The 84,458-nt window shown below is 71.9% G+C and carries 73 protein-coding genes; 52 read left to right on the forward strand and 21 right to left on the reverse strand.

Annotation, left to right across the window (positions count from 1 at the left end):
* Positions 1-140: 140 nt before the first annotated feature.
* Positions 141-716 carry a dCTP deaminase gene (gene dcd / locus ACH4LD_RS29425; protein ID WP_103814803.1) on the forward strand — a complete coding sequence of 192 codons (576 nt, stop codon included), beginning with the start codon at positions 141-143 and terminating at the stop codon, positions 714-716.
* A 13-nt stretch (positions 717-729) separates the two neighbouring features.
* On the forward strand, positions 730-1,233 hold the full coding sequence (locus ACH4LD_RS29430) for a phosphoribosyltransferase (protein WP_132784696.1): 504 nt from the start codon (positions 730-732) through the stop codon (positions 1,231-1,233).
* A 65-nt stretch (positions 1,234-1,298) separates the two neighbouring features.
* Here ACH4LD_RS29430 and ACH4LD_RS29435 read toward each other — a convergent pair whose 3' ends face one another.
* The 4 genes from ACH4LD_RS29435 to ACH4LD_RS29450 all read right to left on the reverse strand — a co-directional run bounded on the left by ACH4LD_RS29435 (position 1,299) and on the right by ACH4LD_RS29450 (position 6,872).
* Positions 1,299-2,357, reverse strand: a complete 1,059-nt coding sequence (locus ACH4LD_RS29435) for a YIP1 family protein (protein WP_398054723.1) — start codon at positions 2,355-2,357, stop codon at positions 1,299-1,301.
* Between the two features lie 81 nt (positions 2,358-2,438).
* Positions 2,439-3,866, reverse strand: a complete 1,428-nt coding sequence (locus ACH4LD_RS29440) for an FG-GAP-like repeat-containing protein (protein WP_398054722.1) — start codon at positions 3,864-3,866, stop codon at positions 2,439-2,441.
* 35 nt (positions 3,867-3,901) lie between these two features.
* Positions 3,902-5,314 carry an FG-GAP-like repeat-containing protein gene (locus ACH4LD_RS29445; RefSeq protein ID WP_398054721.1) on the reverse strand — a complete coding sequence of 471 codons (1,413 nt, stop codon included), beginning with the start codon at positions 5,312-5,314 and terminating at the stop codon, positions 3,902-3,904.
* Positions 5,315-5,390: 76 nt separating this feature from the next.
* Positions 5,391-6,872 carry an FG-GAP and VCBS repeat-containing protein gene (locus tag ACH4LD_RS29450; protein WP_398054720.1) on the reverse strand — a complete coding sequence of 494 codons (1,482 nt, stop codon included), beginning with the start codon at positions 6,870-6,872 and terminating at the stop codon, positions 5,391-5,393.
* Between the two features lie 520 nt (positions 6,873-7,392).
* Between ACH4LD_RS29450 and ACH4LD_RS29455 the strand changes: the two genes are divergently transcribed.
* Entirely contained in the window at positions 7,393-7,719 is a 327-nt protein-coding gene (locus ACH4LD_RS29455; RefSeq protein ID WP_030648240.1) for an antibiotic biosynthesis monooxygenase, read from the forward strand.
* 384 nt (positions 7,720-8,103) lie between these two features.
* Here the strand turns inward: ACH4LD_RS29455 and ACH4LD_RS29460 are convergent, their stop codons facing one another.
* The gene (locus ACH4LD_RS29460; protein WP_398054719.1) at positions 8,104-10,386 is read right to left on the reverse strand and encodes a (Fe-S)-binding protein; all 2,283 of its coding nucleotides are present in this window, start codon (positions 10,384-10,386) and stop codon (positions 8,104-8,106) included.
* A gap of 200 nt (positions 10,387-10,586) precedes the next feature.
* On the opposite strand from ACH4LD_RS29460, the gene ACH4LD_RS29465 reads away from it, so the two are divergent.
* The 7 genes from ACH4LD_RS29465 to ACH4LD_RS29495 all read left to right on the forward strand — a co-directional run bounded on the left by ACH4LD_RS29465 (position 10,587) and on the right by ACH4LD_RS29495 (position 18,510).
* The gene (locus ACH4LD_RS29465) at positions 10,587-11,606 is read left to right on the forward strand and encodes an MraY family glycosyltransferase (protein ID WP_398054718.1); all 1,020 of its coding nucleotides are present in this window, start codon (positions 10,587-10,589) and stop codon (positions 11,604-11,606) included.
* A 94-nt stretch (positions 11,607-11,700) separates the two neighbouring features.
* The gene (dnaK, locus tag ACH4LD_RS29470; protein WP_132784688.1) at positions 11,701-13,551 is read left to right on the forward strand and encodes a molecular chaperone DnaK; all 1,851 of its coding nucleotides are present in this window, start codon (positions 11,701-11,703) and stop codon (positions 13,549-13,551) included.
* On the forward strand, positions 13,551-14,207 hold the full coding sequence (grpE, locus tag ACH4LD_RS29475) for a nucleotide exchange factor GrpE (RefSeq protein WP_398054717.1): 657 nt from the start codon (positions 13,551-13,553) through the stop codon (positions 14,205-14,207). The genes dnaK and grpE overlap by 1 nt, the downstream gene beginning before the upstream one ends.
* 33 nt (positions 14,208-14,240) lie before the next feature.
* Complete coding sequence (dnaJ, locus tag ACH4LD_RS29480; protein WP_103814790.1) at positions 14,241-15,407, forward strand: molecular chaperone DnaJ; 1,167 nt, start codon at positions 14,241-14,243, stop codon at positions 15,405-15,407.
* 5 nt (positions 15,408-15,412) lie between these two features.
* Positions 15,413-15,877 (forward strand): heat shock protein transcriptional repressor HspR, encoded by a 465-nt coding sequence (locus tag ACH4LD_RS29485; RefSeq protein ID WP_103814833.1) that lies wholly within the window; start codon positions 15,413-15,415, stop codon positions 15,875-15,877.
* Positions 15,878-16,184: 307 nt separating this feature from the next.
* Positions 16,185-17,291 carry a sugar ABC transporter substrate-binding protein gene (locus tag ACH4LD_RS29490; protein WP_398054716.1) on the forward strand — a complete coding sequence of 369 codons (1,107 nt, stop codon included), beginning with the start codon at positions 16,185-16,187 and terminating at the stop codon, positions 17,289-17,291.
* 175 nt (positions 17,292-17,466) lie between these two features.
* Positions 17,467-18,510: a LuxR C-terminal-related transcriptional regulator gene (locus ACH4LD_RS29495; protein ID WP_398054715.1), complete on the forward strand. Its 1,044-nt coding sequence runs from the start codon at positions 17,467-17,469 to the stop codon at positions 18,508-18,510.
* A 19-nt stretch (positions 18,511-18,529) separates the two neighbouring features.
* Here the strand turns inward: ACH4LD_RS29495 and ACH4LD_RS29500 are convergent, their stop codons facing one another.
* Complete coding sequence (locus ACH4LD_RS29500) at positions 18,530-19,474, reverse strand: helix-turn-helix transcriptional regulator (protein ID WP_398054714.1); 945 nt, start codon at positions 19,472-19,474, stop codon at positions 18,530-18,532.
* Between the two features lie 170 nt (positions 19,475-19,644).
* Here ACH4LD_RS29500 and ACH4LD_RS29505 point away from each other — a divergent pair, with 170 nt between their 5' ends.
* Positions 19,645-19,848, forward strand: a complete 204-nt coding sequence (locus tag ACH4LD_RS29505) for a hypothetical protein (protein WP_103814782.1) — start codon at positions 19,645-19,647, stop codon at positions 19,846-19,848.
* Positions 19,849-19,851: 3 nt separating this feature from the next.
* Positions 19,852-20,187, forward strand: a complete 336-nt coding sequence (locus ACH4LD_RS29510; RefSeq protein ID WP_030648261.1) for a hypothetical protein — start codon at positions 19,852-19,854, stop codon at positions 20,185-20,187.
* Positions 20,188-20,342: 155 nt separating this feature from the next.
* Here the strand turns inward: ACH4LD_RS29510 and ACH4LD_RS29515 are convergent, their stop codons facing one another.
* A complete protein-coding gene (locus tag ACH4LD_RS29515) occupies positions 20,343-20,756 on the reverse strand; it encodes a TIGR03618 family F420-dependent PPOX class oxidoreductase (protein ID WP_132784683.1) in 414 nt (137 codons plus the stop codon).
* Positions 20,757-20,873: 117 nt separating this feature from the next.
* On the opposite strand from ACH4LD_RS29515, the gene clpB reads away from it, so the two are divergent.
* Together clpB and ACH4LD_RS29525 are read left to right on the forward strand one after the other, a co-directional pair.
* On the forward strand, positions 20,874-23,471 hold the full coding sequence (gene clpB, locus ACH4LD_RS29520) for an ATP-dependent chaperone ClpB (protein WP_398054713.1): 2,598 nt from the start codon (positions 20,874-20,876) through the stop codon (positions 23,469-23,471).
* Between the two features lie 105 nt (positions 23,472-23,576).
* Complete coding sequence (locus ACH4LD_RS29525; RefSeq protein WP_103814776.1) at positions 23,577-24,107, forward strand: YbjN domain-containing protein; 531 nt, start codon at positions 23,577-23,579, stop codon at positions 24,105-24,107.
* 57 nt (positions 24,108-24,164) lie between these two features.
* Here ACH4LD_RS29525 and ACH4LD_RS29530 read toward each other — a convergent pair whose 3' ends face one another.
* Positions 24,165-25,349 carry a pyridoxal phosphate-dependent aminotransferase gene (locus tag ACH4LD_RS29530; protein ID WP_398054712.1) on the reverse strand — a complete coding sequence of 395 codons (1,185 nt, stop codon included), beginning with the start codon at positions 25,347-25,349 and terminating at the stop codon, positions 24,165-24,167.
* 839 nt (positions 25,350-26,188) lie between these two features.
* Here ACH4LD_RS29530 and ACH4LD_RS29535 point away from each other — a divergent pair.
* The 18 genes from ACH4LD_RS29535 (at position 26,189) to ACH4LD_RS29620 (ending at position 47,170) form a co-directional block, all read left to right on the forward strand.
* On the forward strand, positions 26,189-26,725 hold the full coding sequence (locus ACH4LD_RS29535; protein ID WP_398054711.1) for a DUF2617 family protein: 537 nt from the start codon (positions 26,189-26,191) through the stop codon (positions 26,723-26,725).
* Between the two features lie 79 nt (positions 26,726-26,804).
* On the forward strand, positions 26,805-28,439 hold the full coding sequence (locus ACH4LD_RS29540) for a polyamine aminopropyltransferase (protein WP_398054710.1): 1,635 nt from the start codon (positions 26,805-26,807) through the stop codon (positions 28,437-28,439).
* A gap of 52 nt (positions 28,440-28,491) precedes the next feature.
* Positions 28,492-29,349 (forward strand): SRPBCC family protein, encoded by an 858-nt coding sequence (locus tag ACH4LD_RS29545; RefSeq protein WP_398054709.1) that lies wholly within the window; start codon positions 28,492-28,494, stop codon positions 29,347-29,349.
* Between the two features lie 58 nt (positions 29,350-29,407).
* Entirely contained in the window at positions 29,408-30,196 is a 789-nt protein-coding gene (locus tag ACH4LD_RS29550) for an aldose 1-epimerase (protein ID WP_398054708.1), read from the forward strand.
* 10 nt (positions 30,197-30,206) lie between these two features.
* Positions 30,207-30,755, forward strand: a complete 549-nt coding sequence (gene pyrE / locus ACH4LD_RS29555) for an orotate phosphoribosyltransferase (RefSeq protein WP_398054707.1) — start codon at positions 30,207-30,209, stop codon at positions 30,753-30,755.
* A gap of 144 nt (positions 30,756-30,899) precedes the next feature.
* The gene (fbaA, locus tag ACH4LD_RS29560) at positions 30,900-31,931 is read left to right on the forward strand and encodes a class II fructose-bisphosphate aldolase (protein WP_132784675.1); all 1,032 of its coding nucleotides are present in this window, start codon (positions 30,900-30,902) and stop codon (positions 31,929-31,931) included.
* Between the two features lie 66 nt (positions 31,932-31,997).
* The gene (locus ACH4LD_RS29565; RefSeq protein ID WP_398054706.1) at positions 31,998-33,452 is read left to right on the forward strand and encodes an MFS transporter; all 1,455 of its coding nucleotides are present in this window, start codon (positions 31,998-32,000) and stop codon (positions 33,450-33,452) included.
* Positions 33,453-33,623: 171 nt separating this feature from the next.
* On the forward strand, positions 33,624-34,037 hold the full coding sequence (locus ACH4LD_RS29570; RefSeq protein WP_398054705.1) for a DUF3151 domain-containing protein: 414 nt from the start codon (positions 33,624-33,626) through the stop codon (positions 34,035-34,037).
* Between the two features lie 203 nt (positions 34,038-34,240).
* Positions 34,241-35,089: a tryptophan 2,3-dioxygenase family protein gene (locus ACH4LD_RS29575; RefSeq protein ID WP_132784673.1), complete on the forward strand. Its 849-nt coding sequence runs from the start codon at positions 34,241-34,243 to the stop codon at positions 35,087-35,089.
* Positions 35,082-36,266, forward strand: coding sequence for a kynureninase (gene kynU, locus ACH4LD_RS29580; protein WP_398054704.1), 1,185 nt, complete (start codon positions 35,082-35,084; stop codon positions 36,264-36,266). The genes ACH4LD_RS29575 and kynU overlap by 8 nt, the downstream gene beginning before the upstream one ends.
* Before the next feature lie 233 nt (positions 36,267-36,499).
* Positions 36,500-37,399 (forward strand): alpha/beta hydrolase, encoded by a 900-nt coding sequence (locus tag ACH4LD_RS29585; RefSeq protein WP_398054703.1) that lies wholly within the window; start codon positions 36,500-36,502, stop codon positions 37,397-37,399.
* A 103-nt stretch (positions 37,400-37,502) separates the two neighbouring features.
* A complete protein-coding gene (locus ACH4LD_RS29590) occupies positions 37,503-38,855 on the forward strand; it encodes a histidine kinase (RefSeq protein WP_207928313.1) in 1,353 nt (450 codons plus the stop codon).
* A complete protein-coding gene (locus ACH4LD_RS29595) occupies positions 38,852-39,517 on the forward strand; it encodes a response regulator (RefSeq protein WP_398054702.1) in 666 nt (221 codons plus the stop codon). Before ACH4LD_RS29590 ends, ACH4LD_RS29595 begins: the two co-directional genes overlap by 4 nt.
* A gap of 112 nt (positions 39,518-39,629) precedes the next feature.
* Positions 39,630-44,342, forward strand: a complete 4,713-nt coding sequence (locus tag ACH4LD_RS29600; RefSeq protein ID WP_398054701.1) for an RHS repeat-associated core domain-containing protein — start codon at positions 39,630-39,632, stop codon at positions 44,340-44,342.
* 31 nt (positions 44,343-44,373) lie between these two features.
* Positions 44,374-44,835 carry a hypothetical protein gene (locus tag ACH4LD_RS29605; RefSeq protein ID WP_398054700.1) on the forward strand — a complete coding sequence of 154 codons (462 nt, stop codon included), beginning with the start codon at positions 44,374-44,376 and terminating at the stop codon, positions 44,833-44,835.
* A gap of 6 nt (positions 44,836-44,841) precedes the next feature.
* Complete coding sequence (locus tag ACH4LD_RS29610) at positions 44,842-45,318, forward strand: hypothetical protein (RefSeq protein ID WP_398054699.1); 477 nt, start codon at positions 44,842-44,844, stop codon at positions 45,316-45,318.
* Between the two features lie 70 nt (positions 45,319-45,388).
* Positions 45,389-46,609 carry a cytochrome P450 gene (locus ACH4LD_RS29615; RefSeq protein ID WP_398054698.1) on the forward strand — a complete coding sequence of 407 codons (1,221 nt, stop codon included), beginning with the start codon at positions 45,389-45,391 and terminating at the stop codon, positions 46,607-46,609.
* An 87-nt stretch (positions 46,610-46,696) separates the two neighbouring features.
* Entirely contained in the window at positions 46,697-47,170 is a 474-nt protein-coding gene (locus ACH4LD_RS29620; RefSeq protein ID WP_398054697.1) for a Uma2 family endonuclease, read from the forward strand.
* Positions 47,171-47,173: 3 nt separating this feature from the next.
* On the opposite strand, the gene ACH4LD_RS29625 is transcribed toward ACH4LD_RS29620, so the two are convergent.
* Together ACH4LD_RS29625 and ACH4LD_RS29630 are read right to left on the reverse strand one after the other, a co-directional pair.
* The gene (locus ACH4LD_RS29625) at positions 47,174-48,742 is read right to left on the reverse strand and encodes an ABC transporter permease (RefSeq protein ID WP_398054696.1); all 1,569 of its coding nucleotides are present in this window, start codon (positions 48,740-48,742) and stop codon (positions 47,174-47,176) included.
* On the reverse strand, positions 48,739-49,644 hold the full coding sequence (locus tag ACH4LD_RS29630; RefSeq protein WP_132784663.1) for an ABC transporter ATP-binding protein: 906 nt from the start codon (positions 49,642-49,644) through the stop codon (positions 48,739-48,741). Before ACH4LD_RS29630 ends, ACH4LD_RS29625 begins: the two co-directional genes overlap by 4 nt.
* A 73-nt stretch (positions 49,645-49,717) precedes the next feature.
* Here ACH4LD_RS29630 and ACH4LD_RS29635 point away from each other — a divergent pair, with 73 nt between their 5' ends.
* Positions 49,718-50,212 carry a GbsR/MarR family transcriptional regulator gene (locus ACH4LD_RS29635; RefSeq protein ID WP_398054695.1) on the forward strand — a complete coding sequence of 165 codons (495 nt, stop codon included), beginning with the start codon at positions 49,718-49,720 and terminating at the stop codon, positions 50,210-50,212.
* Here ACH4LD_RS29635 and ACH4LD_RS29640 read toward each other — a convergent pair.
* Positions 50,139-51,023 (reverse strand): diacylglycerol kinase, encoded by an 885-nt coding sequence (locus ACH4LD_RS29640; protein ID WP_398054694.1) that lies wholly within the window; start codon positions 51,021-51,023, stop codon positions 50,139-50,141. The two genes, ACH4LD_RS29635 and ACH4LD_RS29640, sit on opposite strands and share 74 nt — an antisense overlap.
* A gap of 197 nt (positions 51,024-51,220) precedes the next feature.
* On the opposite strand from ACH4LD_RS29640, the gene ACH4LD_RS29645 reads away from it, so the two are divergent.
* Complete coding sequence (locus tag ACH4LD_RS29645; RefSeq protein ID WP_041665390.1) at positions 51,221-52,504, forward strand: adenylosuccinate synthase; 1,284 nt, start codon at positions 51,221-51,223, stop codon at positions 52,502-52,504.
* Between the two features lie 130 nt (positions 52,505-52,634).
* Positions 52,635-53,636 carry an ATP/GTP-binding protein gene (locus ACH4LD_RS29650; protein WP_398054693.1) on the forward strand — a complete coding sequence of 334 codons (1,002 nt, stop codon included), beginning with the start codon at positions 52,635-52,637 and terminating at the stop codon, positions 53,634-53,636.
* On the opposite strand, the gene ACH4LD_RS29655 is transcribed toward ACH4LD_RS29650, so the two are convergent.
* The 5 genes from ACH4LD_RS29655 to ACH4LD_RS29675 form a co-directional block, all read right to left on the reverse strand.
* Positions 53,576-54,706 (reverse strand): hypothetical protein, encoded by a 1,131-nt coding sequence (locus ACH4LD_RS29655; protein WP_398054692.1) that lies wholly within the window; start codon positions 54,704-54,706, stop codon positions 53,576-53,578. The genes ACH4LD_RS29650 and ACH4LD_RS29655 overlap by 61 nt on opposite strands.
* The gene (locus ACH4LD_RS29660; RefSeq protein WP_398054691.1) at positions 54,588-55,043 is read right to left on the reverse strand and encodes a WXG100 family type VII secretion target; all 456 of its coding nucleotides are present in this window, start codon (positions 55,041-55,043) and stop codon (positions 54,588-54,590) included. Before ACH4LD_RS29660 ends, ACH4LD_RS29655 begins: the two co-directional genes overlap by 119 nt.
* Before the next feature lie 119 nt (positions 55,044-55,162).
* Positions 55,163-55,813, reverse strand: coding sequence for a hypothetical protein (locus ACH4LD_RS29665; protein WP_132784660.1), 651 nt, complete (start codon positions 55,811-55,813; stop codon positions 55,163-55,165).
* 121 nt (positions 55,814-55,934) lie between these two features.
* Complete coding sequence (locus ACH4LD_RS29670; protein WP_132784659.1) at positions 55,935-56,630, reverse strand: GntR family transcriptional regulator; 696 nt, start codon at positions 56,628-56,630, stop codon at positions 55,935-55,937.
* Positions 56,631-56,756: 126 nt separating this feature from the next.
* Complete coding sequence (locus ACH4LD_RS29675; protein ID WP_398054690.1) at positions 56,757-58,112, reverse strand: aspartate aminotransferase family protein; 1,356 nt, start codon at positions 58,110-58,112, stop codon at positions 56,757-56,759.
* 191 nt (positions 58,113-58,303) lie between these two features.
* Here ACH4LD_RS29675 and ACH4LD_RS29680 point away from each other — a divergent pair, with 191 nt between their 5' ends.
* Positions 58,304-60,154 carry a serine/threonine-protein kinase gene (locus ACH4LD_RS29680; RefSeq protein ID WP_398054689.1) on the forward strand — a complete coding sequence of 617 codons (1,851 nt, stop codon included), beginning with the start codon at positions 58,304-58,306 and terminating at the stop codon, positions 60,152-60,154.
* A gap of 142 nt (positions 60,155-60,296) precedes the next feature.
* Complete coding sequence (locus ACH4LD_RS29685; protein ID WP_398054688.1) at positions 60,297-61,826, forward strand: substrate-binding domain-containing protein; 1,530 nt, start codon at positions 60,297-60,299, stop codon at positions 61,824-61,826.
* A 39-nt stretch (positions 61,827-61,865) separates the two neighbouring features.
* On the opposite strand, the gene ACH4LD_RS29690 is transcribed toward ACH4LD_RS29685, so the two are convergent.
* Positions 61,866-62,615: an SLATT domain-containing protein gene (locus tag ACH4LD_RS29690; RefSeq protein WP_398054687.1), complete on the reverse strand. Its 750-nt coding sequence runs from the start codon at positions 62,613-62,615 to the stop codon at positions 61,866-61,868.
* Between the two features lie 262 nt (positions 62,616-62,877).
* On the opposite strand from ACH4LD_RS29690, the gene ACH4LD_RS29695 reads away from it, so the two are divergent.
* From ACH4LD_RS29695 to ACH4LD_RS29725, 7 genes are all read left to right on the forward strand, one after another.
* On the forward strand, positions 62,878-63,222 hold the full coding sequence (locus ACH4LD_RS29695) for a YbaB/EbfC family nucleoid-associated protein (protein WP_398054686.1): 345 nt from the start codon (positions 62,878-62,880) through the stop codon (positions 63,220-63,222).
* A 73-nt stretch (positions 63,223-63,295) separates the two neighbouring features.
* Positions 63,296-63,895, forward strand: a complete 600-nt coding sequence (gene recR, locus ACH4LD_RS29700) for a recombination mediator RecR (RefSeq protein ID WP_103814721.1) — start codon at positions 63,296-63,298, stop codon at positions 63,893-63,895.
* Positions 63,888-64,550 carry a DUF5063 domain-containing protein gene (locus ACH4LD_RS29705; protein ID WP_398054685.1) on the forward strand — a complete coding sequence of 221 codons (663 nt, stop codon included), beginning with the start codon at positions 63,888-63,890 and terminating at the stop codon, positions 64,548-64,550. The genes recR and ACH4LD_RS29705 overlap by 8 nt, the downstream gene beginning before the upstream one ends.
* Before the next feature lie 181 nt (positions 64,551-64,731).
* A complete protein-coding gene (locus ACH4LD_RS29710; RefSeq protein ID WP_014673991.1) occupies positions 64,732-66,003 on the forward strand; it encodes an aspartate kinase in 1,272 nt (423 codons plus the stop codon).
* 16 nt (positions 66,004-66,019) lie between these two features.
* Positions 66,020-67,081 (forward strand): aspartate-semialdehyde dehydrogenase, encoded by a 1,062-nt coding sequence (locus ACH4LD_RS29715; RefSeq protein ID WP_132784653.1) that lies wholly within the window; start codon positions 66,020-66,022, stop codon positions 67,079-67,081.
* Positions 67,082-67,409: 328 nt separating this feature from the next.
* Positions 67,410-68,090 (forward strand): SigE family RNA polymerase sigma factor, encoded by a 681-nt coding sequence (locus tag ACH4LD_RS29720; RefSeq protein WP_132784652.1) that lies wholly within the window; start codon positions 67,410-67,412, stop codon positions 68,088-68,090.
* Between the two features lie 143 nt (positions 68,091-68,233).
* On the forward strand, positions 68,234-69,307 hold the full coding sequence (locus ACH4LD_RS29725; protein ID WP_398054684.1) for a hypothetical protein: 1,074 nt from the start codon (positions 68,234-68,236) through the stop codon (positions 69,305-69,307).
* A 114-nt stretch (positions 69,308-69,421) separates the two neighbouring features.
* On the opposite strand, the gene ACH4LD_RS29730 is transcribed toward ACH4LD_RS29725, so the two are convergent.
* Both ACH4LD_RS29730 and ACH4LD_RS29735 read right to left on the reverse strand, forming a co-directional pair.
* The gene (locus ACH4LD_RS29730) at positions 69,422-70,213 is read right to left on the reverse strand and encodes an SURF1 family protein (RefSeq protein WP_398054683.1); all 792 of its coding nucleotides are present in this window, start codon (positions 70,211-70,213) and stop codon (positions 69,422-69,424) included.
* A 43-nt stretch (positions 70,214-70,256) separates the two neighbouring features.
* Positions 70,257-71,036 carry a class I SAM-dependent methyltransferase gene (locus tag ACH4LD_RS29735; RefSeq protein ID WP_398054976.1) on the reverse strand — a complete coding sequence of 260 codons (780 nt, stop codon included), beginning with the start codon at positions 71,034-71,036 and terminating at the stop codon, positions 70,257-70,259.
* 170 nt (positions 71,037-71,206) lie between these two features.
* Here ACH4LD_RS29735 and ACH4LD_RS29740 point away from each other — a divergent pair, with 170 nt between their 5' ends.
* Entirely contained in the window at positions 71,207-73,021 is a 1,815-nt protein-coding gene (locus ACH4LD_RS29740; protein ID WP_398054975.1) for a S9 family peptidase, read from the forward strand.
* 14 nt (positions 73,022-73,035) lie between these two features.
* Here the strand turns inward: ACH4LD_RS29740 and ACH4LD_RS29745 are convergent, their stop codons facing one another.
* Positions 73,036-74,871, reverse strand: a complete 1,836-nt coding sequence (locus tag ACH4LD_RS29745; protein ID WP_398054682.1) for a potassium channel family protein — start codon at positions 74,869-74,871, stop codon at positions 73,036-73,038.
* Between the two features lie 159 nt (positions 74,872-75,030).
* Between ACH4LD_RS29745 and ACH4LD_RS29750 the strand changes: the two genes are divergently transcribed.
* Entirely contained in the window at positions 75,031-76,041 is a 1,011-nt protein-coding gene (locus ACH4LD_RS29750; protein ID WP_398054681.1) for a permease, read from the forward strand.
* Positions 76,038-76,742, forward strand: coding sequence for a TIGR03943 family putative permease subunit (locus ACH4LD_RS29755; RefSeq protein ID WP_398054680.1), 705 nt, complete (start codon positions 76,038-76,040; stop codon positions 76,740-76,742). The genes ACH4LD_RS29750 and ACH4LD_RS29755 overlap by 4 nt, the downstream gene beginning before the upstream one ends.
* Before the next feature lie 38 nt (positions 76,743-76,780).
* Here ACH4LD_RS29755 and ACH4LD_RS29760 read toward each other — a convergent pair whose 3' ends face one another.
* On the reverse strand, positions 76,781-78,847 hold the full coding sequence (locus tag ACH4LD_RS29760; RefSeq protein ID WP_398054679.1) for an NAD(+) synthase: 2,067 nt from the start codon (positions 78,845-78,847) through the stop codon (positions 76,781-76,783).
* Between the two features lie 169 nt (positions 78,848-79,016).
* On the opposite strand from ACH4LD_RS29760, the gene ACH4LD_RS29765 reads away from it, so the two are divergent.
* From ACH4LD_RS29765 to ACH4LD_RS29785, 5 genes are all read left to right on the forward strand, one after another.
* Positions 79,017-79,421 (forward strand): hypothetical protein, encoded by a 405-nt coding sequence (locus ACH4LD_RS29765; protein WP_398054678.1) that lies wholly within the window; start codon positions 79,017-79,019, stop codon positions 79,419-79,421.
* 252 nt (positions 79,422-79,673) lie between these two features.
* Positions 79,674-79,763 (forward strand): K(+)-transporting ATPase subunit F, encoded by a 90-nt coding sequence (kdpF, locus tag ACH4LD_RS29770; RefSeq protein WP_037629700.1) that lies wholly within the window; start codon positions 79,674-79,676, stop codon positions 79,761-79,763.
* Positions 79,764-79,770: 7 nt separating this feature from the next.
* A complete protein-coding gene (gene kdpA / locus ACH4LD_RS29775; protein ID WP_398054677.1) occupies positions 79,771-81,432 on the forward strand; it encodes a potassium-transporting ATPase subunit KdpA in 1,662 nt (553 codons plus the stop codon).
* A gap of 32 nt (positions 81,433-81,464) precedes the next feature.
* Entirely contained in the window at positions 81,465-83,567 is a 2,103-nt protein-coding gene (gene kdpB / locus ACH4LD_RS29780; RefSeq protein WP_398054676.1) for a potassium-transporting ATPase subunit KdpB, read from the forward strand.
* A gap of 5 nt (positions 83,568-83,572) precedes the next feature.
* Positions 83,573-84,205 carry a potassium-transporting ATPase subunit C gene (locus ACH4LD_RS29785; RefSeq protein ID WP_398054675.1) on the forward strand — a complete coding sequence of 211 codons (633 nt, stop codon included), beginning with the start codon at positions 83,573-83,575 and terminating at the stop codon, positions 84,203-84,205.
* Positions 84,206-84,458 lie beyond the last annotated feature (253 nt).

Consider the following 84,458-nt stretch of genomic DNA (forward strand, 5'->3'; position numbering starts at 1 on the left):
GGCCCCGCGGGGGGCCCCCGGGCGCCCCGTAGTGGGGGGGGGGGGGGGGGGGGGGCGGGGGGGGGGGGGGGGGGGCCGGGGGGGGGGCCCCCCCCGGGGGGGGGGGGGGGGGCCCCCCGCGCCTTGCGTATCCTCGCTACGTGCTTCTCTCAGACAAGGACATCCGGGCCGAGATCGACGCCGGGCGGGTACGGATCGATCCCTACGACGAAACCATGGTGCAGCCGTCGAGCATCGACGTCCGGCTGGACCGGTACTTCCGGGTGTTCGAGAACCACCGGTACCCCCACATCGACCCCTCCGTCGAGCAGGCCGATCTGACCCGGCTGGTGGAGCCGGAGGGCGATGAGCCGTTCATCCTGCACCCCGGGGAGTTCGTGCTCGCCTCCACGTACGAGGTGATCACGCTTCCCGACGATCTCGCCTCCCGGCTGGAGGGGAAGAGCTCGCTCGGGCGGCTGGGGCTGGTCACGCACTCGACCGCGGGGTTCATCGACCCCGGGTTCAGCGGGCACGTCACCCTGGAGCTGTCCAACCTCGCCACGCTCCCCATCAAGCTGTGGCCGGGGATGAAGATCGGGCAGCTCTGCATGTTCCGGCTGACCTCGCCCGCCGAGCACCCGTACGGCAGTGAGCGCTACGGCTCCCGGTACCAGGGGCAGCGCGGGCCGACCGCCTCGCGGTCCTACCTCAATTTCCATCGGACCCAGGTGTGAGGGCGACGACAGCATGAGCAGCGCAGACGTGCGGGAGAACCTGACCTACGAGCGGTTCGGGACCGCCATCCGCGAGCTGGCGCAGACCATCGCCGACGACGGGTACGAGCCCGACATCGTGCTCAGCATCGCCCGGGGCGGGGTCTTCGTCGCGGGCGGGCTCGCCTACGCTCTCGACTGCAAGAACATCCACCTCGTGAACGTGGAGTTCTACACCGGTGTGGGGACGACCCTCGAAATGCCGGTCATGCTCGCGCCCGTCCCCAACGTGATCGACTTCTCCGACAAGAAGGTGCTGATCACCGACGACGTCGCCGACACCGGCAAGACCCTGAAGCTGGTCCGCGACTTCTGCCTCGACACCGTCGCCGAGGTGCGCTCCGCCGTGATCTACGAGAAGTCCCACTCCCTCGTGAAGTGCGAGTACGTGTGGAAGCGGACCGACGACTGGATCAACTTCCCGTGGAGTGTGGAGCCGCCGGTCGTGAAGCGGGCGGGGCAGGTTCTGGACGCCTGAGAAACCCCGGTCACATACGGAAGGCCCCCGGCCGCACGCCGGGGGCCTTCCGCGTGGGCGAAGCGTCAGAACGTGCCCAGCTTCACGATCGACAGCAGCGCGATCAGCTGGATCGCCGACGCTCCGAGCGCCCTCGGCCACGGCAGGTCGTGGGAGCGGGACACCATCAGGGTCAGCAGGGCGCCCGCGCCGACCCAGGTGGCCCAGCCGAGGAGCTGGACGAAGCCGGCGTCGCCGCCGAAGAACATGGCGACGATCAGGCGGGGCGCGTCCGTGAGGGCCGTGATCAGCATGGACAGGCCCACCGTGGGCTGCCAGGCGCCGTCGCCGCCGAGCTGGCGGGCCAGGGTGTGGGTGACCACGCCCAGGACGAACAGGCCGAGCACCATCACGACCGCCGTGATCAGCACGATCGGCACCGCGTTGGACAGGGTCGCGCTGATCGCGTCCTGGCGGGCGCCGTCGAAGCCGAAGACCGCGAGCAGGCCGTAGAGGAAGGTCACGACGAGGGCGGGCGTCCACATCGTGTAGTCCCGCATGCGCAGGAAGGTGTCGTTCGGGGACAGGACGATCCCCTTCAGCAGTTCCTTCCAGTGCAGGGGCGGTCCGAGCGGCGCGGCGGGCGCGGCGGCGGAGCCCGCCTGGTAGGTCGCGCCCTGGGTGTAGCCGGCGGCCTCGTCGACCGAGAAGGCCTGGGTGTGGCCCGGGTTGTTGGCAGCGTAGGGGTCGTGCGCGCCGGGACCGGGGCCCGGGTGGTGGCCGCCGTCGCCGAAGTACTCCGGCCCGTCGTCCGCCGGCCCCGGGTACCCGTACGGCTGCTGTCCCTGCCGCTGGTACGGCGGCTGCGGCGCCGACGGGTAGCCGTACGAGGGGCCGGACGGGCCCGGCCGGCCGTGCGGCGGCTGACCGTACGACGGTCCCCCGGGCTGTGCCGGGCCGTGCCCGCGCCCGTGTCCGTGCCCGTACGACGGCCCCTGCGGCGCCTGCTGTCCTTGGGGGGTGCGGTTGTCCCGGCCCCCGCGTCCGATCCTGAATCCAGCCACGTCAACGAACGTACCTGGTCCTGAGGGCCGATGTGCCGGGCCCGGCGGTCCGGGCCCGGCTTTGCGGCCGACCTGTGACATCCCCTAAGGGGGCGTCAGGGGGGCGGTTCAGGGTCTTCCCCGGGTTCCCCCCGGGCAGCCCTCAGGTGGTGCCGGACGGTGTCAGTTGTTGAGGACCGAGCCGTACCGCGGGGTGCCCGCCGTGGAGACCCCGGTGGCCGACGGGCCGAAGGAGAGCGCCCCGGCCGTCGTCGGTCCGGCGGAGGCACCGCGCAGTGACCAGACCGCGCCGTCGCCCGCGTTCTCGCCCGGGCCCGCCACGGTCAGCTCGGCGCGGTGGTCACCGGAGTGGTCGGCGAGCAGGACCCGTGCGCCGAAGCGGTCGCCCTTCTCGGCGGTGCCGGGGACGCCCGCGGTGTTCTGGGTGTACGACACCGCGCCCTTGGCCGTCAGTCCGCGGGCGGTGCCGCGGAGGACGGTGACCGATCCGGCGCCGGAGTCCTCGCCGGACGCGCCGATCGCCAGGTCCTTGTACCCGTCCCCGTCCACGTCGCCCAGGAAGACGCTGCTGCCGAACGCGTCGCCGGTCTCGGCCGCGCCCGGCACGCCCGGGGTGTCCTGGCCGAGGACCAGCGGGGCGCGGGAGCTGTCCTCGCCGCCCGGTCCGCCGTAGACCACGGTGACCTTGCCGCCCTTGCCTCCCGCCGGGTCGGCGGAGGTCTCGGCCGGATTGCCGATGGCGATGTCGGCGTACCCGTCCTTGTCGATGTCGCCGATCGCCGAGACCGTGCCGGCGGGCAGCTCCTGCCACCAGTCGGTGTAGTTGGCGATGGACGGGTCGGTCACCAGGTGGGTGACGGCGGCACCGGTGCGGGGCTGGCGGCCGTGCACCACCAGGCTGGTGGACCAGGCGGGGGAGATCCGCCCGGCGGACACGGAGGTGACGCCGTACGACGGGGAGTAGGGGGCGGGGAAGCCCGCGCCCGAGCTGCCCCGGAAGGAGCCGGACCGGGTGACGGGGCCGTCGACGAAGCTCAGGACGCAGGAGCCGGTGGAACCGATCACGACATCGAGGTCACCGTCACCGTCGAGGTCGCCCACGGCCAGTGCCTGCCCGGACCGGTCCGTCTCCTCCTTCAAGTAGTTGGTGACCGTACGGGCCCCCGAGAGGCCGGACTTGGCGCCCCAGACGACGACCACCGTGCCGCCGTTGGTGTCGCCGTCGACGTCCTCCCCGGGCGCGCCGATCAGCAGGTCGGCGTAGCCGTCCTTGTTCAGGTCGGCGGAGGCGACGGCGCTGCCGAAGGCGTCGCCCGCCTCGGCGGCGCCGGGGACGCCGGCCGTGTTCTGGGTGATCAGGGTGCGGGTGGCCGTCTTCAGCCCGGTGGAGCTGCCGTAGACCACCGAGACGGCACCCGCCTTGGACCGGCCGCCCACGGTCGCGTCGGGGGCGCCGATCGCGAGGTCGGCGCGGCCGTCGCCGTTGAAGTCGTACGGGGCGGCGGCCGTGGCCGCGTGGGCGGCGGGCACGGTCAGGGCGAGCGGGGCCAGCGCGCCGGCGAGGACGACGGCGAGGAGGCGTGTACGCATGGAGTTCCCTCGGGAAGGCCTGGGGCGGGGGGACGTCACTGGGCGATGGCCCACGCGAAGTCCCCCATGCCCTGCACGGAGACGTCGCGGGCGCCGATGAACTTGGCGTAGTCGGTGGTCAGGCCGGAGGCGGTGCCGCGCAGGACGGTGACGGCGCCGTAGCCGTTCTCGCCGCCCGCGCCGACGACCAGGTCGGCCTTGCCGTTCTTGTTGATGTCGATCAGCCGCACGGACTGGCCGAACTGGTCCCATGCCTCGGAGCCGCCGGGCACGCCCTCGGTGTCCTGCGTCCAGGTCTTCGCACCCTTGGTGGTCAGGCCCGAGGCGGAGCCGAACAGGACCGTCACCGCGCCGGCCTCGCCGACCTTGCCCAAATCCTCGCCGGGCGCGCCGACCGCGACATCGGCGTAGCCGTCGCCGTTGATGTCGCCGGTGCTGACCGACGCGCCGAACATGTCGTCGGTCTCGCCGGTCCCGGGTGCCCCCGCGGTGTCCTGGTGGATGACGGTCGGGGTCTGGGCGGGGTCGGGGCCGTTCGGGCCGCCGTACCAGACGGTGATCTGGCCGCCCTTGTGGCCGGTCTTCTTGTACGCGGTGGGGTCCGTGGGGTCGCCGAGGACCACGTCGCCGTAGCCGTCGCCGTTGACGTCACCGATCGAGCCGAGCTGACCGTCGGCCTTCGGCAGGTCCCTCATGACGTGCTTGGAGCCGTTCCAGGTGAAGTACCTGATGTCGCCGCCCTCGTCGCCGTCGACGAGGAAGGGGTAGATGCGCTCGGCGGCGCGGTCGTGGTTCAGGTCGCCCGCGACCACGTTGGTCGCGCCGCCCAGTTCGCCGACGCCGAGGTTGTTCGCCGGGGTGCCGGTGCGGGTGAAGGGGCCCCGGTACAGGCGGATGTGGTTGCGGCCGGCGAGGGTGACGTCGAGCTTGCCGTCGCCGTCGAAGTCGGCGACGGCGACGCCGGTGGCGAAGTTGGCCCACTCGGACAGGGTGGACGGCTGGGGCACCAGGGCGCCGCCGGACAGGCCGGACTTGCCGCCCCACAGGATGGTGGCGCTGCCCACGGAGTCCCGGTCGCCGATGCTCTCGCCCGGGGCGCCCACGACGAGGTCGGAGTAGCCGTCGCCGTCGAGGTCCCCGGCGGCCAGGCTCTGGCCGAAGAGGTCCCCCGCCTCGGCGCTGCCCGGGACACCGGTGGAGTTCTGCGTGATCAGGGTGCGCTTGGCGGCGGAGACGCCCGAGGACGAGCCGTAGAGGACGACGACCGCACCGGCCTGCTGCGCCGAGCCGACCTGGTGGCCGGCGGCGCTCAGGGCGAGGTCCAGGTAGCCGTCGCCGTTGAAGTCGCCGGCCAGACGGGAGGGCGCGGCGGAGGCGGGGGTGACGGGCAGGGCGGTCAGCAGGCCGGTGGTCAGGGTGGCGGCCAGCAGGAGGACGCGCTTGCGCAAGGCGGGGCTCCGGGTGGAAGGAGGCCGGGCCCGCGACGCGCGGGCCCGGCCGGGGATGAGCGGGACGAGGGCTGGGTCAGTCGGCGAAGAGGGCGCCGAACTGCGGGGTGCCCGAGGTGGAGACGCCGGCGGTGCCGGCACCGATGAAGCGGCTGCCGGTGGTGGTGATCTTCGTACCGCTGGACGGCAGGTAGGTGAGGGCACCGTCGCCGCTGTCCTCGTACGCGCCGATCACCAGGTCGGCCTTGCCGTCACCGGTGACGTCGTCGAGCTTGACGTCGGCGCCGAAGAGGTCGTTCTTCTCGTTGCCGCCGGGGACACCGGTGGTGTTCTGGTTGAAGGACTGGGTGGCGGTGGCGGTGTTCACGCCGGACTTCGAGCCGTACAGGACGGTGACCGCGCCGGTGTCGGTGACGCCGTCGATGTCCTCCAGCGGGGCGCTGACCACGAGGTCCTGGTAGCCGTCGCCGTTGATGTCACCGAGGTCGAGGTCCCAGCCGAAGGAGTCGCCCTTCTCCGAGGTGCCGGGGACGCTTCCGGTGTTCTGGTTGATGCCGGTGGTGCCGGCCGGGCCGGAGGCGGAACCGTAGGTGACGTTCACCCGGCCGCCGTTGGAGGCGTCCGGGACCGGGATGCCGTCCTCGGTGGTGGCGTCCCAGCCGGCACCGCTGACGATGTCGCCGAAGCCGTCGCCGTTGATGTCACCGATCGCCGTGATGATGCCGGGCTTGAGGGCCTTGGCGGAGGAGCCGCTCAGACCGCTCGCGGTGCCGGGCAGCCAGTAGTTGGTGTTCCAGCCGTACTGCGTGGAGGTCTCGTAGCCGTCGACCACGAGGTCGGTGCGGCCGTCGCCGTTGACGTCACCGGCGGTCAGGCTGAGCGGACCGTACGGGTAGTCGTTGCTGCCGGTCAGGATGGGCGGCTTGACGGTGGTGATGCTGCCGGCGGTGCCGGAGCTGCTGATGCCGCCCTTGTAGAGGTAGAGGGTGGCGGCGGAGCTGCCGACGACCAGGTCGGTCTTGCCGTCGCCGTCGAAGTCGCCGGCGGCGAGGTCCTTGCCCCAGTAGTCGTGCGAGGAGGCGGCCGGGTCGACCAGGTGGGCGGACTTGCCGGTCAGGCCGCTCTTGGAGCCGTACAGGATGACGAGGTCGCCGCCGTTGGTGTCGGTGCCGACCTTCTCGAACGGCGAGGCGACGGCGAGGTCGTCGTAGCCGTCGGCGTTGAAGTCGCCGTAGGCCGTCTCCCGGCCGAAGCCGTCGCCGGCCTCGGCGGTGCCGGGGACGCCGGTGGTGTCCTGGCTGATGACGGTGCGCTTGGCGGAGGAGACGCCGGTGGCCGTGCCGTACAGCACGACGATCTGGCCGGCGTCCTTGCGGCCGTTGACGTAGGCGCCGGCCGCCGAGGTGGCGACGTCACCGATGCCGTCGCCGTTGAAGTCGGCCTTCGCCACCTTCACGGAGTCGGCGGCGGTCGCGGGCGAGGCGGCGAAGGTGAGCAGACCGCCCGTCAGCGCGGCCGCGGTGGCCGTCGCGAGGGCGAGTCGGCGGTGCTTGTGCATGCGGTTTCTCCTACGGCATGCGGGGGATGCCTGGCGGGCATCCGCAGTCGATGGGGTGCGGTCTCCCCGTGTTCGACGCGAGTTGTCCCGCGGTTCACAGGAGGCCGGCGATCAGGAGACCTGTGCCGGGGCGTAAAGGTTGTACATGAGTTCGGTGATTTTTTCCGAGGCTGCTGTGACCGCCGGTGGGTGACCGGAAACCACCGCCGGTCCGGCCCCGCCCGCCCGGCTCCTCCGCCGCGCCGCGTCCCCGCGCCACGGCCTCTCGGCCCGGGCGTCCCACCGGGTGAGGCCAGGGGCACGCCGGCCGCCCTGCCGGCTGAACGGGCCACGCGGGTACGGCGGTCAGCCGCCGGACGTGTGCGGCGCCAGGTCGTTCCGCCGGCACCGTCGAAGCCGCCGCACACCGGCCTGGTCCGGCCGGCCGTCGCCGTGGTGGGCGCGGGCGTCGGCCGACGATGACGCGTTCGCCTGGCGGCGGCACCCCCGCCCCGGCCGTGTTGTGGGTCAGGATGGTGCCATGAGCGTAGTGAAGATCAACGTGCTGACCGTTCCCGCCGAGCAGCGGGAGGTCCTGGAGAAGCGGTTCGCCTCACGGGCCCACGCCGTGGAGAACTCCGACGGCTTCGAGTGGTTCGAGCTGCTGCGGCCCGTCGAGGGCACCGACCAGTACCTCGTGTACACGCGCTGGCGTGACGAGGAGTCCTTCCAGGCGTGGATGGAGGGGCCGATGAAGTCCGCGCACCAGGGTGGCGGCGAGGGCGGCGAGCGCCCGAAGCCGGCGGCCTCCGGCTCGACCCTGTGGTCCTTCGAGGTGGTGCAGCAGGCCGCGCCCAAGAACGCCTAGCGGACGCGCGGGCCGGGCCCGGAAACGCGTGGCGGACACGGCGGGCCGGGCCCGGGAGCGCCTGATGGACACGCGGGCCGCGCCCAAGAATGCCTGGCCGAGACGCGGGCCGCGCCCGGAAACGCGTGGCGGACACGGCGGGCCGGGCCCGGGAGCGCCTGGCGGACACGCGGGCCGCGCCCAAGAACGCCTGGCCGAGACGCGGGCCGCGCCCGGAAACGCGTGGCGGACACGGCGGGCCGGGCCCGGGAGCGCCTTGCGGACACGCGGGCCGCGCCCAAGAACGCCTGGCGGACGCGCGGGCCCGGCCCGGGAGCGTCTGGCGGACGCGACGGCGCCCCCTGCCTGTGCGGGTCAGGGGGCGCCGTCGGCTTCCGGGGGCCGTTACTTCACCGGCTCCGGCTCCGGCTCGCTCTCCGCCTCGGTCTCGCCCGCCGGGTCGGCCGGCGTCTTGACGGAGTCGAGCAGCAGCTGGGCGACGTCCACGACCTGGATGGACTCCTTGGCCTTGCCGTCGTTCTTCTTGCCGTTGACCGAGTCGGTCAGCATGACGAGGCAGAACGGGCAGGCGGTGGAGACGATGTCGGGGTTGAGGGACAGGGCCTCGTCGACGCGCTCGTTGTTGATGCGCTTGCCGATCCGCTCCTCCATCCACATCCGCGCGCCGCCGGCGCCGCAGCAGAAGCCGCGCTCCTTGTGCCGGTGCATCTCCTCGTTGCGCAGGCCCGGGACCTTGCCGATGATCTCGCGCGGGGGCGTGTAGATCTTGTTGTGCCGGCCCAGGTAGCACGGGTCGTGGTACGTGATGATGCCCTCGACCGGGGTGACCGGGACCAGCTTGCCCTCGTCCACCAGGTGCTGGAGCAGCTGGGTGTGGTGGATGACCTCGTAGTCGCCGCCGAGCTGCGGGTACTCGTTGCCGATCGTGTTGAGGCAGTGCGGGCAGGTGGCGACGATCTTCTTCGCGGACTTCGGCTTCTTCGACTCGGGCGTGATGTTGCCCTCGTCGTCCATCTCCTCGCCGAACGCCATGTTCAGCGCGGCCACGTTCTCCATGCCGAGCTCCTGGAACAGGGGCTCGTTGCCCAGGCGGCGGGCGGAGTCACCGGTGCACTTCTCGTCGCCGCCCATGATCGCGAACTTCACGCCCGCGATGTGCAGCAGCTCGGCGAAGGCCTTGGTGGTCTTCTTGGCGCGGTCCTCCAGGGCGCCGGCGCAGCCGACCCAGTACAGGTACTCGACCTCGGTGAGGTCCTCGATGTCCTTGCCGACGACCGGGACCTCGAAGTCGACCTCCTTGGTCCACTCCAGGCGCTGCTTCTTGGCCAGGCCCCAGGGGTTGCCCTTCTTCTCCAGGTTCTTGAGCATCGTGCCCGCCTCGGACGGGAACGCGGACTCGATCATGACCTGGTAGCGGCGCATGTCGACGATGTGGTCGACGTGCTCGATGTCCACCGGGCACTGCTCGACGCAGGCGCCGCAGGTGGTGCAGGACCACAGGACGTCCGGGTCGATGACGCCGTTCTCCTCGGCGGTGCCGATCAGCGGGCGCTCGGCCTCGGCCAGGGCGGCGGCCGGGACGTCCTTGAGCTGGTCCTCGGACGCCTTCTCCTCGCCCTCCATCGTCTTGCCGCCGCCGGCCAGCAGGTACGGCGCCTTGGCGTGCGCGTGGTCCCGCAGCGACATGATCAGCAGCTTCGGGGAGAGCGGCTTGCCGGTGTTCCAGGCGGGGCACTGCGACTGGCAGCGGCCGCACTCGGTGCAGGTGGAGAAGTCCAGCAGGCCCTTCCAGGAGAACTGCTCGACCTGGGAGACGCCGAAGACGTCGTCGTCGCCGGGGTCGGTGAAGTCGATCGGCTTGCCGCCGGACGTCATCGGCAGCAGGGCGCCGAGCGAGGTCTCGCCGGTGGCGTTGCGCTTGAACCAGATGTTCGGGAACGCCAGGAAGCGGTGCCAGGCCACGCCCATGTCGGTCTTCAGGGCGACCGTGATCATCCAGATGAAGGAGGTCGCGATCTTCAGGCCGGCGAAGAAGTAGGTGAGGTTCTGGAGCGTGGAGACGTCCATGCCCCCCAGCCACTTCACGACCGGGTACGAGATGAAGAACGAGGCCTCGTAGCCGTCCACGTGGTGCTGGGCGCCTTCGAGGGCGTGCAGCATGAAGATGCAGACGCCGACGATGAGGATGACGGCCTCGACGAAGTACGCCTGGCCGAAGTTGGAGCCGGCGAAGCGGGACTTGCGGCCCGGCTTGCGCGGGTGGCTGAGCTGGCGGATGACGATCAGGGCGAGGATGCCGATCACCGTCATGGTGCCGATGAACTCGACGTAGACGTTGTACGGCGCCCAGTCGCCGAGGACCGGCAGCAGCCAGTCCGCCTTGAACAGCTGCCCGAACGCGTTGACGATCGTCAGCAGCAGGGTGAAGAAGCCCACCGCCACGAACCAGTGCGCCACGCCGACGATGCCCCAGCGGTTCATCCGCGTGTGGCCGAGGAACTCCTTGACCACGGTGAGGGTGCGCTGTGTGGGATCGTTGGTCCGCGTGCCGGCCGGCACCGGCTGGCCCAGCCGCATGAAGTTGTAGATCTGCAGGAGGGCGCGGCCGAACAGTGCCACGCCGACCACGATCAGGACCAGCGACACGATGATCGCGGCGAGTTGCATTGGGGCTCCTGAGGCGGCCTCGGTCGACACGAGCTGTCTGAGCTGATCGACATTACTAAGCGGTAACTTATGTAGTCCGTCTGAGACTACCCCCATCTTCCGCCGGGATGCAGCAGAGCGCGGGGTGATCTGGGTCGCCGCCAGCCAATCGGATCGTGTTATTCGTACCGAATTGATACTTTCGCCCCTACCTTAGAGCCGTGCTCTACGGGATCGCCGCCGCCACCGCAGCCCTTCTCTTCACCGCCGTGCTCGCGGCGGCGCTCCGGCTGCCCGCCCGGAGGGCCGGGATCCTGGACCGGCGCCGGCAGCGGCCCCTGCCCCTCCTCGGCGGACTCGCGGTCGTGGTCGTCACCTGCCTGGTCGCCGGAACGGGTGAGTGGACCCGGGTCGCCCCGCTCGGGGACGGGGTCGGACGGCTGCTCATGGCGGCCGCCGCCGTCGCCGGGCTGGGCCTGGTGGCCGACGTGTGGCGGCTCCGCGCGCGCGTGCTCGTCACCGGGACGGCCGTGGCGGCGGTCTGCGTGGTGCCGTACGACGAGACGGGCGTGCCGGGCGGGCTGCTGGCCATCGGCTGGATCGTCCTCGCCACCCTCGCCTTCAAGGGCCTCGACCACGCCGACGGGCTGGCCGGGACGGTCGGGGTGGTCACCGCCTTCGGCGCCGGGGCCTGTGCCGCCGCCGAAGTGATGGACGGGCTCGCCGTGCTGCTGAGCGTGGTCGCCGCCGCGCTCACCGGCTTCCTGATGCACAACTGGCATCCCGCACGGGTCGGGCTCGGCGCCTGCGGCTCGCTGTTCACCGGGTTCGTGCTGTCGTCGGCGGTGGTCTTCACGCGCGCGGGGTACGACATCGGGCCGAGCGCGGCGGTGGTGTTCTGCCTCGGTGCCGTGGCCGTCGCCGACGCCCTCCTCGTGGTCCTCGCCCGGGGGGTGGCCCGGCGCCCGCTGCTGCGGCGCGGCCCCGACCACCTCGCCCACCGGCTGCGGCGGCTCGGGCTCGCCCCGCAGGCGTCGGTGGTGCTGCTGGGGGCCGGGGCCTTCTCCTCGGTGCTCGTGGGGGTGCTCGTGCACACCGGCTGGACGGGGGACTCGGCCGTGCTCTGGGTGGCCGGCGGGGTGGCGTTCGCCGTTCTCGTCCTCCTTTTGATTCCCGCTCCGCAGGGCCGCCGCCCGCCATCGACACAGGTCAGCGGGCACTTGCGTGTAAGGAACGGATAAGACTTGAGTCTGACTGGCTCAGGTCTGTTGACCCAGCGGGTCTCCTCGTGCACACTTGAGCCTGTTCCACTCAAGTCAGCTGGAGGAATCAACCATGGCACGTGCGGTCGGCATCGACCTGGGCACGACTAACTCCGTCGTCAGCGTTCTGGAGGGCGGCGAGCCCACCGTCATCACCAACGCCGAGGGTGCCCGGACCACGCCGTCCGTCGTCGCCTTCGCCAAGAACGGCGAGGTGCTCGTCGGCGAGGTCGCCAAGCGCCAGGCGGTCACGAACGTGGACCGGACCATCCGCTCGGTGAAGCGCCACATGGGCACCGACTGGAAGATCCAGCTCGACGGCAAGGACTTCAACCCGCAGCAGATCTCCGCGTTCATCCTGCAGAAGCTGAAGCGAGACGCCGAGGCCTACCTGGGCGAGAAGGTCACGGACGCGGTCATCACCGTCCCGGCCTACTTCAACGACTCCGAGCGCCAGGCCACCAAGGAGGCCGGTGAGATCGCCGGTCTGAACGTCCTGCGCATCGTCAACGAGCCCACCGCGGCCGCGCTCGCCTACGGCCTCGACAAGGACGACCAGACGATCCTCGTCTTCGACCTCGGTGGCGGCACCTTCGACGTGTCCCTCCTGGAGATCGGCGACGGCGTCGTCGAGGTGAAGGCCACCAACGGTGACAACCACCTCGGTGGTGACGACTGGGACCAGCGCGTCGTCGACTACCTGGTCAAGCAGTTCCAGTCCGGCCACGGCGTGGACCTGTCCAAGGACAAGATGGCCCTCCAGCGCCTGCGCGAGGCGGCGGAGAAGGCCAAGATCGAGCTGTCCTCCTCGACCGAGACCTCGATCAACCTGCCGTACATCACCGCGTCCGCCGAGGGCCCGCTGCACCTGGACGAGAAGCTCACCCGCGCTCAGTTCCAGCAGCTGACGGCCGACCTGCTGGAGCGCTGCAAGACGCCGTTCCACAACGTCATCAAGGACGCCGGCATCTCCATCAACGAGATCGACCACGTCGTGCTCGTCGGTGGCTCCACCCGTATGCCCGCGGTCGCCGAGCTCGTCAAGGAGCTGACCGGCGGCAAGGAGGCCAACAAGGGTGTGAACCCGGACGAGGTCGTCGCCATCGGCGCCTCGCTCCAGGCCGGTGTCCTCAAGGGCGAGGTCAAGGACGTCCTGCTGCTCGACGTCACCCCGCTGTCCCTCGGTATCGAGACCAAGGGCGGCATCATGACCAAGCTGATCGAGCGCAACACCACGATCCCGACCAAGCGCTCCGAGATCTTCACCACGGCCGAGGACAACCAGCCGTCGGTGCAGATCCAGGTCTACCAGGGCGAGCGCGAGATCGCGGCCTACAACAAGAAGCTCGGCATGTTCGAGCTGACCGGTCTGCCGCCGGCGCCGCGTGGCGTCCCGCAGATCGAGGTCTCCTTCGACATCGACGCCAACGGCATCATGCACGTCACGGCGAAGGACCTCGGCACCGGCAAGGAGCAGAAGATGACCGTCACCGGCGGCTCCTCGCTCCCGAAGGAAGAGGTCGACCGCATGCGCGAGGAGGCCGAGCGCTACGCGGAGGAGGACCACAAGCGCCGCGAGGCCGCCGAGGCCCGCAACCAGGGCGAGCAGCTCGTCTACCAGACCGAGAAGTTCCTCAAGGACAACGAGGACAAGGTCCCCGGTGAGATCAAGACCGAGGTCGAGGCCGCGGTCGGCGAGCTGAAGGAAGCCCTCAAGGGCGAGGACACCGCCGAGATCCGCTCCGCCACCGAGAAGGTCGCCGCCGTCTCGCAGAAGCTGGGCCAGGCGCTGTACGCCGACGCCCAGGGCGCGCAGGCCGCGGGCGGCCCCGAGGGCGCGACCGCCGGTGGCGCCAAGGCCGCCGACGACGACGTGGTGGACGCCGAGATCGTGGACGACGAGCGCAAGGACGGTGCCGCGTAATGACGGAGGAGACCCCGGGCTTCGAGGAGAAGCCCGACGTCCCCTCCGGCGCCACCTCCGACGACGCCGAGCCGAAGGCCGCCCCCGAGGAGGGGGCGGCCCCGGCCGGGGACGGACACGCAGAGAACGCCGGTCTGGTCGCCCAGCTGGACCAGGTGCGCACGGCGCTGAACGAGCGCACGGCGGACCTCCAGCGGCTCCAGGCCGAGTACCAGAACTACCGCCGCCGGGTCGAGCGCGACCGGATCGCGGTCAAGGAGATCGCGATCGCGAACCTCCTGACCGAGCTCCTGCCCGTGCTCGACGACATCGGCCGCGCACGGGAACACGGTGAGTTGGTCGGCGGCTTCAAGTCGGTGGCCGAGTCGCTGGAGACCGTCGCCGCCAAGATGGGCCTCCAGCAGTTCGGCAAGGAGGGCGAGCCCTTCGACCCGACGATCCACGAGGCGCTGATGCACAGTTACGCGCCGGACGTCACCGAGACGACCTGCGTGGCGATCCTGCAACCCGGGTATCGCATCGGCGAGCGCACCATCCGCCCCGCGCGGGTGGCCGTCGCCGAGCCGCAGCCCGGCGCGCAGACCGTCAAGGCCGAGGGCGCCGAGGAGTCGCCGGCGGCCGACGACAAGGAGAACGGTGGCCCGGACGAGGGCTGACGTGAACACTGACGGGAAGGAGGGGCGTCGAGGATGAGCACCAAGGACTTCATCGAGAAGGACTACTACAAGGTCCTCGGCGTCCCGAAGGACGCCACCGAGGCCGAGATCAAGAAGGCGTACCGGAAGCTCGCCCGCGAGTTCCACCCGGACGCCAACAAGGGCAACGCCAAGGCGGAGGAGCGCTTCAAGGAGATCTCCGAGGCGAACGACGTCCTCGGCGACCCCAAGAAGCGCAAGGAGTACGACGAGGCGCGCGCGCTCTTCGGCAACGGCGGCTTCCGCCCCGGGCCGGGCGCGGCCGGCGGCTCCTTCAACTTCGACCTGGGCGACCTCTTCGGAGGCGCCGCCCAGGGCGGAGGCTTCGGTGGCGGACTCGGTGACGTCTTCGGGGGCCTGTTCAACCGCGGCGGCGCCGCGGGCACGCGGACCCAGCCCCGGCGCGGCCAGGACATCGAGTCCGAGGTCACGCTGAGCTTCACGGAGGCCATCGAGGGGGCCACGGTTCCCCTGCGGATGTCCTCCCAGGCGCCCTGCAAGGCCTGCTCGGGCACCGGCGACAAGAACGGCACACCGCGCGTGTGCCCGACCTGCGTCGGCACCGGCCAGGTCGCCCGGGGTTCCGGTGGCGGCTTCTCGCTCACCGACCCCTGCCCCGACTGCAAGGGCCGCGGCCTGATCGCCGAGCACCCCTGCCTGGAGTGCAAGGGCAGCGGGCGCGCCAAGTCGTCCCGCACGATGCAGGTCCGCATCCCGGCGGGCGTCACCGACGGGCAGCGGATCCGGCTGCGCGGCAAGGGCGCGCCCGGCGAGCGGGGCGGTCCGGCCGGCGACCTGTACGTGGTCGTCCATGTCGGCGAGCACCCGGTGTTCGGACGCAAGGGCGACAACCTCACCGTCACGGTGCCGGTGACGTATCCCGAGGCGGCTCTCGGCGGCGAGGTGCGGGTGCCGACCCTCGGCGGTCCGCCCGTCACCCTGAAACTGCCGCCCGGCACGCCCAACGGCCGTACCATGCGCGCGCGGGGCAAGGGCGCGGTCCGCAAGGACGGCACCCGCGGCGACCTCCTGGTCACCGTCGAGGTGCGTGTCCCCACGGACCTGTCGGGGAAGGCTCGTGACGCACTGGAGGCGTATCGCGAGGCGACCGCGGGCGAGGACCCGCGGGCGGAGCTGTTCGAGGCCGCGAAGGGAGCTTGAGAGTGATGGACGGCCGTCGACGCGGTGACAATTTTCGTGGGCCGTATGAACTGACCGAGGAGACCCCGGTCTACGTCATCTCGGTGGCGGCCCAGCTCTCCGGACTCCACCCGCAGACGCTGCGCCAGTACGACCGCCTGGGCCTGGTCTCGCCCGACCGCACCGCCGGCCGGGGCCGCCGCTACTCGGCCCGTGACATCGAACTGCTCCGCCAGGTGCAGCAGTTGTCACAGGACGAGGGCATCAACCTGGCCGGAATCAAGCGGATCATCGAACTGGAGAACCAGGTCACCGCGCTCCAGCACCGCGTCGCGGAGCTGGAGGCGGCCCTGGACGGCGCTGCGGCCGCGATGCAGCAGCGCGAGGCGGCCGTGCACGCCTCCTACCGGCGCGACCTGGTGCCGTACCAGGAGGTCCAGCAGACCAGCGCGTTGGTGGTGTGGCGGCCGAAGCGGCAGCAGCAGGACTGACGCGCACAGGCGCACACGAAGAGGGGCCCGGATTCCGGGCCCCTCTTCGTGTCCCCGCACGCCTGGTGGGGAATCTCCCTGGTTGTGCGGGTCTTTGCCGTTCCCATGAACTCCCTTGGCGTGGACGGTCCGTAAAGGGCCTTTGAAGGGGGTTTCGCATGACCTCCACAGGTACAGCGGAGCGTGCTGTTGCGCACTCGTTAAGTGATTCTTCTTGACGCCGGGTGCGGCCTGCGCGTTGTCTTTTCAGACACCTGGGCCGTATAGCAACGCCCACGTCCGGAACGCACCTGAAGTGAGCCCTCGCATGCGCCGTATCGCCATATCCGTGGCCGCGTCCACGATGACCCTCTCGCTCGCCGGCTGTGGCGTGCTGAACGTGACGGGGGACGGCGCGAGTGCGAGCCCGACCAAGGGCAACGACATCACGGTGGGCCTGCTGCTACCGGAGAAGGCGAACACCCGCTACGACAAGTTCGACTACCCCATCATCCGGGACAAGGTGGCCGAACTCACCAAGAAGCAGGGCAAGGTGGAGTACGCCAACGCCGACGCGAGCCCGGCCCGGCAGTCCGAGCAGATGCAGAACATGATCGACGGCAAGGTCGACGTCATCCTGGTCGACGCGGTGGACGCCCACGCCATCGCCGGCGAGGTGAAGAAGGCCAAGGACGCGGGCATTCCGGTCATCGCCTACGACCGTCTCGCCGAGGGCCCGATCGACGCCTACATCTCCTTCGACAACGAACTCGTCGGCGAGGTGCAGGGCCGCTCCCTGCTGGAGGCCCTGGGTCCGGACGTCGACACCTCCGACAAGATCGTCATGATGAACGGCTCGCCCACCGACCCGAACGCCAAGCAGTTCAAGGAGGGCGCGCTCTCCGAGCTGAACGGCAAGGTGGACATCGCGGAGAGCTTCGACACCGTCAAGTGGAAGCCGGAGAACGCCGAGGCCAACATGGCCAGGGCCATCGCGAAGATCGGCAAGGACAACATCGCCGGTGTCTACTCCGCCAACGACGGCATGGCGGGCGGCATCATCAAGGCCCTGAAGGCGGCCGGTGTCACCAAGCTGCCCCCGATCACCGGTCAGGACGCCGAACTGGACGCCGTGCAGCGGGTGCTGGCGGACGAGCAGTACATGAGCGTCTTCAAGTCCTACCCGGACGAGGCCGAGGCCGCCGCGCAGATGGCCGTCACCAAGCTCCAGGGCAAGGACATCCAGTTCGACGCCCTCACCCAGGACCGGGTGGACAGCCCCACCACCAAGGACATTCCGGCCAAGCTGGTCCAGGTGACCGCGCTGACCAAGCACACCGTCAAGGACACGGTCGTCGCGGACGGCATCTACACGGTCGATGACATCTGCACCGCCAAGTACAAGGCGGCCTGCGCGTCGGCCGGCCTGAAGTAGGAGCCCCGCGTTCCACCCCCGGCCGGCCGCGGTGCGCGGCGCGGACCGGTGCCGGAACCCGGACACAGCGGCATTTTCCGGTGACCGCCGTGGAGGGAGCCGTGTTGCGGACCCGGTTCGGCGCCGCGCATAGTTGCGCCACGGAAGTGGCAGCACACCGGGGGTGGAATGGGCGATGGCCGGGCGCGGGGCGGAGGAGCATCCTCACGGTGCCGACCGGCTGTGTGCAGCCGGGGATCGGGTGTACTCCCGTGCCGTGCGCCGGGGGCGGGTGCCGCGCACGGACGCCGAACCGGTGCCCTGCCTGCTGGAGCTCGCCCTGCTGCACCCCGACCCGGACGACATGGACTGGCTGGTGCCGACCTCCCCGCAGGAGGTCATGACCCGGCTGCTGCGCGGGGTCTACGACGAGGTCAGCGCGAGCCAGCGGCGGGTGGGCTCGGCGGTGGCCGCGTTCGAGTGGTACGCGGGCCTGGGGAGGCAGCTGAACGCGCTGGCGGCGCCGGCCGAGGGCAGCGCCATCCGGGTCTTGGACGGGCTCTCCCGCATCCAGGCCGCGATGGACGAGGCGACCGAGGCGTGCACCACCGAGGTGCTCACCGTGCAGCCCGGCGGCATCCGGCGGGAGGCGGAACTCTCCGAGGGCCTGCACCGGGCGCTGGCGCTGCGCGGCCGGGGCGTGCGGATGCGGGACCTGTACACGCATGTGGCCCGGCACGGCCAGGGCCTGCTCAACTACCTTGAGCTGATGGGCGACGCGGTGGAGGCGCGCACCCTGGACGAGGTCATCGACCGGCTCATCCTCTTCGACCGCACGGTGGCGTTCATCCCCGCCAACACCGACCGCACGATGGCCCTGGAGCTGCGCCACCCGGCCCTGATCGCCTACCTGGTGACGGTCTTCGAACGGCTGTGGCGCCTGGCGATCCCGCTCACGGCCCCGCTCCCCGACACCGGCATCGAGGGCATCTCGCACCGCGAGCAGTCCATCGCCGCGCTGCTCGCCGAGGGCCACCAGGACGCGGTCATCGCCGAACGCCTGGGCATCAGCGTGCGCACCTGCCGGGCCCACATCGCCCGTCTGTCGGAGACCCTGGGCGCGGCCAGCCGTACCCAACTGGGCGTCCGCATCGCCCAGGTCGGCCTCGACGGGCACCGCCCGCCCCTGCCGACCACCGCCCTCGCCGGTCCGGAGCAGGAACCCCCGGCCGTGCGCTGAGCCTCGGTGGTCCCGCGCCTCAGTGCTCCCGGTCGAGTATGCCGGACTGGGCGATGAGATAGCCGAGTTGCGCGCGGCTGCCGCTGCCGAGGGCCTGGGCCAGCTTGGCGATGTGGGCCCGGCAGGTGCGCACGTTCATGCCGAGACGGCGGGCGATGGCCTCGTCGACGTGGCCCTCGACCAGGAGCTTGGCGATGGAGTGCTGGATGTCCGTGATGCCGTCCGGGGCCGTCTCGTAGGGGGCGCCGGTGCTCAGCGGCACGGCACGGGCCCACATGAACTCGAACACCTTGATCAGGTAGCGCACCAGGCCGGGGTGGCGGAGTTCCAGGGCGACCTGGCGGTCGTCGCGCACCGGGATGAAGGCGACGGTCTCGTCGCAGATGATGAGCCGCTCCACCAGTTCGTCGATGGTGCGGTACTCCACCTTGCCGACGGAGAACTGGGCCACGTACCCGAGGGTCTCGGGGCTGTAGCGGGCGGTGTGCTGGTACAGGGTCCGGATGCGCACGCCGCGTTCGAGGAGGGGGCGGTCGCGTTCCAGGCCCTGGAGGAGGGTGTGCTCCAGCCGGCGGCTGGTCGGCTGTACGGTCAGCACCTCGGAGCGGCACTCGGCCGTCGCAGCGTCGAGGGCCGCGTTGATGCGGTCCAGGCCCTCCAGCACCGAGATGGCGTGGGTGGAGGCGGTGTCCTGGGCGCTGAGCGCCATGAACGGTTCGAAGACCTCGGTCAGTTCGATCGACAGCCGCCTGCGGTCGGAGATCTCGCGCTCGATCGGATTGAGCCGCTGGGCCAGGGCGACGGACGGCGGGGTGGGGCGCAGCCAGTTGGCGTCGTCCGGATCCGGTTGCAGGAGGGCGAACTCCATGAGGCAGGGAGCGGCTTCCGCCTCCGCGCGGGCTATCCGCCCCACGCGCAGCGCCTTGGCGTAAAGGCCGCTACCCTCCTCGCAGAGTTCGGTCATGGCATGGGGATGTGACGCTTTGGTCCGATTTGATGGCAAATCTCCACCCCCCAGGGTCCTGAACATGCAGGAACATGATGCACCGATCGTGTGGCCATGACGTGCCCAAATGAGACATCGTCTTGTTCGACGGGGGAAGAGGGGACCTTCAAGTGAGGACGAAGCCGAATATGCGCAACAAATTGCTTCGGTCGATGCTTGCCGTCGCCTTCTCCACCGTTGTGGCCATTGGCGCGCTGAGTGGCCTCTCCGGTGCGAAGCGTGACGTCGCGGGCGATACGACCTGGGGAGTGGCTCCCCGGACAGTCGCTGTGAGTGACGGCAGCACCGGGACGGCTCATTCCGATGGTGTGGACGACACCACCTGGGGCTGACTGATGACTACTCCACCCGACGACCGGTCCTTCCGTCGCGAAATGGCCACCGCCTACCGCTCCGGCTGGCACTTCATCGACCTGGTCACGGCCATCCCGCACAGTGGTGACTCGCTGATGGTCACCGTGTTCGGTGAGCCGGTCGTCGTCACGCGGGACGAGGACGGAGATGTGCGGGCTTACCGGTGCCTGCGCAAGCCGCGTGGCGCGCCCCAGCCGGTGCGCTGTGCCATCCGGTACGGAATGATCTTTGTGAACCTGGACCAGCGGGACCACCGGCTGTCCGAGCCGGCGCCGTCCGACGTGCGAACCATCTCGGCCACCCCCCGCAGTGCCTGACGCGATTCCCCCGTCGTAACAGATCGCTCAGGTGCTTCCCCCCCGCAGCGGCGTCACCGTGACCTGAACACGGTGACGCCGCTGCAGTTTGCGGGGACATTTCGGGGTATGGGCGTACTCCACGGTGGCCGGAAACCGCCGGGTGCCGGGCGCGCTCAGCCACGCCCCAGCACCCGCTCCACCTCGATCTCGATCACCACCCGGGACGGGTTCGGCGAGGGCGTCCGCTCGTACCGCTCCGCGTACCGCCGCTCCGCCTCCGCGACCCGCTCCGGCTCGGTACGCACCCGCGCCCGCCCCTCCAGCGTCGCCCAGCGCCGGCCGTCCACCTGGCACACCGCCACCCGGGCCCCCTCGGCCCCGGCCGCGCGCACATGGGCCACCTTCGTGCTGGTCCTGTTGGTGATCACCCGGGCCAGTCCCGCCGCGGCGTCGTAGGTCACCCCCACCGGCACCACGTGCGGGCTGCCGTCGGGGCGGAGGGTCGTCAGGGTGCACAGATGCCGTTCGCGCCAGAAGGCGAGATACGGCTCGTCCGGGGCAGCCGGATCCTGGGAGTACGAGGCCATGCCGTGCAACCTAACCGACACCCCCGGGACCCGTGCGCGACCGGCCTTGAGTGGAATAGACTCAACTTTGTGCACGTTGACCGAGGCAGGACCGTCGGGTAGGAGGAGAACGCACACGTGGACGCCGAGCTGACCAACAGGAGCCGGGACGCGATCAACGCGGCGAGCAATCGTGCCCTCACCGAGGGGCACCCGGATCTCACCCCCGCCCACCTGCTGCTGGCTCTGCTCCAGGGGCAGGACAACGAGAACATCACCGACCTGCTCGCGGCCGTCGAGGCCGACCAGGCCGCCGTACGCTCCGGCGCGGAGCGCATCCTCGCCGGTCTGCCCAGCGTGACCGGGTCCACCGTCGCGCCTCCGCAGCCGAACCGCGAGATGCTGGCCGTGATCGCGGACGCCACCGAGCGCGCCAAGGCGCTCGGCGACGAGTATCTGTCCACCGAGCACATGCTCATCGGCATCGCCGCGAAGGGCGGTGCCGCCGGGGACGTGCTCAAGGGGCAGGGTGCCGACGCCAAGAAACTGCAGGAGGCCTTCCAGAAGGCCAGGGGAGGACGCCGCGTGACCACCGCCGACCCGGAGGGCCAGTACAAGGCCCTGGAGAAGTTCGGCACCGACTTCACCGCCGCCGCCCGCGAGGGCCGGCTCGACCCGGTCATCGGGCGGGACCAGGAGATCCGGCGGGTCGTGCAGGTGCTGAGCCGCCGTACGAAGAACAACCCCGTCCTCATCGGCGAGCCGGGAGTCGGCAAGACCGCCGTGGTCGAGGGCCTCGCCCAGCGCATCGTGAAGGGCGACGTGCCCGAGTCGCTGAAGGACAAGCGGCTGGTCGCGCTCGACCTCGGCGCGATGGTGGCCGGTGCCAAGTACCGCGGCGAGTTCGAGGAGCGCCTCAAGGCCGTCCTGTCGGAGATCAAGGAGTCCGACGGGCAGATCATCACGTTCATCGACGAGCTGCACACCGTCGTGGGCGCCGGTGCCGGCGGCGACTCCGCCATGGACGCGGGCAACATGCTGAAGCCGATGCTCGCGCGCGGTGAGCTGCGCATGATCGGCGCGACCACGCTGGACGAGTACCGCGAGCGGATCGAGAAGGACCCGGCGCTGGAGCGCCGCTTCCAGCAGGTCTTCGTCGGCGAGCCGAGCGTCGAGGACACCATCGCGATCCTGCGCGGGCTCAAGGGCCGCTACGAGGCCCACCACAAGGTGCAGATCAACGACTCCGCGCTGGTGGCCGCCGCGACCCTGTCCGACCGGTACATCACCTCCCGCTTCCTGCCGGACAAGGCCATCGACCTCGTCGACGAGGCGGCCTCCCGGCTGCGCATGGAGATCGACTCCTCGCCCGTGGAGATCGACGAGCTCCAGCGCTCCGTCGACCGGCTGCGGATGGAGGAGCTGGCCCTCAGCAAGGAGACCGACCCGGCCTCCGTCGCCCGCCTGGAGAAGCTGCGCCGCGACCTCGCCGACAGGGAGGAGGAGCTGCGCGGCCTGACCGCCCGCTGGGAGAAGGAGAAGCAGTCCCTCAACCGGGTCGGTGAGCTCAAGGAGCGCCTGGACGACCTGCGCGGACAGGCCGAACGAGCCCAGCGCGACGGCGACTTCGACACCGCGGCCAAGCTGCTGTACGGCGAGATCCCGCAGCTGGAGAAGGAGCTGGAGGCCGCCTCCGCCGCCGAGGAGGAGGTCGCCAAGGACACCATGGTCAAGGAGGAGGTCGGCTCCGACGACATCGCCGACGTCGTCGCCGCCTGGACCGGCATCCCCGCCGGGCGCCTGCTGGAGGGCGAGACGCAGAAGCTGCTGCGCATGGAGGAGGAGATCGGCAAGCGGCTCATCGGCCAGAGCGAGGCCGTACGGGCCGTGTCGGACGCCGTGCGCCGCTCGCGGGCCGGGATCGCCGACCCCGACCGGCCCACCGGGTCCTTCCTCTTCCTCGGCCCGACCGGTGTCGGCAAGACCGAACTGGCCAAGGCGCTCGCGGACTTCCTCTTCGACGACGAGCGGGCCATGGTCCGCATCGACATGTCGGAGTACGGCGAGAAGCACAGCGTGGCCCGGCTGGTCGGCGCGCCCCCCGGGTACGTCGGCTACGAGGAGGGCGGCCAGCTCACCGAGGCCGTGCGCCGGCGCCCGTACAGCGTGATCCTGCTGGACGAGGTGGAGAAGGCCCACCCGGAGGTCTTCGACATCCTGCTCCAGGTGCTGGACGACGGCCGGCTGACGGACGGCCAGGGTCGCACGGTCGACTTCCGCAACACCATCCTGGTCCTCACCTCCAACCTGGGCAGCCACTTCCTGATGGACCCGCTGACCACCGAGGAGCAGAAGAAGGAGCAGGTGCTGGAGACCGTCCGGAGCTCCTTCAAGCCGGAGTTCCTCAACCGGCTGGACGACCTGGTGGTCTTCTCGGCGCTCACCAAGCCCGAGCTGGAGCGGATCGCGGGGCTCCAGATCGACCGGCTGGCCAAGCGGCTGGCCGAGCGGCGGCTCACCCTGGACGTCACCCCGGACGCGCTGGCCTGGCTGGCGGAGGAGGGCCTGGACCCGGCCTACGGTGCCCGGCCGCTGCGCCGGCTGGTGCAGAGCGCCATCGGCGACCGGCTCGCCAAGGAGATCCTGTCCGGCGAGGTCAAGGACGGCGACACGGTCCGCGTGGACCGCTTCGGCGAGGGCCTGCTGGTCGGCCCGGCGACCGGGAAGACCCTCTAGCGGACATGCCGGCTGTCAGCTGTCGGCTGACCGGCGGGTCGGGGGTTGCCATCCCCCGACCCGCCGGTGGGAGGATGGCCGCATCCGCATGAAGGGAAAATCACGGTGAGCATCGACCCGTCCTCGATTCCGAACTTCGGGGGCCAGCCCGAACCGCAGCCCCAAGGACCGGTTGGCCCCGTCCTCCCGGATCAGGACCTGGTGAAGCAGCTTCTCGACCAGATGGAGCTGAAGTACGTCGTCGACGAGGAGGGTGACCTCGCCGCGCCGTGGGAGCAGTTCCGCACCTACTTCATGTTCCGGGGAGAGGCCGAGCAGGCGATCTTCTCGGTGCGGACCTTCTACGACCGGCCCCACAAGATCGACGAGAAGCCGCAGCTGCTGGAGTCCATCGACGACTGGAACCGCCGCACCCTGTGGCCCAAGGTGTACACCCACACCCATGACGACGGCACCGTCCGCCTGATCGGCGAGGCCCAGATGCTGATCGGCACGGGCGTCGACATCAACCACTTCGTCTCCTCCACGGTGAGCTGGGTGCGCGCCGCGATCGAGTTCGACAAGTGGCTGGTCGAGCAGCTCGGCCTGGAGCAGGAGGTCAACGACTCCGAGACGCCGGAGGACGACGGGGAGTAACCGCCCCCGGACCGGCCGGTCCGGGGGCCTCCCGCCCCCGGACCGGCCTCCTCGCGCTCACATGCGCCGCAGCCGCTCCGCCGCCTCGCGCAGGACGTCCTCCCGCTTGCAGAAGGCGAACCGCACGAACGGCGCCCCCGCCTCCCGGTCGTCGTAGAAGACCGCGTTCGGGACGGCCACCACGCCGGCACGCTCCGGCAGCGCGCGGCAGAAGGCGAAGCCGTCCTTCTCGCCCAGGGGCCGGATGTCGGTGGTGATGAAGTACGTCCCGGCCGGCCGGAACACCTCGAAGCCCGCCGCCGTCAGCCCCTCCGCCAGGATCTCCCGGCGCGCCAGCATGCCCCGCCGGAACTCCTCGAACCAGGAGTCGGGCAGCGCGAGAGCCTCGGCCACCGCGTACTGGAAGGGGCCCGAGGAGACGTACGTCAGGAACTGCTTCACCGCGCGGACCGCGCTCACCAGCTCCGGCGTGGCCGTCACCCAGCCGACCTTCCAGCCGGTGAACGAGAAGGTCTTGCCGGCCGAACCGATGCTGACCGTGCGCTCGCGCATCCCGGGGAACGTGGCCAGCGGCAGGTGTTCGGCGCCGTCGAAGACCAGGTGCTCGTAGACCTCGTCGGTCACCACCAGCAGGTCCCGTTCCACCGCCAGCCCGGCGATCGCGGCCAGCTCCGCGCGCGTGAGGACGGTGCCGGTGGGGTTGTGCGGGGTGTTGATCAGCAGCAGCCGGGTGCGGTCGGTGACCGCCGCGCGCAGTTCGTCCAGGTCCAGCCGGAAGCCGCCCTCGTGCGGGCGCAGGGTGACCGGCACCCGCGTGCCGCCCGCCATCGCGATGTCCGCCGCGTACGAGTCGTAGTACGGCTCCAGCGCCACCACCTCGTCCCCCGGCTCGACCAGCGCCAGCAGCGCGGCCGCGATGGCCTCGGTCGCGCCCGCCGTGACCAGCACCTCGGTGTCGGGGTCGTAGGACAGGCCGTAGCGGCGCAGCTGGTGCGCGGCGATCGCGGTACGCAGCTCGGGGATGCCGGGGCCGGGCGGGTACTGGTTGCCGCGGCCGTCGCGCAGCGCCCGCACGGCGGCCTCCCGGATCTCCTCGGGCCCGTCGGTGTCGGGGAAGCCCTGGCCCAGGTTGATCGACCCGGTCGCCACGGCGAGCGCCGACATCTCGGCGAAGATCGTCGTCCCGAACGCGGCGAGCCGGCGGTTGAGGTGGGGGCGTGCGCTGGAGGTCATGCCCGTCATCCTGCGCTCAAGCTCTGGAGTTCCTCAACTCTGCTTTGCGGTCCGGCGCGGCCGGGCATCCCCCGGTCACCGCGGTAGGACGCGGCAACGGCGAGGCGCCCACGGGGGGCCGCTTCGGGGGAACGGAAGGAGGGTGACGCCATGACCTTCGGCATCATCCTGGCGGTGGCCGCGGTTCTGGTCGTCGCGGTGGCGGCGGGCCGTGGCCGCCGTCACCGGCGCGGCGGAGTGCCGCTCGGCAAGGGCGGCCGACGGAACCGGTCGTACCGCGCGTCGGCGTCGTCGTCGGCCGCGGGCTACGCGGGTGGGAGCACCAACAGCTGGTGGGCCGGCGGCGGCGACTCCGGCTCGTCGGGCGGGCACGGGGGACACCACGGGGGGCACGGGGGTCACTCCTCCTGTGGTGGCCATTCGTCCTGCGGCGGAAGCTCGTCCTGCGGTGGTGGCTCCTCCTGCGGCGGGGGTTCGTCGTGCGGCGGCGGGGGCGGATGCGGCGGAGGCGGCTGACACGGGGCAGCCGAGCTTCCGGAGCAGGGGGATCCGCATCCGGGCCGCACACGGCCGGGCGGCCGCCGGGGGAGACCTCCCGGCGGGCGCTCGGCCGCGTCCGTTTCCCGCGCCCGGCGCACGCCGTGGTTGAACAGTTGAGCTGTGGAGCCCTCTGAGGGATGGAAAGCCCACGAAGTTGGGTAAAAACGCTGTGACGGCGCCACTGTTCATGATTCCCTCTACATCGCCAACGCAGCCCCTCGGACGTCCCCCAGGCTCCCCACCCCGGCCGGGCCGGCTGGGCTGACATGGCCGATCTCCCCCTCCTTGCGTGTTAGCGGAGCCGATCCATGCTCACGACCCTGAACACCACCTACACCGATACGCGCGCCGCCGATCTCGCCTGGGCCCTGGGTCGCGAGCCGCTGCCCGCCCTGGCCACCCTCGATCTCGAACTCACCGGCGCGAAGCTGCAGTTGCGGCTGCTCGGCGCGTCCCACCAGGTGCTCCTGGAGGAAGAGCGGGGCCGCTGTTCGGAGACGGTCGCCTGCATCCCCGGCTCCAGCACCCCGCTGCCGCTGGGCGTCGCCAAGCGCGTCGGCGACTGGGAGTACGAGTTCGCCGCCCGCGTGGAGGTGCTCACCCCCGGCTCGTTCGCGGGCCGCGCCCAGGAGCTGCTGGCCCTCGTCTCCGACCATCCGCACGGCCTCGCCGGGGTCTTCCCGGGCAGCCCGCACGCCTTCACCGCGATGCTGGCCCAGCACCACGAGGGCCAGGTGCACTGGCGCACCTGGCACGCCTACCCGCAGGACGGCCAGCTCGTGGCCACCCGGACCCGGGTCGGGGCACGCAGGCGGACGGCGGCCCGGCAGCCCGCGGCGACATAAACCCGTACCGCGTCAACCGCCCCCAGATCCACACGTGTGGGTGACGAAGCGTACCCGGCGAGTGACGTAACGTCGCAGGGTGATCGAACCGCACGCCCCCGCGCCCCCGGGCGCCCCGCCCTCCTGGACAGGCCCCGCACGGCTGCCCGTCCGGCCCGGCACCGGGCGGTTCCTGGTCCTCGTGTGCGTCTTCGTCTGCGCGGCCTGCGGACTCGTGTACGAACTCGAACTGGTCGCCTTCGCCTCGTACCTGATGGGCGACTCGGTCACCCAGGCCTCCGTGGTGCTCTCCGTGATGGTGTTCGCGATGGGCGTCGGCTCGCTCGGCGCCAAGCGGCTGCGCTGCCACGCGGCGGCCGGATTCGGCGCGGTCGAGTCGGCCCTCGCGCTGATCGGCGGGTGCAGCGCCATGGCCCTGTACGCCGTCTTCGCCTGGACCGCCGGCTGGGGCGGGATGTGGGCCGACGGACCGCGCTGCCTCCTGGTCGCCTTCTCCCTCACCATCGGGCTGCTCATCGGCGCCGAGGTCCCGCTGCTGATGGAGCTGATCCAGCGCATCCGCCGGCAGGACGCGGGCGGCGCGGTGGCCGACCTGTTCGCCGCGGACTACGTGGGCGCGCTGGTCGGCGGCCTCGCCTTCCCGTTCCTCCTGCTGCCGTTCCTCGGCCAGTTGACGGGCGCCCTGCTGACGGGGACGGTCAACGTCGTCGCGGGCGGCGCCCTGGTCCTCGGTCTCTTCCGCCGCGACCTCACCCGCCGCGCCCGCTGGACCCTGCTCCTCGCCGGGCTCACCGTCCTCGGCGTCCTCGCCTCCGCCGCCGCCCTCGCCGGCGACTTCGAACGGGCCGCCCGGCGCGCCGTCTACGGCACGGACGTCCGGGTGGCCGTGCGGACCGGCGTCCAGGAGGTCGTCCTCGCCGGCGGCACCCACGGCGAACCCCTCGACCTCTTCCTCGACGGCCGCCTCCGGGTCGGCGGCCGGGACGAGCACCGCTACCACGAGGCCCTGGTCCGGCCGGCCCTGACCGGCCCGCACGCGCGCGTGCTGATCCTCGGCGGCGGCGACGGCCTGGCCGCCCGCGAGGTGCTGCGCCACCCCGGGGTGCGCCGCGTGGACATCGTCGAACTCGACCCCGGCCTGGTACGGCTGGCCCGCCGCGACCCCGGCCTGTCCGCCCTCAACGGGCACGCGCTCGCCGACCCGCGCGTGCGCGTCACCACGGCCGACGCGCTCACCTGGCTGCGGCGGGCGCGCGGACCGGCGTACGACGTCGTGATCAGCGACCTGCCCGACCCCGGGATCACCGCCTCCACCAAGCTGTACTCCGAGGAGTTCTACGGCCTGGCCCGCCGCGTCCTGGCCCCGGACGGCCGCCTGGCGGTGCACGCGGGGCCCGTCACCGCCCGGCCCCGCGCCTTCTGGACCGTCGCCGCCACCCTGCGTGCCGCCGGCTTCGCCGTCTCGCCCTACCGGGTGTCCGGCCACGACCCCGCCTTCGCGGCCGGCCGCGACCGCTCGACGGGGGCGTCCCGGGCAGCACACGACTGGGGGTTCCTGCTGGCGGCGCGCGGGGACGCCGCGCCCGCCCTGCGCGTGGGCCATGAGGGGGCGGGGACGCTGACACAGGCCGGACTGACGGCGGACGCGCGGGCGGCGCGACGGACGCGGGTGTCCGGGGCGCCGGTGTCGACACTGGTGCATCCGAGGTACTGAGGGGCCTCACGGCCGGGTGAGTTCCGGCGACAACTGGGTAGGCTCCACGGACATGGAGCACCAGGTCTTCGTCCCGGCCCCCGCCGAGCGGATCGGCGCGGCACTGGCCGACCGGACACGCGTGGCGCGGGCCGTTCCCGGCCTGCAGCAGGACGCCGGTGCCGAACCGATCACCGGCCGGCTCAAGCTGCGGGTCGGCGGACACTCCGTCACCTACCGCGGCACGGCCCGGGTGACCGCCTGCGAGGACGGCACGTACGCCGTCGTGGGCGACGCCACCGAGGCGCGCGGCGCCGGCGCGGTCAAGCTCGCCCTGACCCTGCGCCTCGCGGACACCGAGGGCGGTTGCACGGTCACGGCCGAGGGCACGGTGGACGCGACCGGCCGCATCTCGGAACTGCCCGCGGAGACGGTGACCGCGGCGGCGACCCGGCTGCTGAACCGCTTCCTGGAGTCGCTGGCCGCCGGAGCCGGAGCCGGAGCCGACGCGGATGCCGACGCCGGTGCCGAAGAGCAGCCGAAGCCCCCCTCCGGTGCCACCCACACCTCCGTCTTCGAGACCGAGATCCCCCCGCCCGCCCTGTCCCCGGACGCGGACGAGGACCTCGACACGGACACCGGCACGGACCCGGACGCCGACACCGGGATCGTCACCGCCTCCACCGACCGCCCCTCCGGCGACTTCGCCGAGACCGGTGAACCCCCCGCCGAGGCCGCGCACGCCCGCCGCACGATGATCGGCCGCAGCGCCGAGGAGGTCGACCACGCCCCGCCGCGCGGCCGCTACGCCCCGGTCCCGGCGCCGCAGACGGTCACGGCGGCCTCGGCGCTGCGCTGGGCGGCACCGGCGGCGGCACTGGTCGTCGCGTCGGCGATCGTCGTGGGCAAGGCGCTGCGCAAACGCCGCTGAGCGGACGCGGCCCTCAGGGGCGCGGCCGGCACCGTCCTCCCCCAAGTACTGTCGTCCCGTGAGTAACGAAGACATCACGCTGACCGCAGGCGAAGCGGAAGCACGCGTCAGCCCGGCCAACGGCGGCCGTATCGGCAGCCTCAGGATCGGTTCCCTGGAACTGCTGAGGCAGGGGGAGCGCTACGGCTGCTTCCCGATGGTGCCCTGGTGCGGCCGGATCCGGGACGGGCGCTTCCTGGACGGCGGCACCGTCCGCCAGATGCCGCTCAACTCCCCGCCGCACGCCATCCACGGCACCGCCCGCGACGGCGCCTGGCGCACCGCGCGCGTCACGGAGAACGAGGCGGTGATCACGTACGAGCTGACCGACCCCTGGCCGCGTCCCGGCCGGGTCACCCAGATCGTCACGCTCGCCGAGGACAGCCTGACGCTGACGATGTCCGTGGAGACGTACGACGACTCCTTCCCGGCGCAGCTCGGCTGGCACCCGTGGTTCCACCGCAACCTCGGCGGCGAGGACGTCCGGCTGGACTTCAAGCCCGCCTGGCAGGAGGAGCGCGGCGCCGACCACCTGCCCACCGGCAACCGCGTCGACCCGCGGCCGGGCCCCTGGGACGACTGCTTCGGCATGCCCGGCGGCGTCGACGTCACCCTCACCTGGCCCGGGCAGCTGGAGCTGAAGGTGGCGAGCCGGGAGGAGTGGGTGGTGGTCTACGACGAGCAGGCCGAGGCCGTCTGCGTGGAGCCGCAGACCGGGCCGCCCAACGGTCTGAACACCTCCCCGCGCCTGGTCACGCCGCTGGACCCGCTGGAAGCCGGCACCACCTGGAGCTGGCGGCGGCTCTAAGCTGGTCGGCATGACGGATGTACGCGGCGCGCTGCTGCAGCAGATCAAGGACAAGGCCGTGGTGCACGGCAAGGTGACCCTCTCCTCCGGTCTGGAGGCCGACTACTACGTCGACCTGCGCCGCATCACCCTCGACGGCGAGGCCGCCCCGCTGGTCGGCCAGGCACTGCTGGACCTGACCGCCGACCTTGAGTTCGACGCGGTCGGCGGGCTCACCATGGGCGCCGACCCGGTCGCCGCCGCCATGCTGCACGCCGCCGCCGCGCGCGGGCGCAGGCTGGACGCGTTCGTCGTCCGCAAGGCCGCCAAGGCGCACGGGCTCCAGCGGCGCGTCGAGGGCCCGGACATCGCGGGCCGCCGGGTCCTGGTGGTGGAGGACACCTCCACCACCGGCGGTTCCCCGCTGACCGCCGTCGAGGCCGTGCGCGAGGCCGGTGCCGAGGTCGTCGCCGTCGCGACCATCGTGGACCGGGCGACCGGCGCCGCCGAGAAGATCGAGGCCGGCGCGGGCGTTCCGTACCGGTTCGCCTTCTCGAAGGATGAACTGGGTCTGGACTGACCGGGCGGTTTGACCTGCACTTGACCGGGGCGCCGACCCGGCGCCCCGTGTCTGGAAAGATGGGGCCGACGATGACGTCGCACCCCAGGTCTAGGTCAGGGCCGTAACGCAGAACGCCAACCCGCAACACAAGGAGCGGACAGGATGCCCATCGCAACCCCCGAGGTCTACAACGAGATGCTCGACCGGGCGAAGGCAGGCAAGTTCGCCTACCCGGCCATCAACGTGACTTCCTCGCAGACCCTGAACGCGGCCCTGCGCGGCTTCGCGGAGGCGGAGAGCGACGGCATCGTCCAGATCTCGACCGGCGGGGCCGAGTTCCTCGGCGGGCAGTACAGCAAGGACATGGTGACCGGTGCCGTCGCCCTCGCCGAGTACGCGCACGTCCTCGCCGAGAAGTACCCGGTCAACATCGCCCTGCACACCGACCACTGCCCGAAGGACAAGCTCGACGGGTACGTGCGCCCGCTGATCGCGCTCTCCGAGGAGCGCGTCAAGGCCGGCCGCAACCCGCTGTTCCAGTCGCACATGTGGGACGGCTCCGCCGAGACCCTCGCCGACAACCTCTCCATCGCCCAGGAACTGCTGGAGCGCGCCCACGCCGCCAAGATCATCCTGGAGGTGGAGATCACCCCGACGGGCGGTGAGGAGGACGGCGTCTCCCACGAGATCAACGACGAGCTGTACACCACCGTCGACGACGCGATCCGCACCGCCGAGGCCCTCGGCCTGGGCGAGAAGGGCCGCTACCTGCTGGCCGCCTCCTTCGGCAACGTGCACGGCGTGTACAAGCCGGGCAACGTCGTGCTGCGCCCGGAGCTGCTGAAGGAGCTGAGCGAGGGCGTCGCCGCCAAGTTCGGCAAGCCTGCTTCTCCTGGCCCCTTCGACTTCGTCTTCCACGGCGGCTCCGGCTCCACCGAGCAGGAGATCCTGACCGCGCTGGAGAACGGCGTGGTGAAGATGAACCTCGACACGGACACCCAGTACGCCTTCACCCGTCCGGTCGCCGGCCACATGTTCCAGAACTACGACGGCGTCCTGAAGGTCGACGGCGAGGTCGGCAACAAGAAGGCCTACGACCCGCGCACCTGGGGCAAGCTGGCCGAGGCGGGCATGGCCGCGCGCGTCGTCCAGGCCACGCAGAACCTGCGCTCGGCGGGCAACAAGATCAAGTAAGCGGTACGGCGTTCCAGCGGGCCCGGCGGCTGTCCTTGCCGCCGGGCCCGCTGTATACCTGGGGGCATGCCCGAAGTCCGGCTCGCCTCGCCCCAGGGCAAATGGATCCTGCTCACCACCGTCCTCGGCTCCAGCATGGCGATGCTGGACTCCACCGTCGTCAACGTCGCCCTGCCGCGCATCGGCCGCGACCTGGACACGAGCCTCGCCGCCCTCCAGTGGACGGTCAACGCGTACATGGTCACGCTGGCCGGCCTGATCCTGCTGGGCGGCTCGCTGGGCGACCGCTACGGCCGCCGGAAGATCTTCGTCCTCGGGGTGGTCTGGTTCGCGGCGGCCTCCCTGCTGTGCGGCCTGGCGCCCACCTCCGGGATCCTCATCGCGGCCCGCGCCCTCCAGGGCATCGGCGGGGCCCTGCTCACGCCCGGCTCGCTCGCCCTGATCCAGGCGTCCTTCCACCCCGACGACCGCAGCCGGGCGGTCGGCCTGTGGTCCGGCTTCGGCGGGATCGGCGCCGCCGTCGGCCCGTTCCTCGGCGGCTGGCTGGTGACCGGCCCCGGCTGGCGCTGGGTGTTCCTCCTCAACGTGCCCGTGGCGCTGCTGTGCGCGCCGATCGCGCTGCGGCACGTACCGGAATCCGCCGACCAGCGCGCCCACGGCCGCTTCGACGTCCTGGGCGCGGCCCTCGGGGCGCTGTCCCTCGCCCTCCTGACGTACGCGCTGATCGAGGCCCGGGGCGGCTCCCTGGCGGTCGCCCTGACGGGGGTGGCGGGTATCGCGGCGGCGGTGGCCTTCGTCCATGTCGAGCGGCACCGGCCCGACCCGATGCTCCCGCCGGACATCTTCGCCTCGCGCCAGTTCACGGCGGTCAACCTCGTCACCCTGTGCGTGTACGCGGCCTTCGGCGGCTTCTTCTTCCTCACCGCGCTCCAGCTCCAGGTGGTGGCGGGCTACTCGCCGCTCGCCGCCGGAACGGCCCTGTTGCCCACCACGGCCCTGATGCTGCTGTTCTCCTCCGGCTCGGGTGCGCTGGCCGACCGTACGGGGCCGCGGCTGCCGCTGACGGTGGGCCCGCTGCTGTGCGCGGTGGCGATGCTGCTGATGCTGCGGGTGGGGAAGGGGGCGGACTACCTGACCGACGTGCTCCCGGCCCTCCTGGTGATGGGCGCGGGCATGGTCACCCTGGTCGCGCCCCTGACGGCCACGGTCCTCGCCTCCGTCGACACCGCCCGGGCGGGCCTGGCCAGCGGCATCAACAACGCGGCGGCGCGGGCGGCGGGGCTGGTGGCGGTGGCGGCGTTGCCGCTGCTGGCGGGGATGGGGCCGGAGGCGTACCGGTCGCCCACGGCGTTCGACGCGGCGTTCGACCGGGCGATGCCGATCTGCGCGGGGGTGCTGGTGCTGGGCTCGGCGGTCGCGTTCACTCTGGTCCGCCGGCCGGCGCCGGGGTGCCGGCGGCCGGAATGCCGGACCCACGGCAACGTGACGGCTCCGCCGCTGGAGGCCGACAGGCTCGGGTGAACGCGGGGGGTTCCTCGGCCGTGGTGCTGTGCGGCCGTGGTACTGGGGGACGGTGGTCCTTCGGGTGCGGCTTTGTGGGGGCTGGTCGCGCAGTTCCTCGCGCCCCTGCGGGGAGCTGTGGTGGTGCCCCGTGTCGGGCAGGTCACCGTGGCTGTGCGTCACACTGAAGCCATGACGATTCACGAGAACCTGCTCGGCGGTCCGCCCCCGACCCAGCTCCCCGACGACCCGGCGCCCCGGGAGGCCCTGGCGAACGGCGCCGCGCCGGCGGACGTCGCCGCCCAGTACCCCGCCTCCTCCCTCGCCTGGGCCCAGCTCGCCGACGAGGCGTTCGAGCGGGGCTCGGTCGTGGAGTCGTACGCCTACGCCCGTACGGGCTACCACCGGGGCCTGGACTCCCTGCGCCGCAGCGGCTGGAAGGGCCACGGACCGGTGCCGTGGGAGCACGAGCCCAACCGCGGCTTCCTGCGCGCCCTGCACGCCCTCGCCCGCGCCGCGCAGGCGATCGGCGAGCAGGAGGAGTACGAGCGCTGCACGCAGTTCCTGAAGGACTCCTCGCCGACGGCGGCCCAGACCCTGGGCTGACCCGCGGGTGACGCACGGGTCCGCCCCGGCCCCGCGCCGTGACGGCTCCGCCGGGGCGCGGGGGCGGGGTTCCGGGCTCGGTCAGGGATGATCGGCCTTGCCGTACGGGGGGTGATTGCGGAGGATGCCGTGTGGGGACCGGGGCCCCCGTGCCGGCATCGGCAGGGGCGGACCGCTACCCGGAGTGACAACAGGAGACAGCGATGTCCCAACAGGCTCACCCCCCTTACGAGGCCGCTGAGCCCGAGACCCCGAATCTCGATTTCGCGGGGACGACGCCGTACGAGGACTACGTCAAGGCGGACGTCCTCACCCACCTTCAGCACACCCTCTCCGACGACCCCGGAGAGATGGTCTTCCTGGTGACCACCCAGGTCATGGAGCTGTGGTTCACGGTCATCGTGCACGAGTGGGAGACGGCCGCGCAGGCTCTCCGCGCGGACGACGTGCCGACCGCGCTCGCCGCGCTGAAGCGTTCCGTTCGCGAGCTGGAGGCCCTGAACGCCTCCTGGAAGCCGCTGGGGCAGCTGACCCCGGCGCAGTTCAACTCCTACCGCGGCGCGCTCGGCGAGGGCTCCGGCTTCCAGTCGGCGATGTACCGGCGCCTGGAGTTCCTGCTCGGCGAGAAGTCCGCGTCCATGCTCGTCCCGCACCGCGGCGCCCCGCGCGTCCACGCGGAACTGGAGAAGGCGCTGCACGAGCCGAGCCTGTACGACGAGGTGCTACGGCTCCTCGCGCGCCGCGGCCACGCGATCCCCGACTCCGTGCTGCACCGCGACGTCTCCCGGCGCCACGAGCCCTCCGACGCCGTCGAGGCGGCCTGGACGGAGATCTACTCCGGCGACCAGAACGCCGAACTCGCCCGCCTCGGCGAGGCGTTGAGCGACGTGGCCGAACTGGTCTGGCGCTGGCGCAACGACCACCTGGTGGCCACCCGGCGCGCGATGGGCGCCAAGGCCGGCACGGGCGGCTCCGCCGGTGTGGCCTGGCTGGAGAAGCGCGCCCGCAAGAACGTGTTCCCCGAGCTGTGGACGGCGAGGTCCCATGTCTGAGCTGCCCCTGCTCGCGAAGGAACTGGACCAGGCCGACGAACTGGCGCCCCTGCGTGACCGCTTCGTCCTCGACGAGGTGGTCTACCTCGACGGCAACTCCCTCGGCGCCCTGCCCGCGCACGTCCCCGACCGGGTCGCGGACGTCGTCCGCCGCCAGTGGGGCGAACTGCGTATCCGCTCCTGGGAGGAGAGCGGCTGGTGGACGGCGCCCGAGCGGATCGGCGACCGGATCGCCCCGCTGGTCGGCGCGGCGCCCGGCCAGATCGTCGTCGGCGACTCGACCAGCGTCAACGTCTTCAAGGCCCTGGTCGCCGCGATCCGCATGGCGGACGCCGGCCGCGACGAACTCCTGGTGGACGCCACGACCTTCCCCACCGACGGCTACATCGCCGAGTCGGCGGCCCGGCTCACCGGCCGCACCCTGCGTCCGGTGACCCCGGCCGAGGTGCCGTCCGCGCTGGGCGACCGCACGGCCGCGGTGCTGCTCAACCACGTCGACTACCGCACCGGCCGGCTGCACGACCTCCCGGCGCTCACCGCCGCGGTCCACGCCTGCGGGGCCCTCTCGGTCTGGGACCTGTGCCACAGCGCGGGCGCGCTGCCGGTGGGCCTGGACGAGCACGGCGTGGACCTCGCGGTCGGCTGCACCTACAAGTACCTGAACGGCGGCCCGGGTGCACCGGCGTACCTGTACGTGCGGCGGGAGTTGCAGGACCGCTTCGACTCCCCGCTGCCCGGCTGGAACTCCCACGCCGAGCCGTTCGGCATGAGCCCGTCGTACACCCCCGCGGCGGGCGCGGTGCGCGGCCGGGTCGGCACCCCGGACATCCTCTCCCTGCTGGCGCTGGAGGCCGCCCTCGACGTCTGGGACGGGGTGTCCGTCGACGCCGTCCGCGCCAAGTCCCTGGCGCTGACGGACTTCTTCCTGCGGTGCGTGGACGAGTACACCGAGCCGGGCCGGGTGGAGTGCGTGACCCCCGGGCGGCACGCGGAGCGCGGCAGCCAGATCGCCCTGCGCTGCCCGGACGCGGGCGAGGTGATGAAGCGCCTGATCGCCCGCGGCGTGGTGGGCGACTTCCGCCACCCCGACGTCCTCCGCTTCGGCTTCACCCCGCTGTACGTGGGTTTCCGGGACGTGGAGCGGGCGGCGCGGGTGCTGGGGGAGGAGCTGGCGTAGTCCGGGGACGGGGGCGGGGCACCGGGCGCGGGCCCGGCTTGCCCGGCCCCCGCACCGGGCCTTGCGGGGGCCGGGAGAAGCGGACGGCCTCACAGTGCGTCACATCCCCGTGTCCCCGCACGTCACCTGCCTGATACCGTCCCCGCCAACGGCCGATCTCCCCCCTGGTCCGCCAAACCCTCCCCAGTGCCGACGGCCTGGGAGGCACCCCATCATCGCTGAGAGGTTGGAGCATGCCGGACGACGCCGCCGCAGCCCGCGCCGCCGCCGAAGAGGAGTCGGCCTTCTCGCACTCCCCGGTCGACCCCGACGTCACCGCCGCGTACGGTGACCACCCCGACCAGGTGATCGACTTCTACGCTCCCCGCACAGCACCGGACTCCACCGCTCCCGGCGCGCTCGCCCCGCTGGTCGTCGTCCTGCACGGCGGCGCCTGGCGCGCCCGCCACGACCGCCGCCACATCACCCCCTTCGCCCACTACCTGGCCCGCAGGGGCTTCGCGGTGGCCAACGTGGAGTACAGACGGGGCGGCGAGGGCCCAGCCGGTGTCCCGGAGGACGGCACACCGCCGGCCGGCCGCTGGCCCGACACCTTCGACGACGTCGCGACGGCCCTGGACGCCCTGCCCGCCCTGGTCCGCGAGGCGCTGCCGCAGGCGGACCCGCGCCGCACGGTCCTGACCGGCCACTCGGCGGGCGGGCACCTGGCGCTGTGGGCGGCGGCCCGCCACGTCCTGCCCCCGGACGCCCCGTGGCGCACCGACGGCCCCACCGATCTGCGTGGCGTCGTCGCGCTCGCCCCCATCGCGGACTTCGAGGTCGCGGAGAAGCTGGAGGTCTGCGCGCACGCGTCGCTGCAACTCCTGGGCGGCCCCGACGCCTTCGCCGGCCGGCGCCCGTACGCGGACCCGGTGCTGCTCCTGCCGACGGGCATCGCCACGACCCTCGTCCAGGGCCGCGCCGACCTGGTCGTCCCGGAGCCGGTGGCCGAGTCCTACGCGGACGCCGCGGCGAAGGCGGGCGAGATGGTCGGCCTCACCCTCCTCCAGGACGTGGGCCACTTCCCGCTGATCGACCCGGCGGCGGACGCCTGCGCGGTGGTGGCGGAGGAGATCGCCCAGCTCGCCTGGTGACAGCCGGCGTACCCCACGGCCTGGGTAGTACTTGAGACGGACCCCCGAGGACCCCCCTCCAAGGGGACGACCAGGAGTCCGGTGCCCGCTTACCGTGTGGCACGTGACCGAGACGACGCACACGCAGACGACACCGCCGGGCGCGGCCGGCCGGCCGCGCAGTCCTGAGTTCCGGCTGGCCGTGGACGCCCTGCGCGGGCTGCGGCAGGACCTGTTCCACGACGCTTTCGCCTACCGGCCGCTGCCCCGCATGGCGGTGGACGGCCGCCTCACCCGCCACCTGTCCGACCGGATGCGGGCCCGCGCGGCCTGGACCCCGCACGCGGTGGTGGTGGCCGGCGGGCTCGTGGCGCTGCTCGTCGGCACGGTGAACACCGACATCGGCGGGCCGTCCCTGCTGTGCGGGCTGCTCGCCCTGGCTCCGGTGCTGCTGACCCTGGTGCGTCCGGTCGGCGCGTTCTGGCTGTCGTTCGCCGCGACGACGGTCGCCTCGGTCCTCAGCGGCGACTGGGGCGGCCGGCCCTGGCCGCCGGGCGGCTTCGTCTCCCACCTGCTGGTGCTCACGATCGTGGCGAGCCGGACCCGCCCGCGCACGGCGGGCTGGATGTGGCTGCTCACCGCGCTGTACGGCTTCTGGGCCGAGACCCTCTTCGGCTACGGGAACGACAACACCGACACCGGCCCCATGCTGGTGCTGTCCGCGCTGGCCCTGCTGGTCGTCACGGTCCGGCACGTGCGCCGGGAGGCCGAGCAGGAGGTGACCGCCCAGCAGTCGGTGACCGAGCACGAGCGCTCGCGGCGCACCCTGCTGGAGGAGCGCACGACGATCGCCCGGGAACTGCACGACGTGGTGGCCCACCACATGTCGGTGGTCGCCATCCAGGCGGAGGCCGCGCCGTACCGGGTGGAGAACCCGCCGCCGGAACTGGAGAAGGCGTTCGCCACCATCCGGGAGAACGCGGTGGCGGCGCTGACCGAGCTGCGCCGGGTCCTCGGGGTGGTCCGCGCCGAGGACTACGAGGCCCCGGACGCCCCGCAGCCCACCCTGGCCGACCTGGACGGGCTGCTCACGAACGTGCGGGAGGCCGGTCTGGAGGTGGAGAAGGTGGTGACGGGCGCGGTGCGGGAGCTGCCGCAGGGGGTGGAGCTGTCGGCGTACCGGATCGTGCAGGAGGCGCTGAGCAACACCCTGCGGCACGCGCCCGGCGCGGGCGCCCGCGTCGAGATCGGCTATGTCCTGGGCGGTCTGGGCCTGCGGATAGTCAACGGTCCGGCCCCGGCGCCGAACCTGGTGAAGCCCTCGCCCGGGGCCGGGCACGGCATCACGGGCATGCGGGAGCGGGTCTCGATGCTGAACGGCGAGATGACGGCGGCCGCCACGGACGACGGGGGCTACGAGGTGGCGGTGTTCCTGCCGGTGCCGGCGGCGGTCCCCGCGATCGAGGGTGGGGCATGACGATCCGGGTACTGATCGCGGACGACCAGATGATGGTCCGTGAGGGATTCTCGGTGCTGCTGAACGCGATGCCGGGGATCGAGGTCGTCGGTGAGGCGGTCAACGGCCGGGAGGCGGTGGACCGGGTCCGTGAACTGTCCCCGGACGTCGTGCTGATGGACATCCGCATGCCGGAGCTGAACGGAATCGAGGCGACCCGGGAGATCGTCGCGGCCGACGGGACGGCGAAGGTGCTGGTGCTGACCACGTTCGACCTGGACGAGTACGTGTACCAGGCGCTGCGCGCGGGGGCCTCCGGCTTCCTCCTCAAGGACGCCTCGGCGCGCCAACTGGCCGACGCGGTGCGGGTGGTGGCGGCGGGCGACGCCCTGCTGGCCCCCTCGGTCACCAGGCGCCTGATCACGGAGTTCTCCCGCCTGGCGGACACCCCCCGGCTGATGCCGGCGGCCCGGGCGGCGTACGGGGAACTGACGGAACGCGAGACGGAGGTGCTGGTCCTGATCGCCCAGGGCTTGTCGAACGCGGAGATCGCCGGACGCCTGGTGGTGGCGGAGTCGACGATCAAGACCCATGTGAGCCGGATCCTGGTGAAGCTGGGCCTGCGCGACCGCACCCAGGCGGCGGTGTTCGCGTACGAGGTGCGGTTGGTGACGCCGGGCTGACCAGCCGTCATGTCATGTGCGTGCCTTCCCCGTTGCCGACTAGTGTTCGAAGGTGTATGCATGCGGATCGCATGTGCGAACGGCTGCTAGGTGACGGGAAGGCACACGGGGGATGGGTTACGTTCTGCCCGGATGGGCCGACGAGATCCTGGACTTCATCGGGATCAACTGGCCGAACGTCGACGAGGACGACTACCGCGACATGGCGGACGCCATGCGGGACTTCGCGGACAAGTTCGAGGGCCATGGCGGTGACGCGCACCTGGCGGTGTCCCGGATCCTGTCCTCCTCGCAGGGCTGGGCCGTCGAGGCGATGGAGAAGCACTGGTCGCACGTCAAGGCGGGGCACCTGGAGAAGGTCCCCGAGATAGCCCGGTCGTTCGCGGACGCGTGCGATGTGGTCGCGGACGTCATCTTCGGGATGAAGACCAAGGCCGAGATAGAACTCGGCGCGATGGCCGCCTCGTTGGGCATTTCGGCGGGTCTGGCCGTCGTCACCGGTGGTCTGTCGGCGGTCATCGGGGCGGCCGAGACCGCGGCCTTGCGTCAGGCGGTCAAACGGATCGTCGACGAGGCCGCCGACCGGATCGTGGACGAGCTGGTGGCGCGGGTGACCGAGCCGGTCAACGCCAAGCTGGAGGCCATGGTCGAGGACATGGTCTTCGACCTCGTGGACGGCGCCTTCTCGCTGCCGCCCGCGCCGGGCGACGGTCACCCGGACGGCACCGGGGGCTCGGGCGGACCCGGCGGCAAGCACGGCAGCGGCATGCAGCTGGCCTCCGCGGGCGGAGGAGGCGGCGGGGCCGGGGCCGGCAAGCGGACCGTCATCGACCACGCCGAGTTCGAGGACGGCGCCGGCAAGGTCTCCTTCCACGGCGGTGAGCTGCACCGGGCCGGCTCGGGCTCGCTGGTGAAGGCCAGGGGCGCGTTCGGCCGCACGCACGGCAGGGACCCCTTCACCAGGGCCTTCGACTCGGTCCTCGACGGCGCCCTGAAGGGCACGGAGAAGGCCCTGTCCAAGATCGCCAAGCATGTCACCGAGACCATCCCGGAGCGGGTGAAAGCCACCTCCCGCCTGCACAAGGGCATCGACCTCGGCGTCCGCGACCGGGTCGACGCCATCGACGGCGGCAGGAAGGGCGGCGACGGCGGCGGCCACGGGCGGGCCGGCGGACCGGGCGGCAAGCGCCCCGCGTCGCTGCGCACGGCGCTGGACAGCGTCCGCGAGAAGTCGATCGCCCTGGTACAGCGCCGCTGCAAGAGCGACCCGGTCGACCTCGCGAGCGGCGAGATGGTGCTCTCCCAGACGGACCTCGCGCTGCCCGGAGCCCTGCCGCTGGTGGTGTGGCGCACCCACATATCCGGTTACGGGTACGGGCACTGCTTCGGCCCCAGCTGGGCCTCCACCCTGGACGAACGGCTGGAACTGACCGGCACCGGCGCCGTCTGGGCCCGCCCCGACGGGTCCCTGCTCGTGTATCCGCGCCTGCCGCACGAGGCGGGCGAGGAGGTGCTGCCGGCGGAGGGCGAGCGGATCGCCCTCACCTTCGTCGAGCGGTCGGCGCTCGGCGAGGTCACGTACGCCACGACCGACGTCCGCTCCGGTGTCACCCGCCGCTTCACCGGCAGCCCGTACTCCTCGGGCGGCCTGTACTGGCTCAGGGACATCGAGGACCGCAACGGCAACGGCGTGCGGTTCGACCGCGACGACGACGGCCTGCCCACGGCCCTCGTCCACGAGGGCGGTTACCGCGTGCGCGTCACCCGGGACACGGATCTCGCCCGGGTCACGGCCCTCGACGTGCAGACCCCCGACGGCCCGGTCCGGGTCGCCTCGTTCGCGTACGACGGGTCCCACGACCTCGTGGGCGTGTCGGGCTCCCGGGGCGTGCCCCTGCGGTTCACCTACGACGAGGAGCACCGCGTCACCTCGTGGACCGACCGCAACGGCCACACCTACCGCTATGTGTACGACGCGGCCGGCCGGGTCGTGGAGACGGTCGGCCCCGACGGCGCGCTCTCCTCGCGGTTCGCCTACGACACCGCCGCCCGCGAGACCCGCTTCACCGACTCCACCGGCGCGGTCACCGTCACCCGCTTCAACCCGCTCCGCCAGACGCTCAGCGAGACCGACCCGCTCGGCAACACCGTGCACTTCGAGTGGGACCGCCACGACAACCTGCTGTCCCGCACCGACGAGCTGGGACACACCGCCCGGTTCACGTACGACGACGCCGGCAACCTCCTCACCGTCCACTACCCGGACGGGCGCCGGGCCTCGGCCACGTACAACGCGCTGCACCTGCCGGAGACGACGACCGGACCGGACGGCACCGTGTGGCGCAACGTCTTCGACGAGCGGGGCAACCGCACCGCGGTCGTCGCCCCGGACGGCACCGCGACCACGTTCACCCACCACGTGACGGGCGCGGTGGCCACGGTCACGTTCCCGACCGGCGAGACGGAGACCCGCACCCACGACGAAGCGGGCCTGACCCTCTCGGTCACCGACCCCCGCGGCGCCACCTACGCGGTGCGCCGGGACGCCTTCGGCCGGCCGTACGAGTCGGTCGACCCGGCCGGTTCCGTCACCCGCCTGGAGTGGACGGCGGACGGCTGGCCGACCCGGCGTACGGCACCGGACGGGGCCACGGAGTCCTGGACGTACGACGAGGAGGGCAACTGCCTCACCCACACCGACCCGCTCGGCGGGGTGACACGCTTCGAGTACACCTGGTTCGACCAGCTCGCCGCCCGCACGGACCGGGACGGGGCGCGGTACGAGTTCACGTACGACACCGAGCTGCGGCTCAGCACGGTCCGCAACCCGCAGGGGAAGGTGTGGAGTTACCGGTACGGCCCCTCCGGCCGCACCGACTCGGAGACGGACTTCGACGGACGTACCACGCGCTACGAGTACGACGCCGCGGGCCGCCTGGTCGCCCGGACGACACCGCTCGGTCAGCGCATCGCCCTCACCTTCGACGCGGTGGGCAACGTGCTGGCGAAGGACGCCGGCGGAGTGGTCACCCGCTACACCTACGACGAGGCCGACCGGCTGGTCTCCGCCGTCTCCCCGGCTTCCTCGCTCACCCTGGAGCGCGACACCCTGGGCCGTCTGCTGGCGGAGACCGTCGACGGGCGCAGCATGCGGTTCGGCTACGACCGGCACGGCGAACTGGTCTCGCGCACGACACCGACCGGGGCCACGACGTCGTACTCCTACGACGACGCGGGCAACCGGGTGCGCGTGGACCTCGCCGGACACATGGTCGGCTTCACCCACGACCTGCTGGGCCGCGAGACCCGGCGCACCGTCGGCCGGGGGCCGGCGCCCGTGACGCTCACCTCCGAGTGGGACGTGACCGGCCGCCTCGCGGCCCGGTCGCTGACGACGCCCCGCGGCACACTCCGCGACCGCTCCTACGGCTACCGGGCCGACGGCTTCCTGACGGACGTCACGGACCGGCAGGACGGGCCGGACTGGCACATCGACCTCGACCCCGTGGGGCGTCCGCTCGCCGTCACCGCGGGCGACTGGTCGGAGCGCTACGCCTATGACGCCGCCGGGAACCAGACGGACGCCCACTGGCCCGACCGGGCGCCCCACCCCGGGAGCCGCGGCACACGTGTCTACGACGGGACCCGGCTGCTCGGCGGGGACGGTGTGCGCTACGAGTACGACGGCGCGGGTCGCGTCGTGCTGCGCCAGAAGCGGCGCCTGTCCCGCAAGCCCGACACCTGGCGGTACACCTGGGACGCGGAGGACCGCCTGGTCTCCTGCACCACTCCGGACGGCACCGAGTGGCGCTACGGCTACGACGCGCTCGGCCGCCGCACCGCCAAGCACCGCATGCGCCCCGACGGGCAGGGCGTCGCGGCCACGGTCCGTTTCGCCTGGGACGGAACCCAGCTGGCCGAGGAGACCGACACGGCCACCGGCGTGACGCTGACCTGGGAGTACGAAGGGCCGCAGCCGATGGCCCAGTTGGAGCGCCGGCTGCCGGCCGACGCCGGTCGGCGCGAGGTGGACAGCCGGTTCTTCGCCATCGTCACCGACCTCATCGGCACCCCGACGGAACTCGTGGACGAGACGGGCGACGTCGCCTGGCACAAGCGCTCCACGGTCTGGGGGATCACGGCCCGCAACCGCGACGCCCGGGCCCATACGCCGCTGCGTTTCCCCGGCCAGTACGCCGACCCGGAGACGGGCCTGCACTACAACCTGCACCGGCACTACGACCCCGAGACCGCCCGCTTCGTCTCGGCGGACCCCCTGGGCCTGGTGCCCGCACCGAACCCGGCCGCGTACGTGGTCAACCCCCACACCTGGATGGACCCCGAGGGCCTGGTCGCCAAGGGGTGCACGCAGGACGGCGGCTGGTACGGCGGACTGCTTCCCGCCAACCGGATGGCGAACGGCCAGGCGTACCCGCAGAGGATGGAGGTCAATCACATCCCGGCCAAGTCCGCGTACAAGGACGTCATCGAGCCCGGCTTCTACATGGCCAACAAGCCCCACAAGAAGCAGAAGGTCAACAACGGCCCGGCCATCCGGATGGAGCAGGCCGACCATGAGCAGCTCTACAGCACGGGCTACCACTTGCAGGCCCAAGCGTGGCAGCAGTACCAGCGTGAGCTGATCAACCAGGGGCGCATCACCGAGGCCATGCGGATGGACATCGACGACATCAAGCGGCGGTTCCCCGGTAAGTACGATCGGCACATCGAGGAGATGGTGGCCGGACTGAAGCACAACAAGCCCCTTCAGGACATGCTCAAGAAGCGGGGCTGGACCATCGACGAGAGCGCTCTGCTGGCGTGAGGGCCCGGGGCGTGTGATCGAGGGAGTGAACATGGAACTGGAACTGGTGCCGCATGTCGGCGTCGGGCGTTTCCGGCTCGGCATGCCGGTCGGGGAAGCGCGCGCCGCGGTGGAGGAGTGGGGTGTGTTCCGGACCGTCGCCGGCGACGAGGAGCCCGGGCAGATCGTCCTCACGCACGACGACTCCCAGATGGACATCGTGTTGGGCTTCAGCAAAGGCGCGCTGAGCGGAGTGGAGCTGATCCGTTTCCGGAAGGAGGACGCCGACGTCCGCGTGCTGCTCGACGGGCTCGACGTCTTCCGCACCCCGAGTGAGGACCTCTTCGAACAACTGGCGGAACGGGGCCACACCATCGAGGAGAACGACCTCGGATTCGACGCCCTGCCCGAGCTGAAGGTGATCCTCGCGAACCAGAGCAGCCACGAGTACCCGGTGGACGAGGACGGCGACCCCCTGTACTACGACTACGTCCTCGTCGCGGACCGGATCTGAGCGCACGTGCACGCCGAGATCCGGCCGCACGCCGGCGCGGGGCCGTTCCGGTTCGGTATGCCGTTCGACGAGGCGATGGAGATCGCCCCGACGCTGGGCCGTGTCAGCCACCGGCCGGGAGCCGAGCGGCCCCCGGGCAAGTACGTCGTGAACGTCGACGACTCCGCGTTCCAGTACGTCCTGTCCTCCCCCGAGGGCGGCGCGCTCACCGCCGTCGAGCTGTGGCGCTTCCGCGACGAGGCGGCCGACATCACCGTCGCGTTCGACAAGCTGGACGTCTTCCGCACGCCGAGCGAAGAGCTGGTGGAGCGGCTGGAGGAGCGTGGCCACACCGTGTCGTACGACGACGACCTGGGCATCCATGCCCTGCCGGAGCTGAAGATGTCCTTCGCCAACAACAGCTCGTTCGAGTACCCCGTGGACGAGGAGGGGGACCCGCTGGACTTCGACTACGTCCTGGTCAGCACGGAGCCCGTCGTGTGAGCCGTGAAGGTCTGCACCGTGCGGGAAGGCCCCCCTGGTCAGACGCGGCCCGGCGCGCTAGCGTCCCCGCATGGCAGGCCCCACCGACCTCGCGTTCGATCCCTGGGACCCGGCGTTCGTCGCCGACCCGTACCCGGCCTACGCGGAGCTGCGCGCCCGCGGCCGGGTGATCCGGTACGAGCCGACCGACCAGTGGCTGGTCCCGCACCACGCGGACGTCTCGGCGCTGCTGCGCGACCGCCGGCTGGGCCGGACGTACCAGCACCGGTTCAGTCACGAGGAGTTCGGCCGTACCCCGCCCCCGCCGGAGCACGAGCCGTTCCACACCCTCAACGACCACGGCATGCTCGACCTGGAGCCGCCGGACCACACCCGCATCCGGCGCCTGGTGTCGAAGGCGTTCACACCGCGCACGGTGGAGCGGCTCCGGCCGTACGTCGAGGGGCTCGCGAACGACCTGGTGGCCGCCTTGGTCGGCAACGGCGGCGGTGATCTGCTCACCGACGTGGCGGAGCCGCTGCCGGTGGCCGTGATCGCCGAGATGCTGGGCATCCCGGAGGCGGACCGGGGGCAACTGCGCCCCTGGTCGGCGGACATCTGCGGGATGTACGAGCTGAACCCGTCCGAGGAGACGGCGGCGCGGGCGGTGCGGGCGTCGGTGGAGTTCTCGGACTGTCTGCGGGAGCTGATCGCGGTCCGCCGCGCGGACCCCGGGGACGACCTGATCTCGGGGCTGATCGCGGCCCACGACGAGGGCGACCGCCTCACGGAGCAGGAGATGATCTCCACGGCGGTGCTGCTCCTCAACGCGGGCCACGAGGCGACGGTCAACGCCACGGTGAACGGCTGGTGGGCGCTGCTGCGCAACCCGGACCAGCTCGCGGCCCTCCGCGCGGACCACTCCCTGATCCCCTCCGCGATCGAGGAGCTGATGCGCTACGACACCCCGCTCCAGCTCTTCGAGCGCTGGGTCCTGGACGACATCGGGATCGACGGCACGACGATCCCCAGGGGCTCGGAGATCGCCATGCTCTTCGGCTCCGCCAACCACGACCCGGCGGTCTTCACCGACCCCGAGCGCCTGGACCTCACCCGGAAGGACAACCCGCACATCTCCTTCAGCGCGGGCATCCACTACTGCATCGGCGCCCCTCTGGCCCGCATGGAGCTGGCGGCATCCATGACAGCCCTCCTCACCCAGGCCCCGACCCTGACCCTGGCCAAGGAACCGCACCGCAAGCCGAACTTCGTGATCAGGGGGTTGGAGGGACTGAGCGTGGAGGTGCGCTGATCATCCGTTCGGCTGATCGACGAGCCGTTCCGGCCGGTGGTCGTCGCCGGCTCGGCAAGCTGGTGCCCGCCTGCGAAGGGAGGCACCATGACGGTTACGGCAGAGCGCACGTCGTCCCAGCTGTCGGTGGATACGTTCGAGCGGATCGCCGACTTCGCCGAGCGTGAGGACGAGACCGTCAGGTTCGAGTTCATCGACGGTCGGATCGGACTCAAGAAAGTGACGAACGGCAACCACAACGCGATCACCATGCGGCTGATCCGCCAGTGCATGCGTGCGCGGCCCGAACTGGACCTCAATCCCGGCGCACAGGCGCACACGAAGAGGGGCCCGGATTCCGGGCCCCTCTTCGTGTGCGCCTGTGCGCCCTACGCTGAGGCGGGCATCCCGGTCTACCTGCTGATCGACCGTGACAACCTGTCCATTCCGGTGCACAGTGACCCGGACATCGAGGTCGGTCACCGAGACATCCACGTGGTCAGGCCCGGTGCCAAGGTCACTCTCCCCGACCCCGTCGGGATCGGACTCGACACCGGGGAACTCAAGCAGTACGTCGACTGAGGCTCAGGCCGTCATGTCCCTGCGCCGCAGCCCCGCCAGTCCCGCACCCGTGAGCAGTGCGGTCAGGCCCAGCAGGGTCAGGACCGGGGCCCGCTCCAGCTGACCGCCCGGCAGCTTCGGGAGGTGGGTGAAGGGGGAGAGGTCGAGGAGGGGCCGGGGGGCGTTCAGGGCCGGGCCCACCCAGCCGAGCAGCAGGATCGCCACGGCGACGCCCCAGGCGGCCGGGGCCAGGCGGGGGGTGAGGGCGTAGAGGAGGAGGGCCACCGCGCCGGTCAGCCAGATCGCGGGGAGCTGCACGAGGCAGGCGGCCAGGAGGGGACCCGGCTGTTCGCCGTGGCCGAGGGTCAAGCCCGCACCGGCCAGGAGCATGAGCAGCGCCGAGCCGCCGAAGGCGATCGTCAGATGGCCCGCGGCCCAGCGCAGGCGGCCGACCGCGCACGCCAGCACCGGTTCCGCGCGGCCCGAGGTCTCCTCGCCGTGCAGGCGCAGCACGGAGGCCACGATGTACAGCGTCGCGACCAGACCGAGCATGCCGGTCATGGAGGCGAGGAACGCGTCCGTGATCCCACTGTGGCCGCCCATCCGCTCGAAGATCCGTCGCGCGCCCGCGTTGTCCCGGACCAGGTCGGCCGCGCCGTCCGTCAGGCCGCCGTAGACGACCCCGGCGAGGAAGAGGCCGGCCGACCAGCCGAACACGCTGCCGCGTTGCAGCCGCCAGGCCAGCGCGCCCGCCGTGCCGAGGCGGCCGGTGGCCGGCCCCGGCCGGGCCGGCAGGAAGCTCATGCCGAGGTCCCGGCGCCCGGTGAGGACGTGGGCCAGCGTGCCCTGGGCGACGACGGCCAGGGCGAACAGGCCCAGCACCCACCAGCGTTCGTCCGCGAAGGGGCGCACGTTCTCCAGCCAGCCCAGCGGGGACAGCCACGTCAGCGCCGACGAGCCGTCGTCCGACACCGAGTCGCCCGCCGCCCGCAGTACGAACGCCGCCCCCAGCACCGCCGCCGTCAGGCCCCGGGCCAGGCGGGCGCTCTCCGTGAGCTGGGCGACGATCGCCGCCGTCGTCGCGAACAGCAGGCCGACGCCCGCCACGCCGAGCCCGAAGGCCAGCGCGCCCGAGGCACCCTGCGCCGACAGTCCGACGGTGATCAGCAGGGCCAGCAGCGCGTTCGCGGTGGCCGCCGTCAGCAGCGCGGCGGCCAGCGGGGCCCGGCGGCCCACCGCCCCCGAGGACAGCAGCTCCTGACGGCCGGTCTCCTCTTCGTCCCGGGTGTGCCGGACGACGACGAGCAGGCTCATCACGGCCGCCAGGGCGCCCGCGTAGACGCCGACGCGCCAGGCGGTCAGGGCGCCGAGCGAGTCGCCGAAGACCGGGCCGACGAGCGCGCGCAGCGAGCTGTTGGTGCTCATCTGCCGCAGCAGACCGGCGCGTTGGGCCTCGGTGCCGTACAGGCTGTCCAGCGACTTCGGCATGGACAGCACCATCAGCGCGTTCACCCCGATCCAGGCCGGGAGCAGGGCCCGGTCGCGGCGCAGCGAGAAGCGCAGCAGGGTGCCGGTGCCGGCGAGCGCGGTCATGCCGGCACCCCGTCCGTCCCGGCGTCCTGGTAGTGCCGCAGGAACAGTTCCTCCAGCGTGGGCGGTGTCGAGGTCAGGGACCGTACGCCGGACTCGGTGAGCTGCCGCAGGACGGCGTCGAGCCGGTCGGTGTCGACCTGGAGGCGCACGCGCCGGCCCTGGACGTCGAGGCCGTGGACTCCGGGCAGCCGCGCCAGCCCGTTCGGCGGCCCGGCGAGCTCGGCGGTCACGCTGGTCCGGGTCAGATGGCGCAGGTCTGCCAGTGTGCCGCTCTCCACCGTGCGGCCCTTGCGGATGATGCTGACCCGGTCGCACAGCCGCTCCACCTCGCCGAGGATGTGGGAGGAGAGCAGGACGGTACGGCCCCGCTCGCGCTCCTCCTCGACGCAGCGCCGGAAGACCTCCTCCATCAGCGGGTCCAGGCCCGAGGTCGGCTCGTCCAGGATCAGCAGGTCGACGTCGGAGGCGAAGGCGGCGACGAGGGCCACCTTCTGCCGGTTCCCCTTGGAGTACGTCCGGCCCTTCTTCGCCGGGTCCAGCTCGAACCGGTCGAGCAGCTCGGCGCGCCGGCGCGGGTCGAGTCCTCCGCGCAGCCGGCCGTAGAGGTCGATGACCTCGCCGCCGGAGAGGTTGCGCCACAGGGTGACGTCGCCGGGGACGTAGGCGATCCGGCGGTGCACCTCCACCGCGTCCCGCCAGGGGTCGCGGCCCAGCACCTGCGCGGCGCCCGAGTCGGCGCGCAGCAGGCCGAGCAACACGCGGATCGTGGTGGACTTGCCGGCGCCGTTGGGGCCGAGGAAGCCGTGGACCTCGCCCGCCTCGACGTCCAGGTCCAGGCCGTCCAGCGCATGCGTACGGCCGAAGGACTTGTGCAGCCCGGAGACCGTGATTGCCTTGGTCATGCTGCCGAACGTACGCTGCTTTCAGAAATTTGTGAAGTTAAGGAAGCCAGTGAATGCCGGATAGGCTGAGGGCATGACGGAGCCGACAACGCGCCGGGACCCGGAGGCGGTCTCGCGGTTCGTGGAGCACTTCGCGGCCCAGCTCGTCGAGGCGGGTGTGCCGCGCATGCCGGCCCGTGTCCTCGCCGCGCTGCTCGCCTCGGACACCGGCAGCCTGACCTCCGCCGAGCTGGGCGACCAGTTGAAGATCAGCCCGGCGGCCGTCTCCGGTGCCGTCCGCTACCTGGCCCAGGTCCACCTGGTGTCACGCGAGCGGCAGCCCGGCTCGCGGCGGGAGCGGTACCGGGTGCACAGCGACCAGTGGTACGAGGCGCTGACCAACCGCGAGACGATCATCAAGCGCTGGGAGGACGCCCTGCGCGAGGGCGTCACCAGCCTCGGCGCGGACACCCCGGCGGGACGCCGGCTCGCCGAGACGCTGGACTTCTTCGAGTTCATCGAGCGGGACGTGGCGGGGATGATGGAACGCTGGCGGGCGTACCGGGAGAAGAAGTACGGGGCAGCGTGAGCGCCCACGCCCCCTCCAGCACGCGCCACGTGCGCCGCCGTACCGGGCCCGAGACCGCCGCGTCCGCCCGGTAGCGGAAGTCCGCTCCCGTGACCGTCACCGTGTGCCCGGAGGCCAGCAGCGGGGTCGCCTCCGCGCCCACCGACAGGGGCCGCACCTCCACCGAGGCCGTCCCGGTCCGGCCCGCCGCCACCGACACCGCCTCCACCGGCTGGTCCAGGTCGACCACCGTCTCCCCGTCCACCTCCACCCGCAGCCGGGTCACGCGCGGTGAGGGCACGGCGGACAGGCGGGCGGGGCGGGGGGCGAGGGTGCGGGCCAGGGAGCGGTACCAGGGGCGGTCCGGGCCGAGCGGGACCGGCTCGGCGGGGACCGGTCGCGCCGGCGGAATGCCCAGCGTGCCGAGCACGACCCCGTCGCTGTCGTCCACCAGCAGGTCCAGCCGCCGCTCGGCGCCGTCCAGGACCGCCCGCGCCGCCGCCACCGTGCCGCCGGGCACCCCGAGCGACTCGGCGAGCGCCGCGTCCCCCACCGGCACCACCGACAGCGCGCATCCGGCCAGCTCCCGCTGCCGGTGCAACAGGGTGACGGCCCGCACCAGCGCCCGGTCGTCACCGATCACCACCGGCCGCCGGGACCCCCTTCGGCCGAGCGCGCGGGCGAATTCCTCCGGCCCGTCCGGCAGGCACACCTTCGCCGCCGCACCCGCGCTGAGCACGTCTTTCGCGATCCGTACGGACTCTCCGTCCGTCTGCCGTGCCGCCGGATCGATGATCACCAGCAGCTGATCGGACGTCGCGAAAGTCGCCACCTCGGTCCTGCCTCGCTTCCTCGGGTAGCATCTTTGTGCAAGAGCCCCTTGCGCTATTGCGCCAGGGGCTTCGTCTATTCCGGGGCATCCGGTCCGACGGTTGTGCGACCAACGGCGGTCGCAGTGGTACGCGGCGGTGAACCTTACGCCCAAGCCCCCGACCTTGGACATGCCCCGCCCGGAAGGGGTGTACGCGCGTGCCCGCACTTGTGCTGCTCGGTGCTCAGTGGGGTGACGAAGGCAAGGGAAAGGCGACGGACCTGCTCGGTGGCTCCGTCGACTATGTGGTGCGTTACCAGGGCGGCAACAACGCCGGCCACACGGTCGTCGTGGGCGACCAGAAGTACGCGCTCCACCTCCTCCCTTCCGGAATCCTGTCGCCCGGCTGTACGCCGGTCATCGGTAACGGTGTCGTCGTCGACCCGTCGGTCCTGCTCTCCGAGCTGAGCGGTCTGAACGAGCGTGGCGTCGACACGTCAAAGCTCCTGATCAGCGGTAACGCGCACATCATCACGCCGTACAACGTGACCGTCGACAAGGTGACGGAACGCTTCCTCGGCAAGCGCAAGATCGGTACGACCGGGCGCGGCATCGGCCCGACCTACGCCGACAAGATCAACCGCGTGGGCATCCGGGTCCAGGACCTCTACGACGAGTCGATCCTGACCCAGAAGGTCGAGGCGGCCCTCGACGTCAAGAACCAGATCCTCACCAAGCTCTACAACCGGCGCGCGATCGCCGTGAGCCAGGTGGTGGAGGAGCTGCTGGGCTACGCCGAGCAGATCAAGCCGTACGTCGCCGACACGGTCCTGGTCCTCAACCAGGCGCTGGAGGACGACAAGGTCGTCCTCTTCGAGGGCGGCCAGGGCACGCTGCTGGACATCGACCACGGCACGTACCCCTTCGTGACCTCGTCGAACCCGACCGCCGGCGGCGCCTGCACCGGTGCCGGCGTGGGCCCGACGAAGATCAGCCGGGTCATCGGCATCCTCAAGGCCTACACGACCCGCGTCGGCGCGGGCCCGTTCCCGACCGAGCTGTTCGACGAGGACGGCGAGGCCCTGCGCCGCATCGGCGGCGAGCGCGGTGTCACCACCGGCCGTGACCGCCGCTGCGGCTGGTTCGACGCGGTCATCGCCCGCTACGCGACCCGCGTCAACGGCCTCACCGACTTCTTCCTCACCAAGCTGGACGTCCTCACCGGCTGGGAGCAGATCCCGGTCTGCGTGGCCTACGAGATCGACGGCAAGCGCGTCGAGGAACTGCCGTACTCCCAGACCGACTTCCACCACGCGAAGCCGGTCTACGAGATGCTGCCGGGCTGGAGCGAGGACATCAGCAAGGCGAAGTCCTTCTCCGACCTGCCGAAGAACGCGCAGAACTACGTCAAGGCGCTGGAGGAGATGTCCGGCGCGCCGATCTCCGCGATCGGCGTGGGCCCGGGCCGCGACGAGACGATCGAGATCAACTCGTTCCTCTGAGCGTTCCTTTCCCGGAGCCCGGGGATCTGATGGGATGGCCGGTGCGGAGAACCCGCCCGGCCTGTCCCGCCCTCCGCGGTGCCGACCGGGCCGGGGAGGCGCCCACTCTGTCCGTCGTGAAGGAAGCGGGATGCTGCTGAGATTCCGGGTGGCCAACGTCCGGTCCCTGCGCGACGAGCAGGAACTGTCGTTGGTCGCGCCCGAGGACGACGAGGACGAGCGGGCCACGGCGCGCGAGACGGAACTCTCCGACGGCAGGCGGCTCCCCGTCCATACCGTCCTCGGTGTCTTCGGCCCGAACGCCTCCGGCAAGTCGAACGTGATCGCCGCGCTGCGGAACATGCGCCGCTGCGTGATGCGGTCGTACGCCGAGTGGACCTCCTACGACGGCATCCCCCGTGACGAGTTCGCCCTTGACCCCAAGACCGCCGACGAGTCCTCGCTGTACGAGGCGGACTTCGTCCTGGCCGACGGGGTGCGTCGGACGTACGGCTTCGAACTCGGTCGGCGCCGGGTGGAGGCCGAGTGGCTCTACGCGTATCCAAAGGGACGTCGCCAGGTGTGGTTCGAGCGGGACGCCAGCCGGGAGAAGGACTTCGACTTCCCCGGCGACCGTCTCCGCGACCGCGCCAGGCTGGCCCGCACCACTCGCCGGGACGCATTGTTGCTGACCCGTGCGGCGAACGACGGGCACGAGCAGCTGACACCCATCTTCGAAACGACGTCTGAGCCCGTCGTGAATGACGGTCTCTTTCGACGAGCCTCTCAGCCCATGCTGCTCCTCAGGGCCGTGGGGACACTCGGAGGACGGCCGCCCAGGGCTCCCCGCCGTTCCGGCTCAGCTCGCGCTCATCCCTCGTTCCGGCCACTGCGCCCGCTCGTCGTACACGGCGTTGATCTTCCGGGACGCCTTGAGGAAGGTGTAGTCGATGTCGCCGTCGTCCGGCTGGGCCGTGCGCGTGTACGTGTTCATGGTCAGGAGCCGCGTCATCGTCGCGGGGTCCTCGCCGAAGGCATAGCGGATGACCATCCCGTCCCCGGACTCCTTCCTGAAGTAGACGAGGGACGCCATCACCACTCACCTTCGAAGTCTTCGCGCTTGTTCAACGGCACCTTGCTCTGCCAATTGTAGGTTTCGTTGGCCACCCGATGGGCTTCCTGGTAGGTCGCTCCCGGGTGATCGCGCAGGTAGCCGAGCTCGGTCAGCTCGTGTTCCAGCAGCACGTGGTCCTCGGGCAGCGCGTTGCCGGAGCGGAGCCGGATCCAGGCGTCCGCGATCTCGGCGTCCGCGTCGTTGTGGCTGATGGCCTGAATGTCACGCGGGTTCTTCAGGAAGTCGTCGTAGGCGGCTTCCGCCCAGCGAGTCTGGGCCGGGTCGTCGAGGATGTCCCTCGGGCGGCGACGGGCCCCGGTGAGCCATTCGTCGTTGAAGCGGGCGGCCGGCACCGTGGACAGACCGTCCAGGTCCGTACCCGCACCCAGGAACATGTTCCGGACTCCGCCCGCGCCGACGGCGGCCCGGACGCCCCCGGCGCCGGCGCCCAGGACACCGCCGAACGCCATGCCGGTGAGCGCGGAGTCGCTCGCCTCGTCCAGGCTGAATCCGCCCTGCATGCCCGCGGCGATCTTCATTGGCTGTGCGACGGCCAGGTCGACGGTGACCGACTCGACGCCCGCGATGGAGGCTGTGGCGAGCGTGGTGCCCGCGATGGTGGCGATCTCCGTCGACACCGTGACACCGAGAGTGGCCGCGAGGTCGACGATTCCCGCGGTAGCCGCCGCCGCGGCGGCTTCCGAGATACCGGCGGTGAAGATGGCCGGCGCGGTACCGGCGACGATGGTCGCGCCGACGATTTCGAGCTCGTGCTCCAGCCGCTTGACGGCGGCGTGGACGGCATCGGCATATGTGTCGAGCGCCTTGGCCATGTCCCGGGCGCTGTCGGCCAGGTCTTTCAGCCAGCCGTGGCCATCGTGGTAGTAGCGCCGCCAGAACGGGTCGTCAAAGGCGCTGATCGCCTCGCCCTTGGTGTGTTCGATGATGCTGCGCGCCGACTTGTTGGCCGCGACCAGCACGTCTTCGACGTCATCGGCGAAGTCCCGCCATGCCTTGGCCGCGTCCCGTAGCCCATCCTGGTCGGCTGCGGGCCACCACATGCCGGTGACGTCCTGGACGATCTCCTTCGCTTTGTCCGCGGCACTCACTTGGCGGATCACCGCCCTCGACGGTGATCCGCGAGAACATCGAGCGCACGAGGTACTCGTTGTCGATGTGGCCGTCGGCCATGTCACGCATGGCGTCGTGGATGCTTTGCAGCCCCTGGGAGAGGATGCCGGCGGCGTTTTCCATCTTCGTCACCAGCGGGCCGTAGTGCTCGTGGAACTCGGCGCCCTGGTCGTCGTCGCCCCAGGGGGAACCGGCGGCCGTGAGAGCGGACTTGAGTCGTGCGAGCGCCTTGGCCAGGTCGGAGCTGTGGGTGTGGAAGTGTGGTGCGGTCGCCTTGAGATCGGCGATCTTGATGTGGAGTATCTCGTCACTCATGCCTCGCCCCTGTCCCCTCCGGTGGCGCGCCGATCCGTAGACCCTGTTTCGATCAAGATCGTCCGATCGGGCCGGAAGCCCAAGAGTGAGTGATGCTCTGACCAAGGAACGCGCCGTCGTCAGCTGAACACGATCATCGACCCCTGCGCCAGCGAGCGGGTCGCCGCCGCGTGCAGGCCCAGCCAGACGTGCCGTTCGCGGGCGAAGGGGCTGGGGTCGTAGGGGGCCGGGACGGCCGGTTCCTCCAGGTCGGTGGGGGCCGTGGGCGGGGCGGGGGGCGCCGGGGGGTTCGCCGGGTCGATGCCGATGGTCGGGGCGACGTGCTGGAGTTCCCGCAGCAGCGTCTGCGACGAGCCCAACGGGCCGCCGCCCGCGAGGAGTTCGTCGTTCGACAGCGGGTGCGGGAAGTCCACGGGGACGTACGCGCCCGCGTGGTCGTAGTGCCAGACCAGATGGGACTGCTGGGCGGTCGACTCGAACATCTCCAGCAACTGCTCGTAGTCGCCGCCCAGTTCGTCCACCGGGGTCACCGGCAGGCCGCAGACCTGGAGCAGGTAGGCCCGGCGCAGGAAGTGCAGGGCGTCGTAGTCGAAACCGGCGACCGGGGCGACGTCACCGGACAGGCCCGGCATGTACTGGTACACCGGCACCGGCGGCAGACCCGCCTCGGCGAGAGCCTTGTCGTACTGCGCGAGTTCCTCGGCGAAGGGGTTGTCCGGGGTGTGGCACAACACGTCCACGAGCGGTACCAGCCACAGGTCACAGGCCAAAGGAGGGCTCCTACGTCGGCAGGCGCGCGGTCACGCACGGCAGCAGGTGGTCAGGGAAGGGTAGTCCGTACGGCCCCGGGGCTGCTCCCCTCGTACGGACCTGGGGGGCCGTACCGGTCACTTACCCGTTGGTCAGGTGTTCCAGCAGGGCCAGCGAGTCGGCGTTCGAGGCGGCCACGATCGCGCGGGCCGTGTCGGCCTCGCGCCGGGCGAGCGCGTCGACCAGCTCGGTGTGCCCGGACCAGAGCCGGCCGCGCAGGTCGGGCAGGCGCAGCAGGTGCTGCACCACGCACACCCAGGAGCGCACGCGCAGGCGGTGCAGGAAGTCCCCGAGGTAGGGGTTGCCGAAGAGGGCGCTCAGCTCGCGCCAGAAACGCAGGTCGTAGCCGATGAGGACGGTGAGGTCGCCGGCGCTCGCGGCCCGCTGGGCCTCCTCGCCGCGGCGGCGCACGGTGGCCAGGGCGGCGGCCGTGCGGGGGTCCTCGGGCGCGGTGCGGAAGGCGGGGTGGCCGGCGGTGAGGGCCTGGAACATGCCCTCGGTGACCAGGCTGCGCGCCTCGATCATGTTCCGGTAGTCGGTGACCGAGTACTCGGGCACCCGGAAGCCGCGGTGCTGGTCGGCCTCCAGGATGCCCTGCGCGGACAGGTCGACCAGCGCCTCGCGGACGGGGGTGGCGGAGACGCCGTACTGGTCGGCTATCTCCTTCACGGTGAACGCCCGGCCCGGGCGCAGCCGGCCCGCCAGCACCTCGTCACGGAGCGCGTCCGCGATCTGCTGGCGCAGGGTGCTGCGCGTCACGGTGCCGTTGCCGGGCATGTCCGTGCCTCTCCTCACACGTCCGGGTGACGTACTCGTACGGACTCGCGATCTACGCGAGTCGCTGTTACTTACGAGCACGTCACCTTACGCGTTCGGACCCGCCCGGCGGCAGGCACGGTACGGTCACACCGTGTGTTCGTCGGCGACGCTCAACGCGGCGTCGAGCGCGGCCAGACCCTCCTTCAGCTCGGCCTCGCTCGCGTTGCACGGCGGGACGACGTGGGTGCGGTTCATGTTCACGAACGGCCACAGGCCGTGCCGCTTGGCGGCGGCCGTGAACGCGGTCATCGGGGCGGCCGCCTCGCCGGCCGCGTTGTACGGCACCAGCGGCTCGCGGGTCTCCCGGTTCCTCACCAGCTCCAGCGCCCAGAACATGCCGGTACCGCGCACCTCGCCGACGCTCGGGTGCCGCTTCGCCAGCTCGGCGAGGCCGGGTCCGACGACGGTCTCGCCGAGCCGCCTGGCGTTCTCCACGACGCCCTCCTCCGCCATCACGTTGATCGTGGCGACGGCGGCGGCGCAGGCCAGCGGGTGGCCGGAGTAGGTGAGGCCACCGGGGTAAGGGCGTTTGCCGAACGTCTCCGCGATCTCCTGCGAGATGGCGACACCGCCGAGCGGGACGTAACCGGAGTTCACGCCCTTGGCGAAGGTCATCAGGTCCGGGGTGACGCCGAACAGGTCGGCCGCGAACCACTCGCCGGTCCGGCCGAAGCCGGCCATGACCTCGTCCAGGATGAAGACGATGCCGTACTTGTCGCACAGCTCGCGCACCCCGGCCAGGTAGCCGGGCGGCGGCACCATGATCCCGGCGGTGCCCGGGATGGTCTCCAGGATGATCGCCGCGATGGTCGCCGGGCCCTCGAAGGCGATCGTCGTCTCCAGGTGCTCCAGCGCCCGGGCGCACTCCTGCTCCTCGGTCTCGGCGTAGAAGCGGGAGCGGTAGAGGAAGGGCGCCCAGAAGTGGACGACACCGGCGGCGGCGCCGTCGGAGGCCCAGCGGCGCGGGTCACCGGTGATGTTGATGGCCTGCTGGGTGCCGCCGTGGTACGAGCGGTAGGCCGAGAGCACCTTCGGGCGGCCCGTGTGCAGCCGGGCCATGCGGACCGCGTGCTCGACGGCGTCCGCGCCGCCGTTGGTGAAGAAGATCTTGTCCAGGTCGCCGGGGGTCCGTTCGGCGATCAGCCGGGCCGCCTCCGAGCGGGCCTCGACGGCGAACGCGGGCGCGAAGGTCGTCAGCTTCGCGGCCTGCTCCTGGATCGCCGCGACGACCTTCGGGTGCTGGTAGCCGATGTTGGTGAAGACGAGTCCGCTGGTGAAGTCCAGGTACCGCGTGCCGTCGTAGTCCCAGAAGTACGACCCCTCGGCGCCTGCGACGGCGAGCGGGTCGATGAGGTCCTGGGCCGACCAGGAGTGGAAGACGTGCGCACGGTCCGCGGCCTTCACCGCGGCGCCGGCTTCGGGGCTGGTCTGAGGGGTCATGCGGCCGAGCGTAGATGTCCGCGATGCGGAAGTCCTATCGGCGTCCTGTTCCGTGGGCGGGGCGAAAGCGCGACAGGTTGTCGACGGCGCGGCGGCGGGGACCGGCCGGGGATCGCCGGAGGAGGAACCCCCTGTCGTACGACCGCACTATTCTCGGTCGTCGCAGACCTATGGGGGGAAGGCGGACGCGGATGGAGAAGCTGGGGCCGGGGGATCCGCAGGGAATCGGTGCTTATCGGCTGCTGGCGCGGCTCGGCGCCGGCGGCATGGGGCAGGTGTATCTGGCGCGGTCGGACCGGGGGCGGACCGTCGCGGTGAAGCTCGTCCGGGAGGAGCTGGCGGCGCAGGAGGAGTTCCGGGCGCGGTTCCGGCAGGAGGTGGAGGCCGCACGGCGGGTCGGCGGCTACTGGACCGCACCCGTGCTGGACGCCGACACCGAGGCGGCCGTGCCGTGGGTGGCGACCGGGTACGTGGCCGGGCCGAGCCTCCAGCAGGTCGTCGGGCACGACCACGGGGCACTGCCCGAGCGGTCGGTGCGGATTCTGGCGGCGGGGCTCGCGCACGCGCTGAAGGACATCCACGCGGCCGGGATCGTGCACCGGGACCTCAAGCCGTCCAACGTGCTCGTGACCATCGACGGGCCCCGCGTGATCGACTTCGGGATCGCCCGGGCCCGGGAGACGGCGACCGCCGGCGGGGAGGGACTCACCCGGGCCGGGGCGCTCGTCGGGTCGCCGGGGTTCATGGCGCCCGAGCAGGTCCGCGGGGACCGGATCACGCCGGCCTGCGACGTGTTCTGCCTCGGGTCCGTGCTGGCGTACGCGGCGACCGGGACCCTGCCCTTCGGCAACGCCGACAGCGGCGCGCACGCGCTGATGTTCCGGATCGCCCAGGAGGAGCCGGATCTCACCGGGGTGCCGGAGGGGATCGCCGACCTCGTCCGGGACTGCCTGCGCAAGGAACCGGGGGCCCGGCCCTCGCTGGACGCCGTACTGGAGCGGACGGGGGTGGAGGACACCGTGGCCGAGGGGCGGTCGCGGGACCCTTGGCTGCCGAGTTCGCTGGTCGCGCAGCTCGGCAGGCATGCGGTGCGGTTGCTGGAGGCCGAGGACCCGGAGCGGGGAGCGGGTCCGGCGTCCGGTCCGGGCGGGGGGCCCGAGCACGCCGCTGTCCTGGACGGCGGGGACGCCGGGAGCGTCGATCGCCTGCCCACCGCGGTCTCCGCCCAGGCTCCGCCGCCGCCCGGAGCGCCGCCGGCGTCCGCCGGGTTCGCGGCGCCGCCCGCGTCCGCCGGGTTCGGACCGGCGTACGGGGTGCCACAGCCACAGCCGCCGTACCCGCAGCAGCCGTACGCACAGCCGCACCCACCGCACCCCCAGCCCGTCGGCCACGGGTATCCGCTGCCCGGGTCCACCCCGCCCTACGGGCCGCCCACCGTGGGGGTCCCGGTGGATCCCGAGCGGCGCAGCGGGCGGTCCACCGCGCTGCTCGTCGTGGTCGCGCTGGTCGTCGCGCTGGGCGCGGGCGGTTCGGTGTACGCGCTGATGCGCAACGGCGCGGGGAGCGACGACAAGGGCGGCGGCACGGTCGTGTCGGCGCCCACCGTCACCTCCGGCTCGCCGGACGGCTCCGGCACGCCCTCCCCGTCCGCGACGGAGGAGCCGTCCCCCTCCGCCTCCCCGGCCGGCGCGGTGCCGGACGCGTATCTGGGCACCTGGCGGACGACCATCGACAACGCGGTCGGCTCCAACACCCGTGAACTGACCATCCGGCAGGGCGAGGTGGGCGACACCGTGCTGACGCTGGTCGCGGACGGGCCGGCCGAGGGCGGCGGTTCGTACCACTGCGTCTTCGAGGCGGAGCTGGCCCGGGAGCCCAGTGGCGACGGGCCGTTGGAGATCGGCCCGTCCACCGTGACCACCGGCGAGCCCGCCTCCTCCTGCACCCCGGGCGAGGCCACCGAGGTCACCCTGCTGCCGGACGGACGGCTGAAGCGGGCGAAGGCGAGCGGCGGGGAGAGCCTGACGTACAGCAAGGAGTGACCGTGACGGCAGGCAACGCGCGCTGTCCCCGGGGTAGTTGAACGTCGGGCGAACGTTCGTGGACCGGCCCCGCCGGGGACCGTTCGCGCGCGTACCGTGACTCCACCATCATCCGGCTCCGGGGAGTGGCGGGGGCACCCACATGGAGTGGCTGAGCGCGGAGAACGTCGTCGCCGTCGGCACCGCGGTGCTGGGCATCGCCGCGTCCGCGGGCATGGTCTGGTACGAGCGCCGGGTGCCAAGACGCAAGCGGGTCGGCTACCGCGTGCAGATGGACAACCCGATAGGCGACGACGTGCGGTCCGGGCGGGTCAACCGGCGGCTCGGGCTCTTCCTCGAAGCGCCCGGCATGGAGGACGCCACGCTCGTCCTGCTGCGCGTCGAGAACGACGGTTCGCAGGGCATCGACCGCGACGACTACACCAGCCCCGAACGGCACGGGCTCACCGCGGTGTTCACCGACCGGACCATCCGGGGCGTGTCGGTGACCCAGCCCACCGACACCGACCACCTGATGGACCACTTCACCGCCGAGCGCGGCTTCGGCTACGAGGGCAACACCCTGCGCATCCCGCGCGTCCCGCTCAACAGGGGCGACCACTTCAAGCTGCTGGTGCTGCTGTCCGGCGGTGACGTGGGCCGGGGGATACGGCTGATCGGCGGGATCCGGGAGGGCGAGGTCCACCCCAACCGCAGCGCCACCCCCGACGACAAGCCGCCCCTGTTCAGCCGCGCCTCCCGGCTCATCACCATCATGCTCACGGTGTGCGTGATGACCCTCGCCGGCATCGTCGTGGCCCGCGACGACAGCCCGCCACCGGTCGGCTGCGAGCAGGGCACGCTGACCGTGATCGGCTCGACGGCCTTCGCGCCGGTGCTGCGGGAGGTGGCGGAGGAGTACGAGGAGGACTGCGAGGGCGCGGACGTCGCCGTCGACGTCCACGGCTCCACCGCCGGCATCCGGGAGCTGGCGGCGGCCGGGGCGGCGGCGAAGGGGAAGGGGGCGCCGGCCGTCGTCGCCTTCTCGGACGGACCCAAGCCCGGTGACATGCCCGAGCTGCGCGAGACCCGGATCGCGCTGTCCGTGTTCGCGCTCGTGGTCAACGACGACGTGGGCGTACGGAACCTGTCCACCGCGGACGTGCGCGGGCTGTACCAGGGGCGGATCCGCGACTGGGCGCGGCTCGGCGGGCGGTCGCTGCCGGTCCACCTGGTCAGCCGGGACGCCAACTCCGGCACCCGGCAGGTCTTCCAGCGGCGGGTGCTGGGACGGGGCGAGATGGCCAACTCGTCCGTCGACTGCGTCCACAAGGACTACCCGTCGGCGCCGGTGACCCGCTGTGAGCTGGACTCCACCGACCAGGTGCTGGCGAAGGTGGCCGAACTGCCCGGCGCCGTCGGCTACAGCGAGCTGAACCTGGCGCTGCGGGCGAGGGGGGTGCGCGTGCTGGGCCTCGACGGCGACGCGCCCTCCGTCGACGCGATCGAGCACGGGCGCAGCGGATATCCGTACCGGGAGATCGAGTACGCCTACACCTACGGCAGCCCGCCCGCCGACTCCCTCGCCTCCAGCTTCCTGACGTACCTGTCCCGGGGCAACGGCCAGTCCGTCATCCGCACCCATGGACACGTGCCGTGCTGGACACCGGAGGGGATGAAACTGTGCGCGTAGGTTTCTGACCGCGCAGTTCCCCGCGCCCCTTCGGGGTGCTCACCGCGGCTCCGGTGGCCGCTGCCGGGGCATGTTCGGGCGGCTGCCGTTCGCCGGGGGCAGGGGGAAGCGGGCACCGGGGCCCCCGGTCTCCTGGCGCGGCACCGTCGCCACCGCCGTCTGGATGCCCAGCGGCGCCGCCCCCGTGCGGAACTCCACCATCCAGTCGGTCGTCTCCGTGCGCACCAGCTCCACGATGTCCTCCGAGAACCGCCGCAGCACCGACAGGCACCGCTCGGCCGCCTCGCTCGCGGTGCCCTCCGCCGGCCCCAGCACCTCCCGCACGCACTCCGCCGCCCAGTCGAACTGCAACGCCTGGAGCCGCCGGTGCACCGCCTGGGCCGTGGCCACGTCCCTCATCCAGCCCGAGGTGACCCCGAAGAACCGGTCGATGCCGACGCAGGACACCGCGAGCAGCAGCGCCAGACAGCCCCAGGGCGCCACCCCGCCGGCCGCCCCGGTCAGCTCCAGCAGCGGCAGCGCCGCCCCGGCCACGGCCCCGGCCGCCGCCCCGGCCCGCAGCACCCGCGCCCCGCGCCGCTTCCACACCCGGTCCCGCAGGTACCAGGCGGCCGTCTCCAGCGCCCGCCGCTCCACCCACCGGTACAACTCGTCCAGCCGCTCGGCGGGTTCGCCCCAGTCCCCGAGCGGGAAGGCCCGCCCGGTCAGATCGCCCGGCCGCAGCCCGGCCGCACCCTCGCCCCGCCCGTCCTGAGGCGGACCCTCGGGCTGCATCTCCGGCTGACCCACCCGGCACTCCCTACTGATCACGACCGGTCACGTTGCGTGACATTCCCTGCCGACGTGCGGCCACCTTCCTACCGCCCAACGGGTGGCGGAGAGGGAGCTTTCCCGACTTTTCCGCTCGTAAGAGGGCCTTGATCAGGTATAGGACTCACGTTGTTCTCACTCGAAAGAGTGGCGGAGCAGTGGCCGCGTGGACCACGTAGGCTCATCACGACGGATAAAACGTCGGAGAAGGAACGTCGGAGAAGACGGCGAGGAGCTGATCGTGATCCCCGGTGGTGGCCAGCCCAACATGCAGCAGTTGCTCCAGCAGGCCCAGAAGATGCAGCAGGACCTGCAGCGGGCGCAGGAGGAACTGGCGAACACGGAGGTCGACGGGCAGGCGGGCGGCGGCCTGGTGAAGGCCACCGTCACCGGCGCCGGTGAGCTGCGGGCGCTGAAGATCGACCCGAAGGCGGTGGACCCGGAGGACACCGAGACCCTCGCCGACCTGATCGTGGCGGCCGTACACGCGGCCAACGAGAACGCGCAGGCGCTCCAGCAGCAGAAGCTCGGCCCGCTGGCCCAGGGGCTGGGCGGCGGCAGCGGCATCCCGGGCCTGCCGTTCTGACGCCACCGCCTTCCGGGCGGAGGCGCGAGGCAACTACCGTACGTACCGAAAGGTCTCCAGGAAGGGCAGTCCGTTGTACGAAGGCGTGGTCCAGGACCTCATCGACGAGCTGGGGCGGCTGCCCGGCGTCGGTCCCAAGAGCGCGCAGCGGATCGCCTTCCACATCCTGCAGGCCGAGCCGACGGACGTGAAGCGGCTCGCGCAGGCGCTCCTGGAGGTGAAGGCGAGGGTCCGCTTCTGCGCGACCTGCGGGAACGTGGCGCAGGAGGAGCTGTGCGGCATCTGCCGCGACCCGCGCCGCGACCCCTCCGTCATCTGTGTGGTGGAGGAACCGAAGGACGTCGTCGCCATCGAGCGCACCCGCGAGTTCCGGGGCCGGTACCACGTGCTCGGCGGCGCGATCAGCCCGATCGAGGGCGTGGGACCCGACGACCTGCGTATACGAGAACTTCTCGCGCGGTTGGCCGACGGGACGGTCACGGAACTGATCCTGGCCACGGACCCGAATCTGGAAGGCGAGGCGACGGCGACGTACCTCGCCCGCATGATCAAGCCCATGGGCCTGAAGGTCACCCGCCTGGCCAGCGGCCTCCCGGTGGGTGGTGACCTGGAATACGCGGACGAGGTGACCCTCGGCCGCGCCTTCGAGGGGAGACGACTGCTAGATGTCTGACGCCACGCTGCACGCCTCGACGCGGAACCCGGACGACTTCGTGGTCCAGATCGCGGACCAGGTCGAGAGCTTCCTGGTGGCCGTCACGGAGGTGGCGAAGGGCGACGAGCCCGAATCGGCGGTCCCCTTCCTCCTTCTTGAGGTCTCCCAGCTCCTGCTGGCCGGCGGGCGGCTGGGCGCCCACGAGGACATCGTCCCCGAGGAGCGCTACGAGCCCGACCCGGGCCCCGAGCCGGACGTGGACGAGCTGCGCGAGAGCTACGCCCGGCTCCTGGACCCGATCGACGTCTACTCCGAGGTCTTCGACCCGTACGAGCCCCGGAAGGCGCCGGTGCCGGCCCGGATCTCCGACGACCTCGCCGACATCATCGCCGACCTGCGCCACGGCATGGCGCACTACCGCGCGGGCCGCACCACCGAGGCCCTGTGGTGGTGGCAGTTCTCCTACTTCTCCAACTGGGGCCCGACGGCCTCCGCGGTGCTGCGCGCCCTGCAGTCCGTCCTCATCCACGTCCGCCTCAACCAGCCCCTGGAGGAACTGGACGGCCTCGACACCGACCAGGCCGCCATGGGCGACGAGACCCTGGAGTTCGAGGCGGGCCGCGTCATGGCCGAGGAGATCGGCGGCCCCCTGGGAATCCGCCCCGGGCAGTAGCCCGGCCGGGCCGGTCCGGACCCGGCGCTCTGTGAGCCGGGGCACTTTCCGAGTGGTGTGGCGATCGCTGGGCAGGGGTCGAGACCGGGCGGACGGATGTCTCACCATGCGGGAGCAGGGTGGTGGAATTCGGACGCTCGATAGACTGAGCCGACACAAACGAACCGAGCGAGGAGCGCACGTGGGCCTTGTCGTGCAGAAGTACGGAGGCTCCTCCGTAGCCGATGCCGAAGGCATCAAGCGCGTCGCCAAGCGGATCGTGGAAGCGAAGAAGAACGGCAACCAGGTTGTCGTCGTCGTTTCCGCGATGGGCGACACGACGGACGAGCTGATCGATCTCGCCGAGCAGGTCTCTCCCATGCCTGCCGGGCGGGAATTCGACATGCTGCTGACCGCCGGAGAGCGGATCTCCATGGCCCTGCTGGCGATGGCGATCAAAAACCTGGGCCACGAGGCCCAGTCCTTCACCGGCAGCCAGGCAGGCGTCATCACCGACTCGGTCCACAACAAAGCCCGGATCATCGACGTCACGCCGGGGCGGATCAGGACGGCTCTCGACGAGGGCAACATCGCCATCGTCGCCGGGTTCCAGGGCGTGAGCGCCGACAAGAAGGACATCACCACGCTGGGCCGCGGCGGGTCCGACACCACCGCCGTGGCGCTCGCCGCCGCGCTCGACGCCGAGGTCTGCGAGATCTACACCGACGTCGACGGCGTGTTCACCGCCGACCCGCGCGTGGTGAAGAAGGCGAAGAAGATCGACTGGATCTCCTTCGAGGACATGCTGGAGCTCGCGGCCTCCGGTTCCAAGGTGCTCCTCCACCGCTGTGTGGAGTACGCCCGCCGCTACAACATCCCGATCCACGTCCGGTCGTCCTTCAGCGGGCTGCAGGGCACGTGGGTCAGCAGTGAGCCGATTGGGGACAAGAAGGTGGAGCAGGCCATCATCTCCGGTGTCGCGCACGACACCTCCGAGGCCAAGATCACGGTCGTCGGCGTGCCGGACAAGCCGGGTGAGGCCGCCGCGATCTTCCGGACCATCGCCGATGCCGAGATCAACATCGACATGGTCGTGCAGAACGTGTCCGCCGCCTCCACGGGCCTGACGGACATCTCCTTCACGCTGCCGAAGACCGAGGGCCGCAAGGCCATCGACGCGCTGGAGAAGAACCGCTCCGGCATCGGCTTCGACTCGCTGCGCTACGACGACCAGATCGGCAAGATCTCCCTGGTCGGCGCCGGTATGAAGACCAACCCGGGCGTCACCGCCGGGTTCTTCGAGGCGCTCAGCGACGCCGGCGTGAACATCGAGCTGATCTCGACCTCCGAGATCCGCATCTCGGTGGTCACCCGCGCCGACGACGTGCCGGAGGCCGTCCGCGCCGTCCACACGGCCTTCGGTCTGGACTCCGACAGCGACGAGGCCGTCGTCTACGGCGGCACGGGCCGATGAGCCGGGACACGGTCCGATGACCGGCAGGCCGACGCTCGCGGTCGTGGGAGCGACCGGAGCCGTCGGCACGGTCATGCTCCAGATCCTGTCCCAGCGCGCGGACATCTGGGGCGAGATCCGCCTGATCGCCTCCCCGCGCTCGGCCGGCCGCAAGCTGGCCGTGCGCGGCGAGGAGGTCGAGGTGGTGGCCCTGACGGAGGACGCCTTCGCCGGGGTCGACATCGCGCTGTTCGACGTCCCGGACGAGGTCGCCGCCGAATGGGCGCCGGTCGCCGCCGCGCGCGGCGCGGTCGTCGTCGACAACTCCGGCGCCTTCCGCATGGACCCGGACGTGCCGCTGGTCGTGCCGGAGATCAACGCGCACGCGGTACGGTCCCGGCCGCGCGGGATCGTCGCCAACCCCAACTGCACGACCCTGACGATGATCGTCGCCCTGGGCGCGCTGCACGCCGAGTTCGGGCTGCGCGAGCTCGTGGTGTCCTCGTACCAGGCGGTGAGCGGGGCCGGGCGGGCCGGCGTGGAGACGCTGCGGGCCCAGCTCTCCCTGGTGGCCGGGACCGAGCTGGGCACCAAGCCCGGGGACGTACGGCGGGCCGTCGGGGACGACACCGGGCCGTTCCCGGAGCCGGTCGCGCTCAACGTCGTACCGTGGGCCGGGTCGCTGCGGGAGGACGGCTGGTCGTCGGAGGAGATGAAGGTCCGCGACGAGTCCCGGAAGATCCTCGGTCTGCCGGCGCTGCCGGTCGCCGTGACCTGTGTCCGGGTGCCGGTGATCACCACGCACTCGCTGACCGTCCACGCCCGCTTCCAGCGGGAGGTCGGTGTCGACGGGGCCCGCGAGATCCTCGCGACCGCGCCGGGCGTGGTGCTGTGCGACGACCCGGCGGCCGGCGAGTTCCCCACCCCCGCCGACGTGGTGGGCACCGACCCGACCTGGGTGGGCCGGGTGCGCCGGGCCCTGGACGACCCGACCGCGCTGGAACTCTTCGTCTGCGGTGACAACCTGCGCAAGGGGGCCGCGCTGAACTGCGCGCAGATCGCGGAGCTGATCGCGGCTGAGCTGTCCGCCCCCACGTAGCCGTTGAACTTTGTAGGATCTACGTAAGTACTGTGGCCGGGAGCATGGTCCAAATCCCTTGAACCACTCCCTGCCTGCGACAGAGGATTTCCCTCCCCGCCTTCCGCAACCGTACGGAGGCGGGGAGCGTCTTTGCGGTCACCCTTGCGGGACCTGGGGACGTGATGATCCTGGCGTGGGGACGCCGTGGTCGGGGCGTGGGGGCGCCCGTTCATATGGGACATAAGGGAAGAGCGGGACGCATGACGGCACTTGAGGCGCCGCCGGTTGTCGCACATGTGACGCCCGGCACGTACAACCCCCGAGGGGGGAAGCGTGTCCAACAGGCGTGGCAGAGGTACTCGAACTCAGTGTGGCCCGCGGCGGCACGGCCCTGCGGCCTCGCGCGGCGCTCCGGCCCCGCCCGCCCGGCGGCATGCCGGTGATCGCGCCCATGCCCGCCGCGCGGCCCGCCCGCATACCCAGTCAGCGTGACGGCGCCGAGGAGCCCGCGGGTGCCGTGGCGGCCGAGGCCGCCGGCACGACCGTCGACCACCTCACCGAGACCTACCGGGCGCACTACCGCTCACTGCTGGGTCTCGCCGCACTCCTCCTCGACGACACCGCCTCCTGCGAGGACGTCGTCCAGGAGGCGTTCATCCGCGTCCACTCGGCCCGCAAGCGCGTCCGCGACCCGGAGAAGACCCTCGCCTACCTGCGGCAGACGGTCGTCAACCTCTCCCGCTCCACGCTGCGCCGGCGCATCCTCGGCCTGAAGCTGCTCTCCAAGCCGATGCCCGACATGGCGAGCGCGGAAGAGGGCGCCTACGACCAGCTGGAGCGCCGGGACCTCATCAAGGCGATGAAGGGGCTCCAGCGCCGCCAGCGCGAGGTGCTCGTGCTGCGCTACTTCGCGGACATGACCGAGGCCCAGGTCGCCGAGACGCTCGGCATATCGCTGGGCTCGGTCAAGGCGTACGGTTCGCGGGGCATCGCCGCGCTGCGGGTCGCCATGGGGACACCGGCATGAGCGACCACGCCGAACAGGGCGCTTCCCATGACGGTCACTCCCATGAGCGCCACTCTCACGAACGTCACGAGCCCTACGCCTGGCACGAGCCGACGGAGCGCAACGGGCAACAGCACACGCCATCGCACGCTGGGAACGGAACTGTGAACCACGGCCCCGACGACAAGGGCCCGGAGAGGCTCGACGGAGTCCACGGCCCCGACCGGCCCGACTCCGACGAACTGGCCCTGCGCCGGCTGCTGCACTCGGCGGTCGACGACCTCGAACCCCGCACCGGCACCCTGGACCACCTGCGCCGGGCCGTCCCCGCGCGCCGCGCCCGCAAGCGCCAGGCCCTGGTCGGGATGGCCGCGGCGGCCCTCTTCATCGGCACCGCGATCCCTGCCCTCGTCCACGTCTCCCAGGCCGGCGGCTCCGACCCCAACACCGCGATGGCCGGCCAGTCCTCCCAGGCCCAGGGCGGCACCGGAGAGGGCAAGGAGAAGGACACCGGCAAGGGCGGCCCGAAGGACGCCGGCGGTACGACCGTCGCGCCCGGCAAGGAGTCCGGCCGGCCCGAGGGCAAGGGCACGAAGCCCGGCAGCGGCAGCGGCTCCACCGCCGGCGCCGGCCCCTCCGCCACGCCGGCCTCGGGCGTCCCGCTCTGTACGGCGACCCAGCTGGGCTCGGCCACCGGCAGCGCGAACGCGCCCGACACCGCGGGGGTCGTCTACGGCACCTTCCGCGTCACCAACATCTCCGGCACCGCCTGCGCGGTCGCCGGCACGGGCAGCATCACGCCGACCGCCCAGGGCGCTGCCGATCCGGCCAAGGTCCTCAGCGCCCGGCACGTGGCCGGCGACGCGGCGACCGCCCTGCCGGACCCGTCCCAGGAGGTCGCCGGGCTGGTGCTCCAGCCGGGCGCGGCGTACGAGGAGAAGTTCGCCTTCGTCCCCTCGGAGACCTGCCCCACCACCGGCGGTGACAGCGGTCCGGGCGACCCCGGCCCGACCGGTCCGTCGCCCGATCCGTCGCCCACCCAGAGTGCCTCCGGCGCCACGACCGACAGCACCGGCTCGGAGGGGGCCACCCCGCAACTCGCCACCGAGGACGGCACGGCCGACGGCAGTGTCACGGTGACCCACACGGCACAGGGTGGTTCGCCGACGGCGACGGCCGTGGTGTCCGGGGCGTGCGCGGGGACCGTCTACTACACCGGGCTGCTCCCGGGCGTCTGACGCTCCGCCGGGGGAGCGGGGTGCGTGGACGCCGTCCGACCGGGGGAGCGTGCGCGGGCGCGGGTCCGTCGTGGCTGGTCGCGCGGTTCCCCGCCCTGCTCTCGGGGCGGGGGGTCAGGCGGCCGGTACCGGAGGCTGTTCCGACTCCTCCGCCACCAGGCCCAGCGCGGCGTCCCGTTGGAACTCCAGCTCCCGCCGCAGCAGGCGGAACCACATGAAGACCACGAAGCCCGCGAACACGAACCACTCGCCGGTGTAACCGAGGTTCTGGAACGCCTTCAGGTCCAGCCCCGTACCACCCGGCGCGCTCGCGGGCACGGCCCTCATCCCGGCGTCCCCCTTGTCCAGGGTGACCCAGGCGTCGTACAGCCGGTACGGCACCAGGTTGACCAGCGACGCCGGGCTGATCGCCGCGGTCTGCCCGGCGGGGAGCCCTCCTTGCGCGCTGACCCCGTTGTCCCCGGGGGTCTCGGGCGCCTGCAGCGCACCGGTGACGGTGACCTCACCACGGGGCGGCGCCGGCGCCTTCGCCGCGTCCGCCGTACCCGGCAGCCAGCCCCGCACCACCGGCAGCGCCTTGCCGGAACCGGTGCGCAGCAGTGTCAGGACGTAGAAGCCGCGCTTGCCGTCCAGCTCCCGCCCGGGCACCAGCAACTGCTCCCCGTACCGCCCGCTCGCGGTGACCCGCCGACCCGACGTGCTCTTGTCGACGGGCAGCATCGAGTCCAGCGGGCGAGCGGCCTCGCCCCGGTCGGAGGCGGCCTGCTCGGTCGCGGCGCGGTGGTCCTGCACCCGCCCCTCGAACCGGCTCAGCTGCCACGACCCCATGAAGACGCAGAACGGGATGGCGAGCAGCACGAAGACGTTGATGCCCCACCAGCGGGGTGTCAGCAGAAACCGGTACACGCCCTCCACGGTACGGCGCCCGCCCCGGCGTCCACGCCTCGGGTCAGCTCTTGCTCGCCCTCAGGGAGTAGATCAGCGGGACGCGCGGATGGTCCGCCGGGAACCGGTGGTAGCCGTCGCGCACCTCGAAGTTCTTGAAGCGCGGGAAGAGCGACACGTCGTGCTCGTGCAGGAACTCGATGCGCAGCCCCGCCGCGGCGAGCGCGGAGACCACCTCCCCGAGGGGGTGCAGCCACTCCACGCTGCGGTTGTGGACGGTGACGGCGTCCAGGTCGGCGTAGGTCCCCGGTTCGTTCCACACCTGCGCGTCCCGGGTGAAGTAGTCGCGCACGACGCGGGTGCCGGTCTCGTCGTCCAGGGTCTCGGTGATCGGGTGGAACTCGGCGAGGTAGAGGAACCCGCCGGGCGCGACGAGGGAGGCGGCCGTATCCGCCCAGCGCCCGAGGTCCGGCAGCCAGCACAGGGCGCCCAGCCCGGTGTAGACGATGTCGTACGACGGCTCGGGCACGGCCGCGGCCGCGTCGTACACGTCGCTGGTGACGAAGGCCGCCCGGTCGGGGCCGTGGCCGAGGTCGGCGGCCAGCGCGCGGGCCGCCTCCACCGCGGGTGCGGAGAAGTCCAGGCCGACGACGCGGGCGGCGCCGCGGTGGAGCCAGGAGAGCGTGTCGGTGCCGATGTGGCACTGCAGGTGCAGCAGCGACTTGCCGGTGACGTCCCCGACCTCCGCCCGCTCGAAGTCCCGCAGGTCGTCCCGGCGGGTGCGGAAGCCGTCGAGGTCGTAGAAGGACCCGGCGACGTGGAGGGGGACCCTCTCGTCCCACATGGCCCGGTTGTCCTCGCGCCAGCCCTCGGGGACGGACGGGGACGACGGCCCCTCGGGTGCGGACGGAGAAGTGGTGGAAACGCGCATGCCGCGGAAGTTATCCACAGGCTGTGCGCTCCCGCCACCCAATTGTCGGCGCGGCCAGGCACTATGGGCGCATGACTGGGGCCATGAACGACGGCGGTACGCCGAGCACGCAGCACACACCCGACATGCCGGACTGGGAGAAGCGCTTCCGGGCGCCGCGGGTGTCGCTGCCCGACTGGGCGGAGGACGCGCCGGACCGCTCCCTGTTCGTGTCGAACGCGACGGGGACGTACGAGCTGTACGCCTGGGACAGAGCGACGGGCGAGCAGCGCCAGGCGACGTCCCGGCCGAACGGCACGACGGACGGCGTGCTCTCCCCGGACGGCGCCTTCATCTGGTGGTTCGACGACAAGGACGGCGACGAGTTCGGCATCTGGCGCCGCCAGCCGTTCACGGGCGGCCCGGACGAGCCGGCCGTGCCCGGTCTCGACCCGTCCTACCCGGCCGGCCTGGCCCTGTCCCGCGACGGCCGCACGGCGGTCGTCGGCCGCTCCACGGACGAGGAGGGGACGACGATCCACCTGGCCCGCGAGGGCGCGGACCCGGTGGAGATCTACCGCCACCGCGAGTCGGCGGGCGTCGGCGACCTCTCGCACGACGGCTCCCTGATCGCCGTGGAGCACACCGAGCACGGCGACGCCATGCACGCGGCCCTGCGGGTGCTCCGCCCGGACGGCACGACGGTCGCCGAGCTGGACGACACCAAGGGCGGCACCGAGGAGCTGGGCCTGGAGGTGCTGGGCTTCGCCCCGGTCGACGGCGACACCCGGCTGCTCATCGGCCACCAGCGCCGGGGCCGCTGGGAGCCGATGGTGTGGGACGTGGCCACCGGCGAGGAGACCGACCTGGCCCTGGACCTGCCCGGTGACGTCAGCGCCGAGTGGTACCCGGACGGCTCGGCCCTGCTCATCGTCCACGGCTTCGAGGCCCGCAGCGAGCTGTTCCGGTACGACGTGGCGACCCGCGAGCTGACCCGCATCCCCACCCCGCCCGGCACGGTCTCCGGCGCGACCGCCCGCCCCGACGGCAGCGTGGAGTACCTGTGGTCGTCGGCCGCCGAGCCCCCGGCGGTCCGCTCCACGGCCGGCGGTGTGGTGCTGGACCCGCCGGGCATGGCGTGCCCGGCGTCGGTGCCGGTGGAGGACGTGTGGGTGGAGGGCCCCGGCGGCCGCATCCACGCCCTGGTCCAGAAGCCGGCGGGCGCCACGGGCCCCCTGCCCACCGTGTTCGACCTGCACGGCGGCCCGACCTGGCACGACAGCGACTCCTTCGCCGCCGGCCCGGCCGCCTGGGTCGACCACGGGTACGCGGTGGTCCGCATCAACTACCGCGGCTCCACCGGCTACGGCCGCGCCTGGACGGACGCCCTCAAGCACCGCGTCGGCCTGATCGAGCTGGAGGACGTGGCGGCGGTGCGCGACTGGGCGGTCTCCTCCGGTCTCGCCGACCCCGCCCGCCTGATCCTGACCGGCGCCTCCTGGGGCGGCTACCTGACCCTGCTCGGCGTCGGCACCCAGCCGGAGGCCTGGGCGCTGGGCATCGCGGTGGTGCCCGTCGCGGACTACGTCACCGCGTACCACGACGAGATGGAGTCCCTGAAGGCCATGGACCGCACCCTGCTGGGCGGCACCCCGGAGGAGGTCCCGGAGCGCTTCGAGGCGTCCTCCCCGCTGACGTACGTCGACCAGGTCAAGGCCCCGGTCCACATCTCGGCGGGGGTCAACGACCCGCGCTGCCCGATCCGTCAGATCGACAACTACGTCAAGAGACTGGAGGCCCGGGGCGCGGTCCACGAGGTGTACCGGTACGACGCGGGGCACGGCTCGCTGGTCGTGGACGAGCGGATCAAGCAGGTGAGACTGGAGCTGGAGTTCGCGGCACGGCACCTGCCCGCCTAGGACGGGCCCTGGGGTCAGCGCAGCTCCGCGAGGCCCCTTCGGGTGGCGGCGACCACCACCCGGTCGCCCTTGCCCAGCACATGGGAGGAAGAGGTGTCGGCGCGGCCCAGCAGCGCCAGCACCCGCCAGGACCCGGCCCGGAAGGCCTCCCGCACGGTCCGGCCCTCCAGCTGGGGATGCCCGTCCACGTCCACCGCGGCGAACAGCAGCACCCTCCGCTCCACGGCGACGGCCCCGAGCACCTGCCGCCCCAGCATGGCCCCGGCGAACGCGGGGGCGGCCAGGTGGGTGACGCTCCGGCTCCGGGTCAGCGCCCGCGGGTAGGCGGTGCGGAGGGTGCGGTACACGGCGGTGGCGAAGTCGTCGTCGTACAGCCGCAGCACCACCCGAAGATCGGGCCGTACGGTCCGCGCGTAGAGCACGGCCTCCAGGTTGGTGGTGTCGGAGCTGGTCACCGCGAGCAGGGCCTGGGCCCGTCGGATCTGGGCGGCCTCCAGGACGCCTTCCTGGGTGACGTCCCCGAGCACCACCGGCACCCGCAGCCGGCGGGCGGTGGCCAGACCCCGCGCCTCCGGATCGGACTCGACGCACACCACGGGGATGTCCAGTTCCCGCAGCCGGGTCAGCACCCGGGTGCCGATCTTGCCGAGCCCGAGCAGGACGACGTGTCCGCTCAGCCCGCGCGGAGGCTTGCGCAGGGCGGAGGCGGTGCGGAAGGTGCCGAACGCCTCCAGCGCGGCGGCCAGCAGCAACGGCAGCAGCAGCAACCCGACGAGCGCGGAGAGGAGTTGCAGGAGCTGGCGGCCCAGGGGCTCCCTGAGGGCAGGGTCGTCGATCGCGAACAGGTCGAGGAGGGTGATGTAGAAGGCGCGCAGCGGATGGATGCCGGTGACCAGCCACAGGGCGACGGCGAGGCCGACCACGCAGCCGGCGAGCACGGCCAGGGACCAGCGCAGCCGCCGGGAGAACAGGGAGCCGAGCGGCGGTACGCCGGTCATCGCGCGACGGGCCGGCGCGGCGGACTCGCCATCGGCCGCGGCGGAGACGTGTTCCAGCACCACGGCCTGCCGTCCGGCGGCCTGCCGGACCTCCTCGTCGTCGGGGAGCAGCCGGGGCTGTTGTTCCCCGGCGCCGTACGGGCCTTCGGTGCCGGCCGGGTCGGCGCCCGAGAGCAGGGCGAGGGTGTGCAGCCCGGTGCCGGGGCCGTCCCCGGACAGCGGCCGTTCCACGGCCCGCAGCAGCAGGCCCTCGGTCTGGACGACCCTGCCGGTGCCGGCGACGGCGGTGGCGGCCAGCGCGGGCGCGGCGGTGTCGGCGTCGGACAGCACGGTGGTGGAGGCCTCGGTGGCGGTGTCCGTGCCGCCGTCGTCCCCGGCGGCCAACGCGGCGGCCTGGTCGAGGAGTTCCTCGATGTGCTGACCCAGCCGCCGGTTGTACAGCCGCAGGACGAGCCGCAGCCGGGGGTTGAGCCGGCGGGCGGTCAGGGCGGCCCGGATGTTGGTCTCGTCGTCGTCGTACACGAGGGCCAGTGCGGCGGCCCGGGCCACCCCGGCCTCGGCGAGCACCGCCTCGGTCAGCTCGGCGGCCTCCAGCACCCCGTCGCCTTCGGGGTGTTGACCGGCCGTGGTGCCGGCGGGCTGCCCGCCCGTGCCGGAGCGGCCGACGGTGCCCACGGCGGCGCTGACCACGCGGTCGAACAGCGCGGCCGACGCGGACCGGGCGCGGCCGACCACCGGGGGCCGCACGGTGCGCTCGTTCGGCGGCACGACGAGGGTGACCTGCTCGCCGTAGACCCCGCGCAACTCGGCGGCCAGCCGGTGCGCGAGCCCGTCGTCACCGCAGACCACCATGTGCGCCGGCGGGGACCCCGGCCCCCCTTGATACGGAACGCTCGCCACGAGGGAAAAGAGTGCACCAAGGAGTTGAGTGGTTCCAGCAACGGTCTGAACGTCCGTGCCGGAACCCGCGTAGGGAAGGGGAGGGAGAGCAGCAGCCGGAGGGAACCGCCCGTGGCCATCACCGAAGACGCCCCGCCGGGCACCGACGCGAGCCCTGCGGGCCCCCCGGGTGGCCCGCGGCTCAGCTCCCCGCTGGTGCTGACCCTGGTGCTCCTGATGGCCGTGCTCGCGCAGTCGCCGATCCGCGGGGCCCTCGGCACGCCGCTGATGCAGACCTGGACGACGGTGTTCGTGGCGGTGACCGTCCAGGCGCTGCCGTTCCTGGTGCTGGGTGTGCTGCTGTCGGCGGCGATCGCGGTGTTCGTCCCGGCGTCCTTCTTCGCGCGCGCCCTGCCGCGCCGGCCCGCCCTCGCCGTGCCCGTGGCGGGGGTCGCGGGCGCGGTGCTGCCGGGCTGCGAGTGCGCCTCGGTGCCGGTGGCGGGCGCCCTGGTCCGCCGGGGCGTGACCCCCGCCGCCGCCCTGGCGTTCCTGCTCTCCGCGCCCGCGATCAACCCGGTGGTGCTGACCGCCACCGCCGTCGCCTTCCCCGGGCACCCGGAGATGGTCCTGGCCCGCTTCCTGGCGAGCCTGCTGGTGGCCTGCGCGATGGGCTGGCTGTGGCAGCGGCTGGGCCGGACCGACTGGCTGCGCCCCCCGGCCCACGGCGCGCACGAGGGCGCGACCAAGGGGGAGGCGTTCTGGGGTGCGGTCCGGCACGACGTCATGCACGCCGGCGGGTTCCTGGTGCTGGGCGCGACGGCCGCGGCCACCCTGAAGGCGGCGGTCCCGGCGGACTGGCTGCGCACGGCCGCCGGCACCCCGCTGGTCTCGGTGCTCGCCCTCGCCGTGCTCGCCGTCCTGCTGTCGATCTGCTCGGAGGCGGACGCGTTCGTCGCCGCCTCCCTCACCCAGTTCTCCCCGACGGCCAAGCTGGTGTTCCTGGTGGTGGGCCCGATGATCGACCTCAAGCTGTTCGCGATGCAGGCCGGCACCTTCGGCCGTGCCTTCGCGCTCCGGTTCGCGCCCGCCACCTTCGCGCTGGCCGTCGCGGGCGCCGTACTGACCGGGGCGGTGCTGCTGTGAACCGCCAGGCCCAGGCGGCCGTCCTGTTCCTGCTCGGCGGCGCGCTGCTGCACGCGGGCACCACCGACCTGTACCTGCGGTACGTCAAGGCGGGCCTGCGCCCGCTGCTGCTGGCCTCGGGCGCGGTCCTGATCGCGGCGGCCCTGGCGACGGCCTGGTACGAGCGCCGGCGCGACCGGGAGCGGCACCCGCACCCCGAGCCGCGTGGCGCCTGGCTGCTCCTGCTGCCGCTCCTCGCCCTGATCCTGGTCGCACCGCCCGCCCTCGGCTCCTACAGCGCCCTGCGCTCCGGCACGGCCCTGCAGAAGCCGTACGCCTACGGGCCGCTGCCGGCCGGCGATCCGGTGCCGCTCTCCGTCGTCGACTACGCCTCCCGCGCGGCCTACGGACACGGCCGCTCCCTGCACGGCCGTGCCGTCCGGGTCACCGGCTTCCTGGCCCTGGACCACGCGGGCCGGCCCTACCTGGTCCGCATGGCCCTCAACTGCTGTGCCGCGGACGCCCAGCCGGTGAAGATCGCGCTGACCGGCGCGCTGCCGCCGGTCCTGCGCCCGGACGCGTGGCTGGAGGTGACGGGCACGTACGCCCCCGGGCTGATCCACGACCCGGTGAACAACGGCCCGATCCCGTACCTGAAGGTCGCCTCCACCCGCCCGGTCACGGCACCGCGCGACCCGTACGACGAGACCTGGAACACCTGACCGGCACCGGCCACCTGCACCGGTCAGCCCGGCCCTGGCTACCGGTCGGCCGCCGCGCTGTCGAGGTCGAAGCGGGCGAGGTCCCTGAGCCACACCTCCGCGTTGCCGTCCGAGGGGGCCCGCCAGTCGCCGCGCGGGGAGAGGGAGCCGCCCGCCGACACCTTCGGGCCGTTCGGCATGGCCGAGCGCTTGAACTGCGAGAACGCGAAGAACCGGCGGCAGAACACCTCCAGCCAGTGCCGGATCTCCCGCAGGTCGTACGCCACCCGCTTGGCCTCGGGGAAGTTCGGCGGCCAGGCGCCGGACTTCGCGTCGTGCCAGGCGTGCCAGGCCAGGAAGGCGATCTTCGAGGGCCGGAAGCCGTAGCGCAGCACCTGGAAGAGGGTGAAGTCGTGCAGCGCGTACGGGCCGATCTTCGACTCGGTGGACTGCATCTCCTCGCCCGGCACCAGCTCCGGGCTGATCTCGGTGTCCAGGATCGCGGCCAGGACCTCGCCGGTCTCCTCGTCGAACTGGCCGCTGTTGATCACCCAGCGGATCAGGTGCTGGATGAAGGTCTTCGGCACCCCCGAGTTGACGTTGTAGTGGCTCATCTGGTCGCCGACGCCGTACGTGGACCAGCCGAGCGCCAGCTCGGAGAGGTCGCCGGTGCCCAGGACGATGCCGCCGCGCTGGTTGGCCAGCCGGAACAGGTAGTCGGTGCGCAGACCGGCCTGCACGTTCTCGAAGGTGACGTCGTACACCGGCTCGCCGGAGGCGAACGGGTGGCCGATCTCCTTCAGCATCAGCCGCGCGGTCGGCGTGATGTCCAGCTCGGCGGCGGTGACACCGAGCGCCCGCATCAGCTTGTGCGCGTTGTCCTTGGTGTGGTCGCTGGTGGCGAAGCCGGGCAGGGTGAAGGCCAGGATGTCACTGCGCGGGCGGCCCGCTCGGTCCATCGCCCGGGCGGCGACGATCAGCGCGTGCGTGGAGTCCAGACCGCCGGACACACCGATGACCACCTTCGGCCCGCCGATCGCCGCGAGCCGCTGCTGGAGGCCGGCGACCTGGATGTTGTAGGCCTCGTAGCAGTCCAGGGCGAGCCGCTCGGGGTCGGCGGGCACGAACGGGAAGCGCTCCACCCGCCGGCGCAGCCCGAGGTCGGTGAGCGGCGGGTCCAGCTCGAAGGAGACCGTCCGGAAGTCACCGGTCCGGGCGGCGTGGGCCCGGCGGTTGTCGTCGAAGGTGCCCATCCGGTGCCGCTCCTGCCGCAGCAGGTCGAGGTCCACGTCGGCGACGGCGTACTGGTCGCCGAGCGGGAAGCGGCCGGTCTCGGCGAGCAGCACCCCGTTCTCGTAGATCATGGTCTGCCCGTCCCAGGACAGGTCGGTGGTCGACTCGCCCAGGCCCGCCGCCGCGTAGACGTACGCGGCCAGGCAGCGGGAGGACGCCGAGCGGCACAGCAGCTTGCGGTCCTCGGCCCGGCCGACCGTGATCGGGCTGCCCGACAGGTTCACCAGCACGGTCGCCCCGGCGAGGGCGGCTTCCGCGCTCGGCGGCACCGGCACCCACATGTCCTCGCAGATCTCGGTGTGCAGCACGAGCCCCGGCACGTCCTCGGCCGCGAACAGCAGATCCACCCCGAACGGCACCTCGGCACCCGCGACCCGGATGGTCCCGCCCCGCTCGTCGTGCCCGTCGGCGATCTGCCGGCGCTCGTAGAACTCGCGGTAGGTCGGCGGGTACGACTTCGGTACGACACCGAGGATCCGGCCGCGGTGCACGATCACCGCGCAGTTGTAGATCCGGTGGCGGTGGCGCAGCGGGGCACCGACGACCAGCACCGGCAGCAGCTCCGCCGACCCGGCCACGACGGTCCGCAGGGCCGCCTCGACCTGGTCGAGCAGCGCGTCCTGGAGCAGCAGGTCCTCGATCGAGTAGCCGGTCAGGCCCAGCTCGGGGAAGACGGCGACGGCGACGCCCTCGTCCGCGCACCCGCGCGCCAGGCGCAGGACCGCTTCGGCGTTGGCCCGCGGGTCGGCGATGACGGTGTGGCCGGTGCACGCGGCGACGCGCGCGAAGCCGTGGCTGTAGAGCGACCAGAAGTTCAACGGGGCTTCCTTCATGTCTGGAAGCCTAGATCCCGGCCGCGCCGGGCTCCTCGGGCACACCGGGTCCGCCGGTACTCGGGCCACCGGTCCGTCGTGCTGCTCGGGCGCGGTACGCCGGGGTACCCGGGCGGACCTGAGTACGTGCGCTCTGGCCGGTGCCGGTGCGGACCGGAAGGCTGGAGGCATGCGCCAAGACCTTCTGAAACTCAGTCTCCGGATGCTCGCGGCCCTCGCGTCCGCCCTGGTCGCCATGGCGGCGTGGGCCGCCTGGCTGGGCTGGGACCAGCGGCGGGACGTGCACCCGGACGGCTCGACGACCGGCCCGTACGAGGCATGGCAGGTGATCGGGCTGGTGCTCACGCTGCTGGTGCCGGTGTACTGGGCCGTGTCCCGGGGGCACACCGTGAGCGCGGTCCTCGGCACCACGGCCGGGCTGACGGCCGCGGCCTGGTACGACTGGTCGGACGACGCCAGCGGCCTCTTCGTGATCGGCGTGGGCCTGGTCATGATCGGCAGCCTCGCCGGGACCGCCGTCGTCTCCGGAGTGATCGCCCTGGCCGGGCGGGGCATGCGCCGCGCCGCGTCCTGACCGGCGCGACCGCACGGGAACGGACCACACCCCCCGTGGGCCGGAGGCGTAAGAGTCGCGTCAAGGCCGCACGGGCGGCCGTATGAGGGCCGTCAACGGGTGACGTGTTCCGGCCGGACCGGCGTTTTCCTCGAAGCGTCCGTTTCCGCCGAACCTCACTCAGGAGTCCGCGATGGCCGACCTGGCCTTCGTCGTCACCGTGCTCGCGGCTTTCGCGCTGGTGGCTCTCGTCGCCAAGGGGGTGACGAAGCTGTGACCGCCGAAACCGTCGTCGGCCTGGTCGTGGCCGTCGCCCTGCTGGGCTATCTCGTCCTCGCCCTGGTCTTCCCGGAGAGGTTCTGAGCGCCCCATGGGTCCCGTACCGGCCGGCGTGCTCCAGCTGCTCGCCCTGGTGGGCGCGCTGGCGCTCGTCCACGTCCCCTTCGGCACTTACATGGCCCGGGTCTACTCCTCACCGCGGCACCTGCGCGTGGAGAGATGGATCTACAAGGGCATCGGTGCCGACCCCGACACCGAGATGACCTGGCCCGCGTACCTGCGCGCGGTCCTCGCCTTCTCGCTCGTCGGCGTCCTCTTCCTCTACCTGCTCCAGCGGCTCCAGGGCGTGCTGCCCGGCTCGCTCGGCTTCTCCTCGGTCGACCCGGCGCAGTCGTTCAACACGGCCGTGTCGTTCGTGACCAACACCAACTGGCAGTCGTACTACGGCGAGCAGACGATGGGTCACGTCGTGCAGACCGCCGGTCTGGCCGTGCAGAACTTCGTCTCGGCGGCCGTGGGCATGGCCGTGGCCGTGGCGCTGGTGCGCGGGTTCGCACGCTCGCGCACCGGTGAGCTCGGCAACTTCTGGTCCGACCTGGTGCGCGGCACGCTGCGCGTCCTGGTGCCGGTCGCCGCCGTCGCCGCGGTGGTCCTCGTCGCCTGCGGCGTGATCCAGAACTTCTCCGGCATCCACGAGGTCGGGCAGTTCATGGGCGGCTCCCAGCAGTGGAACGGCGGCGCGGTCGCCTCGCAGGAGGCCATCAAGGAGCTGGGCACCAACGGCGGCGGCTACTTCAACGCCAACAGCGCCCACCCCTTCGAGAACCCCACCCCGTTCACCAACCTCTTCGAGATCTTCCTCATCCTCGTCATCCCGTTCTCGCTGACCCGCACCTTCGGCGTGCTCGTCGGCTCGGTGCGGCAGGGGTACGCGATCCTCGGCACGATGGCCGCCATCTGGCTCGGCTTCACCGCCCTGATGATGTGGACCGAGTTCGCCCACCACGGCCCGGCGCTCCAGGCCGCGGGCGGGGCGATGGAGGGCAAGGAGGTCCGCTTCGGGGTCGGAGGCTCCTCGATCTTCGCCGTGGCCACGACTCTGACCTCGACCGGTGCGGTGGACTCCTTCCACTCCTCCTTCACCGGCCTCGGCGGCGGCGTCACGATGCTGAGCATGATGCTGGGCGAGATCGCGCCCGGCGGCACCGGCTCCGGCCTCTACGGCATCCTGATCATGGCGGTCATCGCGGTGTTCCTCGCCGGCCTGATGGTGGGCCGTACGCCCGAGTACCTGGGCAAGAAGATCGGGGCCCGGGAGATGAAGCTCGCCGCCTGCTACCTCCTCGTCACCCCGGCGCTGGTGCTCGTCTTCACGGCGGCCTCCATGGCGCTGCCGACCCCGCCGCACTCGATGCTCAACCCGGGCGCGCACGGCTTCTCCGAGGTGCTGTACGCCTTCACCTCCGCCGCCAACAACAACGGCTCGGCCTTCGCCGGGCTGAACGCGAACACCGACTGGTTCAACACCATGACCGGGCTCGCCATGCTGTTCGGCCGCTTCCTGCCCATGGTCTTCGTCCTGGCGCTGGCCGGCTCGCTCGCCGGTCAGCGGCCGGTGCCGGTCACCGCGGGCACCCTGCGCACCGAGAAACCGCTGTTCACCGGCCTGCTGGTGGGCGCGATCCTGATCATCACCGGTCTCACGTACTTCCCGGCCCTGGCGCTGGGACCGCTCGCGGAAGGGCTCGCGTGATGACCACCCGCACAGAGAAGTCAGAGGACTCCATGTCCACAGTCACACCCACCCGGGCGCCGCACAGCGACGTGCCGACCGCGCACGGGCCCACGGAGGGCCGTGTCGGAGCGGGTCTGTTCGACCCCGAGCAGCTGGTCAGGTCCCTGCCGGAGGCCTTCCGCAAGCTGGACCCGCGGGTGATGGTCAAGTCGCCCGTGATGTTCGTGGTGTGGATCGGCTCGGTGCTGACCACCGCCTTCTCCTTCCAGGACCCGGGCGACTGGTTCGGCTGGACCATCAGCGCCTGGCTGTGGCTGACCGTGCTCTTCGCCAACCTGGCGGAGGCGGTGGCCGAGGGCCGGGGCAAGGCGCAGGCCGCCACCCTGCGCAAGGCCAAGACGGACACGGTCGCGAGGCGTCTGCTCAAGGACGGGTCGGAAGAGCGGGTGCCGGGTACCGAGCTGAGGATCGGCGACCTGGTGGTCTGCGAGGCCGGTGACGTGATCCCCGGCGACGGAGATGTCGTCGAGGGCGTGGCGTCGGTGGACGAGTCGGCGATCACCGGCGAGTCCGCGCCCGTCATCCGTGAGTCCGGCGGCGACCGCAGCGCCGTCACGGGCGGCACGAAGGTGCTGTCCGACCGGATCGTCATCAGGATCACGACGAAGCCGGGCGAGACCTTCATCGACCGGATGATCAGCCTGGTCGAGGGCGCGGCCCGGCAGAAGACACCGAACGAGATCGCGCTGAACATCCTGCTGGCCTCGCTGACCATCGTCTTCCTGCTGGCCTGCGCCACGCTGCCGCCGTTCGCCACGTACGCGGGCACGCACCTGACCATGGTCGTGCTGGTCGCCCTGCTGGTCTGCCTGATCCCGACCACCATCGGCGCCCTGCTCTCCGCGATCGGCATCGCGGGCATGGACCGGCTGGTGCAGCGCAACGTGCTGGCCATGTCGGGCCGTGCGGTCGAGGCCGCCGGTGACGTCTCCACCCTGCTGCTGGACAAGACCGGCACGATCACCCTGGGCAACCGCCAGGCCGCCGCGTTCCTGCCGGTGCGCGGGACGACGGAGGCGGAGGTCGCCGACGCGGCCCAGCTGTCGTCGCTGGCCGACGAGACGCCCGAGGGCCGCTCGGTCGTCGTCCTGGCGAAGGAGAGGTACGGGCTGCGCGAGCGGCACCAGGGCGAGCTGGCCGGCGCGCAGTGGGTCGAGTTCACCGCCCAGACCCGCATGTCGGGTGTGGACGTCGAAGGCCGGAGGGTCCGCAAGGGTGCCACGGCCTCGGTCATCGCCTGGGTCGAGGAGCAGGGCGGCACGGTCGCCGAGGACGCCGGGGCGACGGCCGAGCGGATCTCCGCGGCGGGCGGGACCCCGCTGCTGGTCGCCGTACAGGACGACAAGGGCGCCCGCGTGCTCGGCGTCATCCACCTCAAGGACGTCGTCAAGCACGGCATGCGGGAACGGTTCGAGGAACTGCGCCGCATGGGCATCAAGACCGTCATGATCACGGGCGACAACCCGCTGACCGCCAAGGCCATCGCGGAGGAGGCGGGCGTGGACGACTTCCTCGCCGAGGCCACCCCCGAGGACAAGATGGCCCTCATCAAGCGGGAGCAGGCCGGCGGCAAGCTGGTCGCGATGACCGGCGACGGCACGAACGACGCACCGGCCCTCGCCCAGGCCGACGTCGGCGTGGCCATGAACACCGGCACGTCGGCCGCGAAGGAGGCCGGCAACATGGTCGACCTCGACTCCGACCCGACCAAACTCATCGAGATCGTCGAGATCGGCAAGCAACTCCTCATCACCCGGGGCGCGCTGACCACGTTCTCCATCGCCAACGACGTCGCGAAGTACTTCGCGATCATCCCGGCGCTCTTCGCGGCGGTCTACCCGGGCCTGGACAAACTCAACATCATGCGGCTGTCCTCGCCCGACTCCGCGATCCTGTCGGCCGTCGTCTTCAACGCGCTGATCATCATCGCGCTGGTGCCGCTGTCGCTGCGGGGCGTGCGGTACCGGCCGATGAGCGCGGACCGGATGCTCCGGCGCAACCTCGCCGTCTACGGCGTCGGCGGACTGATCGCGCCCTTCGCCGGTATCAAGCTCATCGACCTGATCGTCTCCCTGATCCCCGGAATCCGGTGAAGGACATGAACCACCCCTTCGCGCACACCGCGCGGCTGCTCGGCGCGGGGCTGCGGGCCCTGCTGGTGCTGACCGTGCTCACGGGCGCCCTCTATCCGCTGGCGGTCACCGGTGTCGCCCAGGCGCTGTTCACGCACCAGGCGAACGGCTCCGAGACCAGGGGGGACGGCAAGGTCGTCGGCTCGTCCCTGATCGGCCAACAGGGCTACAGCCTCAGGTACTTCCAGCCCCGCCCCGCCGACGGCCTCGGACAGAACTCGATCAACACGCGGTACAAGCTGATCCTCTCGGGCGCGACCAACCTCGCCGCGGACAGCAAGGTGCTCCTCAAGCAGGTCGAGGACGCCAAGGCCGCCGTGGTGCGGGACAACTCGGTCCCCGGCCACCCGGTCGAGCCCTCCCAGGTCCCCGCCGACGCCGTCACCTCCTCCGGCTCCGGCCTGGACCCGGACATCTCCCCGGCCTACGCCGAACTCCAGGTCCGCCGGGTCGCCGCCCGCAACCACCTGCCCGTGCCCCAGGTCGAGCAACTGGTCAAGGCCCACACGACCGGCCGCACCCTCGGCTTCATCGGGGAACCCCGGGTGAACGTCCTGGACCTGAACATCGCGCTGAAGGAGCTGGTGGCGAAGAGCTGACGGGGGCGACGATTCCGGGCAACGGCGGGGCGGTGGCTTGGGGCGGTGGCCTCGGGTCGGTGGCTTTGGAGTGGTGGCTTTGGGTCGGTGGTTCTGAAGCGATGGCCCTCGGGCGGTGGCTCTGGAGCGGTGACTTCGGGCTGGTGGCCCTGAGCGGTGGCCCTGGATCGACGGCCCCCGACCGGTGGCCCTGAGCGATGGCCCTGGATCGACGGCCCCCGACCGGTGGCCCTGAGCGATGGCCCTGGATCGA

It is taken from the genome of Streptomyces sp. NPDC017676 (assembly GCF_044329325.1).
In the GTDB taxonomy this organism is placed as follows: Bacteria; Actinomycetota; Actinomycetes; order Streptomycetales; family Streptomycetaceae; genus Streptomyces.

Coding starts and splice junctions, on each gene's coding strand:
- ACH4LD_RS29455 (WP_030648240.1), top strand. CDS start 7,393: ATGAGCGTAGTGAAGATCAACGTGCTGACCGTTCCCGCCGAGCAGCGG.
- grpE (WP_398054717.1), top strand. CDS start 13,551: ATGACGGAGGAGACCCCGGGCTTCGAGGAGAAGCCCGACGTCCCCTCC.
- ACH4LD_RS29440 (WP_398054722.1), bottom strand. CDS start 3,866: ATGCGTACACGCCTCCTCGCCGTCGTCCTCGCCGGCGCGCTGGCCCCG.
- ACH4LD_RS29765 (WP_398054678.1), top strand. CDS start 79,017: ATGCGCCAAGACCTTCTGAAACTCAGTCTCCGGATGCTCGCGGCCCTC.
- ACH4LD_RS29625 (WP_398054696.1), bottom strand. CDS start 48,742: ATGACCGCGCTCGCCGGCACCGGCACCCTGCTGCGCTTCTCGCTGCGC.
- ACH4LD_RS29575 (WP_132784673.1), top strand. CDS start 34,241: ATGTCCCAACAGGCTCACCCCCCTTACGAGGCCGCTGAGCCCGAGACC.
- ACH4LD_RS29715 (WP_132784653.1), top strand. CDS start 66,020: ATGACCGGCAGGCCGACGCTCGCGGTCGTGGGAGCGACCGGAGCCGTC.
- ACH4LD_RS29565 (WP_398054706.1), top strand. CDS start 31,998: ATGCCCGAAGTCCGGCTCGCCTCGCCCCAGGGCAAATGGATCCTGCTC.
- ACH4LD_RS29680 (WP_398054689.1), top strand. CDS start 58,304: ATGGAGAAGCTGGGGCCGGGGGATCCGCAGGGAATCGGTGCTTATCGG.
- ACH4LD_RS29570 (WP_398054705.1), top strand. CDS start 33,624: ATGACGATTCACGAGAACCTGCTCGGCGGTCCGCCCCCGACCCAGCTC.
- ACH4LD_RS29505 (WP_103814782.1), top strand. CDS start 19,645: ATGCGCAACAAATTGCTTCGGTCGATGCTTGCCGTCGCCTTCTCCACC.
- ACH4LD_RS29435 (WP_398054723.1), bottom strand. CDS start 2,357: ATGTCACAGGTCGGCCGCAAAGCCGGGCCCGGACCGCCGGGCCCGGCA.
- ACH4LD_RS29760 (WP_398054679.1), bottom strand. CDS start 78,847: ATGAAGGAAGCCCCGTTGAACTTCTGGTCGCTCTACAGCCACGGCTTC.
- ACH4LD_RS29430 (WP_132784696.1), top strand. CDS start 730: ATGAGCAGCGCAGACGTGCGGGAGAACCTGACCTACGAGCGGTTCGGG.
- ACH4LD_RS29705 (WP_398054685.1), top strand. CDS start 63,888: ATGTCTGACGCCACGCTGCACGCCTCGACGCGGAACCCGGACGACTTC.
- ACH4LD_RS29745 (WP_398054682.1), bottom strand. CDS start 74,871: ATGGTGGTCTGCGGTGACGACGGGCTCGCGCACCGGCTGGCCGCCGAG.
- ACH4LD_RS29510 (WP_030648261.1), top strand. CDS start 19,852: ATGACTACTCCACCCGACGACCGGTCCTTCCGTCGCGAAATGGCCACC.
- kdpB (WP_398054676.1), top strand. CDS start 81,465: ATGTCCACAGTCACACCCACCCGGGCGCCGCACAGCGACGTGCCGACC.
- ACH4LD_RS29485 (WP_103814833.1), top strand. CDS start 15,413: ATGGACGGCCGTCGACGCGGTGACAATTTTCGTGGGCCGTATGAACTG.
- ACH4LD_RS29675 (WP_398054690.1), bottom strand. CDS start 58,112: ATGACCCCTCAGACCAGCCCCGAAGCCGGCGCCGCGGTGAAGGCCGCG.
- ACH4LD_RS29630 (WP_132784663.1), bottom strand. CDS start 49,644: ATGACCAAGGCAATCACGGTCTCCGGGCTGCACAAGTCCTTCGGCCGT.
- ACH4LD_RS29660 (WP_398054691.1), bottom strand. CDS start 55,043: ATGAGTGACGAGATACTCCACATCAAGATCGCCGATCTCAAGGCGACC.
- ACH4LD_RS29535 (WP_398054711.1), top strand. CDS start 26,189: ATGCTCACGACCCTGAACACCACCTACACCGATACGCGCGCCGCCGAT.
- ACH4LD_RS29605 (WP_398054700.1), top strand. CDS start 44,374: ATGGAACTGGAACTGGTGCCGCATGTCGGCGTCGGGCGTTTCCGGCTC.
- ACH4LD_RS29530 (WP_398054712.1), bottom strand. CDS start 25,349: ATGACGGGCATGACCTCCAGCGCACGCCCCCACCTCAACCGCCGGCTC.
- fbaA (WP_132784675.1), top strand. CDS start 30,900: ATGCCCATCGCAACCCCCGAGGTCTACAACGAGATGCTCGACCGGGCG.
- ACH4LD_RS29735 (WP_398054976.1), bottom strand. CDS start 71,036: ATGTGGGACGAGAGGGTCCCCCTCCACGTCGCCGGGTCCTTCTACGAC.
- ACH4LD_RS29460 (WP_398054719.1), bottom strand. CDS start 10,386: ATGCAACTCGCCGCGATCATCGTGTCGCTGGTCCTGATCGTGGTCGGC.
- kynU (WP_398054704.1), top strand. CDS start 35,082: ATGTCTGAGCTGCCCCTGCTCGCGAAGGAACTGGACCAGGCCGACGAA.
- ACH4LD_RS29450 (WP_398054720.1), bottom strand. CDS start 6,872: ATGCACAAGCACCGCCGACTCGCCCTCGCGACGGCCACCGCGGCCGCG.
- dnaK (WP_132784688.1), top strand. CDS start 11,701: ATGGCACGTGCGGTCGGCATCGACCTGGGCACGACTAACTCCGTCGTC.
- ACH4LD_RS29490 (WP_398054716.1), top strand. CDS start 16,185: ATGCGCCGTATCGCCATATCCGTGGCCGCGTCCACGATGACCCTCTCG.
- ACH4LD_RS29500 (WP_398054714.1), bottom strand. CDS start 19,474: ATGACCGAACTCTGCGAGGAGGGTAGCGGCCTTTACGCCAAGGCGCTG.
- ACH4LD_RS29615 (WP_398054698.1), top strand. CDS start 45,389: ATGGCAGGCCCCACCGACCTCGCGTTCGATCCCTGGGACCCGGCGTTC.
- ACH4LD_RS29585 (WP_398054703.1), top strand. CDS start 36,500: ATGCCGGACGACGCCGCCGCAGCCCGCGCCGCCGCCGAAGAGGAGTCG.
- ACH4LD_RS29650 (WP_398054693.1), top strand. CDS start 52,635: ATGCTGCTGAGATTCCGGGTGGCCAACGTCCGGTCCCTGCGCGACGAG.
- ACH4LD_RS29670 (WP_132784659.1), bottom strand. CDS start 56,630: ATGCCCGGCAACGGCACCGTGACGCGCAGCACCCTGCGCCAGCAGATC.
- ACH4LD_RS29635 (WP_398054695.1), top strand. CDS start 49,718: ATGACGGAGCCGACAACGCGCCGGGACCCGGAGGCGGTCTCGCGGTTC.
- kdpA (WP_398054677.1), top strand. CDS start 79,771: ATGGGTCCCGTACCGGCCGGCGTGCTCCAGCTGCTCGCCCTGGTGGGC.
- ACH4LD_RS29545 (WP_398054709.1), top strand. CDS start 28,492: ATGGAGCACCAGGTCTTCGTCCCGGCCCCCGCCGAGCGGATCGGCGCG.
- ACH4LD_RS29495 (WP_398054715.1), top strand. CDS start 17,467: ATGGCCGGGCGCGGGGCGGAGGAGCATCCTCACGGTGCCGACCGGCTG.
- ACH4LD_RS29600 (WP_398054701.1), top strand. CDS start 39,630: ATGGGTTACGTTCTGCCCGGATGGGCCGACGAGATCCTGGACTTCATC.
- ACH4LD_RS29785 (WP_398054675.1), top strand. CDS start 83,573: ATGAACCACCCCTTCGCGCACACCGCGCGGCTGCTCGGCGCGGGGCTG.
- ACH4LD_RS29620 (WP_398054697.1), top strand. CDS start 46,697: ATGACGGTTACGGCAGAGCGCACGTCGTCCCAGCTGTCGGTGGATACG.
- pyrE (WP_398054707.1), top strand. CDS start 30,207: ATGACGGATGTACGCGGCGCGCTGCTGCAGCAGATCAAGGACAAGGCC.
- ACH4LD_RS29595 (WP_398054702.1), top strand. CDS start 38,852: ATGACGATCCGGGTACTGATCGCGGACGACCAGATGATGGTCCGTGAG.
- ACH4LD_RS29740 (WP_398054975.1), top strand. CDS start 71,207: ATGAACGACGGCGGTACGCCGAGCACGCAGCACACACCCGACATGCCG.
- ACH4LD_RS29515 (WP_132784683.1), bottom strand. CDS start 20,756: ATGGCCTCGTACTCCCAGGATCCGGCTGCCCCGGACGAGCCGTATCTC.
- dnaJ (WP_103814790.1), top strand. CDS start 14,241: ATGAGCACCAAGGACTTCATCGAGAAGGACTACTACAAGGTCCTCGGC.
- ACH4LD_RS29685 (WP_398054688.1), top strand. CDS start 60,297: ATGGAGTGGCTGAGCGCGGAGAACGTCGTCGCCGTCGGCACCGCGGTG.